The organism is Pseudomonas sp. GW821-FHT11G12, assembly GCF_058808055.1.
This window is the reverse complement of sequence record NZ_JBXARH010000001.1, coordinates 1534740-1644548: the sequence shown is the minus strand read 5'-3', so window position 1 is coordinate 1644548 and position 109809 is coordinate 1534740. Positions and strand designations below refer to the sequence as shown.

114 protein-coding genes, 1 tRNA gene, 2 pseudogenes and 1 riboswitch (2 of these 118 running past the window's edge) are annotated in these 109809 nt (G+C 59.5%); of the genes and pseudogenes, 50 read left to right on the top strand and 67 right to left on the bottom strand.

Annotated elements, in window-relative coordinates; genetic code table 11:
* From AC1RR7_RS07355 to AC1RR7_RS07345, 3 genes are all read right to left on the bottom strand, one after another.
* Nucleotides 1-546: the 5' portion of a phytanoyl-CoA dioxygenase family protein gene (locus tag AC1RR7_RS07355; RefSeq protein ID WP_493156997.1), read on the bottom strand. Its footprint begins 144 nt before the window's first position; only the first 546 of its 690 coding nucleotides appear in the window; the start codon lies at nt 544-546; the stop codon falls past the left edge of the window.
* A gap of 111 nt (nt 547-657) precedes the next feature.
* Nucleotides 658-1695 (bottom strand): alpha/beta hydrolase family protein, encoded by a 1038-nt coding sequence (locus tag AC1RR7_RS07350; RefSeq protein WP_493156879.1) that lies wholly within the window; start codon nt 1693-1695, stop codon nt 658-660.
* Between the two features lie 18 nt (nt 1696-1713).
* Complete coding sequence (locus tag AC1RR7_RS07345; RefSeq protein WP_096821725.1) at nt 1714-2145, bottom strand: bleomycin resistance protein; 432 nt, start codon at nt 2143-2145, stop codon at nt 1714-1716.
* Between the two features lie 212 nt (nt 2146-2357).
* On the opposite strand from AC1RR7_RS07345, the gene AC1RR7_RS07340 reads away from it, so the two are divergent.
* Nucleotides 2358-2804, top strand: coding sequence for an anti-virulence regulator CigR family protein (locus tag AC1RR7_RS07340; protein ID WP_493073556.1), 447 nt, complete (start codon nt 2358-2360; stop codon nt 2802-2804).
* Nucleotides 2805-2882: 78 nt separating this feature from the next.
* On the opposite strand, the gene AC1RR7_RS07335 is transcribed toward AC1RR7_RS07340, so the two are convergent.
* The 7 genes from AC1RR7_RS07335 to AC1RR7_RS07305 form a co-directional block, all read right to left on the bottom strand.
* Nucleotides 2883-3209, bottom strand: a complete 327-nt coding sequence (locus tag AC1RR7_RS07335) for a low molecular weight protein tyrosine phosphatase family protein (protein ID WP_192560704.1) — start codon at nt 3207-3209, stop codon at nt 2883-2885.
* Nucleotides 3206-3400 carry a hypothetical protein gene (locus AC1RR7_RS07330; RefSeq protein ID WP_273541376.1) on the bottom strand — a complete coding sequence of 65 codons (195 nt, stop codon included), beginning with the start codon at nt 3398-3400 and terminating at the stop codon, nt 3206-3208. Before AC1RR7_RS07330 ends, AC1RR7_RS07335 begins: the two co-directional genes overlap by 4 nt.
* A 198-nt stretch (nt 3401-3598) precedes the next feature.
* Entirely contained in the window at nt 3599-4513 is a 915-nt protein-coding gene (locus AC1RR7_RS07325) for an ABC transporter substrate-binding protein (protein WP_493156877.1), read from the bottom strand.
* Entirely contained in the window at nt 4510-4869 is a 360-nt protein-coding gene (locus AC1RR7_RS07320) for a (2Fe-2S) ferredoxin domain-containing protein (protein ID WP_102621607.1), read from the bottom strand. Before AC1RR7_RS07320 ends, AC1RR7_RS07325 begins: the two co-directional genes overlap by 4 nt.
* A complete protein-coding gene (locus AC1RR7_RS07315; protein ID WP_493156874.1) occupies nt 4869-6806 on the bottom strand; it encodes a TonB-dependent receptor plug domain-containing protein in 1938 nt (645 codons plus the stop codon). The genes AC1RR7_RS07320 and AC1RR7_RS07315 overlap by 1 nt, the downstream gene beginning before the upstream one ends.
* A 92-nt stretch (nt 6807-6898) precedes the next feature.
* Nucleotides 6899-7104, bottom strand: a riboswitch (cobalamin riboswitch).
* Nucleotides 7105-7212: 108 nt separating this feature from the next.
* Nucleotides 7213-8124, bottom strand: a complete 912-nt coding sequence (locus AC1RR7_RS07310; protein WP_102621605.1) for a hypothetical protein — start codon at nt 8122-8124, stop codon at nt 7213-7215.
* Between the two features lie 46 nt (nt 8125-8170).
* Entirely contained in the window at nt 8171-9088 is a 918-nt protein-coding gene (locus AC1RR7_RS07305; RefSeq protein ID WP_493156872.1) for a LysR family transcriptional regulator, read from the bottom strand.
* A gap of 171 nt (nt 9089-9259) precedes the next feature.
* Between AC1RR7_RS07305 and AC1RR7_RS07300 the strand changes: the two genes are divergently transcribed.
* A complete protein-coding gene (locus AC1RR7_RS07300) occupies nt 9260-9700 on the top strand; it encodes a DoxX family protein (RefSeq protein ID WP_493156870.1) in 441 nt (146 codons plus the stop codon).
* Nucleotides 9701-9787: 87 nt separating this feature from the next.
* Entirely contained in the window at nt 9788-10687 is a 900-nt protein-coding gene (locus AC1RR7_RS07295) for a pirin family protein (protein ID WP_096821734.1), read from the top strand.
* Nucleotides 10688-10711: 24 nt separating this feature from the next.
* Here AC1RR7_RS07295 and AC1RR7_RS07290 read toward each other — a convergent pair whose 3' ends face one another.
* Together AC1RR7_RS07290 and AC1RR7_RS07285 are read right to left on the bottom strand one after the other, a co-directional pair.
* Entirely contained in the window at nt 10712-11470 is a 759-nt protein-coding gene (locus AC1RR7_RS07290; protein WP_493156868.1) for a sulfite exporter TauE/SafE family protein, read from the bottom strand.
* Between the two features lie 109 nt (nt 11471-11579).
* Nucleotides 11580-12323, bottom strand: a complete 744-nt coding sequence (locus tag AC1RR7_RS07285) for an NYN domain-containing protein (RefSeq protein ID WP_102621601.1) — start codon at nt 12321-12323, stop codon at nt 11580-11582.
* A 367-nt stretch (nt 12324-12690) separates the two neighbouring features.
* Here AC1RR7_RS07285 and mug point away from each other — a divergent pair, with 367 nt between their 5' ends.
* On the top strand, nt 12691-13197 hold the full coding sequence (gene mug / locus AC1RR7_RS07280; RefSeq protein WP_493156866.1) for a G/U mismatch-specific DNA glycosylase: 507 nt from the start codon (nt 12691-12693) through the stop codon (nt 13195-13197).
* Here the strand turns inward: mug and AC1RR7_RS07275 are convergent.
* Nucleotides 13170-13802 carry a TetR/AcrR family transcriptional regulator gene (locus AC1RR7_RS07275; protein ID WP_493156864.1) on the bottom strand — a complete coding sequence of 211 codons (633 nt, stop codon included), beginning with the start codon at nt 13800-13802 and terminating at the stop codon, nt 13170-13172. The genes mug and AC1RR7_RS07275 overlap by 28 nt on opposite strands.
* A gap of 112 nt (nt 13803-13914) precedes the next feature.
* Here AC1RR7_RS07275 and AC1RR7_RS07270 point away from each other — a divergent pair, with 112 nt between their 5' ends.
* From AC1RR7_RS07270 to AC1RR7_RS07260, 3 genes are all read left to right on the top strand, one after another.
* Nucleotides 13915-14571: an O-methyltransferase gene (locus tag AC1RR7_RS07270; RefSeq protein WP_493156860.1), complete on the top strand. Its 657-nt coding sequence runs from the start codon at nt 13915-13917 to the stop codon at nt 14569-14571.
* 145 nt (nt 14572-14716) lie between these two features.
* A complete protein-coding gene (locus AC1RR7_RS07265) occupies nt 14717-15256 on the top strand; it encodes a hypothetical protein (RefSeq protein WP_493156858.1) in 540 nt (179 codons plus the stop codon).
* A 261-nt stretch (nt 15257-15517) separates the two neighbouring features.
* Nucleotides 15518-16123 (top strand): hypothetical protein, encoded by a 606-nt coding sequence (locus AC1RR7_RS07260; protein WP_493156856.1) that lies wholly within the window; start codon nt 15518-15520, stop codon nt 16121-16123.
* 74 nt (nt 16124-16197) lie between these two features.
* On the opposite strand, the gene AC1RR7_RS07255 is transcribed toward AC1RR7_RS07260, so the two are convergent.
* From AC1RR7_RS07255 to AC1RR7_RS07235, 5 genes are all read right to left on the bottom strand, one after another.
* Nucleotides 16198-16584 carry a c-type cytochrome gene (locus tag AC1RR7_RS07255; protein ID WP_493156995.1) on the bottom strand — a complete coding sequence of 129 codons (387 nt, stop codon included), beginning with the start codon at nt 16582-16584 and terminating at the stop codon, nt 16198-16200.
* Nucleotides 16585-16661: 77 nt separating this feature from the next.
* Nucleotides 16662-17045 carry a hypothetical protein gene (locus AC1RR7_RS07250; protein ID WP_273536273.1) on the bottom strand — a complete coding sequence of 128 codons (384 nt, stop codon included), beginning with the start codon at nt 17043-17045 and terminating at the stop codon, nt 16662-16664.
* Nucleotides 17046-17524: 479 nt separating this feature from the next.
* Nucleotides 17525-18175 (bottom strand): SMI1/KNR4 family protein, encoded by a 651-nt coding sequence (locus AC1RR7_RS07245; protein WP_493156854.1) that lies wholly within the window; start codon nt 18173-18175, stop codon nt 17525-17527.
* Between the two features lie 99 nt (nt 18176-18274).
* Nucleotides 18275-18667 carry a hypothetical protein gene (locus AC1RR7_RS07240; protein ID WP_493156852.1) on the bottom strand — a complete coding sequence of 131 codons (393 nt, stop codon included), beginning with the start codon at nt 18665-18667 and terminating at the stop codon, nt 18275-18277.
* 33 nt (nt 18668-18700) lie between these two features.
* Entirely contained in the window at nt 18701-19045 is a 345-nt protein-coding gene (locus tag AC1RR7_RS07235) for a hypothetical protein (protein WP_493156850.1), read from the bottom strand.
* A 185-nt stretch (nt 19046-19230) separates the two neighbouring features.
* Between AC1RR7_RS07235 and AC1RR7_RS07230 the strand changes: the two genes are divergently transcribed.
* Nucleotides 19231-20154, top strand: coding sequence for a LysR family transcriptional regulator (locus AC1RR7_RS07230; protein WP_493156848.1), 924 nt, complete (start codon nt 19231-19233; stop codon nt 20152-20154).
* 108 nt (nt 20155-20262) lie between these two features.
* Entirely contained in the window at nt 20263-20988 is a 726-nt protein-coding gene (locus AC1RR7_RS07225; RefSeq protein ID WP_493156846.1) for an alpha/beta fold hydrolase, read from the top strand.
* Between the two features lie 51 nt (nt 20989-21039).
* Here the strand turns inward: AC1RR7_RS07225 and AC1RR7_RS07220 are convergent, their stop codons facing one another.
* Nucleotides 21040-21498 carry a hypothetical protein gene (locus AC1RR7_RS07220; RefSeq protein ID WP_493156844.1) on the bottom strand — a complete coding sequence of 153 codons (459 nt, stop codon included), beginning with the start codon at nt 21496-21498 and terminating at the stop codon, nt 21040-21042.
* Nucleotides 21499-21719: 221 nt separating this feature from the next.
* Between AC1RR7_RS07220 and AC1RR7_RS07215 the strand changes: the two genes are divergently transcribed.
* From AC1RR7_RS07215 to AC1RR7_RS07205, 3 genes are all read left to right on the top strand, one after another.
* Complete coding sequence (locus AC1RR7_RS07215) at nt 21720-22184, top strand: MarR family winged helix-turn-helix transcriptional regulator (RefSeq protein WP_176504876.1); 465 nt, start codon at nt 21720-21722, stop codon at nt 22182-22184.
* Between the two features lie 362 nt (nt 22185-22546).
* On the top strand, nt 22547-23068 hold the full coding sequence (locus AC1RR7_RS07210; protein ID WP_493064700.1) for an AidA/PixA family protein: 522 nt from the start codon (nt 22547-22549) through the stop codon (nt 23066-23068).
* Between the two features lie 334 nt (nt 23069-23402).
* Nucleotides 23403-24713 carry an ArnT family glycosyltransferase gene (locus AC1RR7_RS07205; protein ID WP_493156993.1) on the top strand — a complete coding sequence of 437 codons (1311 nt, stop codon included), beginning with the start codon at nt 23403-23405 and terminating at the stop codon, nt 24711-24713.
* Nucleotides 24714-24746: 33 nt separating this feature from the next.
* Here AC1RR7_RS07205 and AC1RR7_RS07200 read toward each other — a convergent pair whose 3' ends face one another.
* The 5 genes from AC1RR7_RS07200 to AC1RR7_RS07180 all read right to left on the bottom strand — a co-directional run bounded on the left by AC1RR7_RS07200 (nt 24747) and on the right by AC1RR7_RS07180 (nt 27343).
* A complete protein-coding gene (locus AC1RR7_RS07200; protein WP_255261947.1) occupies nt 24747-25088 on the bottom strand; it encodes a hypothetical protein in 342 nt (113 codons plus the stop codon).
* A 43-nt stretch (nt 25089-25131) separates the two neighbouring features.
* Nucleotides 25132-25488, bottom strand: coding sequence for a DUF7079 family protein (locus AC1RR7_RS07195; RefSeq protein ID WP_102621589.1), 357 nt, complete (start codon nt 25486-25488; stop codon nt 25132-25134).
* Entirely contained in the window at nt 25473-26255 is a 783-nt protein-coding gene (locus tag AC1RR7_RS07190) for a hypothetical protein (protein WP_493156842.1), read from the bottom strand. Before AC1RR7_RS07190 ends, AC1RR7_RS07195 begins: the two co-directional genes overlap by 16 nt.
* A gap of 10 nt (nt 26256-26265) precedes the next feature.
* Entirely contained in the window at nt 26266-26811 is a 546-nt protein-coding gene (locus tag AC1RR7_RS07185) for a PAAR domain-containing protein (RefSeq protein WP_493156840.1), read from the bottom strand.
* 172 nt (nt 26812-26983) lie between these two features.
* Entirely contained in the window at nt 26984-27343 is a 360-nt protein-coding gene (locus AC1RR7_RS07180) for a DUF6124 family protein (RefSeq protein WP_096821752.1), read from the bottom strand.
* A gap of 486 nt (nt 27344-27829) precedes the next feature.
* On the opposite strand from AC1RR7_RS07180, the gene AC1RR7_RS07175 reads away from it, so the two are divergent.
* From AC1RR7_RS07175 to AC1RR7_RS07160, 4 genes and pseudogenes are all read left to right on the top strand, one after another.
* A complete protein-coding gene (locus AC1RR7_RS07175) occupies nt 27830-29350 on the top strand; it encodes an Lcl C-terminal domain-containing protein (RefSeq protein ID WP_493156838.1) in 1521 nt (506 codons plus the stop codon).
* A 57-nt stretch (nt 29351-29407) separates the two neighbouring features.
* Nucleotides 29408-29776, top strand: a complete 369-nt coding sequence (locus tag AC1RR7_RS07170) for a hypothetical protein (RefSeq protein ID WP_273536288.1) — start codon at nt 29408-29410, stop codon at nt 29774-29776.
* A gap of 55 nt (nt 29777-29831) precedes the next feature.
* Nucleotides 29832-30081, top strand: a pseudogene (locus AC1RR7_RS07165) (helix-turn-helix domain-containing protein); the annotation flags it as partial.
* A gap of 3 nt (nt 30082-30084) precedes the next feature.
* Nucleotides 30085-30414: pseudogene (locus AC1RR7_RS07160) on the top strand (DUF4158 domain-containing protein); the annotation flags it as partial.
* A 75-nt stretch (nt 30415-30489) separates the two neighbouring features.
* Here AC1RR7_RS07160 and phnE read toward each other — a convergent pair.
* The 5 genes from phnE to AC1RR7_RS07135 all read right to left on the bottom strand — a co-directional run bounded on the left by phnE (nt 30490) and on the right by AC1RR7_RS07135 (nt 34720).
* On the bottom strand, nt 30490-31257 hold the full coding sequence (phnE, locus tag AC1RR7_RS07155; RefSeq protein WP_273536289.1) for a phosphonate ABC transporter, permease protein PhnE: 768 nt from the start codon (nt 31255-31257) through the stop codon (nt 30490-30492).
* Nucleotides 31254-32081 (bottom strand): PhnE/PtxC family ABC transporter permease, encoded by an 828-nt coding sequence (locus AC1RR7_RS07150; RefSeq protein ID WP_273536290.1) that lies wholly within the window; start codon nt 32079-32081, stop codon nt 31254-31256. The genes phnE and AC1RR7_RS07150 overlap by 4 nt, the downstream gene beginning before the upstream one ends.
* Nucleotides 32075-32872 carry an ATP-binding cassette domain-containing protein gene (locus AC1RR7_RS07145; protein ID WP_273536291.1) on the bottom strand — a complete coding sequence of 266 codons (798 nt, stop codon included), beginning with the start codon at nt 32870-32872 and terminating at the stop codon, nt 32075-32077. The genes AC1RR7_RS07150 and AC1RR7_RS07145 overlap by 7 nt, the downstream gene beginning before the upstream one ends.
* The gene (locus AC1RR7_RS07140; protein ID WP_273536292.1) at nt 32869-33723 is read right to left on the bottom strand and encodes a putative selenate ABC transporter substrate-binding protein; all 855 of its coding nucleotides are present in this window, start codon (nt 33721-33723) and stop codon (nt 32869-32871) included. The genes AC1RR7_RS07145 and AC1RR7_RS07140 overlap by 4 nt, the downstream gene beginning before the upstream one ends.
* Before the next feature lie 100 nt (nt 33724-33823).
* Nucleotides 33824-34720 (bottom strand): LysR family transcriptional regulator, encoded by an 897-nt coding sequence (locus AC1RR7_RS07135; RefSeq protein ID WP_493156834.1) that lies wholly within the window; start codon nt 34718-34720, stop codon nt 33824-33826.
* A gap of 164 nt (nt 34721-34884) precedes the next feature.
* Here AC1RR7_RS07135 and AC1RR7_RS07130 point away from each other — a divergent pair, with 164 nt between their 5' ends.
* Nucleotides 34885-35634 (top strand): SDR family NAD(P)-dependent oxidoreductase, encoded by a 750-nt coding sequence (locus tag AC1RR7_RS07130; RefSeq protein WP_493156832.1) that lies wholly within the window; start codon nt 34885-34887, stop codon nt 35632-35634.
* A gap of 25 nt (nt 35635-35659) precedes the next feature.
* Here AC1RR7_RS07130 and AC1RR7_RS07125 read toward each other — a convergent pair whose 3' ends face one another.
* A complete protein-coding gene (locus AC1RR7_RS07125) occupies nt 35660-36322 on the bottom strand; it encodes a paraquat-inducible protein A (RefSeq protein ID WP_102622277.1) in 663 nt (220 codons plus the stop codon).
* The gene (locus AC1RR7_RS07120; RefSeq protein WP_493156830.1) at nt 36319-36915 is read right to left on the bottom strand and encodes a paraquat-inducible protein A; all 597 of its coding nucleotides are present in this window, start codon (nt 36913-36915) and stop codon (nt 36319-36321) included. Before AC1RR7_RS07120 ends, AC1RR7_RS07125 begins: the two co-directional genes overlap by 4 nt.
* A 176-nt stretch (nt 36916-37091) precedes the next feature.
* Here AC1RR7_RS07120 and AC1RR7_RS07115 point away from each other — a divergent pair, with 176 nt between their 5' ends.
* A complete protein-coding gene (locus tag AC1RR7_RS07115) occupies nt 37092-37778 on the top strand; it encodes an alpha/beta hydrolase (RefSeq protein WP_493156828.1) in 687 nt (228 codons plus the stop codon).
* 24 nt (nt 37779-37802) lie between these two features.
* On the opposite strand, the gene gstA is transcribed toward AC1RR7_RS07115, so the two are convergent.
* Nucleotides 37803-38414, bottom strand: a complete 612-nt coding sequence (gstA, locus tag AC1RR7_RS07110) for a glutathione transferase GstA (RefSeq protein WP_493156826.1) — start codon at nt 38412-38414, stop codon at nt 37803-37805.
* Between the two features lie 108 nt (nt 38415-38522).
* Here gstA and AC1RR7_RS07105 point away from each other — a divergent pair, with 108 nt between their 5' ends.
* The gene (locus AC1RR7_RS07105) at nt 38523-39410 is read left to right on the top strand and encodes a transcriptional regulator GcvA (RefSeq protein ID WP_102622281.1); all 888 of its coding nucleotides are present in this window, start codon (nt 38523-38525) and stop codon (nt 39408-39410) included.
* 132 nt (nt 39411-39542) lie between these two features.
* The gene (locus AC1RR7_RS07100; protein WP_102622282.1) at nt 39543-39968 is read left to right on the top strand and encodes a cupin domain-containing protein; all 426 of its coding nucleotides are present in this window, start codon (nt 39543-39545) and stop codon (nt 39966-39968) included.
* Nucleotides 39969-40081: 113 nt separating this feature from the next.
* Here AC1RR7_RS07100 and AC1RR7_RS07095 read toward each other — a convergent pair whose 3' ends face one another.
* A complete protein-coding gene (locus AC1RR7_RS07095; RefSeq protein ID WP_173861392.1) occupies nt 40082-40243 on the bottom strand; it encodes a hypothetical protein in 162 nt (53 codons plus the stop codon).
* A 220-nt stretch (nt 40244-40463) separates the two neighbouring features.
* Here AC1RR7_RS07095 and AC1RR7_RS07090 point away from each other — a divergent pair, with 220 nt between their 5' ends.
* Entirely contained in the window at nt 40464-40922 is a 459-nt protein-coding gene (locus AC1RR7_RS07090) for a GNAT family N-acetyltransferase (RefSeq protein ID WP_493156824.1), read from the top strand.
* A gap of 92 nt (nt 40923-41014) precedes the next feature.
* On the opposite strand, the gene AC1RR7_RS07085 is transcribed toward AC1RR7_RS07090, so the two are convergent.
* Nucleotides 41015-41434: an organic hydroperoxide resistance protein gene (locus AC1RR7_RS07085; RefSeq protein WP_102622284.1), complete on the bottom strand. Its 420-nt coding sequence runs from the start codon at nt 41432-41434 to the stop codon at nt 41015-41017.
* A gap of 127 nt (nt 41435-41561) precedes the next feature.
* Complete coding sequence (locus tag AC1RR7_RS07080) at nt 41562-42179, bottom strand: LysE family translocator (protein WP_493156822.1); 618 nt, start codon at nt 42177-42179, stop codon at nt 41562-41564.
* Nucleotides 42180-42245: 66 nt separating this feature from the next.
* Here AC1RR7_RS07080 and AC1RR7_RS07075 point away from each other — a divergent pair, with 66 nt between their 5' ends.
* Nucleotides 42246-43166: a LysR family transcriptional regulator gene (locus AC1RR7_RS07075; protein WP_493156820.1), complete on the top strand. Its 921-nt coding sequence runs from the start codon at nt 42246-42248 to the stop codon at nt 43164-43166.
* A 69-nt stretch (nt 43167-43235) separates the two neighbouring features.
* Here the strand turns inward: AC1RR7_RS07075 and AC1RR7_RS07070 are convergent, their stop codons facing one another.
* From AC1RR7_RS07070 to AC1RR7_RS07050, 5 genes are all read right to left on the bottom strand, one after another.
* A complete protein-coding gene (locus AC1RR7_RS07070) occupies nt 43236-44771 on the bottom strand; it encodes a tyrosinase family protein (RefSeq protein WP_493156818.1) in 1536 nt (511 codons plus the stop codon).
* 43 nt (nt 44772-44814) lie between these two features.
* A complete protein-coding gene (locus AC1RR7_RS07065) occupies nt 44815-46995 on the bottom strand; it encodes a multicopper oxidase family protein (RefSeq protein WP_493156816.1) in 2181 nt (726 codons plus the stop codon).
* Between the two features lie 103 nt (nt 46996-47098).
* A complete protein-coding gene (locus AC1RR7_RS07060) occupies nt 47099-47848 on the bottom strand; it encodes a DJ-1/PfpI family protein (RefSeq protein ID WP_273537173.1) in 750 nt (249 codons plus the stop codon).
* A 237-nt stretch (nt 47849-48085) separates the two neighbouring features.
* Nucleotides 48086-49465, bottom strand: coding sequence for a sensor histidine kinase (locus tag AC1RR7_RS07055; protein ID WP_102622290.1), 1380 nt, complete (start codon nt 49463-49465; stop codon nt 48086-48088).
* Nucleotides 49443-50135, bottom strand: coding sequence for a response regulator transcription factor (locus AC1RR7_RS07050; RefSeq protein ID WP_493070535.1), 693 nt, complete (start codon nt 50133-50135; stop codon nt 49443-49445). Before AC1RR7_RS07050 ends, AC1RR7_RS07055 begins: the two co-directional genes overlap by 23 nt.
* A 117-nt stretch (nt 50136-50252) precedes the next feature.
* Between AC1RR7_RS07050 and AC1RR7_RS07045 the strand changes: the two genes are divergently transcribed.
* The 4 genes from AC1RR7_RS07045 (at nt 50253) to AC1RR7_RS07030 (ending at nt 56703) form a co-directional block, all read left to right on the top strand.
* Entirely contained in the window at nt 50253-50942 is a 690-nt protein-coding gene (locus AC1RR7_RS07045) for a response regulator transcription factor (RefSeq protein ID WP_493156813.1), read from the top strand.
* 105 nt (nt 50943-51047) lie between these two features.
* Nucleotides 51048-52466, top strand: coding sequence for an efflux transporter outer membrane subunit (locus AC1RR7_RS07040; protein WP_493156811.1), 1419 nt, complete (start codon nt 51048-51050; stop codon nt 52464-52466).
* Nucleotides 52463-53629, top strand: a complete 1167-nt coding sequence (locus AC1RR7_RS07035; RefSeq protein ID WP_493156809.1) for an efflux RND transporter periplasmic adaptor subunit — start codon at nt 52463-52465, stop codon at nt 53627-53629. The genes AC1RR7_RS07040 and AC1RR7_RS07035 overlap by 4 nt, the downstream gene beginning before the upstream one ends.
* Nucleotides 53626-56703, top strand: a complete 3078-nt coding sequence (locus AC1RR7_RS07030) for an efflux RND transporter permease subunit (protein WP_102622294.1) — start codon at nt 53626-53628, stop codon at nt 56701-56703. Before AC1RR7_RS07035 ends, AC1RR7_RS07030 begins: the two co-directional genes overlap by 4 nt.
* A gap of 3 nt (nt 56704-56706) precedes the next feature.
* Here the strand turns inward: AC1RR7_RS07030 and AC1RR7_RS07025 are convergent, their stop codons facing one another.
* Complete coding sequence (locus AC1RR7_RS07025; protein WP_493156807.1) at nt 56707-57768, bottom strand: YncE family protein; 1062 nt, start codon at nt 57766-57768, stop codon at nt 56707-56709.
* Between the two features lie 293 nt (nt 57769-58061).
* On the opposite strand from AC1RR7_RS07025, the gene AC1RR7_RS07020 reads away from it, so the two are divergent.
* From AC1RR7_RS07020 to AC1RR7_RS07010, 3 genes are all read left to right on the top strand, one after another.
* On the top strand, nt 58062-59216 hold the full coding sequence (locus AC1RR7_RS07020; protein ID WP_493156805.1) for an MBL fold metallo-hydrolase: 1155 nt from the start codon (nt 58062-58064) through the stop codon (nt 59214-59216).
* On the top strand, nt 59213-59962 hold the full coding sequence (locus tag AC1RR7_RS07015; RefSeq protein WP_096821790.1) for a class I SAM-dependent methyltransferase: 750 nt from the start codon (nt 59213-59215) through the stop codon (nt 59960-59962). The genes AC1RR7_RS07020 and AC1RR7_RS07015 overlap by 4 nt, the downstream gene beginning before the upstream one ends.
* A gap of 337 nt (nt 59963-60299) precedes the next feature.
* On the top strand, nt 60300-61697 hold the full coding sequence (locus tag AC1RR7_RS07010; RefSeq protein ID WP_493156803.1) for a hypothetical protein: 1398 nt from the start codon (nt 60300-60302) through the stop codon (nt 61695-61697).
* A 99-nt stretch (nt 61698-61796) separates the two neighbouring features.
* On the opposite strand, the gene AC1RR7_RS07005 is transcribed toward AC1RR7_RS07010, so the two are convergent.
* From AC1RR7_RS07005 to AC1RR7_RS06975, 7 genes are all read right to left on the bottom strand, one after another.
* Nucleotides 61797-63656: an ABC transporter ATP-binding protein gene (locus AC1RR7_RS07005; protein ID WP_493156801.1), complete on the bottom strand. Its 1860-nt coding sequence runs from the start codon at nt 63654-63656 to the stop codon at nt 61797-61799.
* Between the two features lie 267 nt (nt 63657-63923).
* Nucleotides 63924-64469, bottom strand: coding sequence for a riboflavin biosynthesis intermediates N-glycosidase (gene ybiA, locus AC1RR7_RS07000; protein ID WP_493156799.1), 546 nt, complete (start codon nt 64467-64469; stop codon nt 63924-63926).
* A 134-nt stretch (nt 64470-64603) separates the two neighbouring features.
* On the bottom strand, nt 64604-65404 hold the full coding sequence (gene sseB / locus AC1RR7_RS06995) for an enhanced serine sensitivity protein SseB (protein ID WP_493156797.1): 801 nt from the start codon (nt 65402-65404) through the stop codon (nt 64604-64606).
* Between the two features lie 135 nt (nt 65405-65539).
* Nucleotides 65540-65761: a hypothetical protein gene (locus tag AC1RR7_RS06990; RefSeq protein WP_096821795.1), complete on the bottom strand. Its 222-nt coding sequence runs from the start codon at nt 65759-65761 to the stop codon at nt 65540-65542.
* A 48-nt stretch (nt 65762-65809) separates the two neighbouring features.
* Complete coding sequence (locus tag AC1RR7_RS06985) at nt 65810-66217, bottom strand: hypothetical protein (RefSeq protein WP_493156795.1); 408 nt, start codon at nt 66215-66217, stop codon at nt 65810-65812.
* 48 nt (nt 66218-66265) lie between these two features.
* Nucleotides 66266-66649, bottom strand: a complete 384-nt coding sequence (locus AC1RR7_RS06980; protein WP_192560758.1) for a hypothetical protein — start codon at nt 66647-66649, stop codon at nt 66266-66268.
* 102 nt (nt 66650-66751) lie between these two features.
* A tRNA-Ser gene (locus AC1RR7_RS06975) sits at nt 66752-66839 on the bottom strand.
* 122 nt (nt 66840-66961) lie between these two features.
* Here AC1RR7_RS06975 and AC1RR7_RS06970 point away from each other — a divergent pair.
* The gene (locus tag AC1RR7_RS06970) at nt 66962-67633 is read left to right on the top strand and encodes a Bax inhibitor-1/YccA family protein (protein ID WP_003224442.1); all 672 of its coding nucleotides are present in this window, start codon (nt 66962-66964) and stop codon (nt 67631-67633) included.
* 80 nt (nt 67634-67713) lie between these two features.
* On the opposite strand, the gene AC1RR7_RS06965 is transcribed toward AC1RR7_RS06970, so the two are convergent.
* Both AC1RR7_RS06965 and AC1RR7_RS06960 read right to left on the bottom strand, forming a co-directional pair.
* On the bottom strand, nt 67714-68040 hold the full coding sequence (locus AC1RR7_RS06965; protein WP_102622308.1) for a YceK/YidQ family lipoprotein: 327 nt from the start codon (nt 68038-68040) through the stop codon (nt 67714-67716).
* 40 nt (nt 68041-68080) lie between these two features.
* Nucleotides 68081-68518, bottom strand: coding sequence for an Lrp/AsnC family transcriptional regulator (locus AC1RR7_RS06960; protein WP_007955121.1), 438 nt, complete (start codon nt 68516-68518; stop codon nt 68081-68083).
* Between the two features lie 139 nt (nt 68519-68657).
* On the opposite strand from AC1RR7_RS06960, the gene AC1RR7_RS06955 reads away from it, so the two are divergent.
* Entirely contained in the window at nt 68658-69551 is an 894-nt protein-coding gene (locus AC1RR7_RS06955; protein WP_493156793.1) for a DMT family transporter, read from the top strand.
* 2 nt (nt 69552-69553) lie between these two features.
* Here AC1RR7_RS06955 and AC1RR7_RS06950 read toward each other — a convergent pair whose 3' ends face one another.
* Nucleotides 69554-70594 carry an FUSC family protein gene (locus AC1RR7_RS06950; protein ID WP_493156991.1) on the bottom strand — a complete coding sequence of 347 codons (1041 nt, stop codon included), beginning with the start codon at nt 70592-70594 and terminating at the stop codon, nt 69554-69556.
* A 46-nt stretch (nt 70595-70640) separates the two neighbouring features.
* A complete protein-coding gene (locus AC1RR7_RS06945; RefSeq protein WP_096821799.1) occupies nt 70641-72266 on the bottom strand; it encodes an NADP-dependent glyceraldehyde-3-phosphate dehydrogenase in 1626 nt (541 codons plus the stop codon).
* Between the two features lie 267 nt (nt 72267-72533).
* On the opposite strand from AC1RR7_RS06945, the gene AC1RR7_RS06940 reads away from it, so the two are divergent.
* From AC1RR7_RS06940 to AC1RR7_RS06930, 3 genes are all read left to right on the top strand, one after another.
* Nucleotides 72534-72887 (top strand): c-type cytochrome, encoded by a 354-nt coding sequence (locus tag AC1RR7_RS06940; RefSeq protein WP_273536539.1) that lies wholly within the window; start codon nt 72534-72536, stop codon nt 72885-72887.
* A gap of 76 nt (nt 72888-72963) precedes the next feature.
* Nucleotides 72964-74292: a D-arabinono-1,4-lactone oxidase gene (locus AC1RR7_RS06935; protein WP_493156989.1), complete on the top strand. Its 1329-nt coding sequence runs from the start codon at nt 72964-72966 to the stop codon at nt 74290-74292.
* 74 nt (nt 74293-74366) lie between these two features.
* Complete coding sequence (locus AC1RR7_RS06930) at nt 74367-75575, top strand: DSD1 family PLP-dependent enzyme (RefSeq protein WP_493156987.1); 1209 nt, start codon at nt 74367-74369, stop codon at nt 75573-75575.
* A gap of 3 nt (nt 75576-75578) precedes the next feature.
* On the opposite strand, the gene AC1RR7_RS06925 is transcribed toward AC1RR7_RS06930, so the two are convergent.
* The 3 genes from AC1RR7_RS06925 to AC1RR7_RS06915 are packed head-to-tail and all read right to left on the bottom strand — an operon-like array spanning nt 75579 to nt 77424.
* Nucleotides 75579-75851: a bacteriocin immunity protein gene (locus AC1RR7_RS06925; RefSeq protein WP_096821803.1), complete on the bottom strand. Its 273-nt coding sequence runs from the start codon at nt 75849-75851 to the stop codon at nt 75579-75581.
* Nucleotides 75848-76105 (bottom strand): bacteriocin immunity protein, encoded by a 258-nt coding sequence (locus AC1RR7_RS06920; protein ID WP_273536536.1) that lies wholly within the window; start codon nt 76103-76105, stop codon nt 75848-75850. Before AC1RR7_RS06920 ends, AC1RR7_RS06925 begins: the two co-directional genes overlap by 4 nt.
* Nucleotides 76102-77424 (bottom strand): pyocin-S2/colicin E7-DNase domain-containing protein, encoded by a 1323-nt coding sequence (locus AC1RR7_RS06915; RefSeq protein ID WP_493156790.1) that lies wholly within the window; start codon nt 77422-77424, stop codon nt 76102-76104. The genes AC1RR7_RS06920 and AC1RR7_RS06915 overlap by 4 nt, the downstream gene beginning before the upstream one ends.
* A 277-nt stretch (nt 77425-77701) precedes the next feature.
* Here AC1RR7_RS06915 and AC1RR7_RS06910 point away from each other — a divergent pair, with 277 nt between their 5' ends.
* The 11 genes from AC1RR7_RS06910 to AC1RR7_RS06860 all read left to right on the top strand — a co-directional run bounded on the left by AC1RR7_RS06910 (nt 77702) and on the right by AC1RR7_RS06860 (nt 88354).
* Nucleotides 77702-78319, top strand: coding sequence for a transposase (locus AC1RR7_RS06910; protein WP_371858329.1), 618 nt, complete (start codon nt 77702-77704; stop codon nt 78317-78319).
* 55 nt (nt 78320-78374) lie between these two features.
* Nucleotides 78375-79970, top strand: a complete 1596-nt coding sequence (locus tag AC1RR7_RS06905; RefSeq protein WP_493156788.1) for a ShlB/FhaC/HecB family hemolysin secretion/activation protein — start codon at nt 78375-78377, stop codon at nt 79968-79970.
* Nucleotides 79971-79984: 14 nt separating this feature from the next.
* Nucleotides 79985-81784, top strand: a complete 1800-nt coding sequence (locus tag AC1RR7_RS06900; RefSeq protein ID WP_273536531.1) for a MotA/TolQ/ExbB proton channel family protein — start codon at nt 79985-79987, stop codon at nt 81782-81784.
* An 11-nt stretch (nt 81785-81795) separates the two neighbouring features.
* Nucleotides 81796-82221, top strand: a complete 426-nt coding sequence (locus AC1RR7_RS06895; RefSeq protein ID WP_096821810.1) for an ExbD/TolR family protein — start codon at nt 81796-81798, stop codon at nt 82219-82221.
* A gap of 3 nt (nt 82222-82224) precedes the next feature.
* Complete coding sequence (locus AC1RR7_RS06890) at nt 82225-82929, top strand: energy transducer TonB family protein (RefSeq protein ID WP_493064735.1); 705 nt, start codon at nt 82225-82227, stop codon at nt 82927-82929.
* A gap of 39 nt (nt 82930-82968) precedes the next feature.
* Nucleotides 82969-84666: a putative porin gene (locus AC1RR7_RS06885; RefSeq protein ID WP_493156786.1), complete on the top strand. Its 1698-nt coding sequence runs from the start codon at nt 82969-82971 to the stop codon at nt 84664-84666.
* 17 nt (nt 84667-84683) lie between these two features.
* On the top strand, nt 84684-85313 hold the full coding sequence (locus AC1RR7_RS06880; RefSeq protein ID WP_192560768.1) for a DNA repair protein: 630 nt from the start codon (nt 84684-84686) through the stop codon (nt 85311-85313).
* A gap of 29 nt (nt 85314-85342) precedes the next feature.
* The gene (locus AC1RR7_RS06875) at nt 85343-85810 is read left to right on the top strand and encodes a YbjN domain-containing protein (RefSeq protein ID WP_041475252.1); all 468 of its coding nucleotides are present in this window, start codon (nt 85343-85345) and stop codon (nt 85808-85810) included.
* The gene (locus AC1RR7_RS06870; RefSeq protein WP_493156783.1) at nt 85807-86754 is read left to right on the top strand and encodes a peptidylprolyl isomerase; all 948 of its coding nucleotides are present in this window, start codon (nt 85807-85809) and stop codon (nt 86752-86754) included. Before AC1RR7_RS06875 ends, AC1RR7_RS06870 begins: the two co-directional genes overlap by 4 nt.
* Before the next feature lie 39 nt (nt 86755-86793).
* Entirely contained in the window at nt 86794-87771 is a 978-nt protein-coding gene (locus tag AC1RR7_RS06865) for a LysR family transcriptional regulator (protein WP_102622316.1), read from the top strand.
* A 67-nt stretch (nt 87772-87838) separates the two neighbouring features.
* The gene (locus AC1RR7_RS06860) at nt 87839-88354 is read left to right on the top strand and encodes a GNAT family N-acetyltransferase (protein WP_493064736.1); all 516 of its coding nucleotides are present in this window, start codon (nt 87839-87841) and stop codon (nt 88352-88354) included.
* Here the strand turns inward: AC1RR7_RS06860 and AC1RR7_RS06855 are convergent.
* The 3 genes from AC1RR7_RS06855 to AC1RR7_RS06845 all read right to left on the bottom strand — a co-directional run bounded on the left by AC1RR7_RS06855 (nt 88344) and on the right by AC1RR7_RS06845 (nt 91216).
* Nucleotides 88344-89303 (bottom strand): halovibrin HvnC, encoded by a 960-nt coding sequence (locus tag AC1RR7_RS06855; protein WP_493064737.1) that lies wholly within the window; start codon nt 89301-89303, stop codon nt 88344-88346. The genes AC1RR7_RS06860 and AC1RR7_RS06855 overlap by 11 nt on opposite strands.
* A gap of 20 nt (nt 89304-89323) precedes the next feature.
* Nucleotides 89324-89770, bottom strand: coding sequence for a DUF2599 domain-containing protein (locus AC1RR7_RS06850; protein WP_493156781.1), 447 nt, complete (start codon nt 89768-89770; stop codon nt 89324-89326).
* Nucleotides 89771-89836: 66 nt separating this feature from the next.
* Nucleotides 89837-91216, bottom strand: coding sequence for a hypothetical protein (locus tag AC1RR7_RS06845; protein ID WP_493156779.1), 1380 nt, complete (start codon nt 91214-91216; stop codon nt 89837-89839).
* A gap of 239 nt (nt 91217-91455) precedes the next feature.
* On the opposite strand from AC1RR7_RS06845, the gene AC1RR7_RS06840 reads away from it, so the two are divergent.
* The gene (locus tag AC1RR7_RS06840; RefSeq protein ID WP_102622320.1) at nt 91456-91947 is read left to right on the top strand and encodes a hypothetical protein; all 492 of its coding nucleotides are present in this window, start codon (nt 91456-91458) and stop codon (nt 91945-91947) included.
* A gap of 217 nt (nt 91948-92164) precedes the next feature.
* Here the strand turns inward: AC1RR7_RS06840 and AC1RR7_RS06835 are convergent, their stop codons facing one another.
* Nucleotides 92165-92386: a cbb3-type cytochrome c oxidase subunit 3 gene (locus tag AC1RR7_RS06835; protein ID WP_474735011.1), complete on the bottom strand. Its 222-nt coding sequence runs from the start codon at nt 92384-92386 to the stop codon at nt 92165-92167.
* Between the two features lie 15 nt (nt 92387-92401).
* Complete coding sequence (gene ccoN, locus AC1RR7_RS06830) at nt 92402-93829, bottom strand: cytochrome-c oxidase, cbb3-type subunit I (RefSeq protein ID WP_096821819.1); 1428 nt, start codon at nt 93827-93829, stop codon at nt 92402-92404.
* Nucleotides 93830-94074: 245 nt separating this feature from the next.
* Here ccoN and AC1RR7_RS06825 point away from each other — a divergent pair, with 245 nt between their 5' ends.
* The 3 genes from AC1RR7_RS06825 to AC1RR7_RS06815 all read left to right on the top strand — a co-directional run bounded on the left by AC1RR7_RS06825 (nt 94075) and on the right by AC1RR7_RS06815 (nt 97338).
* Nucleotides 94075-95748, top strand: coding sequence for a nitrite/sulfite reductase (locus AC1RR7_RS06825; RefSeq protein ID WP_493156776.1), 1674 nt, complete (start codon nt 94075-94077; stop codon nt 95746-95748).
* Nucleotides 95745-96224 (top strand): DUF934 domain-containing protein, encoded by a 480-nt coding sequence (locus AC1RR7_RS06820; protein WP_493156775.1) that lies wholly within the window; start codon nt 95745-95747, stop codon nt 96222-96224. Before AC1RR7_RS06825 ends, AC1RR7_RS06820 begins: the two co-directional genes overlap by 4 nt.
* A 139-nt stretch (nt 96225-96363) precedes the next feature.
* Nucleotides 96364-97338 (top strand): hypothetical protein, encoded by a 975-nt coding sequence (locus AC1RR7_RS06815; protein ID WP_102621384.1) that lies wholly within the window; start codon nt 96364-96366, stop codon nt 97336-97338.
* A 221-nt stretch (nt 97339-97559) separates the two neighbouring features.
* Here AC1RR7_RS06815 and AC1RR7_RS06810 read toward each other — a convergent pair whose 3' ends face one another.
* The gene (locus tag AC1RR7_RS06810; protein WP_493156773.1) at nt 97560-99908 is read right to left on the bottom strand and encodes a tetratricopeptide repeat protein; all 2349 of its coding nucleotides are present in this window, start codon (nt 99906-99908) and stop codon (nt 97560-97562) included.
* A gap of 212 nt (nt 99909-100120) precedes the next feature.
* On the opposite strand from AC1RR7_RS06810, the gene AC1RR7_RS06805 reads away from it, so the two are divergent.
* Complete coding sequence (locus tag AC1RR7_RS06805; RefSeq protein ID WP_096820241.1) at nt 100121-100792, top strand: DUF3313 domain-containing protein; 672 nt, start codon at nt 100121-100123, stop codon at nt 100790-100792.
* A gap of 50 nt (nt 100793-100842) precedes the next feature.
* On the opposite strand, the gene AC1RR7_RS06800 is transcribed toward AC1RR7_RS06805, so the two are convergent.
* From AC1RR7_RS06800 to AC1RR7_RS06775, 6 genes are all read right to left on the bottom strand, one after another.
* Nucleotides 100843-103347 carry a spermidine synthase gene (locus AC1RR7_RS06800; protein WP_493156771.1) on the bottom strand — a complete coding sequence of 835 codons (2505 nt, stop codon included), beginning with the start codon at nt 103345-103347 and terminating at the stop codon, nt 100843-100845.
* Nucleotides 103348-103454: 107 nt separating this feature from the next.
* On the bottom strand, nt 103455-105041 hold the full coding sequence (locus tag AC1RR7_RS06795) for an arylsulfatase (protein WP_096820242.1): 1587 nt from the start codon (nt 105039-105041) through the stop codon (nt 103455-103457).
* Nucleotides 105042-105113: 72 nt separating this feature from the next.
* Nucleotides 105114-106136 carry an HAD family hydrolase gene (locus AC1RR7_RS06790; protein WP_096820243.1) on the bottom strand — a complete coding sequence of 341 codons (1023 nt, stop codon included), beginning with the start codon at nt 106134-106136 and terminating at the stop codon, nt 105114-105116.
* A complete protein-coding gene (locus tag AC1RR7_RS06785) occupies nt 106133-107437 on the bottom strand; it encodes a BatD family protein (protein WP_493156769.1) in 1305 nt (434 codons plus the stop codon). Before AC1RR7_RS06785 ends, AC1RR7_RS06790 begins: the two co-directional genes overlap by 4 nt.
* Nucleotides 107434-108993, bottom strand: coding sequence for a VWA domain-containing protein (locus AC1RR7_RS06780; protein ID WP_493156767.1), 1560 nt, complete (start codon nt 108991-108993; stop codon nt 107434-107436). The genes AC1RR7_RS06785 and AC1RR7_RS06780 overlap by 4 nt, the downstream gene beginning before the upstream one ends.
* Before the next feature lies 1 nt (nt 108994).
* On the bottom strand, nt 108995-109809 hold the 3' portion of the coding sequence (locus AC1RR7_RS06775) for a vWA domain-containing protein (protein WP_493156766.1). It continues 178 nt past the right edge of the window; only the last 815 of its 993 coding nucleotides appear in the window; its start codon lies off the right edge, out of view — the gene reads right to left on this strand; the stop codon is at nt 108995-108997.

Here is a 109809-nt window from a genome sequence, read left to right as displayed (position 1 = left end):
GCCGGTGGGGTTCAAGCTGCCAGCGTGGATCAGGTCGGCATCGAAGATCAGGATGTCGCCAGCACTGCCGCAAAGCTGCACCGAGCGGGACTCGTCAGTGAAATCGAACGGGGGCTCGCCCGGTGCGGGGCGATGGCTGCCGGGGACGATGCGTGTTGCACCGTTGTCGGGACCGTAATCGTCGAGGTACACCAGCGCGTTGACGGTGTCGCCGGGGCGTTGTGCCGACAAGTCGCGGTGCAATTGTTGATGACCGCCACCGGCAAGCGGCTCGCGGCCCTCCACCTGGGAGAGGAAGAAGCGTTCGCCGATCAACTCGCTAACCACCGCCAGCACTTGTGGCAATCGGCACACGGCCTGAACGGTCGGGTCTGTGTCCAGCAGCGAATGGCGCCAGTCGATGCCACGGGGCACGGGCCATTCGCTTGAGGGCCTTACGCCGGTGTCGAACGTGTTCCGAAGCTCGGTCAGCCATGCAGCCGGGATTGCCTGGCGGAGCAGGGCGTAGCCGTTTAGGTGAAGTTGTCTAGCGCAGGGCGTAGACATAGGTATCCGTTGCCGTACCGTCATTCAGAGTCACCTTGGTCAAAACCCGCTGTTTTTCAGCCCTTTCAAACTCATCAAGCGCCGCCCGGTAATGCGCGGGCAACACCGTCATCAGTTTGCAAGTGACCGGGTCAGAAAACCGTCGATCAATGCCACCACCTGTTGCTGGATCACCTCACGCGATCGGCCGCCGCCATCCCCGCAAATGATGCCGTCGCCTGGCGAGTCTTCTTCAAGCAACTCCACTGCGCCGGGCTTGCACGATGCCATGAAGCTGAAATGGCTGGCGTCGCTGATCTCGACATACTGCGACGATGCCGAAGGCAGCCGCTTGGCAAGGTTGGCCGACTCCAATTGGGCGGGCAGGTCTTCTGACGGTACGCCAGCGCCAATCACCAGTGTCGGAATCGGCAGCGCGGCGAGGCTTGTATCGGTCATGCCGCGTGACAGGCCCAGGTCCAGTGAAACGATCGCGCTGACGCGTTTGTCGCTCAAGTCCGCGCTCATCCGGCTCTTCGATTCTGGCGTGTCGGCGACGTTGATCGTCTTGTAGACCGAGCAACTGGCCAGTTTTTGATGGGCTGTGCAGTCCTTCGCAAAGCGCTCGGGATCGAACCGTGAACCGGCGATTTCGAGGGCGGTCCAGCCGCCGAGTGAATGGCCGGCTACCGCAATTCGCCGCATCGAAACGGCACCCAGTTGCTCCGGCCTAGCGGTGACTGCATCGATGACGCGGCTGATGTCGGCAGGTCGCTGCCACAACTGTGCAGCGGCTTGAGGACTGCGGTCATGCGTCGTGGTGCCGGGATGGTTGACCGCCGCCACGATGTAACCCTGACGGGCCAAGGCGGTAGCCAGCCAGGCCTGGTTGCTCCAGTTCCCTCGGTAACCATGCGAGAGCACCAGTAACGGATGCTCACCGGTAGTCGGTGGTGCATCGCGCACTGCCGCCGTCCCGACGAACACAATATCGTCGGCAATCAACTGCGGGGTGGCGGTGGTCTTCGCGGGATACCAGACGACCATCTCCAGCGGACGGTCGTTGTGCGCATCCAGCAGTGTGGCGGTCCGGAAACCGATGGGGTTTTCGTCAGCGTGTGCGCTGGCCGAAAAGCAGATCAGAAGCAGGATGCGGAAAGCGTTTTTCATTGTTTTTATCTTCCTTGATCAAATCGGGCAAACAGGACGTTCGCCCAGACGTTCTACCAGTCTTACGAGATAACCGTCGGGATCCTGAACGAGAAATTCACGCTGGCCGACTTCGACATCGTCAGCGCGATACCAGGTGTCTTTGCAGGTTTTATAGAGTGAGACCTGGGCAGTGCCCAGTCTTTCGATGATGGGGGCAACCGCCTCAACGTCAATCTGCAGATTGACGCCTCTTCCGAAAGGCTTGCTCAGATCCGCCGTCAGCCACTGGCCTGCATTCGGTTCAACCTGCTCGAGCATGACTTGAGCGCCATTCAGGTCGAGGTAGGCGAAGCCATCTTCAGGGCGTTGATAAGCGATGTTGAACCCCAGGCAGGAGACCCAGAACGCGAGGCTGGCCTGCAGATCCGTGACCATCAATTCTGGAACCAGTTTGTTCCGTTCAAACATGGGGTGAATTCCTTTTCGTTGAAGTCGGGACGACGGCGCCAGACTTCTTCCCCGCAGTAATACGAGTCGGGCGCATGGTAAGCGCGAATCGGGGAGTACCGGAAGCTGCACGCATCGAAAATCGTCACAAACCGCGATGACAGGGCCGTCTCTCCATACCTGTAAAAAACTGACTAGAATCCACAGACACCCATTCATTCAAGGAACGACCGATGTCCGGTTTACGCACATTGATTGCGACCACGACCTGTATTGCGCTGCTGAGCAGTTCGGTGACAGCGCTGGCCGATCCTGGCAACGGAAAGGGGCAGGGCAAAGGCAATCCGCATAACAGCCAGGGCCATGGCAATCAGGGGAAAAAAGGCGGGGACGGGTATCAGGGGCATGGTCCGAGTATCGACTACGCCGGGGTGATCGGGATTGTGGACGGGTATCGCGGCTACTGGACCCCGGGCCCGGCGTTGCCGCCCGGGATCCAGAAGAACCTGGCCCGGGGCAAGCCGCTCCCACCCGGGATTGCGAAGAAACTCGATGGTCGACTGGTCGGCAGACTGCCGCACTACGACGGCTACGAATGGCAGCAGGTCGGCACCGATCTGATCCTGGTCGCGCTGGCCACCGGGTTGATTTATGAAGTGCTAAACGGCGCCTTCGATTGAAAAATAGATCTGTCCCCATATGATGCAGACATGAGGGGAATTCCGTTTTATTTGTTTCATTGCCTGGCGACGGAGAAGTCAGTCAGGGAGGTAGGGTTTTACCGATTTCTCAAGAAGTTCTACCAGCTCCGGATCCATGTAGTGATAGTCATCCGGAATGTCCAGCGAGTGAATTCGCTTGTGCTCCAGCAGCCGGGCGTACTCGGCCCGCAGGCGATTCAGGTGTTTGGTTTCCATCACAAAAATGAAATCGGCCCAGCGAATATCCGCTGGGCCGATGGTCTTGCGTGCATTGGGGCTGGTGCCCGCTGAACGAACATTGAAGCCGGGCCGGCGGCGCCAGACTGCTTCCGCTGTTGGGCTGCGCCATTGGTTACGACTGCAAATGAACAGTAGGTTCGTCACTCTTGATCCAGCAATTGGCGGGTGGAACGAATGGGGTAGCTCATGCCGAGTTGGCGAGCCCTGACCAGTTTGGTGGATCGGATGTACATCAACTTCCAGTTCTTTTCCGGTTTGAAAGTTGGCGGACGAACCGCTTTGTCATTGCCGTGTTTACGGGCCTGGGTGCGTCTCCAGGCGCGGGTTCTGTTCATGGTCTGTCCTCGTGAATACCGGGTTCAGCAGCCGCGGTAATACGAGTTGGGCGTATGGTAAACGCGAATCGGGAGTACCGAAAGCTGGACGCATTGAAAATCGTCATTTGCCGCCATGAATGGCGGCGGTGCGGGATTCTCACCAAGAACTCGCGAAACGCCTTTCAGCCGGAGGCAGGAAAAATAAATCTGTCCCCTTTAAGGACTCAATGCCTTGAGCTGTCGCGCCAACTCCAGCGCCACCCGACCACTGCCCACCGTCGGCAACAGATGCGTGAAGGAAATATCGATCATCCGGTTCTGGCGTACGGCCCGCAGGGTCGACAGCACCGGATCTTGCATCAGCAACTGACGCTTGCGACTGGCCGGCGACCATTGCGCGTCGGCCAGCAGGATCACATCCGGATCACTGGCGAGCAGGGTTTCGCGGCTGACGGTCACCCGGTATTGATTGATCTCGGCGAACAGGTTTCCAGCCCCGGCTGCGGCCAGCAGGGTGGTGACGAAACCCCGTCGACCTTCGCTGTCGAGACCATTGACCTCGCTGTCGAGATAGAACACTGACAGTGGCCTGCCCGGGCGGGTTAACGCCTTGGCCTTTTCCAGATCGGCATCCATTGCATCGCTCAGTTCCCGAGCGCGCTGCTGCTTGTGCAGCAAGGCACCGAGGGTCGAGAGGTCGTTGCGGATGTGTTCGAAGTAATCCAGCGAATGTCCGTTGCAGGCCGATTCCAGCAAGTACGAAGCCACGCCGTTGCGCCCCAGTCCGCTGCGTGACGTCACGCCGTTGCCAAACGCCGTGGCGAAGCCGCCGACCACGAGATCCGGTTTCTGCGCGTACAGTACTTCGCTCGATGGATAGCGGGGCGAGATCACTGGCACGCCGAAGTACTCGGATTGCGGCGTACCGGTGTCATCCAGATAGGCAACGCCTGCCAGCGTCGGGCCCGCGCCCAACGCCAACACGAGATCGGCCGCATGCTGATTGAGGGCCACAATCCGCGACGGTGGTGATGCCGGCAGGTGCCAGGTCTCGCCACAATTGCGGTAATCATCTGCCAGAATCGGAGAAGCGCAGAGCAGGGCGCCCGCCAGAAAGCACAGCGTTCTCACGAGCGCTCCTTGATCAACAGATCCTCGAGCACTTCGCCGCCCACCAGGTGCACTTCGACCAGCCGTTGCGCATCCGCGTGGCTGCGCACGCCATACCAGCAGGTCTCCGGATACACCGTCATGACCGGCCCCAGGTTGCACGGGAATTGACAGTGCGTGCGGGTCAGCAAAACGCCGCCGGGGGTCTCGATGCGGTCATGCGCCAGCAAGTGCCGACGCAGGGTTTTCCATATCTGCAAGGCGCCGCGCTGGGTGCAGCGCGGGCCGGTGCAGAGGAATACGTGGCGGGCATGGGCGGGAACATGCGACCAGTCCGGGTGCGTGTCGACGCCGTCGATGGTTTTGATTTCAGCCATCAGAAACGGTACGTGTAGCGCACTTCGGAGGTGAACGGCCGTCCGAGGTTGTCGACGTTGTTCGAGTGGCTGGTGACGTAATCGCGGTCGAACAGGTTTTCCACCAGCAGGCTCAACCGGTGCTGGTGCGCGCCGTCCAGGTAGCGATAAGCGTCGGCGTCCACCACGGAGTAATGGCCGTACTCGACCTGTTTCGAGCTGATCACATCGCGGATATAGCGGATCGCACCGCCGGCGCCCCACATCCGGTCAACCGACTCGTAACCGATGCGCGAGCGGGCGAAGAAGCTCGGCACATCGTTCAGCGTCACCCCGGCGCGCGATTCGGTGAGGTTGCGAGTCATGTCCGCTTGCAGGCTCCATTGCTCGTTGAGCGCCAGTTTCGCGTCCGCCTCGAAACCGCGCATCTGGATCCGCCCCTGGCCGTTGACCCACTGGATGTCGTCGAGGGTGATCAGGTCGTCGATCTTGCGTTTGAACAGGGTAACGCTGGCACTGAACTCGCGGTCGAGCAGCAGGCCTTTGTAGTCGAGACCGAGTTCGGCGTTGCGACTTTTCTCCGGTTTCAGGTTGCGGTTACCCAACTCGTCACCCGGTTCGTTGACGAACAGTTGCTCGGCGTTCGGCAGTTTGTAGGCCGTGCCGTACTGGCCGCGCAGTGCCCAGTGTTCATTGAGGTCATACAGCGAAGTGAGCATGCCGACCGTGGCGCTGTCGCCGCCGCTCATGGCTTCGTGACGAATGCCGATGCTCGGGTGCCAGTCGGGCAGGGCGTCGATCTGCGGGCGCAACTGGGTGTACAGCGCGTGGGCTTCTGCCTTGTCATTGTCGATGATCAGCACATCGTCCTGGCCTTTGAACCATTGGTTGTCCGTACCGAACACCAGCACATGGCCGCCGGGCAATTCAGCCTTGCCTTCGGTCTGCACACCCCAGTCGGTGAAGCCCCAGTAGTCGTTGTGATTGATGGTTCTGGTGCCGCCATTGGCGGTGTTGTTGATGCGCGTGTAGCGGGTGTCCCAGTCGTTGATGTGGCCTTTGACGAAGTAGCTCAGGCGCTCGTTGATGTTCTGTTCGAAGGTCGCCGTGGCGATCTGCTGGACGCGGTCGTTGGTGGTCTTGTGGTTGTCGACCGGGCGGGCGAAGTCGAGGTTGGCGTCGGCGTATTGGTAGAACAGCTCCATGCGCGCGTCGTCGCCAAAGGACTGAATCGCCTTGCCGCCGAAGGTGGTGACTTCGTAGGCGCGCTTCTTTTCGCTGTCGTTCTTGATGTCGCGATTGCGAAACGGCTGATAGCCGTCCGAGACGTTATGACTGACGTAGGCCAGCAAGCCCAGGTCGCCGAAACCGTTGGTGAAGATGTTCTCGACCCGCGCATCCTCGGTGGTGCCACCGAAGGTATCCACGCCCATGTTCACTTCGCCGGAGGCTTTGCGGCTCTGCGGGCTGCGAGTCACGATGTTGATCACGCCGGACACGGCCTGAGTGCCGAACAGCAGGCTCTGCCCACCCTTGAGCACTTCGATGCGTTCGATGGCGTTGGCCGGCAGGGTGTCCAGGTACAGGCCGCCGTACAGGCGATTGTTCAGACGCACGCCGTCGAGCAGGATCAGCGTGTCATCGTTGCGCCCGCCCAGCAGGGAATAGGTGCCGTAGTCGAACGGGCCGTTTTTCGGCGCGACGTACAGGCCGGGAATGAACATCTGCATGACGCGGCTGACATCGGCGCTGGGGCCGGCGCGCTCGATCTGCTCGCGGGTGACGATCTCGACCTTGCTGCCGAATTGCGCCATGTCGGCCACGGTCGTGGACTCCACGGACGGCGCGGAAACGATTTGCTGAGTGAGTTCGAGCGGCGCGTCGTCCGCCAGCAACAGGGGGCTGAACAGACAGCCAAGCAACAGGGATGGAGCCGGAGTGTTGAAAGGTCGAATCATTGTCTTCTCGAAAGGATCTTCGCAGAAGAGCATGCAGGAGAAGGCATCGCGCACACGCCGACACCGGCCCATGCCCGCCCACCGCAGGATTTTGCCAAACAGAATTTCAGGCCGGTCTCCGGGCTTGCGCGTATGGATGCTTTCACCTTCCCATGGCCGTCTGGCCACAGTGGTGTGTCGAAAGCATCACGCGCCTACCGTTGCGGGGGCAGCACCGGACTTGTTCGAAAAGAACGTACCGGTTTCCCGTTTCACCCCATGCACGGCGGCATGGGACACCTGAAACAGGGCGGCATCTGAACATTCGGATGACCGCTCGTCAACTTCGTTGAAGGATGTAAAGCTCCTGCGACGCAGGCGCGAGATTGCGGCGAACCCTGATAATTGAATCACTGAAGTTCTGGTTCTAGTGAACGTTCGAGAGCATAAACACCGAGATAATCCCCGCGCCGAGTACAAACATCATTATGAAGATAATGTTCAGTTTGAGCCGGTTTGAACTTTCGAGTTTATTGAGCCTGACGACCAGGTCGTCCACTTGGGCCGAAGTTGCCAGTCCCTTTACCGCATTGGCCAGCGCTTGCGGGGAGATGGAGTTGTCCGGTTTATTTTCCATAGGGTGGGTTTTTAATCGAATTTCACCCTTCACCTTGGCCAATCTGAGGGCAACCGCGACCACCAGAAGAGGTGTTGCCATTAATTGAAGGAGTTTCAGGTACCGTTCGTAGACGTAGGCAGCGTATTGCGTTTTGTGTAATGCCTGAGCCTGTTCCTCGTAATCGGCGTAGGCCCGTTTGAAGCGCTTCACTTGTTCAACGATCAGCGGATCGGAAAATCTTTCAGCCTCTGGAAAAACGCTGTCGTAATTCATGAAAACGTTTCTGTCTACTTTAGTGTCCACGCGGTTTACAGGACGAATTTTTTGAAACAGATCACAGGCGCTAGCGAGCTGCTGGGCTGATTCGCGCTCCAGTACGTCGTCTTTTTTCACTGAAATTGGCAAGCAGATTCTGGCATCGCTTAACTCGTCTGCTGCGATATTCAGGGACTGGGCAGAAAGCTGACCAAAGGTTTCTTCCACTCTCAGGTTTGAAAGCTTTGAGTCCAGGCCAACCTGGATAAATTGAAATATGAGGCCCATCGAGCCCGCGATGATCCAGGCGTAATCAACTCTTTTCCAACCAATGTCATTCAGCCGGCTTGGCAATAAACGGCTTTGCCAAACGAACAACCCGCAAAAACAAATAAACAGACCCAGAATTCCGAGAATGGCGTAAGCCGAATACTCGAACATTTCTTTGATCAAAGATAACTCCATGTCGTGCTCTTTTTTCAGTGAAATATCAATTGGTTTCGCGGGCGCTTCAGACAGCCGTCACGTGCGCCTTGCCTTGTTGTACAAACCGCTCGATCAACCACCGCGCCGCCGGCCCCGGTGGCACATCGGTACGGTAGATCGCATCGAAGGTGTATTGCCCGCTGGCGTACTCCGACAAATCCAGTTGTACCAGTCGGCCGCTGTCCAGATCCTCCTGAATCATCGGCTTCGGCATATTCCCCCAGCCGATGCCCTCGCGCAGCAACATGTGTTTGGCACCCAGGTCCGCCAGGCGCCAGGTGCGGTTGCTCAGCACGGCGAACTCCCTGTCTTTGGTCAGGCGTGAGCGATCGGACAGCACCAGTTGCGTATGCTCACGTCCGGCACCGGGAACGTTGGCTTCGCCCGAAGCCAGCGGATGATTTGGCGCTGCCACCGGAATCAGCTCGACGCTGCCGATGCCGATTCTTTCGATACCGTTGATGCCGTCGTTCATGGGCCCGCTGACGCCGACCACCGCGCCGCGATTGATCACCCGTTCAGTCACGGCGCCGAGTGCTTCCATGTGCAGGTGCAGGGCGACGGTGGGGAATTCTTCCCGAAAGGATTTCAGCGCATCCACCACGCGCTCGGCGGGCAACATCACGTCGAGCACCACGTGCACTTCGGCTTCCAGCCCCTGAAGCAGGCCTTTGACCTTGGCTCGCAAACCGTGCACGCCGTTGGCGATGGTCCGGGCCTCGGCCAGCACGGTGCGGCCGGCGTCGGTCAGTTGCGGCTTGCGGGTGGTTTCACGATCGAACAAGGTGACGCCCAATTGCATCTCAAGGTTGGCGATCGAGTAGCTGATCACCGACGTCGCCCGGTGAAGCTTGCGCGCAGCGGCTGCAAAACTGCCGACTTCGACGACAGTCAGGAATACGCGCAGTTGATCGAGTGTCGGTGTGCCTGGATCGGAGATCATGCCTGTGTCCTTGAGTCGCCATGGGCGCGTTACCGTGGAATATGTAGCTTACCTATTTTATCGAACGTAATGATCTAAATTAGTCGGCTATTCAGATGAGCTGCCGAGGCGCAACATTTCTTCATCCGGACGGTTCAAGTCGAACCGGACCCCATTGAAGGAAATACTCCCATGGCTACTTCTGCAAACATCGCTCAAGCACAGGCTTCTGAACAGAACGCTTCCGACACCAAACAAGCTTCGGCTGCCTTGATTGGCCGCGTATTGCTCAGCGTGATTTTCATTCTCTCCGGTTTTTCCAAACTGGCCGCTCCGGCCATGATGATCGGTTACATCGGCTCGGTGGGCCTGCCGCTTCCACAAGTTGCACTGGCAGTGGCGATCATCGTTGAAGTCGGTGGTGGCCTGGCGCTGATCGCCGGATACCGCACCCGCACCGTCGCCGCTGTGCTGGCTGCGTTCAGCGTGTTCACCGCACTGGCCTTCCACAGTGCACTGGCTGACCAGAACCAGTTCATCCACTTCTTCAAGAACATCGCCATGGCCGGTGGCCTGTTGCAGGTCGTGGCCTTCGGTGCCGGCCGCTTCAGCCTCGACGCTCGTCGCGGTTGATACCCGAGCGCGGTGAAGGACAGGTTCCTTCACCGCGTTTCAGCATTTTTTGTTGGCCGTACCCCGCGACAGAACCGAGTAATCATCATGACCGTTCAGCAACAACTTTCTGGCTACACCCGTGAAACCCATACCCTCCGAGCAATCCGTTATCGCACCAGCGGCAGTGGGCATGGCGCGATCGTGCGACTGATGAGCCCTTCGGATCTGGGGCATCTGATCAAGCCGTTTGTGTTCCTCGATCTGTTTGAAGGCGAGGCCTCGTTCATTCACGGCATGCCGATGCATCCGCATTCGGGGATCGCTACCGTCACGGTGATTACCGAAGGCAACTTGCGTTTCGAGGACGCCGAGTCAGGCAAGGGCATGATCGATTACGGCGGTGTCGAGTGGATGCGGGCGGGCGGCGGTGTCTGGCACGGCAAGGAAATGTCGGTGGGTACTTCGGAGCGGGTTCAGGGCTTTCAACTGTGGGTGGCGCTGCCTCCAGAGCTGGAAAACGCCAGTGTCGACAGCCAATACCTTGAGTCCGGCGCGATGCCTGAAGTGGGGCCGGCGCGGGTGATTCTCGGCTTGCACCAAGGTGTCCAGAGCCCGGTTAGAGCGCCTGCGGGAATGAATTACTTGTTGGTCACGCTGGGTGCCGGGGAATCCTGGACGTACACCCCACCCGAAGGTCACGAGTCGTTATGGCTGAGTGTCAGCCGTGGATTGCTGGCGGCGCCGGATCTGGTCAGCGCGGGTGAAATGGCGGTCTTCGAACCTGGCAACGGCGCCGTGACGCTAAAGGCCATGCGCGAAGGCACGGTGTTCGTGATCGGCTCGGCGCAACCACATCCCTATGACCTGGCGCTGGGAAACTACTCCGTGCACACCAACCCGCAAGCCTTGCGAGAGGGTGAGGCGAAGATTGCGGAAATCGGTGGGCGGTTGCGTGAGTATCTCAAACAGTCGGACGGGTCGGCTGCCGTGCCGGTGTTCAAGTAAACCGGATCTGACCTGAGAATTCACTCAGGCCATGTATCCCTCGACACCATCCCACAACAGTTTCAGCGCTGTGACTACCAGCAAGCCATAACAGGCGCGGTACATCTGGCGCTGATCCAGTCTGGCGTGCAGCCGCCAGCCCAGCCAGACCCCGCTGGGTACGGCGAGCAGGCTGACGAACATCAGCGTCAGGACGTTGCCGCTGGGTTTGGCCAGCAGCAGCCAGGGTACGGCTTTAAGCAGATTGCCGACCGTGAAAAACAGGCTGGTCGTTCCGGCATACATCTGTTTGCTCAGGCCCAGCGGCAACAGATAGATTGCCAGCGGCGGCCCGCCGGAGTGCGCGACCATGGTCGTGATGCCCGATGTAAGGCCAGCGGCCAGCGCTTTGGGCGATGAGCGCGGCTTCACGCGGACTTCTCCACCCGCCTTGAACCACAAACCGACAAACAGCAGGGTGACCACCGCCATTACGATGGCGATCGCTCGGTGATCCAGCACCCGAAAAAGCAGATAACCCAGGCCGATGCCGACGACCAGTCCTGGTACCAGCAGGCGCAGATCCGGTTTTGACCAGGTTGAAGGCTTCCAGTAGCGCAGACTGAACAAGTCCATGGCGACAAACAGCGGCGCCAACAGCCCGCCAGCCGTGATCGGGTCCATCACCAACGACAGCAACGGAATCCCGACAATCGCGAAACCACCGCCGAACGCGCCCTTCATGAAGCAGATCAGGAACACGCCGGCGAAGGTGACGAGGAAGGTGGTGAGGGTCAGTTCCAAGGTTTTCGCTCACTTCATGAGGGCGGGAAATGGCCTTAATTTCGCTCATGATCTGCGCGGTTAACAGTTACAGTTTTGAGGCTATTCCGTGGGCCAGTTGCCGGGCGGATCATGGGTTTGAACCCAGATCGATACTGTGGTCATTGGATGCGGGTCGAAGCTTCGGCTTCGGGCATGTGGAGCGCAATCCATCGATGTGCTCCATCAACCCATCAGGAATGTTCTGCCACATCGGATCAAGTATGAAATCAACGCCTTCGCGGCGAGCCATCTTCGCCGCCGGTACAAAGTCTGCATCACCCGCAATGAGGACGATCTGATCGACTTGTTGCTTGAACGAAAGTGATGCGACATCGACGCCGATTCTCATATCAACCCCCTTTTGTCGGGTGTCTATGCTGACGTCGGTTTCTGTCAGGTCGGATATCTGAATTTTGCCTTTGAGCAGCTCGGCGATTCTTGAGGGTTTGATTGTCCATTTCACATCTTTCGATAGATGTCCCAGCCGCAGGGCCAGTTTGCGTTTGCTTCGCAACCGAATATGTAGCTCTCTACGAAAAACCGCTTCTTTGGATTTGGAGAAGTCCACGAATTTTTTCGTTATGGGGTTGTGCTGCTTTGTGTCCAATGGAGGGCAGTCGTAGAAAAATATTCTATAAAGCTCTTTTCTGGGACGTTGCTGCGGCCCTGAAGGCAGGCCACTTTGACCAGAGAAGGCTCTGGACATCAGGTGAGCTGTTGCCCATCGGTGTACCAGATCGGCAGCGCGTTCGGCATTGAATGCGTTGTGAGGTTCTATCCTTCGAAATCGTTTGATGAAGTAGGCGCCGTCAACCAGAACCGCTGTGGGCATACGTTCTTCCTGAAAACAAAAACGCCCAAGGGTTTGGCACGTCCTGGATGGTTAGGACGGCTTACTGCCTTGGGCGGGATGTGGGTAGGTTAGGGAGCGATGACGGTGCCGTCAATCGCGCCTTCTTTGTTTTGATCAAGGCCTGCCCATCAATCTTGAATGTGCTTTTCATTCTGTCGATGAGCAGGGACCGGGGGAAAGATAAAGCCTAAGGAATTGGCCCACAAGCCAGCACTTTCTGACGTATTTGTAGGTTTTTGCGCAAGGGCTTGTAGCTTGAAGGAATGGGGTATGACTGTTTTGAACGGTCAATATCAAAACACGCAGTCGTACAGATTGGAGTATCTGCAATAAAGGGGAAAAGTTGATGCTTGAAGACATCCTGACCGAAGGCCTGTCCGTAGTGTTCTGCGGGATCAACCCTGGCCTGTTGGCGGCGGAGCAGGGGCATCACTTCGCCGGACGAAGCAATCGCTTCTGGCGCACGCTGCACCTGGCTGGGTTCACACCGCACGAGGTGAGCCCTGAAAGCGATCGTACGATCCTGCAATTTCATTGCGGGTTGACAGCCGTGGTCGAGCGTCCGACGGCCCGGGCGGATCAGTTATCGGCGGACGAATTCACCGCCGCCGCTGCGAATTTCGAACGCAAGATCGCCCGGTATTCGCCGCGCTTCGTGGCGTTTCTCGGCAAGGCTGCCTATGCCGGGTTGTCCGGGAAAAAGTCGATTGAATGGGGGCTGCAAAACACCCCGTTTGGCGGCGCGGCAGTGTGGGTTCTGCCGAATCCCAGCGGCCGCAATCTGGCGTTCAACCAGGAACAATTGGTGACGGCGTATCGACAGCTTTACCTGGCATCGAGCGAAACCACATAAGCACGAAACATGTCGGCCATCGCCTCCGCACGCGCGGTGATTTCGTCGTCAGTACGCGGGCTGAGTGAGAAATCCTTCCCCACCGAACTGAGTGTGGCCAGGATCAGATCGCAGGCCAGCGTACGAGTGGATTCGCTCGCCTCGGGCAGCAATTCAACCATGAACGCCTCAAAGGTTCGCTTGCCCGCCGCCCGTACTTCATGGGCCTCGGGCGCATCACGATAAAGCGGCGCCGCGTCACTCAACGCACCGCGCATCTGCGCCTCCTCACACTCCGAACGGATAAACGCATGCACCAGCGTGCGCAGACGATCCAGTGGCGATGCTTCCCGATTTTGCAGAATCCGCTGCAGCATCTCCGTTGTTTGCAACCACTCATCACTCTGCAACCGAAACAGAATCGCCGCCTTGTTCGGGAAGTACTGATACAGCGAGCCCACGCTCACGCCAGCCTTCTCCGCAACCCGCGCCGTGGTGAATCGGGTCGCGCCTTCCTTGGCCAAAACCTGAATAGCCGCCTGCAGAATCGCGGAAACCAACTCGGCGGAGCGGGCCTGTTGCGGCTGTTTGCGTGAGGAAATACGGGCAGTCTGGCGGTCGGTCATGGTCATCTCAGGCGTGAAAAGGGAATGCGAATAGCGAATCGGGCCATTCGCTCGCATCATTTAAACGCGACGAATCATTCGCATTTTAGCCCTCGACTGACGGAAAACCACCATGACAACCTTGACCACTGAACCCCTGGCAACTCTGATCGAACGCCTCTACACCCAGGCCAGCGCCGCCACCAGTCCGCTCCTGAACACCGTGTCCAATGAAGAACGTGAACGCCTGATGCACAGCAAAACCGAGTACCGCGAACTCTACGGCATGCTCAAAGACCTGTGGCTGCCTGTCTCCCGCGACACCGGCAAACTGCTGTACATGCTGGCCCGTAGCACCCAGGCCAAAGCCATCGTTGAGTTCGGCACCTCGTTCGGCCTGTCGACCCTGCACCTGGCGGCAGCGCTGCGGGACAACGGCGGCGGTGTGCTGATCGGCAGCGAGTTCGAACCGTCGAAAATCGAACTGGCGCGACGTCACTTCGTTGAGGGTGGCGTCAGTGATCTGATTGAAATCCGCGAAGGTGATGCACTGGTGACCTTGGCGAGCGACCTGCCGGAAACGGTCGATCTGTTGCTGCTCGACGGGGCCAAGGCGTTGTATGGCGACGTGTTGAACCTGGTTGAAAAACACCTGCGACCTGGTGCGCTGGTGGTGGCCGACAACACCAATTACTGCCCGGAATACCTGGCCCATGTGCGCTCGCCAGAGAACGGTTACCTCAGCGTGCCGTTTGCCGATGACATTGAAGTGTCGATGCGGTTGGGCTGAGCGGTGGCATCCGAAATGCCGCGAGGGTGCGTGTTGCTTTAGAAGCGGACCTTCGAGGCATTTTTCGGTTTGATCTTTCATGCGTGCGACAGGATTCGTCTATCGTCATGAAGACCAACACATGGCCAGGATCAGGGAGCTGATCATGAATCGTCAGGACGACCTCAACATCATCTGGAAGCGAATATTCTGGATTTTCATAGCCCTGTTGTTGCTGGCGATTGCCGTCACTTACAGTCTGCCCGACTACAAAGTGCCCTTTATCGTTTGTATCGCCGGGAATATCGGGGGCTACGTAGGGTTTCACAGACGACTGTCGATACTGACCGATCCGGAAATCGAAAACCTCGCCAAGTCATGGTTCGCTTTGATACTGCCTTCATTCATCGGCGGGATACTGGCGGGGCTCTTGTACCTCTTGTTCCTTTCCGGTGTTATCAGGGGCGACCTGTTTCCGGTGATCGTTCCGGACGACGATCCGAAATGTTTGAAGCAAATCTTCAACGATATTTTTTGCCAACATGCGGAAGGGTACGCGGCCTACGCCAAGTTACTGTTCTGGTCATTCGTGGCGGGCTTCAATCAGGACTATGTCGTTGACCTGATCGAGAATATAAAAGGCGCAGAGAAAGAACAGCCAAAAAAAGAGAAGGAACAGCAAGAAACAGAAAAGGCGGGGCGATAAAATTGACCCAGTGTGCCTCTGGGTATTCGTTATCGGGAGTTTGCTGCAACAGGAAATCCTGTTGAGTGATAGCGCTCGTCCACGAGCAGCAGTTGTTTAAAAAACGGCTTGTGTGCATCATGGTGCCATCATTGGGGCCTGTACAGGTTACCGTTGATGGCTCGAAACACGGACGTAGGTGGGCGAGGGGGTTGATACGACAAAATGGCGTAAGAATCCATCTCGGTTGCCTTGTTATTTGACTGTTAGGAAACTGCCTGAATGTTCGAAAGCTTCTATGCAAAAGAGTGGGTCCAAGTCACCACGGCTTTTGCCTTTTTGATAGTGATCTTGCTCACGCCTTTGATGTATTGGTGCATCGCTCGACGACTAAAAGGGAAAATTAAAGAACGATTCACCGAGGCGGCTCGAGAAATATACAGCGTGGTGTTTTTCCTGTTGATCGCACCTGTTGGCTACCTGGTTCTCTATTTTCTCGGATCTAAGTCTAAGTTTATGTTGGGCGATCCGATGGCTTGGATTTGCTTTGCTGGCGGCGCTATGGCCGTTTACGATTTGATTCGCGCCAAACTGGCATTGAAGAAAGCAAAAGACTCGTTTCGTTGCAATGAGAGGACTGAATTTATTCTGATGCTTGAAAGATTAACCACGGTTGCGCTCTGTCTCTCTCTAATTCCGCTGCTTTACGGGATAGTGATGATTGGCGTCACAAATCTTATGGATCCAGCTTCCATTAATAACGCGTTGTGGTTTTTGACATTTATGATCACGGGCTTGGCAGTTATCTATGCCGTTGCGTCCAGATCTATTCTCCTCGTTTCTCAGGCCTATGCATCGAATTCCAACCTGGGTTGCCAAACCGTGTGAAGCAGAAAGGAGCTTTCCTTTTCCTTGAAAAATGGGGCAGATCCATAATCCATCTACTGGATAATGGATCTGCCTCATTTTTGTTTGCCCGCATGAGAAATCAAACCACTCATATATTGATTCAAATCGCGAAAATCGCTGACGCTCCAGGCGTGTGGCGGGATCTTCACACCATTCTCGCGCAAGGTTTTTGGAATCAGGTCGCCGTTCGGGCGAAGGATGATCGAGGACACGATCACGCCCGGGTAATCATTGAGCCGCTTCTTGAAGGCAGGTGTTGTCAGATCAGGTGTCGGAGGATTGCTTTTTTGGGCCAATGGCCCGGTTCCCTTGATATCGGGCCCGTGGCACACGGCGCATCTCTGTGAGTAGAGATTTTTTCCGTTGATGTTGTCCGCAAAGGAAGGGCCTGTTTGAGTGAGCAGCAAAATGGCGAGTAAAGAGAAGACTGATGCTTTCATTTTTATAGGTCGATATTGATGGGTTTTGACGATGAAACGCTTCACTCGCTTCAGAAGTTGACGCGAATGACGGATAGCTACCCGCCGCTGTAATGAATGAGCAGGGCGATAAAAACCACAAAAGGTGTGTACAGCACCAAACCGCCGACGACGAGTGCCCAGCCCCAGGCAAAACCGCTTTCGCCCTTGAAACGACCGCCACTCAGCAGGCGCAGCACGAAAACGCCAACCTTGTAAGCCAATACGTTGAACAGGAAGTCCACGATGAAATCCATTTTTGGTCCAGTGCCTCCCTGGGTGCTCATATTTTTACAATCTCTCTCACAGACCAATTCGTCATTGCTGTCATAGCAGATAACTCCCGCTTTTGGTCCACTTCGGGCGGTGCCGACCGGCTGTGTTGGGTCGTTTTCTTCTGTCTCGCGGCGGGCAGAAGATGGCCGATAGCTGTCCACACTCATTAGCCCTTTGCAGGCATTTAGTCACCCGACTTGCCAGCGCAATGCCACGGAACTTCTTGGAACGCTTCGCTAGTGGTCAGTATTGAACCGAGCTCATAAATGAGTTGCCTATTGAGAGTGGCATTATCGGAGCACTGGTCGGCTTCTCCGAACGTGCTCCAAGAGTCGCTATCAATTCGAATAGTTCCAAACTTGCTTTCTAGATGGGAGTGGGATGCCCAAATGCCATGTTCAGTGGTGCTGACTGAGAATCCCAATGGCGCCAGTACCAGGCGGAGCGCCTCCTGGAACCCAATATCCGATGGCTGTGGATAGAACTCAATTAGCAGTTTGTTGCTGCCATAGCCTTGTCTAATCGCGAAAGCGTACATGACCGTCCTCTTGAAGTATTTCGAGCACGTTGCACCGTCTGGAGTGAAAAAAGGGGCATGATTTGTTATTTGAAAAAAACCAGTTCCCTTTTAAGTGCTTATTCCGACTCACTCAGCACGCTGTGCCCCAAACAGAACGGGAACCGCATCCAGAAAATGAAACAACTCGGGCACCTTGGTGTTCAAGCTTCGCGAACCATCATCTTCCTCACTGATTGCGAAGTTGCCACTTTCGAGCTGATCAACCAGCCATTCCATAAACGTAGCGACGGAGGTAGCCACAACGTATTTATCTTCTTCGTCGCTGCCAAAATTGATGACCTGACCCACGATTCCGCGCGGGCCTGGGTCCAGATCAACGCCGAGATGGTTGCCGCCGTAGTCGTAGGCGAAGGGAATCCAGTATCGATTGGCGTACAACGCCTGGACAGCGTCGGGCGTTCCAGACCTGCAGAAGGCGCTCCCCTCGATCATTTCTTCGGGCGACCACTCATCGATAATGTCTTTCCAGGATTCCCAATTCTCTCTGGCCTTTGCCAGCGACAGAAACTCAAGACCATAGAAAAGGCCTGAATTCGTAGCACCGCGTTGCCCGTCATGCCACTTGTAGAGATCCTTCAGGCTGTCTGGAAAAGGCCTGCCAACCAGGTTTTCGAACTCGGCGATTGCAGCGTCCGAACATCCCGGCGCCAAATCTTCACGTATTTCAGGAATATTGGTTTCCAACCATTTTTCAAGTCGTTCCATCACTGCTTTCATTGAAGCTTCCCGGCATAAAAACGTGCACGCTAACGTAGCTTGAGGCTTTGTGAAAGGCCGGAACATCCATCGGATGCCCGGGCAATTCCTCGTGCTCCGTCAAATGCTCAACAACGCTTTGGCGAATTGACTGACCTGCTCAGGCGTCACTAAAAAAGAGCCATTCATCTGCCAATCGCAGGCGTCATCGGACGTGGAGCCCAGGTACACACGCAAGTAAATGAACCCGGGAAAGAATGGGTCCAAAGTGGCGGACAAAGAAAAGTCCTGGCTTTCAGAAAGCCAATCTTGATCGACCCCCACCTTAATCTGCGCAACCGACGCAAAAAACGCGTCAAGCGGCTGCTGGATATCCGCAGAAAATTTCTCCGACTTTATTTCTGCCTGCATCGCAGTGCCAGTGAGGCGAACCTGAATACAGCCCGACCGACCGCGTGGGCATGGCAGGATGGTCATCGTCAGCCCATCGTGTTGACTTAATTCTGCTGGCATTGCTTCTCCGTTATTGCCGTTCAATCCAGGATTTTACTGAGCATACTTTCCTTGGAATTCGTGAACTCGCTTGCTGAAAAGTAAATAGTGAGCGCCGCGCGCAGGAAGCACTGCAGCAGCAATCAAGACAGCGCTCATATAGATGCTGCTATCGCTGATTTCTATGGCAGCGCCGAGAGAGCCCTGAGCCGCAATGGCGCAGATGATCGCCAGAATATTGCAAGCAATCACACTTCCGTAGAAAGCAAAAAGCGAAACAGTCAATGAAAATGCGACATAGCCCAAATTGTTTGGCGTAGGCCCAAACAGGATTGGCCATACAGAATAGGCGACATACAAAGTGATAATGAGCGCAAGAAAGGCGGGTGGTCTTTTCATGTCTGGATTAGCTTTCGTCCGATTTGAATGCTGGCAAAAAACGCCGGAATACTAGCCATATTTTCAGCCGCTGTCGTTACGCGTTCCAACCGATCTCATTCCCGAACGCCTCGGCCGATACCTGTCAATTGAAGGGCGCTCACGCTATCGTGGCTCCGAACAATCAACCAAAAGGCTACAACAGGATGAAGCCCCTGGACCTGACGCGTTTCGACCTCAACCTGTTGGTGGTGCTCGAGGCGCTTTGGGCCGAAAGACATGTCGGTCGCGCCGCCGAACGATTGCACCTGTCCCAGTCCGCCACCAGCCACGCCTTGTCGAGGTTGCGTACCGCTTTCGATGATCAGCTGTTTATCCGTCACCCCCGAGGCATTGCCCCGACGCCGCTGGCCACCGAGCTAATGCCGAGAGTCGCGGCGGTGCTTGAGTCGGTCAGGCTTGTCGCCAGTCCACGGGGCTCGTTCGATCCCAGTCGTTTACAAGCCGAACTCAACGTGGCGGCCACCGATCACGCGGTGTTGACCGTCATCGTCCCGGCACTGGCCCGGATTCAGGCCGCCGCGCCCGACGTGGTGTTGAAACTCAGGCCGGCCGATGGCGAATCCGCTCTGCGCCAACTGGACGCCGGCGAGCTGGACATCGTGCTGGGCTCGGGCTCTTTCGCCCAGATCCCGCAGCGATTTGATTGTCAGCTCATCCATCAGGAGCGTTTCGTCGGCATCGCGCGCAAGGGCCACCCGGCGTTGGTCAAGCGCGGCAAGAAATTGCACATGGAACTGGATGACTTCGTGCGCCTGCCGCACATCTTGGTTTCGCCACGCGGCGATGCTCGGGGCGCCGTCGACGAGGCGCTGGAGAGCCTCGGTCGGACTCGCAAGGTGAGTGTCACTTGCCCGAGCTTTCTGGCCGTTCCGTTCATGATCGGCGCGTCTCAATCCATCGCCGTGGTGGCCGAGCGCGTCGCCTTGCAGTTGCAAGAAACTGCGCAACTGAGCCTGTTCGAACTGCCCTTGGCGCTCCCCACCTGGGAGGTGCTCGTTGTTCGAGCACGTGGGCGCGCCAACGAGCCCGCCATCGAGTGGATCACGAACATGATGATCGCCGACTGAGGCGTCATGAATCTGGTGCATCAACAGGCTGTGTAAAAGCCATTGGATCGCCTGCGTCGGTCTTCCTAGAGTTCGGTTGTCGTTCATTCACCCCCTCAGGAATACCCCATGCGCACAGAGCCCACTTTGGTCATGATCCCGTGCTTCGCCGGGGCCCCGTGGCAGCTGAACCAGATGACCCACTTGCAGAACCGCCCCCTGCGCACCCTGCGTTTGCCGGACGACGTGTGCGAGCTGGAAGCGTTGGCCAACGTCATCACCGACCAGGTGAAAGACCTTGAAAGCTACGTGCTGGTGGGCGATTCCTACGGAGCAGTGTCCTCGATCGCGGTGGCGGCGCGGCAGCCGAAAGGCCTCAGAGGATTGGTGCTCTCCGGCGGTTTCGCCAGGAGCCCGATCACCTCGCCCTGGCTCAAGACCCTGGCAGCCCTTGCACCCTTTTTCCCTGGCCCGTTCTACCGGCAGATGACCCTGCGCATTCACGCCGCGCAATTGGCGTCGGCGTTCGACAGGGAAGGGGAGATCCCCTGGTCAACCGACAAGAGCCGCGCCTTCTTCATCAAGGAAACGTCCCACAAGGCCTACATCAACCGCATGCGCTCGATCGAGAAAGCGGACTACACGGCGCTGCTGAAAAAGATCGACGTGCCCACACTGATTCTCACGCCCGAGGAAGACAAACTGATCGGCAAAGACGCCGCAGGCGTTCTCCTCAACGGCATCAAGGGTTCGCAGGAAGTCATCCTGCTGCGCACCGGGCACATGTTCAGGTTTTCGCATCCGGGGGCGTATTCGCTGGAGATCAAAAGGTTTCTGGAGCGGGTGTCGCTTTAGGTTCATGCAGCAAGACATGATCCGAGTGCCAGGGCAAAGGATGCCCCGAGCTTACCGACCGTGAGGTATGGCCCGCTGCAACCTGCCGCTCAAACGCAAGCCATCGCGCACATTCAGCCCCATCAGCGTGAGATTGACGGCCCCTGCGATGAGTTCGATGACCTGTACGATGTAAAACCACATGTCGAATCTTCCAGTGGCCGCCCATAGGTTGAGCGCAATTGCGCACGGTACAAGCACCAACAGACCATTGGCGGAAATGAACGGCATACGTTTCTTCTTTGAGCCCACCAGGCGTCCTTGCCGTGATCGGCTCAGCAGCATTCCGCTCGCCCCGGCCAGCACCATCGTCGGGATCAGCACCCAAAGTCCGGGGCTGACGATCAGGTGCTTGAGCTGGGCGATCGACTGCCGGGCTCCCATGGTTTCGACAAGAATCGTCGATAGAAAGAAAGTGGCGATGCAAAACAGTGCCAGCATGCTGGCGGTCAAGTGGAGTCGTTTCAGCATTTATCGAATACCGTCAGTCAATTGGGCGTTACTCAAGCGGTACAGATGTTCGGCACCGCGACCTTGGTAAACAGATGCGGCATGGCCATGGCGCTGGAGGGGTAACGGTTCAGCTAGAAAGCATGATGACCTCCAGCTTGTAAACATGATGACAATGTGGTGCGAGGTGTCGAAACTCTAGTTAATTGACACCATGGTGTCAATATGGAAAGGTTCGCACCATGAAGAAGCCAAACCACACCCCCGCTGGGCGCGCGATGACTGATCTGGTCCTTGAACTCTTTCGAGCAAGTGCACGAATGATCACGGCAGGCGATCGCCTCGTAGCAGAAATAGGTCTCACAAGTGCCCGCTGGCAGCTCCTGGGAACGATTGTCAATGCCGATCGGGCGCAACCCGTCTCATGGATTGCTCGCGACATGGGCGCGAATCGCCAGAACGTTCAGCGGATCGTCAACGATCTCGTGAAGGATGGACTGCTGGAGTTTCAGCCGAATCCTCACCATCGCCGAGCGCAGCTGGTTGTGCTGACGGATGCCGGAAGAGAAGCATTCGAACGTGCGATGAAACTTCAAGCGCCCTGGATCAACACACTTTCGGAGGGGCTGGATGTCGATGACATCCAGACGACCCACAATGTGCTGAACCAGCTCCGCAACAGGCTTGAGGAAGACCAAAGGGACTAACCCGCCGATATCTGAAACCCAATGCGGATCGATATAGCGCTGAGAGGGGACGTATTTATTTTTCCGGAAATAGATACGTCCCCTTTTTACTATGCGGCACTTGCCGACAACGACTGTGCGCCTTTGCCAACTCAAGCAGTCAGCGAACATCCAGAAAACAATGACGAGATTGGCCAGCAGAGAAGCAAATCAACGCCTTGGTCGCGCCGCATCACACCGCGTTTATTTCGCGTCAACTGATCGCACGTTGACACCATAAAGCCATCTCCTATTGTTCTCCGCAGACCGCATCCAGGGACCGGATGAGCCGGACAGCCTTTGCGGGCGCGGTCGTTTATGCCATTCCTCCAAGGAGCAGCAAAATGTCCAGTGCGACCAATACTTACGACGTGCTCGTCAATATCGATGCCGATTACCTGATTGCCCATCCCAACGACGTCGGCGGTGCGATTTCCATGCTGGTGACGCGCGATGCCGTCGATCCGCATGCCAGCGGCAGCACCGGCGAAGGCGGCAACGAGTTGTGGATCGATGTCAAAACCGGCGACAACATCCGCTGGCGTGCCACCACGCTGTCGCGCAACTTCGACCGCATCGCACAGATCAAAAACGTTCAGCCCGGCGACCCTCACCAGGGCGGCGATTACAAAGGCACCATCTCGACACCGGTCTCTTTCAACGTGCCCGGCGTGGTGATCTACCTGAACAAGGGTGCTCCCGGCGGTATTTCCAAAACCGATGTGACGTACAGCCTGTGGCAAGCCACTGCTCTGAATCCAGGAAAACTCTGGTACACCATCAACTTCGCCCTGTACGACCGTGACCTTAATCAGATTGGCACGGACCACACCTGGGATCCCTACATCACCGTCAATAACCAATAACTGAACTGCAAAAAGCCCGGCTAGATACTCTTCGTCAGTGACGAAGGTGTCTGGCCGGGCTTTTTATTGACTTTCGTTAGTCTCGTTCAGGGAATGTTGGGGCGCGTAATGCTTGAATAGTCCTAGCCGTGGGCTAGGCTCAAATTCAACTTTCCAGAGAGCAGGACTTCATTTTCAGCATTCGCGTGCTTTCCGGACTGGAGCCAAAAAGAACAACTTCACTAAAGGGTTACCGATGGATCGATATGATGCCCCGCTTGTTGTAGAGCGCACTTGGCGGGCAGGCATGTTGAAGGGATTGATTACAAGAAATCCATGCCTGAGCATTTTCTTCATGACGCTGGCCGTGTTCATGGTGTTGCAGTACAAACCTGCCGTCCTCAACTACACAACACGCTTTGTCGACTTCGCCGATTACATGCTGGCGAACGGCGTCACGCTGTTTCCCATTGCCGACGACCTCAAACCCTATCCCGACTATACGGTTCTCAACACCTTACTGGTCTATCTGGCTTCCTTGCCGTTTGGCCGCGTCTCCATTCTTTCGATGGGCCTGCCTTCCTGCATTGCCGCTTCTCTGATGCTGGTGTTTATTTATCGGCTCGGGGCGCTGCATAACAAAAAGTGGGGCGCGTATGGCGTACTTTTCAGCCTGTTGACCTGGGCCTTTCTGGACGGCGTGAACTCACTGGCACTTGATATCTATCCGGCCCTGTTCACGTTGATCTGCTTCTACGTTGCCTATTCGGCCGAGTTGAAAAAAGACCCGCGGCGCCTGGTGTTCCTGTTCGTGGGGCTGGCGCTGGGCTTTGCGTTTCGTGGGCCTATCGGTTTGATCGGGCCCGCCTGTGTCATCGGGGCTTATTACCTCCTGAGCCGCCAATGGCGCATGTTGCTGCTGTTTTCATTCCTCTCGGGCCTGATTCTGGTCGCCGGGGTTGTGCTGTTGGCATGGGCCGCGTACCTGCAAGGGGGGCAAACGTTCCTTGAAGACGTGCTGAATATGCAGGGCATCGGGCGCTTTGGTTCCGACCACGCACCGCGCTATTACTTCTACTTTTCCGCAGGCCTGTTTACTTACGGTTTTACGGTGTTTTACGCCATCAGCGTGATTCTGAAGAAGTACAAACTGTTCTTCCGCTCGACCCGCGATAAAGACATCGACCTGCTGCTTTATCTAACTGGGTGGCTGCTGGTGCTGCTCGTACTGTTCACGATCCCAAGCTCCAAGAAAGCACGTTACATACTGGCAATCACCCCGGCTATTTCCTTGTTGGCCGCCTACCTCTTTGTCAGCCATGAAGCGGCATTCGTGCGCGCCAAAAACGGCTTGATGCAGTTCTGTCTCAAGTTGCCGGCGTTGGGTTTGGGCCTGCTGCTGTCGGGGCTGGTGTACAACAACTGCGCCGAAGTCCCGTTGCAGCCCAACTACCTGGGCGCAGGCCTTGGACTGTTTGCGCTGTTGAGCTTCTACCATGCCAAACGCGAGTACTTCGCCGAGCATCGCTACCGTGAGTTCATGACGCTGTCGTTTGGGGTAGGGGCTTTTCTGATACTGGATATGTTCTTCTTCAACCCCATCACCTACCACCTGGAACTCATGATCGAGCCCACGCCGAAGTTTCTGCCGTATTGGTTTTGGTGAGGTGACAGGAGGATTGAGGCGTTTTAGAGAGCCTCAATCCTTCTCAGGGCATTTGAAGCCCCAAGAATAAATCTTCATGTCCTCGACCTCTTCCCCGACAGTCGCCACACCCAGGCAGACGCCATTCCTGACGTAGTTGAAACTGCAGAATTGAAGGCCAACCGTGCACGACTCGACTTCCGTGAAGCCTTTTCTCTGGAGGATGTTTTCGACCCCGTATTCACCTGTGTAGGTCGGGTTCGGCTTCCAGCCGTTTTTGATCAAGGCCTTTCGTGCGTTTACAAAGGGCATGTGTTCTTTGATCGGGACGTCCGTTGCGTGGGAAAGGGGGCTGATGCAGCAGAGAAGGCTGATGAGGAGTGGTTTTAGTTTCATTTGATGGTACTGACAGAGCCTCTGTGATTTTTCCCGATTGCATTCAAAGTCTGGAGGAGATTTCCTTCCAGATGTAGCCGTAGTTGTACTGCAGCCAACGAACCAATGCCTTATCGAATTGCCGGCGAAACCAGTTACGTTTTCTTGCCGCCAGCCTTTCCTCTATCGAGACTCTGAGTAAATCGGGATCGAACCCCGTCCATACCGGGGGGACGGCTGCCACAAGGTTGGTGAAACAAACCGGTGCGACCTCTTCATAAAGGATTTCGTAAACTACGTCAGGATCGATGTCTCTAACCTTATCCGCGATATAGTCATATTCGACCGGAAAGTCGTTGAATGGCCAGGAGAGTGCAGCTCTGACTTCGGACAGCTGCGGCTCACTCAGAAAATGTCCCAATGCGAAAACTCCTCCAGCTCTTCATCCAGTGAGTCAGCCGCTGCTTGGCCTGCAACACCACCTGCAACAGTCCCTATCAAGACGACCGCGATCGCGCAAATAGGTGCGCCAGGGCCACAAATGGCACTGATGCCTATTCCTGCGAGGATACCGCCCGCGGCACCAGCACCGACAATGATGCCTTGGCGCGCTGTTTCTTTGGCCTTATTTTCAGCATTCAATATTTGATAGGTGGCCAGAGCGGCAGTCACGAGAACGCCAAGTTTGCCCATGATCAACATTTTTTTTGTTCCGCTCGTGAACTTGGCGTTATCTCGGCCTGCGGATTCCAAGATGGTGTAGTGCACTTTGTTCTTTTCTACCTCTGAAAGGCTGTCGTAACCTTTTTTGAATAGGGTTTCAGAGTACATGTCCAGTAGTGTTTTGAGGGCCTTTCCGTCTTTTTTCTTCTTTTGAACAATCGCCAATCCCTGCGCAGAGGTGAATTTGCGGTGTTCCATCATGATCTTGTTGCGCATTTCATGGCTGAATTTCACACCCTCTTGCGCCGTAATCTTCCCGGCTTTTACATCCTCCAAGGTTTGCTGAGACATACGCTTGATGTTCTTGAGATAGTTCGCCCTGACCTTTTCATCAGAGATTGCATCCAGCGAGAACCTCAGGGCAGCACCTTCCATAAGCTCTAACGCCCTGTCGAGGGGGGAGTCTTTCAAGGCGTGTTCGCGTTGAACAACATAGCTGCCAGTGACGATGTACGGCTCTGTCATAGGACGTTCCTTATCCTAAAATTTTGTTCAATAAACTATCGGTGAGGGAGGGGGAGTCGGCAGGCGGCTCATCGTCGAATTTGAGCATGAGGCAGGTTTTGCCCGAGGGATTTGAGAATTTGACGGCATTGTCTTTGTTGAACACCCCCGGAAGCGTTGAACCATCCTCAAAGTGCGCGGTGCAGGATAAGCCTTCATAGCTTTCGTCCGCAGGAATTCTAAAACCAATCCACTTTGGCTGACCGGGCAGGAGCGTTGGAGGAATGAATTCGCAGGGTGTGTGCGAGTCGCCAATAATCACCGTCCCCGACCCACCGATGACAATGCTGCCATGGGTTCCGCCGGTATCGATGGTGGCGGCATTCTTGCCATTGATGAAAACGGTTGAGGACAGGCCAGAGGACAGTGCGCTGCCACAAGTGCAAGTGTCACCTTGGCGTGCGGCGGGTAGGCCGTCGAAAAATACGTCGGGAGAACCTGTTGCGATGGGGTTGGTGCCATGCCCAGGTAATGGACAACTCGATGGATCACTCTTCCGTGCCGCTGGTTTAGCCATGATGACCTCCTGTCAACAATCCTTGTGAGTGGCACAACCTAACACGAACGCAGCGTTTATTAGTAACCCTCGGATATGACGTCCCGTGCTCACGGGAGGTTAGTGTGGCCCCAGTATTGAACGAGCCTCACTGTAGAAGCAGCCGCATACTGCTTCTACAGAGCCTCGTGGGTTATGCGACTTCGACGTGATCCAGCGCCTGATTCACCGCCAGCTCGGCAATCATCACCACTTGCGCGATACCCAGCGCCGTCTTGCGGTTCGAGGGATCGAGCAGGGCGGCGAAGTTACTGAGCATCTCGCTCGCCGAACTCAGGGTTTCGCTGGCATTGGCCAGCAAACATTCAGTGTTGTACTTCGGATTGGCCAGGTACATCCGCTCGGGCTCGTTGCAGGACGACATGACCCCGGCGGCGGGGAAGAGGTAGTGATCCAGCGCACGCTCGGCGGCGTCGTGGAGTTTTTTGGAGTTGGGGGATTCGTAGGGGGAGGTTGGGTCGGTTTCGGGTGGGTTGGGTGTTGGTTTGATCATGGGTGTATCTCCTGGAAAGCAATCTAGGAGCCATCACCTTTCGCTACCAAACGTAAGGTGGTGGCCATGCTCAGGTTGGTAGACCGGTCCAGGAACCCGGCGCTTCCGAAGAAGCCCTGCGCACGGCCACCATAAAGAAGCAGAGACGAAAATAATCCCTGCAAAGAGGTGGCGCCATGCGCCTGGAAATACCGGGCTACCAAACCCGATCACTGATTTTCAGTGACCCCGAAACGATAAGACCCACATGCCAGACGCACAAGCCGGCGGATTCTGGCGTAGTCGTAGGCAATGGCGCAAGGCGTTGTAGCCTTGGGGAAGTTACGGCGGGTTGCTTTAAACGGATTTGTTTAAGCACTGAAAGGTAAGGGCTTATTTCCTGAACAACAGTCCCGTCCCATACTGGAAAAAGGGGACTGATTTATTTCTTAGAAAATAAATCAGCCCCCTTTACTGCTAATCGATCGACTAGGGATAGTGTTCACAATGGATGATCGAAGTTGTTCGAGCTTACGATACCTAGAAAAGCGCTTGCAGTTGCTGGATACTCCCGATGGCGCCCCAGGTGGTATTACACGAGCATATGTGCCCGATGGAAGAGCAAGTACAATGCATGAGGCCGACCTTCAAGTCCGCAGCAATCTCGCCAGTACGCGGTACCGTCCCAAGCCCCGAGCGCTCTGCGCCATGGTTCGTGCTTCCGGAGTGGTGGCTTTCCGGAATCGACTTCGATCCGAACAGAAATCCAGCGCGATGACCGTGGTGCGTGTCGCAGCCACAGTGATCTTCATGCTTGGGCTGGGCGCAGTGTCTGCCGCTGCGCAGCCGTCAGCAAGCACCGCAGAACAGATAACAATGAGGGTGCCGCCCACCGGAGCGCGCGTATGCCTGGGGTGGCAGCAAGGCCAAACTCCGGCGCCTCAATCGTGTACAGCTTCTGGGCCGCTGATCTTAGTACCAAAACAGGACGGCATGTTGCGTGCAGGCCGTCCCGACTACGAGACGGTGGCTGGCCAACCTTTGAGCTCGTGCGTGCGGGATCGGGTGTCCGGGTTGGTCTGGGAGGGCAAGCCAGATAGCGGCAGACCTGCGTTCATACGTAGGCCGATTGGCCCGCCCGACCTGGGCTATAGCTCGCTGGTCAATACGTACGGACCGCACAACCAGCCGACACCAGGAAGCCGGGCCAATACCGACGCTTACTCTTACTATGGCGATGGACGGCCGGGTGACGCCATGGCTTATGTGGCACAGGTGAATACGATGCGGTTGTGCGGCTTTACCGATTGGCGCCTGCCCACGGTGGCTGAGCTGCAGGGCTTGATCGATATGGGCGAACTGATCAATGTACTGGCCGATAAAAGGCCCCCAGAGGCGGCCGTCGATGTGCAATGGTTTCCCAACACCGTGTCGGGGAATTACATGACCTCCGAGCCTGCCGATATGACCCGCATATGGTGCGTAAGCTTCGACTCCGGATCTGTCAACAGGTGCCACCGAAGGATGACAAGCGACACTGCGCCGTTGTTTGTTCGCTTGGTGCGCGGCCCCGAAGCTCCGGAGGCAGGGCGCTATCGCGCAGTAGCCGACGAGCGCGGCGTGCCCGGCGGCGTGGTTGAGGACCGCCACACCGGCCTGGTGTGGCGCCGCTGTCAGGAGCCTCAAGTATGGAGCGGCCAGCGCTGCATCGGGATGCCTGTTCGCTACCGCTACCTGCGAGCCTTAGTAGACGCCAGCGCGCAACCGGGCTGGCGCCTGCCCACCATCAAAGAAGTCAACAGCCTTGCCGAGCGTTGGTTCAATATAGTGAACATACCCGCTGCCGATTTCCCGGCGCCCGGAACATCGCCGCTGCACGAGGGCTATTGGACTTCTACCGTCTGCAACGGTGGCTCCGAGACGCGGGACAGCAGTTCATGGGTCAGGGTCTGGGTGTTGTGGCGCGACGGCAACACTACCTGCGAGCCGCTCGTTTTGAACCTTGAGGTCCGACTTGTACGTGAGTGAAGTGCGATTTCCAGTGACCACGCGTTTCCATATATTCCTATGGGCACAAGAATATCCGTGAAAAGCATTATCATAGCTGTTGTAGGGGTTATGGCGTCGATCTTGGCAAGCTCCACGCAGGCTTCCAGCTGGCAGGTCTGTAAGTTAGAAGTAGAGATCACCGCGAGGGGGAAGCAGCCCTACCCCGAACTCCAGGGCCGTGTGGCGTCAGTTAAGGCTGACCCCGCAGACGCTCAGTGCCCGAAGACAGGAACGGTGATCACCTTCGAGCCGGAGAGCGCCGACTGGCAAAGTATGATCCCGCGTAAGCTCTGGCCTGCGTCCGGCCAATGGGTAAGGATGCGTTACCAGTACCTGGATGGCATCTGCAAAGGCGACGGCAACAGCCACCCTTGCAGGATCGAGCATTACCCGATGGACTGGTGAAACGGCGTCAGCTATGCACCAGCACTTGCATCGCCACACGCAACGGCGCCGGCGACTACCGGTGATGGGTGCCTTCGCCGAGTTCGAGCGCGCCATGATCCGTGAACGGCAACGCGAGGGCATCGCCCTGGCCAAACAACGCGGTGCCTACCGAGGCCGCAAGAAAGCCCTGTCCGGAGAGCAGGCTGTTACCCTGCGGCGCAGGGCGGCGCAGGGCGGCGGCCGGCGAGCCCAAGGCACAACTGGCCCGCGAGCTCAACATCAGCCGGGAAATACTCTACCAGTACCTCCGCACGGATGACTGATCCATGCCGCGTCGCTCGATCCTCTCGGCAACGGAGCGGGAAACCCTGCTTGCGCTGCCGGAGAGTCAGGATGACCTGATTCGTTATTACACCTTCAACGACTCCGATCTGTCGCTGATCCGCCAGCGGCGTGGCGATGCCAACCGCCTGGGCTTTGCGGTGCATCTTTGCCTGCTGCGCTACCCCGGCTATGCGCTGGGCACCGACAGGGACCTCCCTGAATCGGTGATCCAGTGGGTGGCCAAGCAGGTCCAGGCCGAGCCGACGAGCTGGGCGAAGTACGGCGAGCGCGACGTGATCCGCCGAGAGCACGCCCAGGAACTGCGCACCTACACGTCACGAATGTCCGCTTCTGGCCGAAAGCGGACCTTGGCGAACTCCTGCGTTTACTCGGTTTTACTATCCAACTTACGCCTTAACCCACCGCCCCCGACTCCAAGCACTCAAAAAGTCGACCGCAAACACCAACCCCAACATAGCCAAAATCACCGTCCCCGCCTGCGCCTCCTGAAACAAACTCAAGCTCACATACAACATCTGCCCCAACCCCCCAGCCCCTACAAACCCCAGCACGCTCGCCATCCGAATATTGTTCTCCCACCGATACAAACAATACGCCAGCAACTGCGGCGCCAGGTTCGGCAGCGTGCCGTAGCAGAACGCCAAAACCGGATTCCCCCCTTGCAACCGAATCGCCTCCGCCGGTTCCGGTGGCGTGTTTTCCAGCGCTTCCGCAAACAACCGCCCCAACACGCCCGTGGTGTGCAGGGCGAGCGCAAGTGTCCCTGCATTCGGCCCCAGCCCAGCCGCAAGCACCATCAACGCAGCCCACACCAGTTCGGGAATGGCCCGCAGGGCATTGAGCAACAGGCGCGCAGCACTCTGGAAAAACCAGCCAAATCGTCCAGCGGCTGGGAGCGCCAAAAGCAGTCCCAGCACGGCAGCAAGGAGGGTGCCGAGGGCGGACATGGCGAGGGTTTCCATTGAGCCGCGCAGGATAGCGCTCAGGTAGCCGGGGCTGAGATCGGGGCTGAGGAAGCGACTCACGTACGAGCCCATTTGTTTCAGGCTGGTAGCGCTGCCGAGTTCTTCCAGGTCGAGGCCGAGGTAGGCGAATGAGGCGATAACGGCGGCGACGATGGCGAGGATCAGCAACGGATTGATCAGGCGTTTCATGCCAGCCTCCAGCGCAGCAGGCGGCTGAGTTGGTCGGCGCCGAGGACGAGCAGGAGGAAGGTCAGGAGCATGCTGGCGACTTCGCCGCCGGCGAACATGCGGATCGACAGGTCGATCTGTTGGCCGAGGCCGCCGGCGCCGACGAAGCCCATCACCACCGAGGCGCGGATGGCGCATTCCCAGCGATAGACGGTGTAGGAGAGCAGTTCCGCCGCGACGTTGGGCAGGACGCCGTAGGCGAAACTGGCGAGGCGGCCGCTGCCGGCCTGGAGCAGGGCGTGGGCCGGGCGTTGGTCGGTGGATTCGAATATTTCGGCGTAGACCTTGCCGAGCATGCCGCTGTAGGTGATCGCGATGGCCAGCACGCCCGCCGCCGGGCCGAGGCCGACGGCGCGTACGAACAGCAGCGCCCAGACGATTTCCGGCACGCTGCGCAGGAAGATCAGCAGTCCGCGCACCGGCCAGCGCAGCAGTCGGCCCAACAGGCTCGGGCGGCCGCTGCGTGAGGCGGCGGACAACGACAAGGCGCGGCTGGCAAGCAGGCTGGCCGGCACCGCCAACAACAGCGCCATGGCCATGCCGGCGGTGGCGATGGCCAGGGTTTGCAGGGTGGCTTTGAGCAGTAGTTGAAGAAAGTCCCGATCATGCTCCGGTGGCCAGAACGTCGAGACAAACCGGCCGATTTCGTTCTGATTGTCGGCACGCAACAGCACGCCCACATCCAGTTCGCTGAGCTGAATCCCCGGCCACAGCAAGGCAATCGCCAGCACGGTCAGCAGCAGCCGTGGCAGCGCGGCGGGGTCGCGGGTGTCGGCGCTCAGCATCGGGGAATCTGCACAACCAGCGGCGGCACGGTCGGCGCCGGGGATTGCAGTTGTTCATTGGCGTAGAGGGTGTCGAGCATCTCGCGGCTGACCTGCGCGGACGGGCAGTCGAAGAGGATTTGCCCCTCGCGCAAACCGATGATGCGCGGGAAGTGCGCCAGCGCCAGTTCCACCGCATGCAGGCTCGCGACCAGCGTGACATTGTGCTCCCGGGCATGGCGCGACAGGATCGACAGTGTGTGCCCGGCCAGCACCGGGTCCATGGCCGAGACCGGTTCGTCGGCCAGCAACACCTCCGGCGCCTGATACAAAACGCGGGCAATGCCTACTCGCTGCAATTGCCCGCCGGAGAGTTGCTGGCATTGGCTGAAGAGCTTGTCCGCCAGATCCAGTCGTGCCAGTGCGGCGCGGGCGCCGGGCACGTCGAGCGGATGCAGCAGGTTGATCAGGCTTTTGCCCAGGCTCCATTGCCCGAGTTTGCCGGCCAGCACCGCCGTCACCACCCGTTGCCGGGGTGGCAGCGGTGGCGCCTGATGGATCAGGCCGATGCGGGCGCGCAGCCGTTGTCGCTGGTGGGCGGACAAGTGCCAGGCGCGCTCGCCCAGCACTTCGATGTCGCCGCTGCTGGGCCGAATGGCGGTGGCCAGCAGGTTCAACAGACTCGATTTGCCGGCGCCGGACGGGCCGATGATCGCCACCTGTTCGCCGGCCTCGATCTGCAAATCCACGCCGCGCAGGGCTTCGACGCCATGGGTGTGGCGCAGAAAGCCCTGCTGGAGGCGCAAGGTCATTTCAGCAATTCGGCGGCGCGGGCGGCTTCCTCGATGCCTTTGTAGTTGTCCGGGCTGGTGGCGATGAAGCGGCTGGCGGCTTGCAGGTCGAGGATTTTCTTCTGCTCGGGGTTGGCTGGGTCGAGGTCAAGGAAGGCCTGTTTGATCTTCGCCGCCAACGTCGGGTCAAGGGTGCCGCGCACGGTCCAGTTGTAATCGAAGTAGGTCGGGGTGGTGGCGAAGACCTTGACCTTGTTGGTGTCGACCTTGCCGGCGTCCACCAGTTTCTGCCAGACGCTGGCGTTCAGTACACCGGCGTCGACCTTGCCGGCCTGTACCCAGGCGACGGTGGCGTCGTGGGCGCCGGAGTAGCCGACGCGGCTGAAATAGGTTTCCGGTTTGATGCCGTCCTTGAGCATGAAATAGCGCGGCATCAGGCTGCCGGACGTGGACGACACCGAACCGAAGGCGAAGGTTTTACCTTTCAGGTCGGCGAGGCTTTTGACGTTCGGGTCGGCGGTGATGAATTTGCTGGTGAACTGCGCGTCCTGCTCGCGCTGGACCAATGGAATGACCTTGGGATCACTTTTCAGTTGTGCCTGGACGAAGGTGAAACCGCCGAGCCACGCCATGTCGAGGCGGTTGGTGGCCAACGCTTCGACCACCGCCGGATAGTCGGCCACCGGCACAAACTCGACTTTCATGCCCAGTTTCTGCTCCAGATAAGCCCCCAGCGGCTCGAACTTGCGCAGCAGCTCGGTCGGGGCTTCGTCGGGAATCGCGCTGACCTTCAACACGTCCGCGGCGTGCGCCAGCACGGCGGACAGGGACAGGGCCAAACCAGCGGTCAGTGCCAGGGTTCGCTTGAGCATGGAGTTCTCCGTTTCGTGGTCGTCTGGATCGATGCGCGGGTGATGACATTCGTCATCGGGTGCAAAGTCAGGTTAGACGAAACGGCGCGATTGCGAGGGCTCAGTCCACTTGAGAGAAACGCTCCACCAGCCAATCGATGAACACCCGCACCCGATTGCTCAAATGCCGGTTCGGCGGATACAGCAAATGAAACGGGTACGCCGGCGGCCGCCAGTCCGTGAGGATCGGCACCAGTTCGCCGCGCTCGATGACGGCCCTGACCGTGTAGCTGAAGGTGTGGATGATCCCCAGTCCCGCCAACCCGGCCGCCAGATGCGCGTTGCTCTCGTTGACGCTGACCAGGCCTTTGCCTTCGATCTGATGGCGTTCGCCGTTGCGCTGGAAGTTCGACGGCAGGATGCGCCCGGTGGAGGCCGAGCGGTAGGTGATCATCTGGTGGTTGGCCAACTCCTGCGGGTGGGTCGGTGAGCCGTGGCGTTGCAGATAGTCGGGCGTGGCGCAGGTGGTCCAGGACACTTCGCCGAGGCGGCGCACGGCCAGGGTTTGCTCGGTCAGCGGGCCGCCGCGAATCACGCAGTCGACGCGCTCGCTGATCATGTCCACCGGGCGGTCGCTGACGCCCAGATCAATCTGAATATCCGGGTAGCGCTCGAAGAACTTCGGCAGCTCAGGAATCACCAGCATCGTCGCGGTCGAGCCGCCGATGTCCACGCGAATTTTGCCGCGCGGCAGTCCTTGGGCCTGGCTGAAACCCTGATCGATGTCGTCCAGTTGATGCAGCAGTTGTTGCGTCAATTGGTAGTAGGAAGCGCCGTCGGCCGTGACGGTGAGGCGGCGAGTGGTGCGTTGCAACAGGCGCACGCCGAGGTGGCTTTCCAGTTGCCCGATCAGTTTGCTGACGGTGGTTTTCGGCAGGTTCAGCGAGTCGGCGGCTTTGGTGAATGAGCCGCTTTCCACGACGCGGGCAAAGGTGCGGATCGCCATTAACTGATTCATCGGCTCGGGCTCGGAGGGGAAGGCAGGGCTGAGTATTGTGCATGTCTGTGCACAAACAAAACCGATTTGGCGGATTTTTCAATTCAATCCATCGGCCTAAAGTCGCTTTCAACGGCTCACCTACGACCCGTCACCTTCCTTGAAACGGTTATTGGAGACACATCATGAGCAACAGACTTGAAGGCAAAATCGCACTGATCACTGGCGGCACCACCGGCATCGGCCTGGCCTCGGCGCAGGAATTCGTCGCCCAGGGTGCCACCGTATTCATCACCGGTCGTCGTCAGGCGGAGCTGGACAAAGCGGTCGCCGCCATCGGCCCACGGGCCATCGGCATTCAGGGTGACGTGGCGAATCTGGACGATCTGGATCGCATCTACCGCGAAATCGCCGAGAAGGCCGGGCACCTCGACATCCTGTTCGCCAACGCCGGTGGCGGGGACATGCTGCCGCTGGGTTCGATCACCGAAGAGCACTTCGACCGGATTTTCGGCGCCAACGTGAAGGGCACGCTGTTCACGGTGCAGAAGGCTTTGCCGCTGTTGCGCGATGGCGCATCGATCCTGCTGACCTCATCGACCACTTCGGTGCAGGGCACGGAAAACTTCAGCGTCTACAGCGCGAGCAAAGCGGCGGTGCGCAACTTCGCCCGGTCGTGGTTGCTGGACTTGAAGCCCCGGCGCATCCGCGTCAACGCCATCAGCCCTGGCCCGGTGCGTACGCCAGGTCTGGCGGGGCTGGTGCCGGCGGAACACGCTCAAGGGTTGTTCGATAAACTGGCGTCTATCGTGCCGATCGGGCGTCTGGGTGAGCCGAGCGAAATCGCCAAGGCTGCGTTGTTCCTGGCGTCGGATGACAGCAGTTTCGTCAACGGCATCGAGTTGTTCGTTGACGGTGGCACCGCGCAGATCTGATCTGATCCGATCTGATTTAAGCCGCTTAATGCCCCGGCACTTGTTCAGTCGAGTGCCGGGGCTCGTCCGTTTCTTCGGCCGGCGCGTTATCCCAGATCAGACGCGGGTCGAAACTCATCGCCGAGAGCATGGTGAACACCACCACGAGGCCGAAGAACAGAATCCCCGGTCGCGGCTCGATGTCCCCCAGGGCCTGGAACTTCACCAGCGCCGCCACCAGCGCGACCACCAGCACATCGAGCATTGACCAGTAGCCGATCAACTCGACGAATCGGTACAGCTTCGAGCGTTCCCGGCGCGCCCAGTGACTGTCCCGCTGCACGGTCACCAGCAGCAGCGTCAGCGCAACGAATTTCACCCCCGGCACCGCGATGCTGGCGATGAAGATGATCAAGGCAATGTCCCACGCGCCGTGTTCCCAGAACTCCAGCACGCCGCTCATGATGGTGCTGTCGGCGCCATTGCCGAGCAGCGTGGTGTTCATCACCGGCAGCAGATTCGCCGGCACGTAAAACGCCAGGGCAGCGAACATGTAGGCCCAGGTGCGGGCCAGCGAGTTGGTCTTGCGCCGGTGCAGCGGCGCATCGCAGCGTGGGCATTGGTGCGGTTCGCCGGTCATGTCGCAGGCCAGTCCGCAGCTGTGGCACAGGCAGAGGTTGAGTTCGCTGGCAGTCGGTGGTCGCTTCATAGGATGTCCCACAGTTCACGCACGTCGCGCCCGGCAATGCGGATCAGCAACAGGCTGAGCACGGCCAACGCAAACAGGCCGATGCCGGGAATCACGTCGAGCATGCCCGCCAGTTTGAACACCGCGACCATGGCGCCGAGCAGACACACTTCGAGCATGCTCCAGGGCCGTAGCGTTTCCAGCCAGCGCATGCACACCTTGAAGGCCGGGCAACGGCGCGAGGCGAGGGCGAAGCTCAGGACCCAGATCAACAACACCAACTGAAACGCCGGGGCGATGATGATCGAGATCGCCGCGACCATCGCCATGAAGGTGATCGGCCCCTGACTCAGCGCCAGTACCGAATCCCACAGGGTCGCGCTGTTTTTCAGGCCCTGCATGCTGATGCTCATCACCGGGTAGAAATTGGCGAACAACCACAGCATCGCCGCCGTGAAACTCAGGGCCAGCCGTTGTTCCACGGTCAGGTCGCTATAGCGCTGGAGCACGCCGCCGCAGCGCGAACAGAGGGTTTTCTGATGTTTGGCGAGCGTGGCGTGTTCGTACACGCAGTCGCAATGCTCGCAGATGATCAGTCGATCGGTGCTGGCCATGGGCGCTCGTTGGGAGGAGGGCGTGAACCCCTTCAATATAGGCGCGTTGAGGCATTCGACAACTTTCACATCTCGAAGCGCGCCTTTGGTCTGGCCGGCAGACACGTCACCGGAACCGTTCCATACTCCTGTGCGCCAATGGTAAATCGACCTTCATCATCCGCAGGAGAAACGCCATGAGTGAAAAACCGACGATTGTGCTGGTGCACGGATTCTGGGGCGGTGCCGCGCACTGGGGCAAAGTCATTGTTGAATTGACACGCAAGGGCTACAGCGCAATTCAGGCCGTGGAAATGCCACTGACCTCATTGGCCGACGACGCCGAGCGCACCCGCAAAATGATCGCCCAGGTGAACGGGCCGGTGCTGTTGGTCGGGCACTCGTATGGTGGGGCGGTGATCACTCAGGCCGGCAATCAACCGAATGTGGTCGGGCTGGTATACATCGCCGCGTTCGCTCCGGATCAAGGCGAAAGCCCCGGCGGCATCACCCAGGAACATCTGCCTGCCGCCGCGCCGAATCTGGCGCCGGACAGCGACGGTTTCCTCTGGCTCAAGGCCGACAAATTCCATGAAAGCTTCTGCCAGGACCTGCCGGCGGATGAGGCGCTGGTCATGGCCGTGACGCAGAAAGCGCCGCTGGCCAGCACCTTCGGCGATGTCATCAGTGATCCGGCGTGGAAGCACAAACCGTCCTGGTATCAGATTTCCAGTCAGGACCACATGATTCACCCGGACAACCAGAAGCGCATGTCCGCCCGGCTCAATGCGAAAAAAGTGATCACCCTCGACGCCAGCCACGCTTCGCTGGCCTCCCGCGCCGCCGAAGTGGCGGCGTTGATCGACGAGGCCGCCAAGGCCTGACAACGACCACGCAACCGGCCGTTTTCAAACCGGTTGCGTGGCATCTTCTTCCGCGATGGCCGCCCGCACGCTGGGCCGTTCGGCGATACGCGTCATGTAGTTCGCCAGTGCTGGCCAGTCTTCAATGGCGATACTGAATGTCGGCAGCCACTTCAACACCGTGAACAGATAGGCATCCGCCACGCCGAACGCCTGCATCAGAAAGGGCTGGGTCGCGAGGATGCGGTTCAGGTAATCCAGACGTTTGAACAGTTTGTGTTTGAAGATCGTTTTGGTGGATTCCGGGATTTCGCTGCTGAACAACGGCGCGCTGCCCCCATGAATTTCCGAACTGATGAAGTTCAGGTATTCCTGCAGGCGCGAGCGCTCCCAGGTGCCATTGGCCGGGGCCAGCGAATGCCCCGGCACCAGGTCCGCGAGGTATTGAAGAATCGCCGGGCCTTCGGTCAACACTTCACCGTTTTCCAACATCAGCGCCGCCACGTAGCCCTTCGGATTGATCTCGCGAAAGTCCCGGCCGTCGGCAGTGCGCTTGGTCTGGTTGTTGACCCGGATCAGTTCGAACGGCAAGTCCAGTTCACGCAGCACGATGTGCGGGGACAGCGAACAGGTCATGGGCGCGAAGTACAGTTTCATGGGATCTCCTTTCAGATGAAGGCCCAGAATCCAATACCGCTGCGCCGCTTCGCAAAGGACATCTGTAGTGCTAGCGTATGACAAAATCTCATGGACTGAAGAAACCCTATGCTCCCCCGACTACCGTCACTCAACGGATTGCGCGCCTTCGAATGTGCGGCTCGCCATTTGAGTTTCACCCGCGCCGCCGAAGAGCTGAACGTCACGCAAACTGCGATCAGCCATCAGATCCGTCGCCTCGAAGATGAGCTGGGTGTGCGCCTGTTCATGCGCTTGAAAGATGGGTTGGCGTTGACCGATGAGGGCAATGCGTACTTTCCCGGGATTCGTTCGGCGTTTCTGGAGCTGCGGCACTCCACCGAACGGTTACTGGAGTCGAATAACCACAGCGTCCTGACGATCAGTACCCTGGTTTCGGTAGCGTCCAAATGGTTGCTGCCGCGCCTGCCGTCATTTCGCGAGGCGCATCCCGAGATCGATGTGCGGATCAGCGCGTCCACCGAACTGGTGGATTTTCGCAAGGGCGGCATCGATGCGGCGATCCGCTATGGCACCGGCGAATGGCCGGGGTTGCGGGCCGACTGGTTGATGTCCGACGAGATCTTCCCGGTGTGCAGCCCGCGACTGTTGACCGGCGAAAACGCTTTGAAGGCGCCAGCGGACCTGATCAATCACCCTTTGCTGCAAGTCAGCGGCCTGACCGCCAATGACTGGCGCGACTGGCTGCACGCGGCAGGCCAGCCAATGCTCCCGGCCAAAGGCCCGCGCATGACCTTCGACCTGGCGATGATGGCGGTGCAGGCCGCGATTGACGGGCAGGGCGTCTGTATCGGCCGCTCGACCTACGTCGAGGACGACTTGCGGGCCGGAAGGCTGGTGGCGCCGTTTGATCTGCGGCTGAAATCCGATTCCGGTTTCTACTTCGTCACGTCCCATGAAAACGCCGATTCGAAAAAAATCGTCGCGTTCAGGCAGTGGCTGTCGCAGGTGCTTTGAGTTGTATGCGCGTGTATCAATCCCGCCGCCGTACACACTGGGGTAACTTACGCCGATATCAGGACACATCCCGTGTACATGCCTTGCTCAGAGTGACTGTCGACACATCACTATTTCCGAGAGGGCAACACCATGCGCCGCACACTTCTGATGACCGCTGCAGCCGTACTCGTTTCAATGACCGGCCTCGCGCACGCGGCTGACACCCAAACCGCCGCCCCCGCGAAGAGCTGGCAACAAGGCCTGAGCCGCACGGATCTCGTCCGCCAGGATTTGGGCGCAGCGGATCGTGAAGTGATTCAGGCGCGGGTCGATTTCGAGCCGGGCATCACTTCGCCCCGGCATGCGCATCCGGGCGTTGAAGTCGCCTATGTGATCAGCGGCACCTTCGAATATCAGCTGGAAGGCCGGGCACCGGTGACACTCAAGGCGGGAGACTCGCTGTTCATCCCGGAGGGCGTGGCGCACATCGCGAAGAACGTCGGCAACGAAAAGGGTTCGGAACTGGCGACTTATATCGTCAAGAAGGGCGAGCCGTTGTTGATCCTCAAGCAATAACGTCCGGGAAACTGAAAAGGCCTGCCACAGTGGCAGGCCTTTTTGTTGTTGGTGGATTCAAGGCAGGCAGATGATCAAGCCGATATTGCCGCCCCATTCAAATTAAAAGAACTTCAGCGTACATCCACCTCTTTCACATTCCCGGCCGATGCTCTTTGCCTGCGCCTCTGAAGCCAGCTGAAAAACGCATGCACCGGATGAAGAACGGCGGTCAGCACGCCAAGCAGCAGGATGATGAAGAGGATGATCAGCGGGACGCTTTCGTGCGAGAACATGGTGGGTTACTCCTGTAGTCACTATGTTGGAACCCGCAGACTAGACGCATCCGGCGATGTTTTTGGTGAACGTATGTTCATCCTCGGGCGCTTCGATTGTGCTACGGCAAGGCTTGGGATCGGCTCCGGAATTGTCAGAAATTCAAAGGCCCGGCGTTGGCAACGAACGCCATCCATCGCATGCTGAACGTCTTATTCATCGTCACTGAAGAGGCATCCCTTGCAGACCCTTCGCCGTGCTCAATCCGAAGACGCCGCGCCCATCGCCGCGCTGGTCGATGAGGCCTACAGCCCCTACATCGCCCGAATCGGCCGCAAGCCTGCGCCCATGCTCGATGACTACGAACAAGTGCTGCGCGAAACCGATACGTTCGTGCTGACCGACAACGATGAAATCCTCGGTGTGCTGGTGATGAGCCAGGAAGGCAACGAACTGCTGCTGATCAACGTCGCGGTGTCGCCTCGGCACAAGGGCAAAGGCCTGGGCAAAGTGCTGATGTCGTTCTGCGAAGTACATGCGTTGAGTCTCGGTTGCGAAGCGGTGCGGCTGTACACCCATGAGCGGATGACTGAGAACATCGCCATCTATGAAAAGCTCGGTTTTGTGGAAACCCATCGCGCCACCGAGGATGGATTTGCCCGGGTTTTCATGCGCAAGGCGCTGGCCGGTTCTCGCTGACTGTCACGCCGGTATGCCGCACACGAGTGATGTAAAAAAAAGCCCGAAGCAGTGCTTCGGGCGTTTGAGGATGAAGCCGGCGTAAACCTGTTTCAGATCAGGCGCAGGGTCACGTCGATATTGCCGCGAGTGGCCTTGGAGTACGGGCAGGTCTGGTGCGCGGCCTCCACCAGTGTCTGGGCGACCGAAGTTTCCAGCCCCGGCAGGCTGACATTCAGGCGTGCCTGAAGGAAGAATGCATCACCGGTCTTGCCCAGATCGATTTCGGTTTCCACCGCCACATCGGCCGGCAGTTTGATTTTCAATGCGGCAGCGGCCTTGCCCATGGCGCCGATGAAGCAGGCTGACCAACCGGCCGCCAGCAATTGCTCCGGGTTGGTGCCGCTGCCAGCGGAGCCGGGTGGCGACAGTTTGATATCCAGGTTGCCGTCCGAACTGCGCGAGGCGCCATCGCGTCCGCCGGTGGTGCGGGTCTTGCCGGTGTACAGCACGGTGTCGATTTGATTGATCATGGGAATGCCTGCCTGAGTGAGTGATGGAGTCGGAAACGAAGGCTCCGATGGCCCACACTTTTGCATCGGCATGTACCCGGGATGTGTCCTGCAGCGGGGGGTTATGTATCGCTGTGTAGCGGCCGGATCATCCTGAGCGTTGAGAGAGGCTCAGCAGTATCCCGAAGCTCACGAGCAGGCCGCCAAAGGCCCGGTCAATCCACAGCCGTGCCGCCATCAGCTTCTCGCGCACTCTTCCGGCCGAAAAGCACAGCGCAACCAGACTGAACCACACCACATGTGCCCCGGCGATGAACAGTCCATAGGCCAGTTGCACCGCCAGACCCGTGTCCGGTCGGACGACACCCATGAACAGGCTCACGATGAAAATCGATGTTTTGGGGTTCAGCGCGTTCGTGAGAAACCCCGTACGCAGCGCGGCCAGATCCGACAGGGCAGGTGGCGGCGCATCCTGTGGCTGAACATCGGGCCTGGAGCGAAGCATTTTGATGCCCAGATAGACGAGATACCCAGCCCCGGCCAGCTTCAGCGCATTGAACAACCAGGGCGTTTGTTGAAGCACCCATCCGAGGCCAAGCAGCGTATAGCCGAGGTGAACCAGCACCCCCAGACCAATGCCCATCGCAGTGAGAACGCCTGCGCGTCGAGACAGCAGCAAGCCGTTGCGAGAGACCATGGCGAAATCCGGCCCGGGGCTGATGCACGCCAGCAGTGTGATGGTGATTACGGCTATCCATTCGCTCATGGTGGAACCTTGCGGTGGTTGGTGATAGAAAGCCATGTTTACAGATGTCGTGCGCTGGAACTAACGATGATTTCTGAAGTAGATGGTGACTTTGAATCACTGAAATCCGAATCGAGAATGCCTTCTCTGCTGGCGCTGCGTTGCTTCGAATCTGCTGGCCGGTTTGAAAACTTCGCCCGTGCGGCTGATGAACTGCATCTGACGCCCGGCGCCATCAGCCGGGCCGTGCGCCTGCTTGAAGAGGATCTGGGCGTTGACCTGTTCGAGCGGCGCAAGCGCAGGGTTTTCCTGACGGACGCTGGAAGACGACTGCTGAAAGCAGTGAGTGAAGGGCTTGGGGTGATGAACCATGCCGTCCGCGAGATACGCAGCGAGGCACGCCGTGCGCGGCGGCTGGTCCTGTCCTGCGAGCCAACGCTGTTGATGCGGTGGCTGATTCCGCGCTGGAGTGAGTTCCAGGCACAACATCGTGGCCCGGACATTCATCTGGTGGCCGGCGGTGGGCTCTTTTCCTTTGAGCAGGGGATAGACCTGGCCATTCGGCGAGACGATTTTCCCCGTCCGTCCGGTTACCACGCCGAGAGGTTATTTGCCGAGAAGGTCGGGCCTGTCTGTCGACCGGAAAGGGTCGGCCAATGGTTCGATGAAAGCGGCAAATGTCTCCGCGCCACGGCCCCTCTGCTGCAAACGACCAGCCGACCCACCGCCTGGCAGGAATGGGCTGCCGCAACAGGGCAGCCGGTTCCTGCGACGCAGATGCAGTCCTTCGAGCACTTTTATTTCAGCATTCAGGCGGCGGTCGCCGGCCTGGGGGTGGCCATGGGGCCGTGGCACCTGGTTCGCGACGATATCCAGAGCGGCGTATTGGTCGCGCCATCCGGGTTTGTTGAAGACGGCTCGCATTATTGCTTGCTGTCGCCCACACCTCCCAAGCCGGGCAGCCTGGAAACGGATTTGCTTGAATGGTTGCGGGCGGTGGGTTGTTAGGTGATGTCTGCCCAACGTCGGCGCCGGCCCTTATCACGTAGGCTCCGGCGCCAGGGTCCAGCAGCAGCGCTAATCCGTTTGCAGCAATAGATGCACATCGATAACCGGGTTACCCATCAACTTCTGCGGGAATCGGTCGCCGACGAAACTCTTGTTCACCGGTTCCACCCAGACACTCAGTTTGCCGCCCGATACCTCGGCCAGCGGCAGCTCGAAGTCGAAGTGGCTCATGGCGTTGGCCACGCAGTTGGCGCAGGTTTGAACCGCCACCGGCTGAAACAGTGATCGGGTTGCGATGGTCTTGCCGTCTTTCTGCAAGTGCACCGAGAAGCTGCCGGGAATCTTCAGGCGATTGATACCGCTGACCCGCACGTTGACCCGACTGGTCTGGACCGTGAAATGTTTGTTGGCGGCGAGTGTGCGCTGGGTCTTGGGCAGAAAGTCGACGTTCGAGGCTGTCGCGGAAGGGCCGTAGTCAACGTCGAGTCGGGCGACCGAGTCGATGATCGCCAGCGTGTTCAACTCGGGTGGGTTGCTGGTGAACGGGTTCAGGGACTGGAGCGCCGCTTCATTGAAGATCTGATAACTCAAGGGGTCGCTGTCCTGGTTGATGGTGGTTAGCAAGCCATGCAGGTCGGTGGCCAGCATCTTTTTCTGCCATTCCCAGAACAACCTGTCCCAGTTGCAGTGGAAGAACCAGAACACCGGGTCGAACGCCGCGACCTCCTGGGCGCCCATGGTCGAACCGATGGAATTATGGCCCCCGTCATGGGCCGCGATAATGGTGTTGTAATTGGCGTCTGACCAGTAGCCGTGGAAGTCTTCCCAGTCGGTCTTGCTCATGGCGCGGTTCACGTCGTCGGCCACACCGTTGTTCAGCAGGTTCTGGGCAATCGTGTCGTAGTCAAAACGTGAAGTGCTATAGCCTTCGGGGTAATCCGGGCTGACCGCTTGTGGCAGCACGTACGTATCGAAGGGCGCGCTTTTGAGCACGTCGGGGAAGGGCGTGGTGATATCCCAGTAGGGCAGCGTCACACTCTCGCAGCCGGGGACCGATCTCAGGGCATTTTCGAAACTGACCAGATACGCCCGGTGCCACGGGTTGTAGCCCGGGACATGGTGCATGCAGTAAGTATTGGGGGCCGGAAACCAGTGGTAGCCGGCCTGGACGAAATAGCTGTTCGGGTCACTCGGGGCCTTGGCTACGATGCCGGAAAACGCCTTTTTGAGCAGGTTGAGTTCAGTGCTGGACAGCGTGGTGATGTCCTTGCGGATCCTGCCGGCCGGGGCTGCCGCAATGGACAGCAATCGAGCATCGAACTCCACTTCGTTGGCGCTGGTGACAGGGACGCCTTTCGGATAGCCGTTATTCATCCAGTTGAGGAAGGTGCTCACCCAGTCAGTGGACCAGGGTTGCCCTGGTGGCATGTTCCCCACCGCCACTTGTTGATAGATGTCGCCGGCGTGATTCACCACCGCCTCATAGCTGGCAAGGTCCAGGCCTTGCGCGGCCATGTGCTGCTGGTCCTGGGTGGTGAACATGTCGCGGATCTGTCCGTACCAGGTGGGGTTGGTGACAGACGTTGAGGTCGATGTAGTTTTCATGCCCGACTCCTTGTCGTGAATTTTCGTGCAATGGGGTTAACCATCAGTGCTGATGGGTGTCCGACGGTTGATTCGCTGCGTGCTTCATGCCTGCCATGCCGATGCCGCCGCCGGCGGCATTGAGGTCCGGGACGATCTGGATGTTGGTCATCATGCCGCCGTCTTCGTGATCGAGGATGTGGCAGTGGATGACGAACTCACCGATGTAGCGGTCGTAGTGAGTGCGCACCAGCACCTGATAGTCGTTCTGCACGAAAAGGGTGTCTTTGAATTCATGCCACATTCCGCAGTACTGGTTTTGCAGTCCCAGTTCGTCAGCCGGCACCAGGCATTCGCCATTGGGGCCGTAGATGCTTTTGGGCTTCTCGCCGGGCTTGGCGTACAGCACATCCATCACCTGGAACGGGTTGACGTGAATGTGAAAGATGTGGGGTTCGCCCTGGGAGGTCAGCACCCAGTCATCGGTGGTGTTGACCTGGCGGGTGAAGTCGACCCGGTCCGGGTCATAGGATTTGTAGTTGATGAAAAAACCGAACGCACCCGTCCATGGTTCTCCCGGTTTCGACGGTGGAGTCGAAGGAGGTGAGGGCGGGAATGGCGGATTGCCGATGAAGAAGTCGACCTTCTGAATGTCGTCGTTGACCACAGCATCCTTGAGGTCGTCCATCCCGCGCCACGGCTTCAGGTTGCCGGCCAGCAGTCCCTGCAGGGCCTCGGCCGGCAGCGATGAGTCTGATTTGTTGCCGTCGTAAAGCGCTTGCTGGATATAACGCTGCGGGTCGTCGGTGACGACTTTTCCGCCCGAGACGATGACCGTCGCCAGCAATTGGGTTTCGTTCGGTCCCTGGCCGCCGGGCCCACCGTGAGGCCCGGCGTTGGCGCGTTCTGCGGGCGTTGCCGCCTGGTTCAGCACGCAGTAGGTGCCGTCACGGGGGAACATCAGCAGCACGTCACTGCGATAGCCGGGTTGCAGAAAGTTGCTGCCGATGCCGCCGCTGATGCTTTTCTTGTTCACGCCTATGGGGCGGATCGCCGTGCGCGTGATTCCGTCGGCGGCAATTTCGAATTGCGGGACAAGCTCGACCGGTTTGCTGGAGTCGGGCACCGTCACCGGGCACAGGTCGGCGATGATCGCTTCCTGTTCCTTTGGCGTGCCGCCGAGCACACCCTTGAGGGCGAGACTCGCTTTGGGACTGGCCGTGTTCATGGGCACGATCTGCAGGTTCACGGTGTCGTGGATGCCGCCGTGAATAAAGCGCCAGCGTTGGATCTCGCCCGCAGCGATGCCTTGCAGTGTCGGTTGCACCACGCCGTTGATGCTGGTGAATCGACCGCTCTCGTCCCAGACCGTGGCCGAAGCGAGCTGCTTGTCGAAATTCTCCACCACGCCAGTCTTGCCGCTGGGGCACGTCCAGGTGTGATCCTTTTGCGTGATGATGGTGCCATCGTCGTTGAAACAGGCGTAGGGAATCTGCTGGAACAGAAAAACCTGTTCGGTAAACGGCTTCCCGGTTGCGTCCTTGAGGATGGTGTCGATGTCGCCCGGTTTGTCGCCGGTGTAAGGGCGGTCGCCGCGCACAATCAAGGCGCCGGCCGCGCCGCTGGCGACCTGCAGCGCGGTGGAACCATGCCGGTGCGCGTGATACCAGAAGGTGCCGGATGGGTGATCGGTGGGGATGTTGATCTCGTATTCGAATTTTGTTTGCGGCGCGATGTTCAATAGCACGTTGTCACTGTTGCCCGCTGGCGAAACGTGCATCCCGTGATAGTGCAGGTTGATCGTGTTGAAGCAGCCGGGGTCACCGTTCGCCGGGTCCTGTCCCCCCGGACAGCTGGGGTCGTTTTTATCCAGTTGATTGTCCAGATGCACCCGCAGGGTGTTGCCGGGCCTTACGTCGATGAGCGGCCCCGACAGGCAGCCGCCATACGAACGCAGCATCACTTTGTCCTTGGCGCCATCGGGATTGCCCGGGTTGTACATGTAGTTTTCGCGTTTCTGCACTTGCAGGTTGAGTTCCACGGTTTGCCCGTCGCGGGTGATATCGCCTGCCGGATTGCAACCCGTTTGCGCAACGGCCAGTCCGGTGGCTTTCAGTGTGCCGGGCCGGCCCTTTTCAAGAAGCCTGGGCGGTGACAGGAAAGGCTGCGCCGACAGGTCGGCGAGCGCTGCGTGGGAGGCTGTACACATCATCAATCCGGCCAGAACCCTGTGAAGCGAAGCCATGTTGTGCTCCCTGCGTCGTTGCGCGAGTGTCTGCGACAGCCTCGATGGCCGCGTGTCCTTTGATCAACTGAACAACTTGAGAAGTGTTGCTGCACGCTCGCTGTCAGGAGGGGCCTGTGCGCTTGAGCACTTCGGCGATGGTCGTTGCCATGCCATCGAATTCACAGGTGCGCGCGGTGCCGGGTGTGTAGACCGGCGGTCTGGCGACGGAAGGATCGCCGCTGTCGAAGGGCGGATCGGGGTTGTACTGAATGCTCAACTGCACCGTCCGGGCAACGATCTCCCCGGCGATCAGGGCGATGATTTTCAAGGCCTCGTCCAGGCCTGACGAGATGCCGCCACCGGTAATGCGTTGCCCGTCGACGATGTAACGCGGATAGCCTTCCACTACGTTGATACGCGTGAAGAGTTTCAGGCAGGCGATGAAGGCCCAATGAGTCGTGGCGTTGTAACCGTCCAGCAAACCGGCGGCGGCCGCGAGCAAGGCGCCCTCGCAGACGGATGCGGCAAATTGCGCGGCCTGGCCCTGCTGCAACAGCCAAGTCATACGGTGTGAATCTTTCATCAGTTGCTGCAAGGCGCCGGGGTCACCGCCAGGGATCCACAGCAGGCTGATGTGTTCTGAATGTTGATCGAAAGTCGGCAGATTTCCACCGATGGTCATGCCGTCCCGGGTGGTGATGGAAGGCCCATGAAGGGAGATCAGCCGCACGACGCGGGTGGGGGCGGAAGGGTTCTGCGAAGACTCGATCTGAGCCATCCAGTTGAACAGCTCGTAAGGAACACTGACGTCGAGCAGATCCACGCCATCGTAGACCGCGATTGCGATCAGGTACTGACCTGGTGCAGGCATGACTCCCTCCTGGGGAACACCGCGGCGACCGCAATGGCGTCGTCAGGTGCATAGCGTCTTGCTAATCAGCGTTGCGAGGCCCGGACAGCAAAACCGGAGGTTCAGCCGCTTAAGGCCAATGGCCAGTAGGACAGCTGTTGGGAGCATAGTCGGCGTTACTCTGCGTGCAAGGCGTTTTCCAGGGCATCTGCCGAGTGGTATCAGGCGCTGCTGGCGGCATCCACGGGCGCCCGTTTTTCAAGGCCGGTCGATAACCGGCGTTGCCTTGCCCAGCAAGTCAATCCGACAGCCCGGCGCCGCATCGCTCACCGTCACCCGCATGTCATGCAGGCGCGCAACCGCCGACACCATGCTCAATCCCAACCCGTTGCCCGGGGTGTGGCGGCTGGATTCCGCGCGGTACAAGCGGCGCAACACCGCTTCACGCTCGGCCGGGGGGATGCCCGGTCCGTTGTCAGTGACACGAATCCCGACGCTGTCCTGATCGGCGATCACGCTCAAGCGCACCTGGCTGTGGTCGGGCGAGAACTTGATGGCGTTGTCGAGCAGGTTGCACAAGGCGTCGAACAGCAGTTGTGCGTCGCCCGCCATGATCGCGGGGGCCTGACTGTTTTCGATGGTCAGGCTGATGCCGCGCTCTTCGGCCAACGGCTCATACAGCTCGGCGGCATCGGCGCTGATCAGGTTCAGGTCCAGCGGGGCGAAGTGACTGCGTCGGGCGCTGTTTTCGATTTCCGAGATCCGCAGCAGAGCCTTGAAGGTCAGCAGCAAGGCCTTGGCTTCCGTCAGTGCCGCGTCGATGCTGGCGGCGTATTGCGCTTCATCCAGGCCCCGGCGCTGTGTACGTTCAAGGCCAGCGATCAAGCGGGTCAGCGGGGTGCGCAGGTCGTGGGCGATGTCGTCGCACACGCCTTTGACCTCACTCATCAGTCGTTCCAGCTCATCGAGCATGCCGTTCACCACCGAGGCGAGCCGGTCGATGTCGTCGTTGTTGCCCTGAACCGGCAGACGCCCGGTCAGGTCGCCCTCGATGATGCCTTTGATCGAGCGGCTGACTTTATCCAGCCGACGATGCGCTGAATAACCCAGCACCACGGCGCCGAGCAACCCGACCAGCAACAGCAGCAGGCCGCCGGAGATCAGCGCGTTGATCAGCAGCTCGTCGAATTCGCGAATGTCGTGGACGTCCTGGGCGACCAGCAGGGTTTTGCCGTCGGCCAGTTTATGAACGATGAACCGAACCGGCCGATGATGCCCGTTGGACTTGAGCCAGCGAAATTCCTGTGGCTTGTCATAGGCGGAGAAGGGCGGCAGTTGCTTGATCACGCCGGCAATGAATTTGCCGTCGGCGTCGAACAGACTGTGAGGCAGGCGCGCTTCTACGTCCTGCAGCGCGTGTTTGCGGATCTCCTGCAATTGCAGTTCCGGCGGCTGTGCGCTGCGGTTTTCCACCTGTCGATAGAGGGCCGTGTCCGCTTCGGTTTTCAGGTAGAACGCGGTTTGCCAGTAGACGTAACCGAACAACGCCAGAAACGAGCAGCCGAACAGCCCCAGAAAAAGCAGCGCCGTACGAAAGCTGATGGTGCGCGGGATTTCACTCAGGTGAACGGAGAACATACCCGGCTCCACGAATGGTATGGATCATCGGCGGTTCGCCGTCACCGTCAACCTTGCGGCGCAATCGGCTCATGTGCACTTCGATGACGTTGGTGCGCTCGTCATAGCTGTAATTCCACACCGCTTCGAACAGCATGGTGCGGGTCACGACCTGATCGGCATTGCGCACCAGATGTTCGAGCAGCGCGTATTCCCGGGGCACAAGATCGATGGTGCGCTCGCCGCGTCGGACGGTCCGGCTCAGCAGATCGACTTCCAGATTGCCGACCTTCAGACGGGTTTCCTGAGTTTGGGCAACCGGCTCGGCGCGGCGCCGGTTCAAGGCGTCCAGGCGGGCGGTCAATTCGATGAACTCGAACGGTTTGGTCAGGTAGTCGTCGCCGCCCGCACGCAAGCCGCGTACCCGTTCATCGAGCGCACTCAGGGCGCTGAGAATCAGCACCGGCGTGTTCACACTGGCGGCCCGCAACGCGGTGAGTACGCCCAGGCCATCGAGGCCACCGGGCAACATGCGGTCCAGAACGATCAGGTCAAAAGGCTCGCCAAGAGCTTTGAGCAGCCCTTCGCGGCCATTGTCGACGCTGCTCACGGTGAAACCGTGGTCGGTGAGGGCCGCTTCGATTTCGCGGCGGGTGGGCAAGTCGTCCTCGACGACCAGAACATGGGTCATGGCTTTTGAACCACTCACATCATCAGGCAGAGATGGCATATTGTGGCAAAGCCTGCGGTCGCGCCACGTTCCCGCTGGATAAATAAAAGTTCAGGTTGGCTTGATGGAGTAGGTGCCTTGCGCATTCTCGTGGTTGAAGACGACGCCCAGACCGCCGCTTACCTGCTGCGCGGGTTGAGCGAAAGCGGGCATGTGGTCGATGTCGCCAGCGATGGCAACAGCGGTCTGGACATAGCGCTGGAAGGCATTCACGACGTGCTGGTCGTCGACCGGCGCTTGCCCGGCCTCGACGGCATCGGCCTGATCAAGGCCTTGCGCGCCCGGCAGGTGCGGGTGCCGATCCTGATGCTCAGTGCCCAGGCATCGACCGAGCAGAAAGTCGAAGGCTTGCAGGCTGGTTGTGATGATTACCTGGCCAAACCTTATGCCTTCGCCGAAGTGCTGGCGCGGCTCGAAGCCTTGTTGCGCGGGCGCGATCAGGTCGCCGGGCCGGCACGGCAATTGGTCGTGGGTGAATTGCAACTGGACTGCGCCACGCGTACCGCGGTGCGGCGGGGCAAGGTCATCGCGTTGCAGCATCGCGAAGCCCTGTTGCTGGAAAAACTCATGCGCCACAGCGGCCAGATCGTGACCCGCGACATGTTGCTCGACAGCGCCTGGGATTACGATTTCGACCCCAACAACAACGTCATCGACAAACACATCCACCGCTTGCGGCGCAAACTCGATGACGGTTTCGAGTATTCGCTGATCAAGACGGTGCCCGGTGCCGGCTACAGCTTCCAGACGACGCCCGAGCAAGGCTAAACAAAAGTTTATCTGCCGGGGAACGCTCTGGCAGGCACCCCTCGCTATCTTCGCCGCATTCGTGGATCGCTCCACAAAGGCTCAAGCGGGGGAGACAGCTTGCTCATGTCGGTTTCAAAGACCAAGGCGCGCAGACGGCGCGTTGCATTTCAATCATCAGCGACGCTGATCCTGCTGGGCGTATTGACGCTCGGCGGCTGTTCGATGGTGCCTGAATATCGGCAACCCGAACTGCCCTTGGCCCAGCAGTGGAACGAGGCTTCTGGCGGTCAATCGGCGGCGGGTGGGCAATGGTGGCGCGAGTTTCATAGCGCCGAGCTGGATCAGTTGATCGATCGCGGGCTGGCCTCCAATTTCACCCTCAAAGCGGCGATCAGCCGTATCGACGAGGCGCGGGCGTCTGCGCAGGTCACGGGTGCCGGGCAATATCCGGCGCTGAATCTGGGCGGCAACTTTCAGCGCCAGAACAATTACGGCACCACGCAAAAACGCAGTGTGTTTGCCGAAGCCACCTATGAAGTGGATTTCTGGGGCAAGCAGCGCGCCGCCGCCGATTCGGCCGAGGCGCTGGCCAACGCGACGGCGTTCGATGCCCAGACCCTGCGCATGAGCCTGAGCGCGAGCATCGCTGACAGCTACTTTCAGGTGCTGTCGCTGGAAGAGCGCCTGCGTCTGGCCCAATCGATCGCCGACGACGCCCGTCAGGTGCTCGATCTGGTAGAGATCCAGGCCGGTCAGGGCGCGGTTTCCAATCTTGAGGTCGCCCAGCAGCGCAACGCCATGCAGACGTTCGAAGCAGCGATGCCGCCCTTGCGTCAGCAACGGGATCAGGCGCTGTATCAACTGGCGGTGCTGGTGGGGGCGCCACCGCAAGGGTTCCATTTGCAGGGCGACGGCCTCGGTGCCTTGAAAGTGCCGCAACCGGCGACCGGCCTGCCCATCGGCCTGCTGCGCCAGCGGCCGGACATTCAGGCCGCCGAAGCGCGGCTGAAATCCGCCAACTTCGACGTCGGCGTGGCCCGTGCGGCTTTCCTGCCCAATCTGTCGCTGGATCTGCTGGGTGGCATCGACACCCTTGCCGGCGGGCAGATCTGGAGTGTCATCGGCACCCTCGGCCAACCGGTTTTCGCCGGCGGTCAACTCAAGGGCCAACTGCATTTCGATCAGGCCCACGTACAGGAACTGACCGCCAGTTACCGCGAGTCGATTGTCGAAGCCCTGCAAGACGTCGAAACCCAGATCAGCGCCGCCCGCGAACTCGACAAGAGCTACGCGTTGAACGCCTCGGCGGTGGATTCGGCGCGGGAAGCGGCGCGCCTGGCGCAGGTTCGCTATCGCCTCGGCTCTACGGACTTCCAGACGCTGCTGATCGTCGAGCGCACGCAATACCAGGCCGAAGACACGCTGTTGCAGGTGCGCCTGCAACACCTGCAAGCGGCTGTCGGTCTGTTCCGCGCTCTGGGCGGCGACTTTTCCGCTGATGCCCTCGCTCTCAATTCTTCTGCTCAGGTGACTCACCCATGACTGTCCTGCACCCACGTCGTCGCGCCGTTTTCCTGGGCGTCGCGGCACTTTCGCTGGCGGTGGCCGTCGGCGGTTTTCAATGGATCAAACAGGCTCAGGCCGCACCGGTAAAGACTGACAGCGGAGCGATCCCGGTGCAGATGACGCAGGTCAGTCGTCAGGATCTGCCGGTGTGGATCAGTGCCATCGGCAACGTGCAGGCGCTCAACAGCGTCAATGTGCGGGTGAGGGTGGACGGCGAGTTGCAGAAAGTCCTGTTCAACGAAGGGCAGACCGTCACCGCCGGCAGCCTGTTGGCGGTGATCGATCCGCGGGTCTATCAGGCCCAGGTCGCTCAGGCTCAGGCATTGCTGACGAAGGATCAGGCGCAACTGGCGAACCTCAGAGTCAATCTCGACCGGGCGAGCAAACTCGCCGCTGCCAAGGCTGGCCCGACTCAGGACGTCGACACTTACCGGGCACAACTGGCCGCGCAACAGGCGACCGTGCAGGCCGATCAGGCGGCGCTGGATGCGGCGCGGCTGCAACTGGAGTTCACTCAGGTCAAGGCACCGCTGACCGGCCGCACTGGCCAGCGTTTGCTGGATGTCGGCGCGATTGCCCACGGTGCCGAAGCGACGGGGCTGGTGACGATCACCCAGATGAATCCGATCTCCGTCGCGTTCGCCGTGTCCCAGGACGAGTTGGCGGAAATCCTCGAAGAGAACGCCAAAGGTGCTTTGCAAGTGGTCGCGATGACCCGCGATGGCCAGCAGGAAATCGCCCATGGGCATCTGAGCTTCATCGACAGCCAGGTGACGGCGGCCAGCGGTCAGATCCAGCTCAAGGCGCAGTTCGACAACGCTGACGCCAAACTCTGGCCGGGTGAATTGGTCAGTGCGCGGTTGCTGGTGCAGACCCACCGCGATGTGGCCGTTGTCCCGGCCGATGCGGTGCAATTGGGGCGTCAGGGCAATTTCGTCTACGTGGTCGATGGCGAGCAGCGGGTGCAGCCGCGTCTGGTGGACGCCGCCAATGTGGTGGACGGCAAGCAGTGGATTCGCCAAGGCCTGAATGCGGGCGAAACCGTTGTGGTGCAGGGCCAGTCTCGGGTCGCACCGGGGCTGAAGGTTGTGCCGGTCAAGACTGATACCACCGCCGATCTGGCGGAGGCTGCCCAATGAATGCGCTGGCCGGACTGATTCAACGGCGTGTGGGGCTGAGCCTGCTGGCGCTGGGCGTCATGCTGCTGGGGGCTTTCGCTTACTTCCAGCTGCCGGTGGCGCCGCTGCCGACGGTGGATTTCCCGACCATTCAGGTCACCGCGAAACTCTCGGGGGCCAGCGCCGAAACCATGGCGTCGTCGGTGGCAACCCCACTGGAACGAGCCTTCGCTGCCGTGCCGCAAGTCACTTCGATGACCTCGTCGAGTGCGGCCGGTAAGACTCAGGTCGTGCTGCAATTCGATCTGTCGCGGGACATCGACGGCGCTGCGCAGGACGTACAAACGGCAATCAACACCGCCACCCCGAACCTGCCCAAGACCATGTCCAGCGCGCCGACCTTCAACAAGGTCAACCCGGCCGAAGGCACCGTGCTGTCGCTGGCGGTGACGTCGCCGACCCGCACGCTGCCTGAGCTGGATCGCTACGCCGACAACTACATCGCTCAGCGCCTGTCGCAAATGCCCGGCGTCGGCCTGGTGGATTTCCATGGCGAGCAGAAACCGGCGGTTCGCGTGCAGATCGACCCCGACGCACTGGCCGCACGGGGTCTGACCCTCGAAGATGTGCGCAGCGTGATTGGCGTCAGCACCCTGGATCAGCCCAAGGGCACGCTCGATGGCCAGAGTCGTTCGATCACCCTTGGCGCGACCGACCAGTTGCTCGATCCGCAGCACTATCGCGATCAGGTCGTCGCTTACAAGAACGGCATGCCGATCAAACTGGGCGACCTTGGCCGGGTGATCGCCGGGGCCGAGGACACCCAGCAAGCCGCGCAGCTGGGTGGCGAGCCCACGGTCATCGTCGACATTCACAAGCAGCCGGGTTTCAACCTGCTGTCGACCATCGCCACAATCAAGGCCAAGTTGCCTGAGCTGACCGCTTCATTGCCTCGCGACGTGCAGGTGCAAGTGGTGGGCGACCGTACCCAGACCATCGAAGCGTCGGTCAATGACATGCAGTTCACCTTGCTGCTGTCGATTGCGCTGGTGGTCGTGGTGATCTTCGTGTTCCTGCGCAAGGCCACCGCCACGCTGATTCCCAGCCTGACCATTCCGCTGTCGCTGGTGGCCACGTTCGGCGTCATGTATTTGCTCGGTTACAGCCTCGACAACCTGTCGATCATGGGCCTGGCGATTGCCGTCGGGTTCGTGGTGGACGACGCCATTGTGGTGATGGAAAACATCGTCCGGCACCTGGAAATGGGCAAGTCGCGCCTGCAATCGGCGGTCGATGGCTTGCGCGAAGTGGGTTTCACCATCGTTTCGATGACGGTGTCGCTGATCGCGGTGTTCCTGCCGATTCTGTTGATGTCCGGCATCGTCGGGCGCTTGATGCGTGAGTTCGCGGTGACGGTCAGTGTCGCGATCATCATGTCCGGCATCGTCTCCCTGACCATCACGCCGATGCTGTGCGCATGGCTGCTCAAACCCCATGCCGATCAGGAGGAGGGGCGCTTTGCCCAGGCCTGCGAGCGCGTGTTCGACCGATTGCACAACGGTTATCGACGCAGTCTGGACTGGGTACTGGATCATCAACGCCTGACCATGGCGGTGGCCATCGCTACGCTGGCGGCCACGGCGGTGCTGTATGTCGGCATTCCCAAAGGGTTCTTCCCGCAGCAGGATAATGGTCTGATTCAGGGTGTCGCGGAAGCGGCGGCGGATATTTCGCCGATCGCCATGCGTGCGCAGGTCAACCGGGCGGCCGAGATCATCGGCCAGGACCCGGCAGTGGCGCGGGTGTATTTCTGGATCGGCCCGAACCCGACCGTCAGCCAGGGCAAGGTGATGATCAACCTCAAACCGTTCAGTGAGCGCACGGCGAGCGCGGCCGAGGTCATCCGGCGCCTGCAACCGGCGCTCGACGGGTTGTCCGGGGTCAAGGTGTTCATGCAGGCCAACCAGGACATCCAGATCGGCGGCCGGGCCAGCAAGACCCAGTATCAGTACACCTTGCAGGACCCGGACAGCGTCGAGCTGGATCACTGGAGCGGGGTGCTGCTGGCCAAACTGAAGACCTTGCCGCAACTGCAACACGTCACCTCTGACCAGCAACAGGCGATCGCCCAGTCGACGCTGGTGATCGACCGGCCGACCGCTGCGCGCCTGGGCGTGACCGTTCAAGCGATTGATGACGTGCTGTACGACGCGTTCGGTCAGCGGCAGATTGCGACGATGTTCACTCAACTGGATCAGAACCATGTGATTCTCGAACTCGACCCGAGCTGGCAGACGTCCACTGCCACCCTTGAGCATCTGTTCGTTCGCGCCAGTTCCGGAGCCTTGGTGCCGCTGAACCTGCTGGCCAGTATCAAGACCGAGCAGGTGCCGATCATCATCAACCATCAGGGCGTGTTCCCGGCCATTACCCTGTCCTTCGACCTCGCGCCAGGGCACGCCTTGAGCGAAGCGGTCAGCGCGATCAATCAGGCGTCGCTGGCGGTCGCGATGCCCGACACGGTGGTGGGCAGTTTCCAGGGTACTGCCCAGGCGTTTCAGGATTCGCTGAAGTCGCAGCCGTGGCTGATTCTGGCGGCGATCCTGACGGTCTACATCGTGCTCGGGGTGTTGTATGAAAACGCGATCCACCCGCTGACGATCATCTCGACCTTGCCGTCCGCCGGTTTCGGCGCGTTGCTGGCCTTGATGCTTTGCGGGCAGGATCTGTCGGTGCTGGGGATGATCGGGATCATTCTGCTGATCGGCATCGTCAAGAAGAACGCGATCATGATCGTCGACTTCACCTTGCAGGCGCAGCAGCGAGGGCTGTCGCCTCGGGAAGCCGTGAGGGAAGGGTGCCTGTTGCGTTTGCGGCCGATCCTGATGACCTCGCTGGCCGCGTTGCTCGGGGCCGTGCCGCTGGCGTTCGGGCATGGCGCTGGCTCAGAGTTGCGTCAGCCGCTGGGTATCGCGATTGTCGGTGGTCTGGCGGTTTCGCAGATCCTGACGCTCTACACCACGCCGGTGGTCTACCTGTGGTTCGAACGTCGGCGGCACAAGACACAGGCCGCCGGGATCATCGAGGCATCCTGACGCTTACTGCGACTTGAAGGTCAGGACCGTGAAGGTGCCGGGGTGAAACACCGGGTCGGGCTTGGGCTGCTCCCGGCTCGGTGCCGGCTGGGTGAAGTCGGCGGTGAACAGGTAGGCCTGACTGCGTTTGGTGTCCAGCACCATGTTGTGGGCCCACGGCCGCGTCCCGACTGTACCGCGCAGTTGGTATTGGCCCTGGTTGTCGCGCTGAACGATCGCAAGACTGGCGTCGGTGCCGCTGGGCACCAGCAATTGGTCTTTCACGGGATCGTAAGCCAGTGCGTTCACGGCGCGGCCGATCGGCAGGGTGCTGAAGGCCTTGCCCGTGTTCAGGTCTGCGATCACCAGAACGGGGGCGCCGCCTCGGCACGCCACGAACAGACGTTGATGCGGTTCGTCGACGGCCAGAGCGCTGGGCTTGCTGCAGCCTTTGAATGTCCAGAGTTGCTGGTGTTCAAGTTTCTTTCCGGAAAGAACGGCGACCTGGTCTTCATCGCGCATGGGCACAATGAAGTTGCCGTTTTCAAGAATGACGGGGCCGTCGAGCTTTTGCGCTGGCACGTCCACCGCGTCCGTCAGGCGATCGGTTTTCGGGTCGATCAGGTACAGCGTCGAATGATCACCGCGCCGGCCACTGGTGACGATCAACCGGTCACGGCTGGCGTCGTAAAGCAGATTGTTGAGGTTGCCGGAATCGAGCTTCAGCCGTTGCAGGACTTGCAGGCGATCCAGCGCCACGATCCCCAACGTCCCGTCCATGTTGGCGACATACGCCCGATTGCGCTCAGGCACGAAGGTGACGGCGTTGGCGCCGACGGAGTTGTCGAGGGTCTTCACCAACCGTTGCTGTTCGACGTCGAACACCGAAAGTCCGTTTTCCCGGCGGGACACGAACAGGCGTGGCCCCTTGGGTTCCAGTGCCGCGAAGCCCCAACTGTGACCGTCGCCTGGCAATACCGTTGAGGCGCTGAGGGTGTATAGCAGCGGCTCTTTCGCTTGAGCATGGGGGCCGATCAGGCCAAGCGCCAGGCCTGCAAGTGCGAGCCACGTTTTTGAAAACAACATCAAAGACCTCAGTATTTTTGTTGGATGGACAGGTGTGGAATCGCGTTTGGCGGCCGATACAGGCCCAGAGTACCTTGCTGATCTGCGCACGGCGACGACCGTGCTGCTACTTTTCGTACTGAGCTCGGGTGTGTTATTTTTTTGAGCAGGTCATTGAATATGTATACAAAGTGGTGTAGCGGCTGCGTTTAGTGGTGGTCTGTCAGTAAACTGGCAACGGGTTATTTTTTTGAGGTTGTTGTTCTTTTGCTTAACTCACAGTTTGATTAATTAATATATGAAGGGTTAGGCAGTTGGATATAGCGTTCGTCAATCACGCCTCATTGCTTCTGGAAGAGAAGGGCAGTTATTTTCTTACTGATCCCTGGTACGTTTCTCCTGCGTTTGGCGGCTGGATTCAAAACCCGTCACCCAGAACAGCAATGATTGAGAAGTTGCTTTCTCTTCCGGCCGATAAACTTAATGTCATTATCTCGCATGGCCATGATGATCATCTGGATGAGTTTTTCATTCAGCAGCATTTGGCAGATGCCACATTCTTTGTTCCGAAGTTCAAGACGAATGGACTCTCCAAGCGGATTGAGCGCCTCACCGGCCGTTATCCGGTTGAACTGACAGAAGAAGCCTATTACGTCGACGGGGTGGAGTTGAGATGCTTCATCAATCCGGATTTCACGGAATATGATTCGATTGTGACTGTCGTGTCTGAAACCGATGCGGTTATTCATGCCAATGATAACTGGCACGAATATCCGGTTGCGCTCACCGATGCGCTCAATGAATGCTTGAGTGCTGTCCCGGTTGAAAGCCGTTACTTTTTTATCCAGTTCGGTATCGCTGACAGTTTCCCTGTCAACTACCCGTCCTTTGACAAGCAAAGTGCGGACGAGATGATTGAATCCCGATTCAAGTCTTATCAGGCCGCCACCACGGCGAACCTTAAACACTTGGGACTCGACAAGGGCTTCTATTACGCGAATCAATCGCTGTACCAATACCCGGCCTCTTGGGATCGCGGGTCGCTCTATGATCTTGCGCAAGACTTTCTGCGCCGGAATCCAGGGCCGTTTACCCAGTGTGTGTCCGGAATCGACATAAAAACGAGCCAGCTCCACGACTCCCCAGGTGAAGAACTCTTTGATTTGCTGCTTGGGCAGCTCGAGCGTTTTCTGAACAAGGCCGTGGGCGGTCCTGTTCCCGTCAGATTGCTCACCGCGTCGGATGAATATGAGAGCGGTACCGTCGGCTACGAGGCTTCGCGCCATGTCTGGTCTCGGATATTGAACGCCGAGTTGACGCTGGAGGCGATTATCATCGGAGGCATGGGGCTCGTGCACAGGCCGGATCAAAACATATCCAGTATCCACGCCAAGGTTTCCAAACTGGCGTACCTGATTCAAAGCAAACTCATTTCGAACGGTCTTAACTTTTTGATGGAAAGTAAATGAAAACTCAAGACGGTCAGCTGTTTTTTACCCCTCCCAGCCAGGCGGATGCCTACAAGGAACTGCGGGATATTCATGGCGAGATTCATACAATCGCAGGGGAATACTGGAACTGGCCTTCGGTTGCTACGCTGTCACGACCTTCGCTGGCGCGAATCCTGAACCTTAACCTCCTGTACGACGAGATGCTCCCTGTTGCGGGATCGATCTGCGAGTTTGGCGTTCATTACGGCAGCAGCCTGGCAACATTGCTGAATCTTCGGGCTATCAAGGAACCCTACAATTACTCGCGGCATATCTTTGGCTTCGACACCTTCAGCGGTTTTGCCGAAGTTGACGAGAAAGATGGCGCGCAAGTCAAAGCGGGCGACTTTCATGTAGACGATGGTTATGAGAATTTGCTGGAGCGGCTGCTCCAGGCTCAAGAGTCGCTGAGCCCCAATAATCACCTGAAGAAGTTCACCCTGATCAAGGGTGATGCCTCAGAGACTTCGAAACAATGGCTTGAAGACAATCCTCACTCGCTCATCTCGATGGCCATTTTCGATATGGACGTTTATAAGCCGACGAAGGATGTACTGGAAGCGATCAAGCCACGACTGTCAAAAGGTTCGATTCTGGTTTTTGACGAGCTGAACTGCCCTCACTTCCCAGGCGAAACACAAGCGCTGCTTGAAGTGTTTGATATGAACACTATTCAGGTTAAGCGCTCGCCGTTCCTGCCTTACGTATCGTACTTCCGCTTGTGATCTGCAGTGATGCGCTGTCTGAGTGGTCATGGATTTTTCTTCCGGGAATCCGCGATCAACGTGCGCCGGTCAGTCGCTCAGTCGTAGCGGCCAGCAGCGCCTGAGTCATTCAGCGTATCTTCCTTGCCTCAAAGGCCGGTCAACCGGTCGTTGAGGTAAGGGTTACCCTTCAGCACGCGGACTCATCAAGACGCTTGTGCGAGTTTGCGCAGGTTGCAGCCATGGTTTTTACACCTAACCTCAACATGGGCATCTGTGTGCGCTCCGCCAGCTTCAAATCTGCATGACTTCAATGCCCATCAGTGGATAGCTGCATCCATAGGCAAGGAGTCTGAAAATGAAAATCCCCCGCACGCTCTGCGCAACTATCGTTTTGAGTTTGACCGCTTGTTCGTCCACCCCGCTTATCTACAATGCCAGCGATAACTCTCCAGGCACTATAAAACCGCTACAGAAACTGCTCCCTGACAACACCCCTGTGAGGCTGTTTTTTGTTCATGGTGTAGGAGATCACTGTCCGGGTTACGCCCTGGGTCCTGACGGCTGGTTGAATGAAAAAAACGCTGCTGCGATGGGGTTGAAACCCGTACCCGGCGGAATCGAATCTGATGAATCCATCAATGTGAACGTCTTTATGGGAGGAGAAAAAGACCCGTACTCAGAGGTGAACGTCCGCAAAAGAAATTACTCTCTGACGCTGCCTGACAGGGACCGCGCAGTGAGCGTAGAGGCGATTGAAATTACCTGGTCACCCCTGACCCGATGGCTGAAAAGCAATCAGCTTGGATATGACTCGCCGTCTGTTTTCGCAAATAAAAAACGCAAGCCATGCATTGAGTTCCCCGACCCGAAAATTCCTCCAACGGTACAGGCGCCACCAAGGCTTTTGCTCGACAAAACAATCAAGGAGCAGGTTTTTGACCGGAACTTGTCCGATGCCATTCTCTATACCGGAACCTATGGGCAGACCATGGTGCGAGGGCTTGCAGAGGGGATTTGCCATGCCATCACGCCTACGGACAAGAATAAAAAATGTATATGGCCCTCTGCGCAGGAAAGTAAAAAAACACCGCACAAGAATTTATTCGTGACCCACAGTCTGGGCAGTCGCATGACTTACGATATGTTCCTCCAGCTTCTGGACCAGACAAAAGACAGCAAGACCAACCCTTTTCCCTACAGCGAACGCAGCAGTGCACAGGGATTCATCGAAAACATGATCGCGAATACGCCAGCCTTCTACATGATGGCGAATCAGCTTTCGTTGCTGGGTTTGGCCAAAGTTCCGCCTCTAGCCCGCTCCAGTGATAGCGTTGCACATCCTTTTTTTCGGCAGTTATTTCCTGTAAGTGACTTTGATGCTCTCTCGTTTCAGTCGCAAGAAAACGCAGGACCGGTTGTGTACGGAAATGTTCTTTCGGAACTCGCAGATTTAAAATCAACCGTAGAAACGAAGACCGGAAAACAAACCGACGGCCTTCAGATAGTCTCTTTCAATGACACAAATGACCTGCTCACCTGGCATATCCCGAGTTGGTACGCCAACGCTGAGGCTACGCCGGGAGGGCGGCCACGGATCGATGTGACGGACGTATTTGTGCAGAATACCCCCAAGCTCCTGATCATCGAGCTTCCCCTGAACGCGCACGTTGACTACTTTAAAAACCCGGACGTCAGGGATCTCATCCGTTGCGGCGCTGCCAATGGCGAAGTCTTGAAGTGCCCTGGGCGTTGACCGGGTTGTAATATCCAGGAAGCCCGGAAACGACAAAGCCCTGAATAATCAGGGCTTTGTCGATTTGGTGGGGACGAAAAAATAAATCTGTCCCTATTTTCACGCCCGGTCCATCGCCTCATCCAGCCTTTGATCCTCACCCAGAAAACCACCGCTCTGGTGCTGCCAGAGTCGCGCGTAGGTGCCGTTTCTTTCCAGCAGTTCGGTGTGGGTGCCTTGTTCGATGATGCGGCCCTCATCCATGACAATCAGACGGTCCATGGCCGCAATCGTCGACAACCGATGGGCGATGGCAATGACGGTCTTGCCCTTCATCATTTCATCGAGGCTTTCCTGGATGGCGACTTCGACTTCGGAATCCAGAGCACTGGTGGCCTCGTCGAGCAGCAGGATCGGAGCGTTCTTGAGCATCACCCGGGCGATGGCGATACGTTGGCGCTGGCCGCCCGATAGCTTGATGCCGCGCTCGCCCACCAGCGTGTCATAGCCCGAGTGGCCTTGGCGATCACTCAGTTGGCTGATGAAACCGTCGGCCTGGGCATTGATCGCGGCGCTGCGCACTTGCGCATCGGTAGCATCCGGGCGGCCATAGGCGATGTTGTCGCGAATCGAGCGATGCAGCAGGGACGTATCTTGCGTCACCATGCCGATTGCACTGCGCAAGCTGTCTTGCGTTACCTGAGCGATGTTCTGCCCGTCGATGCGAATCTCACCGCTGTCGACGTCATAGAACCGCAACAGCAGATTGATCAGCGTGGATTTACCGGCACCGGAGCGGCCCACCAGACCGATTTTTTCGCCCGCGCGAATCTTCAGACTCAATCCGTCGAGCACCTGACGCTCGCCACTGTAGTTGAAGTGCACGTTGTCAAAGGTCACGGCGCCGCCCGAAGGCACCAGCAGGCCGGCGTCCGGCGCATCCTGCACTTTCGGGCCACGGGTCAGGGTCGCCATGCCGTCCTGCACGGTGCCGATGTTTTCGAACAGCGATGTCATTTGCCACATGATCCAGTGCGACATGCCATTGATCCGCAGCGCCATGGCGGTGATCGCCGCCACAGCACCCGCACCGACCTGGCCCTGATGCCAGAGCCAGAGGGCATAGCCGCCTGCGCCAAGGATCAATCCGACCACCAGCGCCTGATTGACGATCTCGAACTGGCTGACCAGGCGCATCTGGCGAAAACCGGTCTGCTTGAAATCCTCCATGGCCGCGCGTGCGAAATGCGCTTCACGGTTGGAGTGCGAGAACAGTTTGACGGTGGTGATATTGGTGTAGGCGTCGGAAATACGCCCCGTCATCGAGGAGCGTGCATGGGCCTGTTCCTGCCCGACTTGCCCCAGGCGCGGCACGAAGTACAGCATCGCCAACCCGAACAACGTGACCCAGGCAAGAAAGGGCAGCATGAGTTTCAGGGCAAAGCCACCGGCCAACGCGATGATCGCAATAAAGTAAACACCAATGCCGGGCGCGATTTCGATAAGGGTGAACAGCACCTCGCGCACTGCCAGCGCGGTCTGCATCACCTTGGTCGTAACCCGGCCGGAGAACTCATCGGAAAAGAACGAAAGGCTTTGCCGCAGCATCAGGCGATGGAAGTCCCAGCGCAGCCGCAGCGGCAGATTGATCGCCAGAATCTGGTGCTGCACCATCGTGCGCAACGCCACCAGGCCGATGCTGGTGAGCAACACGATTGCGATCCCCCACAGCACTCGGCTTTCTTGCCCGCTCACTTCACCACCGGCCTGCCAGGTCGAGAGCAGGTCCACCACTTGCCCGAGAAAGGAAAACAACCAGGCTTCGTAGATCGACACACTGGCGCTCAACAACGCAAGGGCAAGGACATAACCACGGGCACCGCGGGTGCAGGCCCACAGAAATCGCATCAGGCCAACCGGCGGTGGCGGCGCCTCGTCGGGGGGGAAGGGGTCGAGCCTGCGTTCAAACACGCGAAGCATAGGGGTCTCCGAAATGATCAGGTTCAGGGGGAGTATGCCATCTTCGTCATTGGCCCCGGACAGGAGGACAGCCAGCGGACGATTTTCGAGTGGTGCTCACGGATGGCCAGATCATGGAACGGGCCGACTACTGGAAACGACTCATGGATTTACGTCCACGAAAGCGAGCATGAGAGGCGCTGGCGTAAGTCGCATGATGACTGTTCGCTAGATCGGTCGCGGTGTTCACCACCGCGACTGGATCGCTAGAGTGTGATAGTGGGTGAATCAGCTTCCGTCGCGGACCTGCATCAGCGCGAACCCCAGCAGATTCAGGCCTTGCCACAGGTTAGGGTTCCTAGCGTTTTCGTGGTCCTGGGCGAGCCCGATGCCCCAGATGCTATCAACCGGGCTTGCCTCAACGATGATGCGCGAACCGGTGTCCTTGAGGAATGCATTCAACTCCGGGTTCTGAGAGAACTTGGCCTGGTTGGCCCGGACGACAATTGCATATCGGTGTTGCAGCCAATCCTGTTCGTTGAATCCACGCACGTTGCGGCCAAGCGCTTTCGCTGCATTGGGGGTAGGCGCCAGGAGCACTTGAGCACGAACTTCCTGATCGCCGAACAAGGCGGCCTTCTCGGCCATCATGAAATGCTCGGCAGTCGCGTAGCGTTGCCCGTCGACAGCGAATTCGGCCTCGAACCACTGGCTGAAGCACGACGCTGTAACGCCGCTCTTGCTTCGCTGGTGTCCCCAGAAAAACGTAAATTCAAGCGCCTCTCCTGAGTTGAAGCGGGAGCGGAGGTCTTCCAGATACTTTGAATCTTGCAATGAGGTTTCCTCGGCAATTGGCTTTGCGGTGGGAGATTTAGTATGACGAAGCAGGGTAAATTTCGATCGATGGGATTACTTGTCTTTGCTGGTGCACAGTTTTCTCGGCACCGTTAACACGGCGTTGTGCTCTGTCACGCCTTGCCAAAGCCAAACAATGAGCGCAGCCAGCCTGCCGACTTCCGTTCATAGAAGGGGGTGGTTTGCTTGAGGAAGTAATCGCCAAGGCCTGGATCACCTTCTTGAACGCGGTACAGGTCCACGGGTTCGCCATCCGGAGCGGTGTCCCCGGCAACGTTGCCGGCTTCAAGCATGACCCGTTCAATATCGCCGTCCGCTTCGATACCAATGACCAGATGAGGCTTTTGATCGGACGATGCGTCATGCATCAACGCCAGAAACGCACGCTTCACGTTGTGATGTTTGGCGAGTAATTGGGTGAGCGAGTTGACCATCTTCGCGGGATATTGCGATGGCTGCCCGAGCAGCACTTGAGTGTCTTTTTCGACCGTGCGCTGCGTCGGCTTTTGGCCGATCTCGTCGCAGAGCAAATGGCGCACTTCCTCCGGGAAGAACTCTTTCCCGTAAGGAGACTTTGGATTTAGGAAAAGAGGGGTGCCCTGTGTGATTTCAAACAGCGATCTGGCCGGGATCTCGATGTAGGACTCTTCGCTGTCTATGGATTTCAGTAGCGTTTGCAACGAAGAAAAAAACGGGATGACCGCGGTGCCGTCGGGCTTTTGCCAATGCGCGATGCTGATGTTGCTGCCAGCCTCAAGGTTGACTTGACCTTCGCCAGTGTCGGTCGTACCAAGAATGTAGATAGTGGAATTCAACAGTGTCTTGAAAAACTCGGGTCGGTGTGCCGGCTCATCCGCCGCCAGCCTGAGTGACTTTTCGAGGGTGTTTTCTTGTTGGGTATCCATGATGTCCATCGGCAGTTCCATCAAAACAGACAAAAAGTGAGTAGCAAAGCGTGCGCAGTTTTTCACGCTGCTGTGAAAACGGGAAGAACACAAGGCTGATGAATCTGCAGCACAAGGACCCACACCACGTGATCTGCTTTGCCTTCACTTCATTCGCGCACCATAGAAGTGGTTGAGTAGTATCAGCTCAACCACAGCTACAAATACGCACAGCACGAGAAAGCCAGGACTGAAGACACGCTTGCGGCCGGATGAGCTTATATCCATCCAGTTAGCGCCTGAATCGCCGGAAGTCAGCAGCAGGAACGCTATCCAGGCACAGGCCCAGACTTTGCCCCAGAAGCCAAGATTTCTGAAAGAAGTCATCCGTGTTTTTCCGTATGCCGCTTGATTCGGCAGATGTTTATCTGTTGGTTAGGCTTGAGAAAATAAAGGGGGCCAGTCCTCATAGAAAGAGCCGCCTATAGGGATCGGGTTGCCATCCATGTGGTATGCAGCCCATGCCAGTAGGTGTGCCATGCGTTCTGCACCAACTGGCGACAGTCCGCAAGACTCTATAACTTCGCCTAGTCGTGCTCGGCAAACATCGAGGTGGCGTCGAACGCCTGAAAACCCGCCAAGATAGAGATAGAACTCGTCGAGAACGATACCCACGCCTGGAATACCATAGGTGCCCGCTACACCTGGTGCCTCGTCGTATATGGCCTTCACATCATGACCTTCCAGGATCGCAACCGCGGTTAGTACCTCGCAAAAGGCATCTTTCATGCTGTTGCTGACCCAGAGGTCATAGCTGTTGCCAATAATGATGGGCGCGCCCATGAGTCTTATCCTGATTTTGCTAATGGAACGATAATAAAGGTTTTTATTTTAAGGAGAGGGTGCGGGCGCTTTTCTCCAGACGACAGGCGAAAGTAGAACTACCGCTATAAGAAACGCCACCTGAGACAGGTAGAACAGCTCCAGCCACTGGTGATTCATGGCAACGTAGTAGGTGTTGTGGGCGACGTCCGCCAGAATAATTGCTGCAGTCAGGAAGATTCCAGCCCTGGGCTTTATGAACAGCAGCAGCGCTGCCAGCGGGTCCAGAAACGTAAGCGCTGCCCAGAAAATGCGGCTGGCCCAAAGAGTGCTCGGCCCATATCCGTAATCCCAGAACAGCCCATGCTGGAAATCCGCTCGAATGTGATTGGTAGTCGCCACCAAAAGACAGCAGGCGAACAGAATTCGGATGGCGAATGACAGCCTTGTCATGGATTGCTCCGTTTTCTGAAGGACCGCCATGATGACCGCAGAATTTTCAGAACACCAGAAACGACAAAGCCCTGAATAATCAGGGCTTTGTCGTATCAAATATGGCGGAGGCGATGGGATTCGAACTCATGGACCTGTTACAGTCGACGGTTTTCAAGACCGTTGCCTTAAACCACTCGGCCACACCTCCGTTGCGTTGCGGGCGCCATAATACCTGAATGAAACACACTGTCAAACTCTGTGCATGGCTTGTTACAGAGCGTCTGTTATGATCTTTGCGACTGAACGTTTCAAACCAACAGGAGTGTCGCCATGCGCGAACAGGATTACGCAGTTCACAACAGCGTGCAGGCTGAGCAGCTAGAGGTTAGCCGCGTCCTGCGCAACACTTATGGCCTACTGGCGCTGACTCTTGCATTCAGCGGCGTGATGGCTTTCGTAGCTCAGCAGATGCGTGTTGGCTACCCGAACATTTTCGTGGTGCTGATCGGCTTCTACGGGCTGTTTTTCCTCACCAACAAACTCCGTGATTCGGCCTGGGGCCTGGTGTCCGCGTTTGCCCTGACCGGTTTCATGGGTTTCCTGCTCGGCCCGATCCTCAACCGTTACCTGGGCATGCAGGGCGGCGCTGAAGTGGTCAGCTCGGCGTTCGCGATGACTGCACTGGTGTTCGGTGGTCTGTCGGCCTACGTGCTGATCACCCGCAAGGACATGAGCTTCCTCGGTGGTTTCATCACCGCCGGTTTCTTCGTGTTGCTGGGTGCCACTCTGGCGGGCATGTTCTTCCAGATCAGTGGCCTGCAACTGGCGATCAGCGCAGGTTTCGTGCTGTTCTCGTCGGTCTGCATCCTGTTCCAGACCAGCGCCATCATCCACGGCGGCGAGCGCAACTACATCATGGCGACCATCAGCCTGTATGTATCGATCTACAACCTGTTCATCAGCTTGTTGCAGATCTTCGGCATCATGAGCCGCGACGACTGATTGGTTTAATCGGCGTTAACGAAAAACCCGCGAAAGCGGGTTTTTTGTTGCCTGCGAAAAAGCGGGCAGGGCTCAGGCGATCAGTTGATCTCTATGCTGCCGTCGGCGTGTTGCTTGTAAATCGTGTAGGGCAGCAGAAACGTATCCAGCACCCCGGAAACGGCTCCGTCGACCACCAGCCCGAGGGACGGGTTCTTGTAGTTGAACGCATCGACGTCATCCGGTTTTTCGGCGTGCAGCATGCAGAAGTCGTACGTCACCCCACTGTAGATGCGCGGTACGGCGCCGCAGTAGGTTCTATTTGCCTTCAACTGATCCACGTTCGCCTTATCGCTGAGTACCACGGTCTGTATGGTCCCGCAACCAGCCAGCATCAATGCCGCCAGTATCACCGCCTGAATTTTCATGCCGCGAATCCTTCGCCGGAAAAACGCCAATCTACGCTTCTCACGCCATCGGCGGCAATCGTCGTTTGACCGGGGTCTTCTTGACGATCGCGGTGTTGGTTTCGGCCAGTGTATTGAGTCGATCGAGCAAGGTATCCAGTTGCTCCATCGAGCGCACATGCAGGCGGGCAATGAAGCAATCTTCGCCGGTCACCTTGTCGCACTCGGTGAACTCGGGAATCGACATAATTTGCCGTTCCACTTCCTGCAACTGCCCCGGCAACGGCCGCACCCGGACAATGGCCTGCAACTGGTAGCCGAAGCACTTAGGATCGATCTCCACGGTGTAGCCCTTGAGCACGCCGCGCTCTTCAAGGCGCCGCAAGCGTTCGGCCACGCTCGGTGAAGACAATCCGCTGATTTGCGCCAGCGCCTTGAGCGAACGCCGGGAGTCTTCCATCAAGGCCCCGATCAGGATCTGGTCGATATCGTCGGTCATACAAAAATCTCCCGCATTAGGCGAATGATGCAAACCACCCTTGATAAAAAAGGCAGAAATCGAGTTTAGCCTGCTTTTTGCGCTGGAGAAGCCCCGGTCTCGCTTGGCATACTTTTGCCACACATTAAGGAGATTGATGATGGACAAAACAATCCGTCGCGGCTCATTTGAAATGACCGCTGCCATGCTGATATCCGGGACGATCGGCTGGTTCGTGCTGGTGTCAGGCCAACCGGTGCTGGACGTGGTGTTCTGGCGCTGCGTATTCGGCGCCGGCACCTTGCTGCTGATCTGCGCGGCGTTCGGTTTCTTGCGTCCGGGGATTCTGACGCGCACCACGTTCCTGCTGGCGGTGCTCAGTGGCATGGCGATCGTCGGCAACTGGGTGTTGCTGTTCGCCTCCTATTCCCGGGCGTCGATTGCCATCGGCACGGCGGTGTACAACGTACAGCCGTTCATGTTGGTGGGTTTGGCGGCGCTGTTTCTTGGCGAGAAGATCACCCTGCAAAAGCTGTTCTGGCTGGGAATTTCCTTCCTCGGCATGTTGGCGATTGTCAGTGCCCACGGCGAGCAAGGCGAGGGCGGCAATGACTACCTGATGGGGATCGCCCTGGCCCTTGGCGCGGCATTGTTGTATGCCATCGCCGCGTTGATCATCAAGCGCCTGACCGGCACGCCGCCACACTTGATCGCGCTGATCCAGGTCTGCACCGGGGTGTTGATGCTCGCACCGTTCGCTCACTTCAGCGCGCTGCCGCAAGCGCCCAGTGCCTGGGCGAGTCTGGTCACGCTGGGCATCGTTCACACGGGCCTGATGTATGTGCTGCTCTATGGGGCGATCCAGAAACTGCCGACTGCACTGACTGGTGCGCTGTCGTTCATCTATCCGATTGCGGCGATTTTCGTCGACTGGTTTGCCTTCGGCCATCAACTGCAAACCCTGCAATGGGTAGGCGTGGCGGCCATCCTGCTGGCTGCCGCCGGGATGCAACAGGGCTGGGGTTTCAAGTCGCGACGGTTGACGGCGCAGTAACCTCAGATGTTCCAGCGCGGCGCGGTTTTCGCCAGGCGCTGGCGCATTTCGCCGATGTTGGACGCCAGTTGCCGGGTCAATAGACGGTAACCGTCCAACGGGCTGTAGAGCGGGTCGTCGAAGCTGGCGTCCGGTAATTCCACCGGGCGCCCGAGACGCTGGGTTGCACCGGTTTTCAGGGCCCGGGCCATGCCGATCAGTTGCACGCGAATCTGCCGGTGCTCGGCCTTCAATGCCGATTGCAGATGCGCCATCGCTTCAGGATCGTTGGTGTCCGGCCGAGTATTGCCGAGGATTTCCAGGGTGCTGATGCACATGCGCAGGTTGCGCTGGATCGCATCCAGTTCGGTCATCGATACCTTCACTTCCTTGGACACCGACGGCATCAGTGAGCGCAGTTGCACCATCACCGTGTTCAACCGGCCCATCAGTTTCAAGTGTTCATCGGCCGAGACCGGTTCACCGCTGATGATCCGCCCGTACACCGTCGCGCAATCGCGCAATGCGTCGGCCAGGTTGTAGCGCCACGAGTACACCGCATACAGCGGCAGGGCGAAGGAAAAGGCCAGGGCCAGGGCGATACCGATCAGGATATCGACCCCGCGCCACAGCCCGTCGGTGATCGGATTGTCGCCATGCCCGGCGACAATGAAAACGGTGATGGCCGAAAGCAGGGCGGTGTAACCGCCCTTGCCGATGGCGTGATACGAGAAGAATCCGCAAACCACCGCCATTGCAAAATAGGTCAGCCACGGCAGACCGAGCCATGCCTGTTGCGCCACCAACAACAGGCCGACGCCGGCGCCGATCAAGGTGCCGGTGGCGCGTTCGGCGGCTTTCTTGCCGATGTTGCCGTGGTGCTGCAAACCACCGATGACCACCAGCATGGTCACCGACGCCCACTCGCCGTGGGGCAGGTTGATGCCGGTGGTCAACAGAATCGTCGCCAGCAACCCCAGCGCCACCCGCACCGCATGAATCAACCGCGCGTGTCGGTAGCGACGGTACGGGTCCAGCAGCGGCCGCAGTATCCGCCGCAACAGCGGCGGCCAGCGGTGGGGGCTGAAAGTGCTCAGCGGTGATTCCTCCTTAAAAGATGTAATCGGTCGCGATGAAGTTTGAATCCCGTCCGCGAATGATTTCGCTGATCAGATCCTTGTTGGGTTCCTGGAACTTGGTCGCCACCAGCGTACGGATCGAAAACACCCGCAGCGCATCGTGTACCGACAGCGTGCCTTCGGCGGAGTTCTTGCGCCCGTTGAACGGGTAGGTGTCCGGGCCGCGCTGGCACTGGGCATTCAGGTTGATACGCCCGACCTGGTTGGCGAAGGTGTCCACCAATCGGCCGACGGCCACCGGGTTGGTGCCGAAGATGCTCAGTTGCTGGCCGAAGTCCGATTCCAGCACGTAGTCGATCACGGTATCGAGGTGACGGTACGGCACGATCGGCACCACCGGGCCGAACTGCTCTTCCTGATACACGCGCATCTGTGGCGTCACCGGGTACAGCACCGCCGGATAGAAGAACGACTCTCGCGACTCGCCGCCATTCGGGTTGACCACTTGGGCGCCTTTGCTCTGCGCGTCAGCCACCAGGCCGTGCAAGTAGTCGACCTTGCCCGACTCCGGCAGCGGCGTCAGCGAAACCCCGCTGTCCCACGGCATGCCCGGTTTGAGGCTGGCCAGTTTGGCGTTGAATTTCTCGATGAAGCTCTCAACCACGTCTTCATGCACAAACAGGATCTTCAGCGCGGTGCAACGCTGGCCGTTGAACGACAAGGAACCGGTGACCGCTTCACTGACCGCGTTATCCAGATCGACCTCGGGCAGGACGATGCCGGGGTTCTTCGCATCCAGCCCCAACGCGGCGCGCAAACGGTGCGGTTTCGGGTGCAGTTTCTTCAGGTCGCTGGCGGCCTTGTTGGTGCCGATGAAGGCGAAGATGTCGATCTTGCCGCTGGCCATCAGCGCACTGACGGTCTCGCGGCCGCTGCCGTAGATCACGTTGATCACGCCGGTCGGGAAGCTGTCGCGGAAAGCTTCGAGCAATGGACGGATCAGCAGCACGCCGAGCTTGGCCGGTTTGAACACCACGGTGTTGCCCATGATCAGCGCTGGAATCAGCGTGGTGAACGTTTCGTTCAGCGGATAGTTGTAAGGGCCCATGCACAGCGCCACACCGAGCGGTACGCGGCGGATCTGGCCGAGGGTGTCCTGTTCCAGCTCGAAACGGCTGGAGCGGCGGTCGAGTTCTTTCAGCGCATTGATGGTGTCGACGATGTAGTCGCAGGTGCGGTCGAACTCTTTTTCCGAGTCCTTGAGGTTCTTGCCGATTTCCCACATCAGCAGTTTCACCACGGCGTCGCGCTGTTGGCGCATGCGCCCAAGGAAGGCTTCGACGTGCTGGATACGTTCGGCCACGCGCATGGTCGGCCACAGGCCCTGGCCCCGGTCGTAGGCGCGCACGGCGGCGTCGAGGGCGGTGAGGGCGGTCTCGGCGTCCAGCAGCGGCGTGCTGCCGAGGATCACTTGTTCGTCGCCGTTATCACCCTTGAGATAGACCGGGCTGCGCACGGTAGCGAGCGGGCCGTCCCAGCGGCGCAACTGGCCATCGACCAGGTATTCGCGTTGTTCGACCTGACCGTCGAGACGGTATTTTTCCGGGATGTCGCTGACAGAAGGGAACAAGTTGCCAAGGATGTTTGCTGTGGTCATGTCGCTACCCTGCTTGCCAATTGAAAAAGTCTGTACAGGTTATACGCCTGAATGCGCTGAAATTTAAACCCGCAAATGTCACGCGAATGTCACTCAAAGGCGCAGGGCAGAGGGGTCAACAAGATTCCCACCTTTTATTCGATCCCGAGTCGCATCCCAACTGTCCCCGTTTGCCCCCTTCACTGGCCCGCAATGCCCTCAACCCGCCGCCGTCGCTGCCTTAAGGTGTGATCACAACAATAAGTGGCACCCCACGCGAGGATCGTTATGCGGGCATCCCGAATCACGTTGCTGCTGATGCTGGTCACTGCGCTGGCCGGCTGCGGCGAAGACCCCAAACCCCCGGCCAGCACTAACAACGCCATGCCCAAAGACCCGGCGCTGGCGCAGATCTACGCCAACAGTTGCCAGCTCTGTCACGCCAATCCTGCCGCCAACGCGCCGCTGACCGGTGACCGCAAGGCCTGGGAGCCGCGCATCCAGCAGGGCGTCGACACGCTGCTCGACCACGCCATCAACGGCTACAACGGCATGCCGCCGATGGGCCAGTGCGTCGAGTGCTCGGAAGAACAATTCCTTCAGTTGATCGGCTTCATGGCCGACCAGCCGCTCCCACAATAAGGATCCTGGCATGCGGATAGATCTGACACGCCGGCAGTTGTTGCAACGGGCAAGCATCGTCGGGGCGTTCAGCGCGCTGGCCTCCAACCCGGCGCTGGGCCAGTTGATGCGCGCGCCCCGGCTGATTCCCTGGCGCAACTGGTCGGGCGGACAGAGTTGCCTGCCGGCGGCGCGGGTGGCGCCGAAGAATCTGGATGAACTGACGTCGGTGATTCAGCAGGCACCGGGCAAGATTCGCCCGGTCGGCTCGGCGCATTCCTTCAGCGCATTGGTGCCCACCGACGGCACGTTGTTGTCGCTGAGTTACTTCAACGGCCTGCTCGATCACGACCCGAAAACCTTGCAGGCCGAATTCGCCGCCGGCACGCCGATGTCGCGCATGGGCACGCCGCTCAAGGACATCGGCCAGGCCCTGCAAAACATGGCCGATATCGATTACCAGACCCTCGCCGGGGCCATTTCCACCTCGACTCACGGCACCGGAAAATCCTTCCAGTCCTATTCGGCCCACGTCTGCGGGATGCAACTGGTGACGGCCAGCGGCGAGGTGCTGGACTGCGACAGCCAGCGTCATCCCGAAGTGTTCAACGCCGCCCGTGTGTCCCTCGGCGCGTTGGGCGTTGCTACCAAGATCCGCCTGCAAAACCGCCCGGCCTATCGCCTGCGCGAACGCCAGTGGATCGCCAAGACCGAAGAACTGCTGGAAGACATCGACAAGAACACCCGCGAAAACCAGCACTGGGAAATGCTCGTCGTCACTCATTCCGACTACGCCTTGTCGATCGCCCTCAACGAAACCACCGACCCGCCCACGCCACCGATCCCGCCTGAAGAGGAGGGCGGCAACGAGTTCGTGACGCTGATCGAGAAGATCGACAAGTACGGCAGCGACTTCCCGAACCTGCGCAGTTCGCTGCTCAACAGCCTGCGGCATCTGGCGAGTTTCGATGACCGGGTTGGCGACTCGTTCGACATCTACGCCAACGTGCGCACGGTGCGCTTCAACGAAATGGAATATTCGGTGCCCGCCGAGCAGGGCCCGGCATGCCTGCGCGAGATTCTCAAGCTGATCCGTGACAAGGACCTGCGCACCTGGTTTCCCATCGAGTACCGCTACGTGAAGGCCGACGACATTCCGCTGAGCATGTTCGAGGGCCGCGACAGCTGTTCGATCTCGGTCCACCAGCATTACCAGATGGATCACCACAACTTCTTTGCCGCCGTCGAGCCGATCTTCTGGAAGTACAACGGCCGTCCGCACTGGGGCAAGTTGCACACACTCAATGCCCGCACGTTGCAAACGCTCTATCCGCGCTGGCAGGAGTTTATTCAGGTGCGTCAGGCGCTGGACCCGAGCGGCAAGTTTCTCAACGGGCATCTGTCGTCGATTCTGGGGGTGAGCTGATGGCGGTCAATCGACGTAATTTCGTGCTCGGCACTTTGGGTGTCGGTGCCTTGTTGGTGGGCGTTGGTGCATGGCTGCGGCCGGGGGATCGCGGCGGGCCTTACAGCGAATATTTCCGGGCGCTGAACAATGAGCTCAAGGAAAAAGGCCCGATGCGCCCGGTGTTGCTGATCGATCTGGATCGGCTCGATCACAACATCGATGTGGTGATGCGCTCGGTCAAACGCACCGGCAAACACCTGCGGTTGGTGGAGAAATCGTTGCCGTCGCCGGGGCTGCTCAGCTACATCGCTCAAAGGGCAGGGACTCAGCGACTGATGTCGTTTCATCAGCCGTTTCTCAATCACGATGCACAGGTTTACCCGCAGTCCGACATTCTGCTCGGCAAGCCCTTGCCGGTGCGCTCGGCGGAGCTGTTCTACCAGACCCACAAAGGCCCGTTCGACCCGGCGAAGCAACTGCAATGGCTGATCGACAACCCCGAACGCCTGCAGCAATACCTCGCGCTGGCTCAGGGTTTGGGCACGCGGATGCGGATCAACATCGAGCTGGACGTCGGCCTGCACCGTGGCGGCGTCAGTGATCTGAACGTGCTCGGGCAGATGCTCGCGCTGATCGCCGCCAACCCGCAACACCTGGAGTTCGCCGGGTTCATGGGCTACGACCCGTTCGTGGGCATGGGCGTGCCGGGGATGCTCGGTTCGCCCGAAGAGCTGTTCGCCAAGGTGATGGTGATTTATCAGCGCTGCGTCGACTTTACCCGGCAGCAATATCCGGCGCTGTGGCATGACGGCTTGTGCCTGAACACCGCCGGCAGTCCGAGTTACCGCATGCACGAAAACGAAAATCTCAGCAGCGAGGTGTCGGTGGGGACGGCGATGCTCAAGCCGACTCATTACGATCTGCCGTCGCTGGTCGAACACGAGCCTGCCGCGTACATCGCCACGCCGGTGTTGAAAAGCACGGGGGCGGTGAATATTCCGGCGCTGGACGACAAGTCGAAGCTGTTTTCGTGGTGGGACGCCAACCAGCGCCAGACGTTCTTCATCTACGGCGGCAACTGGATGGCCGAGTTCGAATCACCGCCGGGCCTGCAGAGTAACGGTGTGTATGGCCGAAGTTCGAATCAGGAGATGGTCAATGGCTCGAATGCCGTCGGGCTGACGGTGGAGGATCAGGTGTTCCTGCGACCGACCCAGACTGAAGCCGTCCTCCTGCAATTCGGTGACTTGCTGGCGGTACGTGGCGGCAAGATCGTCGATACCTGGCCGGTGTATACATGAAGGTTAGTCGGGTTTGAATCCCGGCAGGCCTTGGGATATGCGCCATTCTTTTATGGTTCGGGTTATTCCTTCCGCTGAGTCATCGGCCTCGGGCAGCGGACGATAGATCAGGTTCATCTTCTCCGGATGCCCGACAATCTTGTTGAAGTGGCGAACCAGCAAGTCGGCACGCGCATCCGTAGATGCCTTGTCTTCTTTGAAAATCTCATCCACAAAACTAATGAATTCATGTTCTGTGTAATCAGAAATGCTGGCTTTGATGAAGGAGTCATTCATTCTTGCTTGAATCCCGGTAGCCCTCGAAATGAACGCCATTCTTTCAGGGTTCTTGTGATTCCTTGCGCAGAATCATCCGCACCGTCATCCGGGTAGAAAATCAGGTCGGAGCCAGCAGGGTGTTCGCAGATTGTATTGAAGTGGTGCACGAGCGAGTTTTCGTCCTCTTCGCTTTCCTCATTCCCCACGATGCGTTGTAGCAACTGGATGAACTCGGCTTCCGTGTAGTCAGTAATGCTGGTTTTGGTGTTCATTGCTTCTTCTCCTTATGAATTTCCGCGTGGCGCTTGGGCGTCATCACGGCAAGGTTGTCGACGTCGTAAACGGCGCCACCATTCTGAATATGTTCAATATGATGTATTTCATATCGAGAGTTTTCGCCGTTGTGCTCTGTCCTGGGTGCAAAAGGTGCTCTACCGTTCAAGAGTTTGCTTCTATTGACCGGCTTGAATTGATCGAGGAGTCCGGGATCAAATCCTACAGTCGTCCAAAACGCCTTCCTGAACTCATCGAAATCTCTGAATCGCTGCCCTCGCAACTGATCAGCAATCCGCGTCGGTATCGGAGCACCCAACCCATTGCTAGCCCCCACCAACCAAGTCCCCTCAACATCCTCACCTACCCCCGTCACAACCCCCGGCTCATACCGCGTACTGAGCACCACATAAATCGGTGCCAGCCCCGCATCCGCCGGAAACCAGACGATCGCGTCGTGATAATCCGGCGGATGCTGCGGATTGACGAGGATGCGGTCGGTCTTCTCGCCCGGCGGATAGACCCAGATCGTCGGCAGCGGCGGGGCGCCTTCCAGGGCGGGGATGGGGGGCGCGTCGTCGGGATTGGCGGCAGGTGTCCAGATCAGGCCGATGCCGTGGCCGAGGTCGGCGACGAAGTGTTCGCCTTCTCGTTGCGCCTTGATGACCGGGACGAACTCCCAGTCTTTCTTGCCACCCGTGTAGAAGCCGTAGGCGCTGATTGAGCCGTCGGGCAGTGTCTTGGCATTGAAGCGCACACGGGTGCGGCCGCTGGCGAGTAGTGCGTATTGTTCGGTTGTGTAAAAAGCGCTGTCGGACGAGGTATCCGTGTTGGGGATCAACAACGCCAGCGTGCCGACGGTACTGGCGCCGCTCAGCAGGCTGAGCCCGAGTGACCCGCCGAGTCGTTGGGCCAGCGCTCGACCGCTTCCGGAGCCTGCCACCCATTTCAATGGCACGCCTTCAGCGCTGATCGGCACCTGGCTGCCAAGAACGGCCCACTGACCGTACTCGGCCAAGCGTTCGGTCGGGATGAAACCGGCCGGATTTTTGTGATCTATCACGCCGTCCGGAAGGTTGCAGCTTTTGGCGAACACACAACCCCGGCCGGGCGCTTGCGGACGCTGCTCGACCTGGCGCAAGTGCCGATCTTCATACGCCTGCTGGCGGGCGATCATTGCGTCGTAGGTCGCTTCTCGGGCTTTGAATTCGGCGAACTCGGTCGACGTCATGTCCCGTGGGACAAGCCTGCCGTGTCCGGCGCCGCCATTGCCGCCCCGGTCTTCCCAGACCTGGGGAATGTCGTTGTCCCGCGCCATGGTTGTTTTTCTGCATGTAACCGAAGAGGCGCGAAACCTAACCGGGCGGCCCCTGACCTGGCGTTAGGACGTTTCCTAAATGCAGCGCTGAAATTTCCTGTTTCGCGGTGTTACTGCGGCTTCCTCAATCCTCAGTGGATTTCTGTAATGAAGCTTTTATGACAAAAGTTCGGTAGCACATCGCCAGTCCGGTCATGCCTATGTAACGCGCTTGAGGGGCCCTTTGGGCGCTTTTCACAAGCCGAGGCGGGACGCCGGGAGTGAGGCAATGGGGACTATGGAACGCTACTCGAAAGTGGGCATGCAGGAACTCGATCAACGCCTGTCGAAGATCGTCGAAGCCGCGCGCAAGAAGCCGGTTTCGGTGTATCGCTACGGCGCGCCGTGGGTCTGGATCGTGTCGCAGGATGACTGGCAGGGCGCCTTGAAAGAGGTCTCCAGCTACATTCCCCCAGGGCATTCGCTGGTGCTGCTGCGCCCGCAGATCGACGACCTGTTCGACGCTCACAGCGATCTTCTGCACGACCTCAACGCCCAGCCCGGCATGCTGATCCCGGCGCAAACGGTCATGCATATCCTGCTCCTGCAACTGCTGTATTCGGTGCCCAGCGAGCAGCAGCTCTACGAACAGCTCAATTACAACCTGCTGTTCCGCTGGTTCGTCGGCCTGGGCCTGAACCAGAAAGTCTGGAGCTTCAACGTCCTCAGTCGCGACATCGCCATGCTGCTCAACGAGCCGCGTGCGGTGCAGCTCATTCAGAAAATCATCGGTGAAGTGTTCTGCGGCGCGCTGCTGCAAATGCCCGAGTTCTCCTTGAACTTCGCGCTGCTGCACACCTGGCTGGGCAAACACACCGGGGCCTGCACTTCAGCAATCAAGAACGCCAGTAACTGACGCACACGCAAGGCGCATGAGCGCCAACAGGTCATCGCGAATTTCAGGGGGTAGTGTGGATCAGATTTTCACGTCACGGCTGGCGCTGTGGGGCTGGCTGCTGGTGACGGCCGGCGCGCAGCCGGCGTTCGCCGAGGAGGCCGAAAACACAGCGGCGCAGCGTCTGGTGGACGTCAACGAATACTTCGTGCGCGGCAACACCGTGCTCGATGCGCGGGCGATCGAAGAAGCGGTGTACCCGTTTCTCGGCCCGCAAAAAGCCTTGAGCGACATCGAAGGCGCGCGGGACGCCTTGCAGAAGGTCTATCAGGAACGCGGCTATCAATCGGTGTTCGTTGAACTGCCGGAGCAAGCGGTGGCCGACGGCATCGTCTACCTGCAAGTCAGCGAAACCAAGGTCGGCCGGGTACGGGTGGTCGGCGCCAAACACTATTCGCCGCTGGACATCCGCGACAACGTTCCGGCTCTCAAAGAAGGCGAAGTGCCGGACTTCGCCAAGGTCCAGGGCGAACTGGCGCAACTCAACAAGACCCCGGGACGCCAAGTGATGCCGCTGGTTCGCGAAGGCCAGCGCCCCGGCACCATGGACGTGGACTTGCAGGTCGAAGACCAGAACCCGTGGACCGCCAGCGTGGGGCTGAACAACGACTACAGCGCCGATACCGAAAAACTCCGCGCCGTCACCAGCCTCGGCTACAACAACCTCTGGCAACTCGGCCACAGCATCAACCTGACTTACTTCACCGCGCCGCAGGACACCGACAACGCCAAGGTCTGGTCGGGCTCGTACACCGCGCCGTTGACCGACCGCTGGAGCGTGCAGTTCTCCGGTTACCAGTCCGACAGCAACGTCGCCACCATCGGCGGCAGCAACGTGCTCGGCAAGGGCCATTCCTACGGCGTGTCGGCGATCTACACCATCCCGTCCAGTGGCAACTGGTCGAACTCGCTGTCGGCCGGCATCGACTTCAAGGACTTCGACGAACGCCTGACCCTGTCCGGAGAAAGCGACAAGGTGCCGCTGAAATACGCGCCGTTCACCTTCGCCTACAACGGCTATCGCTACACCGAAAAGAGCCAGCTCGGCCTCGGCCTGAGCCTGGTTGCCGCCACCCGCAGCATCTTCGGCTACGGCAGCTCCGACGAAGACTTCGACTACAAACGCTACCGCGCCAACCCGAGTTTCGCCGTGCTCAAGGGCGATACCAACTTCACCTGGACCTTCGACAGCGACTGGCAGAGCGCAAGCAAAGCCGCGTTCCAGCTGGCGTCGGGGCCACTGGTTTCCAACGAACAATTCTCTGCCGGCGGCGCGACCTCGGTACGCGGTTATCTGGCCGCCGAGCGCACCGGTGATGACGGCGTGCTGCTCAGTCAGGAAGTCCGCACACCGTCGCTGGCCAAGTACGCCGGCACCTGGATGCAGGACTGGCGCTTCTACGCCTTCGCCGAAGGCGCGCAACTCTACCTGCGCGACGAACTTCCGGACCAGGACGCCAGTTACGCCCTGGCCAGTGTCGGTCTCGGCACCCGCGCCAGCCTGAGCAAATGGCTGTCCGGCAGCGTCGACTGGGGCTTCCCGCTACTCGAAGGGCCGAACACCTCGAAACAGGAATCGCGCCTGCACTTCAACCTTCAGGCCACTTTCTAACAAGGAGCACTTCCATGCAGCGCCTCTTCCTTTCGTTGTTGATCTGCCTGGGCTTCGTGCTCCCGGCCACGGCTCAGGCCTGGTGGCAGGACGACTGGCATTACCGCAAACAGATCGCTGTCGACACCACGCCGCAGGGCGCCGGGATCAATCAGGCCCTCGGCCGCACCGCGCTGCTGGTGCGCCTGCACACCGGTAACTTCACGTTTGATGGCGTGAAAGAGGACGGCTCGGACCTGCGCTTCGTCGCGGCCGATGACAAGACCGTTCTCAACCACCAGATCGAAAGCTTCGATGCGCTGATGGGCATGGCGCTGATCTGGGTCGATGTGCCGAATGTCGAGGGCGGTCAGCGCCAGGACATCTGGATGTACTACGGCAACCAGAAGGCGCCGGCGACCGGCAACGGTCAGCTCACATTCGATCCGAATTACACCGCGCTCTATCACTTCGAAGGCGCCACCGGCACCCCGGCGAAAGACACCACTGCCTACGGCAACACCGCGCAGAGCGCGACCGGCGCCGCCATCGACGGCGTAGTAGGGCGGGCCTTGCAGTTCAGCGGTCAGCCGTTGCTGCTGCCGGCCAGTCCGTCGTTGCAACATAACGCTGGCAGCGCCTTCACTTTCAGTGCCTGGCTGAGACTGGATCAGGCCAACGGCGAACAACTGATCCTGGCTCGCCGCGAAGGCGCCAACAGCCTGCTGGTCGGTGTGAACCAGGGCGTGCCGTTCGTGGAAATCGACGGCCAGCGCGCCGTGGCCACACAACCGCTGAATCCGGGCCAATGGCAGCACGTTGCGCTGACCGCCGAAGGCGCGAAAGTGACGCTGTACATCAACGGCCGCGAAGGCGCGGCATTGGCCCAGGCGATGCCGGCGTTCAATTCGGTCATGGCCATTGGTGCTGATCTTTCCCCGAGTGCGTTCCAGCCGTTTGTGGGCGCCATCGATGAACTGCGCCTGTCGAAAGTTGCCCGTCCGGCGCCGCTGTTGCTGGCCGACGCCACTTCCCAAGGCGCCGAGTCGAAACTGGTCGCTTACGGTGTCGATGAAGAACAGTCCGGCTACGGTTTCGGCAGCCTCGGTTTCCTGCTCAACGCCGTACCGGTCGATGCCTGGGTGATCATCGCGGTGCTGGTGCTGATGATGTTCCAGTCGTGGATCATCATGCTGCGCAAGAACCGCACCCTCAGCCGAGTGACTGCGGCCAACGAAGACTTCCGCGTGCAATTCGCCAAGGTTGGCACGCGCCTGGAGATGTTCGCCGACGACGCGCAACTCGCCCAGCGTTTGCAGCACTCGCCGCTGTGGCGTCTGTACCAAGTGGCGGTGAAAGAGATCCGCACCCGCCGCGAGCAGGGCGCCGATACCTCGTCGGTTTCGGCGGCGACCATCGAGGCCATCCGCTGCTCGATGGACGGCGTGCGCACCCGGGAAAACCAGCAACTCAGCTCGAAACTGTCGACCCTGTCCAACGCCATCGCCGGCGGCCCGTACATCGGCCTGCTCGGCACCGTGCTGGGGATCATGGTGGTGTTCCTCGGCACGGCCATGGCCGGCGACGTCAACATCAACGCCATCGCCCCGGGTATGGCCGCAGCCTTGCTGGCCACCGCCATGGGCCTGTTCGTCGCGATCCCGGCGCTGTTTGGCTACAACCGCCTGATCACCCGCAACAAGGAAGTCAGCGCCGACATGCGCGTATTCGTCGACGAGTTCATCACCCGTCTGGCGGAGATGCACGGCGAAGGCCAGTCCAGTGAAGCGGCGCATCAGCGCGGTCATCACGCCAACCATTCCGTACCGGCCTGAGGAGCACTGACATGGCGTCCGTAAATGCCTCCCACGACGATGACGAAGATGCCGCAGTGGACAGCATCAACATCACGCCACTGGTGGACGTGCTGATGGTGGTGCTGGTGATGTTCATCCTCACCGCCACCGCGCAGGTCTCCGGGATCCAGATCAACCTGCCCAAGGCCAGCGCCGCCGTGTCGCTGTCCGAGGCCAAGACCAAGGCGATTTCGGTCAACGACGGCGGCCAGGTGTTCCTCGACGCCTACCCGGTGACCTTGCCGGAGCTGGAAGAGCGCCTGCGCATCGAGAAGGCGCAGAACCCGGACTTCCCGGTGATCGTGCGCGGTGACGCTACGGTGCAGTACCAGAAGGTCATCGAAGTGCTGGATCTGCTGCGCCGGCTCGAACTGTCCCAGGTCGGTCTCGTCACCGGCAAACCGAGCCAGGGCTGAGTCATGACTGCACAACTTCCGATCGAACCGCTGCCGGTGAAGAAGTCGCCCTTGCGCTATGCGAAGTGGGGCGCCGGGCTGGTTCTTGCCGCACTCGCCGCGTGGTTCCTGTGGCAGTGGGCCAACGACATGAGCGGCATCCGCCGCGAAGCGCCGAAAGTGCCGACGATCATTCCGTTGCCGCCACCGCCACCTCCGCCGCCGGAAAAACCGCCGGAGCCGGAAACCCCGGTGGAAGAAAAAATCGTCGAGCCCGAGCCGACACCCGAGCCACAAGAGGTCAAGCCCGAGGAAGAAGCACCGCCATCGCCGGCGGACGACCTGGCCAACCCGATGCAAATGGACGGCGACGCCCAGAGCGGTAACGACGCCTTCAACATCGGTGCGGGCAAGGGCGGCGGTATGGCCGGCGCGGGCGGTGGACGTGTGGGTAACGGCACCTACAGCCAGTTCCTGGCATTCACCTTCCAGAAGCTGCTGCGCGAGAACCCGGACCTGCGCAACCTCGCGTTTTCGCTGCAGGCCGATGTGTGGCTGAGCAGCGTCGGCGAGATCACCCGGGTCGAGCTGATCAAGTCCAGCGGCAACCCCGAGATCGACAGTCAGGTGCTGGCGGCCTTGCGTAACGCGCCGCACCTGAGCGAACGGCCGCCGGCCTCCATCACCTTGCCTGTGCGCATGTCCCTGCAAGGGCGGCGTCCGGGTTAACCGAATTCATAAAGCTGTATGAAAAGGAGTTGTGTGCAGATGATTTCCAACGTGAATCGATTGTCCCTGGCGGTCGGCATGGTCATCGCGACCCTGGTCGGTCAGGCCGCGGCAGCGCCTGCGCCCTCGGAGAACGCCACGATCAATCTGATCCGCTTGCTGGTCGAGCAGGGCATTCTGAAACAGGACAAGGCTGACGCACTGATCGCCCAGGCCCAGAACGAAGCGGCCCAGGCCAAGCAGGCTGCGGCGTCTACCGCCGTGGCGGCCGGTCCGGTCGCCGCACCGGGCGATGTGCGGGTGCAATACGTGCCGGCCGCGGTGCGCGACCAGATCCGTGATCAGGTCAAGGCCGAGGTCATGGCCACCGCCAAGCAAGAAAACTGGGCTGCGCCCAACACCTTCCCGGACTGGGCGTCGCGCATCAGCTTCGACGGCGATATTCGTCTGCGTGACGAATCGCGCTATTACTCGGGCAGCAACAGCAACGAAATCGTCGACTTCGCCAAACTCAACAACAACGGCCCGTACGACGTGAACCCCAACAGCAGCACCGCATTGCCGCCGTTGCTCAACACCCGTGAAGACCGTACCAACCTGTTCCGCCTGCGCGCCCGGCTGGGCATGAAAGCGGTGATTTCGCCGGAATGGACCGCCGGTATCCGCATCGGCACCGGCTCGGACAACAACCCGGTGTCGACCACCCAGAGCCTTGGCGGCGGCTTCGCCAAGAAAGACATCTGGCTCGATCAGGGTTACCTGACCTGGAAGCCGTCGGATGAACTGACCCTGACCGGTGGCCGGTTCGCCAACCCGTTCATGTCCACCGACATGCTGTATTCCAACGATCTGAACTTCGACGGCGTGGCGGCGATTTTCGACCACAAACTCAGCAGCGACTGGGGCGTGTTCGGCACCATCGGCGCGTTCCCGGTGGACTACACCAACGACACCACCACCAGCAACGGCTTCGACAAGGAAGAAAGCGACAACAAGTGGCTTTATGGCGGGCAGGTCGGCGCCAAGTGGGCGATCAACAGCAACAACCGCTTGAAAGGTGCTTTGGCTTACTACCGCTTTCAGGACATCCAGGGTCAGCGCTCCAGCCCTTGCGAGCCGTGGGCCGGCGCGCCGGGCTGCGACAGCGACGGCACGCGTGCCGCATTCATGCAGAAGGGCAACAGCGTGTTCCTGCTGCGTGACATCACGCCGAACCCGCTCAACCCGAGCACCACGCCGCAGCCGCAATTCGTTGGCCTGGCTTCGGAGTTCAACCTGCTGGACCTGAACCTGGTGTGGGACGCCGACCTGCCGGAAGACTTCAAGCTGCGCACCCAGGGCAACTACATCCACAACCTCGGCTACGACGAAGGCGACATGCGCAAGCGTGCGGCCGGGCAACTGGTCAACAACCTCGACAGCAACGGCAACATCGAAAGCGGCGCCAATGCGTGGATGGTCCAGTTCACCCTCGGCAGCGCGCTGGAGCTGAAGAAGCAGGGCGACTGGAACCTGTTCGCCGGCTACCAGTACATCCAGCCTGACGCCTTGCCGGACGGTTTCAACGACTCGTCGTTCCACCTCGGCGGCACCAACGCCAAGGGCTATTTCCTGGGTGGCAACTACGGTCTGGCGAAGAACGTCTACGCCACCGGCCGCTGGATGAGCACCGAGGCGGTGTATGGCGCGCCGTTCGACATCGACGTCTTGCAGCTCGAGATCAACACGCGCTTCTAAGGCGCCGGGAGAGGGTTATGAACGCGCGATTTTTAGTGTTGGGTCTGGGCTTGATAGTCGCCAGCGGGGCCAGCGCCGAAGGCATGGAGGAACGTCTGCGCACTCAGTTGCGCAGCACCACCCAGCAGCTGCAAACCCTGCAAAGCCAGCAGGCCCAGGCCAGCGCCGCGCAGCTGGCGGCGCAGAACGAAGCCAAGGCAGCGCAGGCGCAAATCAAACAGTTGACCGCCGAACTGGCCAAGGCCAAAGGCGTCGCCGAGCAACTGGCCGGGCAGCAGCAAAGTCTGTACAGCCAGGCTCAGGCGCAGGTGGCGGCGAGTAACGAGCAGACCGGCAAGTTCAAAAAGGCCTATGACGAGCTGCTGGTCATGGCCCGTGCCAAAGAGGCAGAACGGTCTAAGCTTCAGGCGCAATTGACTGAACGTGACACACAAGTGCAGCAATGTTCGGTCAAGAATCAGCAGATGTACGGAGTGGCCAAGCAGATTCTCACCGCCTACGAAAACATCGATGTGGCCGAGGTGATGAAAATCCGCCAGCCCTTCGCCGGGAGCGCCCGGGTCAAGTTCGATGAACTGGCTCAGGGCTTCGGCGATGAGCTGTACAAGACTCAATTCGATGCGCCGCAAGCCGCGATCGCGCACTGATTAAAAGACTCATAAACAAGGAAGAAGTAATGACTCAATTGATCTCCCACGTCTCCCCGCAATCCCTGACCGACGTACTGCAAGCCGCCGGTTATCGCGTCAACCAGACCGAACAGAACGGTATCGTCCAGTTGCTCAGCGCCAGTCAAGGCATCGGTTACGCGGTGCGTTTCGGCAACCCGGCGGTGGCGGAGCAGGGCAGCTACGTCGACTTCACCTTCAGCTGCGCCTTGCGCGTGCAGGGTGAGTTGCCGGCCGGTGTGGCCGAGCAGTGGAACGCGACCCGCCGGTTTGCCCGGTTGTCGTTGCAGGGCGAGTTTCTGGTGATGGAAATGGACGTGGTGGTGGCCGCTGGCGTCAGCAGCGATTACCTGCGCGGCAACCTGGAGTTGTGGGATCGCCTGCTTCAGGAATTCATCGTGTACCTGCGTGATTTCACCCAGAACGCTGCTGCCACCCAGGCTCCAAAGGTTGAGCAAGAGGAAGTCGCGCTGTGACAAAACCTGCCATGGTAATCAGCGCCGCTGCGGTGGCGCTGTTGGTGGTGGCCGTGGCGCTGGTGGTGCGGCCGGGCAATGACCCGGTCGCCGCCCAGCAACCGGCGCCGGTCATTGCGGCGAATGCCGGGCCGGCGGTGGCGCGGCTGGGCAATCAGCAGGTGTCGCCGGAGGAGTTGCAGGCGCTGCTGGCGGCCGTACCGCCGCAGACCCGCGAGCAATTGCGCGGCAATCGTGAAGCGCTGGAGCGCTGGATTCGTTCACGCCTGGCCGAAAAGGCCGTGCTGGAACAGGCCGATGCCCAAGGCTGGGCGCAGCGTCCGGACGTGGTACGGCAGACCCGTGCGGCCACCGAGCAGATCGTGTTCCGCGACTATTTGCATTCGGTGAGCAAAGTGCCGGCGGATTACCCGAGCGCTGCCGAGTTGCAGCAGGCGTATGACGCGGGCAAGGCCAATTGGCAGACGCCGGCGGTGTATCGGGTGAGCCAGATTTTCCTCGGCGTGAATGAGCCGCAGAATCTTGAAGCCGTACGCAAGCAGGCAGCGGAGTTGAGCAAGAAAGCCCAGGCGAGCCCGGCGGAATTTGCAGCGCTGGCCAAAGAGTTTTCTCAGGATCGCCTGACCGCTGAACGCGGCGGTGACACAGGGTTGCAGCCGTTGCAGCAACTGGTGCCGGAAGTGCGTGGTGCGGTGGCGCGGCTCAAGGTCGGCGCGGTCTCCGAACCGGTGCAAAGCAGCGCCGGGTTTCACGTGATCAAACTCACCGAACAGCAACCGGCCCGCACCGCGACCCTCGACGAGTTGCGCGACCAACTGACCCAGGCCTTGCGTGCCCAGCGTCAGGAACAGATCGCCCAAGCGTATCTGGACGGGATGCTCAACACCGCGACCCTGAGCATCGACGGGGCCGAGCTCAACAAGGTGCTGGAGACCAAACCTTAAGCGCTGCACACCAAAACAAAGATCGACAGGGAGTCATCGATGTCATTCACCGAACCCGCAGCACGACAGAGCAGCGCCGATTTCCGCTGGCCCCGGGACAAGGAAGAACCCTGGCCGGCGCACGCCGCGACCCTCGACGGCGACGTCGCCCAATACTTTCTGGTCAGCGCCCGTTGCGGCTGCTTCATGCAGGCCGCCCGCAGCCTCAACGTGCGCTCGACCCTGCTGCGCAAACAACTGGCGCAGCTTGAACAGCAACTGCAATGCGCGCTGTTCAGCTTTCAGGGCAGCGCCTTGACGCTGACCCGCGAAGGCCAGCAATTGCAGGCGCAACTGGTTGCCCTGGCCCACGAACGCAAATTGCCGGTGATCGAGCAGCCGCTGATAAGGCTGGCCGTCGCCGAATCGATCCTGCATGACATCCTCGGCCGCGACCTCATCGCACTGCTGCGCCGCAACGCCAGCGTGCGCCTCGAAATCATCGCCCTCGACAGCGAACTGGCCCTGCGTGCGGTCAGTGCCGACATCGTGCTGTGGCTCGCCCATGGCGACACCCCACATCCCGGCCCGACCTTCGCCACCAGCGAACCGCAACGCCTCGCGCAACTGGAATATCAGCCCCACATTGCCAAACGCTACTCCCGCGTGACTGCACGCCCGGAAAGCCCGGATGACCTCGCCGATTTCATGCTGGTGCAATGGCAGCATGACCGGCAGATCGACAGCTTCCGCCCCTGGAACAATCTCGTCGAGCAGCGCTTGGCTGGCGTGGTGCAGATGCAGTCTTATGAACTGATGCTGGAGATGATTCGGTGCAGCGCTTGCATCGGACTGTTGCCGATGTACATGAGCCGATTTGATCGCGGGTTGGTGGCGTTGCCTGGTTTGTTTGAGGAAGCGATGCGGTTGCAGGCGTGGCTGGCGGTGAACAGCGAATCGCAGGACGTTGGGGAAGTGCAGACCTTGGTGGAGTTGATTCAGCGAACGTTCAATGAGCGGCAGGAGTGGTTCGAGTAGGTCTCGCCAGAATCAGTTGCGCCGGTTTACAGTGACCGGCCACGCACTGGTCCAGGAGGGATCTTTCATGCCTGAGCACAACCCCGCCATTCACCTCGAACGCTTCAGCGAGTCCCACGTCGAAGGCGTCACCGCGCTTTACAACGACCCGGCCGTGACCCGGCAGGTGTTGCAGATGCCGTTTCAGTCTGCCGAAATCTGGCGCCAGCGGTTGATGCCGGAAAACGAACGCATGGTGAAACTGGTGGCGCTGCATCAAGGCGTGGTGATCGGGCATCTCGGGCTGGAGGCTTTTTCGCGGATTCGCCGCAGTCACGCCGGCAGTGTCGGCATGGCCGTTGCGGTGGCGTGGCAGGGCAAAGGTGTCGGTTCGAAGTTGTTGGCGGCGGCGCTGGACGTGGCGGACAACTGGATGAACCTGCACCGTGTCGAGCTTTCGGTGTACGCCGACAACGAGGCGGCCATCGGGCTCTATCGCAAGTTCGGCTTCGAAACCGAAGGCCTGTTCCGTGATTACGCCGTACGCGACGGACAATGGGTCGATACCCTGAGCATGGCGCGTCTGCGTCGGGTCACGGCTTGACCAACTGATCCGACTCTACGTACTGGAACGTTGCCTCAGCGGCAGGCGTCGACGGCGGAAACAAGCGAATCACCGGCACCCAGATTCTGGCGGTCGTGGAATCGTAAAAATCCTTCTGATTGCCTTGTGCCTCTGCAAGCCCGGCATTGGTGCCGCCGGCTATGAAGAAAAACGCCATGAGCGGGAGTGTGTCTTGCAGGTTCTGTGGCCAGGTCTTGATCACGATTTCATTCTGTGCGGAGAAATGCGCAGGCATCTGGCTCAACATTCCCCTTGCGCGTACCGATTGATAGAAGGGCACGCCAGCAGGTCTGCCGGTGGCCTCGGAAACGTCAAACCCGCATTGGCGCAAATGATGACTGTTGGGTGAGGTGTCCCATACATTCTTCCATTGTTCGGCGGTGGCAACCCCGGCACTCTGGCAGCGCTGACTCGTAGCAGGAAACGAGACATAAGGGCCGCAGGGCGTTGTTCGGTTCCAGGTCCAGCCATCTATCGGAAACGAGCAAAGCACATCGAGATCGACCTTGTCCCCGGGGGCGCCGAAGATCGGGTACAGCATGAAACCGTTGCCTTTGCCCCAGGCCAGGCGCCCAAACTTCGAGTCGGCCCTGAGGTAGGAAAACGAAACCCCTCCGTTTTTGACTGAAGTCGGACTGGGATTCCAGACATGATGGGTGTCGCCGGGATTCTTGTCCGTGACTCGAAAGATGATGCCGGAGCATAGAAACGCAGGTCGATTGTCGTTCTTGTCGCAGTTCGGAAACTGGCGGTTATAGAGCGTGTTCAACAATTCGACCACTTGGGGGCCGGTCATCGCAGCGTGCGGGTTGTTGCTGGCAATCTGTGGGAGCGTTGACTGGGTGTCGACCTGGGTACAACCGAGAAGTATTGCAATCAGTAGCGCTTGAACGATGTGCTTCACGCTGATTGCTTTCAGGCTGCTCATCTTGAATGTCCTTATGCTGTTCAAGGGGCCACTTCAGGCAACGGCTCTTCATGGTTGCAGCCTGCTGCCACGGTTTTTGTAAGTCCTACATCCGGGCGCCAGGGCTCCAGGTTCCACTCCGGTTTGTCCCGCGCAACCATCAGATGGCAAATCAATTGGTGGCGCAGGCCGTGGGTGTTCGTCCAGTAACGGCTGTTGGAATAATCACGGGTGAGTTCATCCCACAAATAGGCCGTGCCTTCCGGTGGTGTTCGTCTGGCGCAGTCGGTTGGCTTGATGGAAATCGTCCACTCGTAGTTCCGGTATATCCATCGCGCGCTGGCGACGTAACTCGAGCAACGCTCCACCGTCTGGATGTAGCTGTCCGCTGCGGAGCGGGGGGATGTGCGAGCTTCAGGTGGCAGGGTCGCTACTTGCGCGCAGCTAACGAGCAACATCAGGGGCAGTGTGCTGATTATTTTGTGCATGACTTGATCCTCGGCCCGTTTAACGGGCCGGCGGGTTCTTGGCGTTGTTATTGACGATGAGCCTTCCTAGAGGAGTACCTTCAAATACGGCGAAAAAATGATGGGGTCCGTGCTACCCGTACGCCTGATGGAGTAGTTGAAGTAGCCGGTTTTGCCCGGGTTGCTGCTCACCCAGCCTGTCGGAATACTGAAGTCCATATAGGGACCCTGGACGTAAGGGATCTCGTTGCTGTCGAGACGTGTCTGACCATCGATGGTTAACGAGATGCGTGCCGTGTATTGCGCTTCGAGCGGATTCGGGGCGTAAAGCCTGAGGTTGTTTCTGGCAGTGTTGATCGTGGGTACGCCACAGAGGTGCTTCTGTCGGGTGATGTTGACGTCGAGGTCTTTGGAGGGAAGTTCCTCTGTTGTGCCAGGTAAAATGACGGTGTAAGAGAATTCGATTTTGTTGGCGATGGAGTCGACGATCACTCGACGAGGGATCAAAAACGTCAATTTTTGCCCGGCTGAAGAAACTGTCTGGGTCTCGCTACCGTAAGTTTCTGCGCGCCCGATGCAATAGACCCTGACTTTTTGTCCTGTATTGGAACCTGTGTATCGCACTTCCACAGTGGCGTGGGTGTTCTGATAAAAATCCTTCTCGAAATTCAAGAGCGTACCGTTCGCTTCCTTCGCTTCCAGCACTGTGGGCTTGAGCAGGTCGAGGGCAGGCTGTTTCACATGCACATCGATGTAGGTGGGTGCTGACCAGATGGCCTGGGGGCCTGAAGAGTCGCCGAGGCTGGTTTCCACACGGTATCGAAGTTCAAATTTGCTATTGTCCTGCGGGAAGTCCGGGGCGAAGAGCTTTATCTGCACATAGCCAAGTTGAAGGTCTGTTGCAGTGACTCTCTGTGTTTTAAGCCCACCGTCGAGATAGAGCGTGACGTTGTCACCTATTCGCATATGGGTATAGCGCATTCTGACATCGACCCCGTTTGCAGCCTCTGTGGGACCTACGCTCATGTGGGACACTGTAAAAGTCAGATTCGGATTGGGTCCGGAACCTACCACTTCTCCTCCCGGGCGCGGAATGTGGACGAGCGTAATCAGATCAACTGAATCTGTTCCTCCGGGTTGAACTGTGTTTGTGACCCGAACTACCAGCGTGTTGATGCCATCACTGAACAAGGCTTTAGGTACGGAATAGTCGAAAGACTTGCCTACGTCCCCCGTTCCAATGGTTTTCATGAATTGGGGAGTACCGTTGTTGATGATCAAATACGCAGAATCGTTTATCGCCTGTGCGTCCCACGGGATAATCTCAAGGCGCAGCAGATCGCCGGGTGAGGTGAAGAGTGCAAGTGGTGCGCCGTAATGTGGCCTCACGTTGGGGTTGGGGTAGTAAATGGGGCTCTGAATTCCCCCGACAACTTTGGCGGGATACACCACAAATGGGCTGTTCATCTTCTGCACTCCGGTATTCGTGACGGTAGTTGCATGAGCTGCAACGGGTACCGTCATCAAACACTGCCCATCCCAGCGTGCCTACTGTCAGATCTGACAGGTAAACCCCGAAAAAAGCAGCCGTTCGTCGTAATCTCCGGAGAACAGGCGGTTAACACGTCCAGGCTTTGTCGTACGCCCCGACGCAGAACCTGCCATGATTGACCTTCGCGGTTTCGCTACTCTCCGAGGGCAATCAGATGGACGACGTACAGAGACTGGGCGAGATGCTTCGCCACTATGCCGACAGCGAAGCGCACAAGAAGCAATTGTTCGAGACTCAATCGGCGACCTGGGCCACACGGATCACCGAGTTGTTCGGGCAGATTCAGCAATGGCTGGAGCCGGTGCAGGTGCCGGGGTTGCTGGAGGTGATTCGCGAGTCGTATGTGGCGTTCGGCCCGAGCATCCCGGTTGAAACCTCAACCTTCAAGACTGAGAAGCTGAGCATCGTGATCGCCGGCAAACCGGTGGAGTTCGTGCCGGATGTGATGGGCAGTGGCGGGCAGATTTCGTTGGCGGTGATGGGGCTGACGGCGGCGCGGTACGGGAGTGTTTCGCTGGTGGGGTTGCCCAATGGTGATTGGCAGTGGCGTAAGACCAATGGGTTGAAGGATCCGGATACGTTTTTGTTTGATGCGAATTTTCTGGCGCAGCAGCTGCAGAGCCTGATTCCCCGAGACCGCACCTAAGATCAAGAGCCTACCCCCTCATCGGAACGCCGCCCAACCCTCTCCCCCAAGGGGGGCGAGGGGGAAAGGGAGCAGATCTGGGGCTTTTCAGTTGTTCAGTTCGGCTCGACATTTCAGGTCGGCGTAACTCGAAAGAGCAACTCGGTCAGTCCCCTCTCCCTATGGGCGGTCCGACGTTTCGGGAGGGTTAGGGTGAGGGCAGCTCGGCTGACACACCTCACATCTCAAGATTGACCCACCCCGGCTTCGCCACCTCCGGCGCCACCGCTTTCACGGTTTTACCGGTGGCCATCTCAACCCGTCGAGCCACCTCCGGATCATCCGCAAATGGCGTCAGACTCGCCTCATCCAGGCTCTCGGTCGTCTCATGCCGCAGGCAGTACTCAACCGCCAGCCACAAAAACACCACACCCAACACATTCAAGAAAACATCGAACATGACCAGCTCTCTTGATCAGGCGATCTGCGCTTCACGGTGGGCAATCGCAACATCCGCCACCCGCACCGTGCGCCATACGTTGTAGGCCATCAGCAACATGCCCGTCAGGAAGAACACCCCACCGGCAAACCGTACGACAAACCCCGGATGGCTGGCCTGCAGCGCTTCGACGAACGAGTAGGTCAACGTGCCGTCTTCGTTGATCGCCCGCCACATCAGGCCCTGGGTGATGCCGTTGACCCACATCGAGGCGATGTACAACACGGTGCCAATGGTCGCCAGCCAGAAGTGCAGGTTGATCAGCGGTGTGCTGTGCATCCGTTCGCGGCCGAAGACCTTGGGCACCATGTGATAGGTCGCGCCGAAGGTGATCATCGCCACCCAGCCGAGGGCGCCGGCGTGTACGTGGCCGATGGTCCAGTCGGTGTAGTGGGAGAGGGCGTTGACAGTCTTGATCGCCATCATCGGGCCTTCGAAGGTCGACATGCCGTAGAACGCCAGCGACAGGACGAGGAAGCGCAGGATCGGGTCGGTGCGCAACTGATGCCAGGCGCCGGACAGGGTCATCATCCCGTTGATCATCCCGCCCCAGCTCGGCGCCAGCAGGATCAGCGACATCGCCATCCCCAGCGACTGCGCCCAGTCTGGCAGCGCGGTGTAGTGCAAGTGATGCGGGCCGGCCCAGATGTACAGGGTGATCAGCGCCCAGAAGTGCACGATCGACAACCGGTACGAGTACACCGGCCGATTGACCTGTTTCGGCACGAAGTAATACATCATCCCGAGGAACCCGGTGGTCAGGAAGAAACCCACCGCGTTGTGCCCGTACCACCACTGCACCATGGCGTCGGTGGCGCCGGAATACACCGGATAGGACTTGAACCAGTCCACCGGAATCGACAGGTGATTGACCACGTGCAGCATGGCGATCACCAGGATGAACGCACCGAAGAACCAGTTGCCGACGTAGATGTGTTTGGTCTTGCGCTGCACCACGGTGGTGAAGAACACCACGGCATACGCGACCCAGACCACCGCCATCCACACCGCGCCGGAGAATTCGATCTCGGCGTATTCCTTGGTGGTGGTGTAGCCCATCGGCAGGGTGACCAGCATGATCACGATCACCGATTGCCAGCCCCAGAAAGTGAAGGCTGCGAGTTTGTCCGAGTACAGCCGCACCTGGCAGGTCCGCTGCACGGCGTAGTAACTGGCGGCGAATTGTGCGCTGCCGGCGAAGCCGAAAATCACCAGACTGGTGTGCAACGGTCGCAAGCGGCCGAAGGTGGTCCACGGCAGGTCCAGATTCATGTCCGGCCATACCAGTTGCGAGGCGATCCATACCCCCATCGCCATGCCCACGACACCCCAGAAAACAGTCGCGATGACGAATTGGCGGACGACCTTGTAGTTATAAGCCTGTCCGATTGTTGCTGTGCTCATGGTCAATTCTTCCACGGTTGCAAAGTCTTGCCAGGCCACCCGGTCTGGCACGAGCTGCACTGTAGAAACCCCACCGGAAACAAAACAGGCTCAGGAAATGTTCATTTGTGCGGATCAGATTGGCGTGCTGCCTGCGGCCATCTGCCGCGCTCTGATACGGTTTTTATGGTTTCAGGTGAATCTGTAACGGGCTGCGCTGTTCGCCCGTTCCCACAGGAATCTGTGCATTCCTGATGAGGTAGCCGATGTATCAATACGATGATTACGACCGGGCGCTGGTGTTCGAGCGCGTTGCGCAGTTTCGCGATCAGGTCGAGCGCTTCATGGCCGGGGAGTTGAGCGAAGAAGAGTTCCTGCCGCTGCGTCTGCAAAACGGCCTGTACATGCAAAAGCACGCTTACATGCTGCGGGTGGCAATTCCCTACGGCACCTTGAGCGCCGAACAGATGCGCACACTGGCGAGCATTGCCAGTGACTACGACCGTGGCTACGGCCACTTCACCACCCGGCAGAACATGCAGTTCAACTGGATCGAACTGCACGAGGTGCCGGACATTCTCGAACGTCTGGCGCAGGTCAACATGCACGCGATCCAGACCTCGGGCAACTGCGTGCGCAACATCACCACCGAAGCCTTCGCCGGGGTCGCGGCGGACGAGTTGATCGACCCGCGCCCGCTGGCGGAGATCCTGCGGCAATGGTCGACGATCAACCCGGAATTCCTGTTCCTGCCGCGCAAGTTCAAGATCGCCATCTGCTCGGCGAAACAGGATCGCGCGGCGATCATGATGCACGATATCGGCCTCTACCTTTACCCCAGCCGCGCCGGCCAGATGTTGCTGCGGGTGATTGTCGGCGGTGGTCTGGGGCGCACGCCGATCCTCGGTCTGCAGATCCGCGATGGTTTGCCGTGGCAGCACTTGCTGTCTTACGTCGAGGCGGTGCTGCGGGTCTACAACCGTCACGGTCGACGGGACAACAAGTACAAGGCGCGGATCAAGATTCTGGTCAAGGCGCTGGGTATCGAGGCGTTCGCCAAGGAAGTCGAAGAAGAATGGCAACACCTCAAGGATGGCCCGGCGCAACTGACCGAGGATGAATACCTGCGGGTTGCCAGCGCCTTTGTGTCGCCGAACTACTGCACGCTGGCGGGCACCGATCTGGATTTCGGCACGTACCTGGCCGACAACCCGGCGTTCGCCCGTTGGGTTGCGCGCAACGTGCAACCGCACAAGGTGCCGGGCTACACCAGCGTGGTGCTGTCGACCAAACCGGGCCTGGCCTCGCCCCCGGGGGACGTGACCGGTTTGCAGATGCTGGCGGTGGCCGACTGGTCCGAGCGTTTCGGTTTCGGTGAAATCCGTATCGCCCACGAGCAGAACATCGTCCTGCCGGATGTGCCCAAATCCGAGCTGTATGCGCTGTGGCAACTGGCGAAAGAGCAAGGGCTGGGCGCCGCCAACGTCGGCCTGCTGACCGACATCATTGCCTGCCCCGGTGGCGATTTCTGTGCGCTGGCCAACGCCAAGTCGATCCCGATTGCCCAGGCGATTCAGGCGCGTTTCGACAACCTCGATTACCTGCACGACCTCGGTGATATCAGCCTGAACATTTCCGGCTGCATGAACGCTTGCGGCCATCACCACATCGGCAACATCGGGATTCTCGGCGTCGATAAGAACGGCAGCGAGTGGTACCAGATCACCCTCGGCGGGTCGCAGGGCAAAAACAGCGCGCTGGGTAAAGTCATCGGCCCGTCGTTCAGCGCTGCCGAAGTGCCGCAGGTGATCGAACGGATCATCGGCACCTTCGTGCGCTACCGCGAGAGCGAAGAACTGTTTGTCGATACCGTGGCGCGCATCGGGCTGGAGCCGTTCAAGGAACGGGTCTACCCGAAAACGCTGGAGGTGTCGGCATGAACAACCTGCTGCGGATGGAGGCGAGCGGCGCGCGGATTGTGCTCGACGATCCATGGACGCTGATCCGCTCGCCTGAAACAGAATTCAGCGCCGGGATGTCGATTCTGCCGCTGGCCCACTGGCTCGAATCGCCTTCGACCCATGCAGTCTGGCTGGGCCCGAATGACGGCGTCGAAAGCCTGCTGCCGTGGTTGGCATCGCTGCCGCTGATTGCCCTCGATTTCCCGAGTTTTCGCGACGGCCGCGCCTACAGTCAGGCTTATCTGCTGCGCAGCCGTTTTGGCTGGAAAGGCGAATTGCGGGCGATTGGCGATGTGCTGCGCGATCAACTGAGCCACATGCGCCAGTGCGGGTTCGACAGCTTCGCCGTGCGCGAGGACAAATCCGCCGAGGATGCACTCAAGGGGTTGGCGGGGATGAGCGTGTTGTACGGGCGCTCCGCCATCGAGCCGCGACCGTTGTTCAGGCGGCGTTGAAGCGAGGCCCGCACAGGGGAAACCCTTAGAACCCTTACAAATCGGGGATTTTTCCTTGGGTCGATGGTGGCCTTTTGGTAGAGTCCCCGTCGCCAGCGGGTTTTCGGCTGGACGACGGAACGAAGAAGGGAGTCTGTTTGTGAGTGCGGGCAAGAAGATCTTGGGCCTGACGGCGTTGCTGTTGATGCTGACGTTGTGGGCCGGTTACATCTACGTATTCAACGAAAGCCGTGGCGGTCAGCTCGGCGGTGTCGGCGAAAGCACCGCGTGGTGCGGCACGCCGCCGTCCTCGGATGCGGCGCTGCTGGGCAAGGATCAGTTGACCTTGCGCATCACTAACAACCTGCGCGGCGAGTTCATGCTCAGCGGTGCGGTGGTGGTGTCCGAACGCACCTTCAACCGCTATGACCTGGGCCGCAACGAACTGCGTCTGCGTCTGGAGCCTTTGCAGTGGACTTACGGCGCCACGCCGATCTTCCTTGAGCAAGTGAAGGTCCTGCCGCTGAGTCGCAACCTCGCCTCGACCGACAAGAGTGCCTTCGCCCAACTCGAGTCGCGCCCGATCGGCGTTCAGGGGCGGGTCACCGAGTTTCCTTTCGATACTTATCGCTACGGCTACAAGCCAGTCCTGTACTACCTCAAGGGCAACGAGCGTGTCGACCTGCGCTTCAAGAACATCACCACGCTGATGGAGATGTCCAACACCTTTACGCCGATCCAGAAGTACAACCGCGCCGACTACATCAACGAGAAAAACGTGATGGTCCGCGACGAGGACTACAAAGCCTACGGCCACCACGAATGCGCCTTCAGCGTCGAGCGCAAAGGCGCGTTCAAGGTTGTGGTGCTGTTGATGCTGCTGGTGTTGTGCCTGCCGTTGCTGCTGGTGTTCTACCGTGATGAGCCGGGGATCGACTTCCTCGCCACGCTGGTGGGGATCGGCGTGGTGCGCACGGTGCTGGTGGGGCCGGTGCAGGATTTCCAGCTGTACAACATCGACTTCCTGTTTGGCGCGGCGTTGTTGCTGGTGGGCACGGTTTCGCTGATCAAGGCGATGCGGTTGAATAGTCGGCGGGAGATGGCGTTGAGGAGCGGGGAAACCTCTACTTGGTAGTCCTTGGGCTGCGCGAAAGTCAAAAGCTCCCTCACCCCAGCCCTCTCCCGGAGGGAGAGGGAGCCGATCGAGTTGTGCTGCTGAATACATCGACCTGAAAAAGTGTGTCGATTATGGATTCAAGGCAGATCGTTCAAGTCGGTGTATCTCTCAAATATCCCCGGTTCGGTTCCCTCTCCCTTCGGGAGAGGGCTAGGGTGAGGGCTACGATCTCCAGCCGATCACTTCAACGCCGGATCCCCCATATTCATCCTCTTCCACCCCTGCAACAAAACCTGCGCCTTCGGCTCCTGCCCGCTGTCCAGATACCACTGAATCAGCGACAACCGCGCATTGCGGTTCGCAGGCTGCACCTTGAGCAGTTTCTCCAGTTGCTCGTTCGCCTGATCCCCCTTGCCGCTGTCATGCAGCGCCACCGCCAGCACGTAACCGTATTGCGCGTTCTGTGGCTCCAGTTGTGCGGCTTTGCTCAGGGCCGACATGGCTTCGGCGGTCTTGCCCGCGCGAATCAGTGACAGGCCTCGGGTGTGCTGCAGCAGGGCCGAGTCAGGGTGTTCCTTGAGGCTGGCATCGAGCAGTTGCTGCGCCTGCGAGCCACGACCGTTGGCCTCCAGCCATTGCACCAGCGTGACCAGCGCCGGGTAGAAGTCCGGGTCGCGTTTCAGGGCTGTCCGCAACGAGCCTTCAACCTCCGAGCCGCGACCGCTGGCCTGATAGAGCATCGCCAGGTTCAGGTTGGCTTCGGCGCGTTCGGCCAGGCTCTTCTGCACGGCTTCGTACTCGGCAATCGCCGCGTCCCAATTGGCCTGAGCCGGGCCCAGGCCATTGCGGGCGACACTCAGCAGATCCCGCGCAGCGACGATTCGTACTGCTTTCACCGGATCACCGAGCAACGGCGTCAACAGCGGCAAGCGCTCTGGCGGTGGCAGGAACGCGCTGATCGCCCGTACCGCGCTTTCGCGTACCTGTGGCGCCGGGTGCTTCAGGTCCGTGGTCGCCAGTTTCAGCGCCTGTTCACTTGGATAGAGTGGCAATTCCGCGAGCAATGTCGCTCGCTGGATCGCCGGCAGGTTGCTGCGCTGCAATTGCTCGTACAACGCTTGTGCGGCACCGGGCTGGCCGTTGCGAATCAGCCACAGGCTCTCGTCGTAACGCGGCGCTTGAGGTTCGGTCGAGGCAGTCCACAGTTTGAATTGCGCGGTGACCTTGTCGCCGGCCTTGCCCTGATGACAGGTCAGGCAGGCGTCTGGCGTGCCGAGCTTTTGCGCACGCTCCGGGTTGGGGATGCTGAAGCTGTGGTCATGCCGGAAGTCGTTGCCCATGTAGAACTTGCCGGGCATGTGGCAATCCACGCATTGCGAGCCGGGCTGGCCCATCGTATGGCGGGTGTGTTCGATACTGTCGTAGTTCTTCGCTTGCAGGCCCTGGCCATCGACGCCTTCGACCGAGGTCTTGCCGGCGCTGTTGTGGCATTGCAGGCACACCGCGTTGCCCGGCGCTTTCAGCTCGGTGCTGTGGGGGTTGTGACAGTTGCTGCAGCGCACGCCCTTGTCGAACATTTTGCTCTGGGCGAAGGAGCCGTGTTCGAACACTTCGTCCTTGATCTTGCCGTCCAGCGCATACAGCTCGCGGGTCAGGGTGCTGGGCAGGTAATCGTCCATCAGCCGTTTGCCGACGGTGTAGCCATCGCCCAGCGGCGCGCGGCGAGCGTGGCAGCGGGCGCAGGTTTCGATCTCGACGGTGGCGTTCTTGTCCTTGAGATCGACGTCGAAACCGGCGTGGATCAGGTCAGTCTTTTTCGCAGTCCACTCCAGGTGATTCGATGCCGGCCCATGACAGGCCTGGCAACCGACGCCGAGGCTGTTCCAGTGGCTGGCGAAGGTGTTGCTGGCCGCGTCGAAATTGCGCTTGAACCCGGTGGTGTGGCACTCGACGCACATGAAGTTGGCGTTCTGGCTCGGCTTGCTCCAGTGCAGCGGATTCTTGAAGTTCACGCCCTGGCCGGGATAGAGGTGAAACCAGCGGTTTTTCTCGGTATCCCAGGCGACGCCAAGGGCCTGCAAGCGGCCTTCACCGACTTCGATCAGGTATTGCTGAAGCGGCGCGATGCCGAAGGTGTAGGCGACTTTGAAGTCGGCGTTCTTGCCGTCGACGCCAGGTGTATTGACCCAGAACTCGTCGCCCTTGCGCGCGAAACGGGTGGATTCGTTTTCAGCGTTGAAGGTGACATTGTTGAAGTCACCGAGCATGGTTTCGGCATTCGCCGGTTGCATAGCCAACTGGTGATGGGAGCCTTGCCAGTCCTTGACCTGTTCCTGGTGACAGCCCTGACATTGCTGTTCATCAACCATGGACGCGGGCAGTGTTGCTGCAGGTTTGGCCGCTACCGCAACAGGCGTGCTGACCGGCACGACTTTGACCGGTGCCGGAGCGGGGCTGAACAGAAACCAGCCGATCCCCGCCACGGCCGCGAGCAGCAGGCCAATGGTGACAGGAAACAGGTAGCGTGAAATCGAGGTCGGTGAAGCATCAGGCTGGCGCGGTGCATCGTTATTTTTATGCTTGGGCATTGCGACTTCCGTAGTCCAGGTGCATTGGCCTTCTGGCGTGCGTTCAAGCTCGATGCAGCTTTGCCGGATGCCCGGCATCTGTCAAATGACCGTTGTGAACCGGCACACGGCACCGCGCCAATATTGTGTGTTCTGATCGCAATTCGCGGGTTTTTAGCTATACCTGTAACTCCCCAATGCAACAAATCAGGCCTTCTGACAGGAGTTACAGCATGAAGCTAGCCGTGATGATGAGCACCCTGTGCATTGCCACTCTTGGCGTGGTGGGTTGCTCCAGCAAAACCGTCGCTCCAGATGAGTACTCCGGGTTTCTCAAGGACTACAGCCAACTCAAGGAGGCCAAGTCACCGTCCGGGGCCGAGGTGATGCGCTGGGTCGATCCCAAGCTCGATATCAACAAGTTCACCAGCGTCTATATCGAACCGACGCAGCTCTATCCAAAACCTCAACCGACCGTGAAGATTCCGCAACAGACCCTCAATGGCATCACCGCTTACTACGATCAGGCGCTCAAGCGTGAAGTGGGCAAATCCTTGCCATTGGCCAGCGGCCCTGGCCCAGGCGTGATCGTGGTGCGTGCGGCGATCACTGCCGTGAGCAGCAAGACCGAAGGCCTGCATGCCTATGAAGTAATCCCGATAGCGCTGGTGGCGGCAGCGGTCAGTACCGCCAGCGGTATCCGCGATCAGGAAACCACCCTGGCCACCGAAGCGGTGTTCCTCGATGGCGGCAATAACAAGGTCGTGGCCCAGGTCGTGCGCAAAGGCACCGGCAAACCGTTGCAGAACGACTCCCAGGTGATGAAGGCCGATGACGTGAAAGCCGTGATCGATGGCTGGGCGTCGGACATGCATCAGTCGTATCTGAAGATGAAAGCCAAATAGTCCCGGAAATCATTCCCACGCACCGCGTGGGAATGATCGGATGACGAGAGTCACTGCCCGACAAACCAGCGGAAATACGGATTCCCTCCATCTCCCTGCATCACCTCGCGAATATCCCGGCCCCAGGCATCCCGATCACCGTCATAGGCGTGCAGGCTTGCGCGATAGAACTGCATCAGGCGTTGTCTGTGCCCCTGCATCCGTTCAGCGAACCCGGCATCGGCATTCACCAGCGGCGGTGCGACATACAGATCCAGCAGCGCAGGTAGCACCCGCGTAATTTCTTTGGACCGAACCCACGGCGCGTATTCGATGCGCGGCTGATCGTCAGTCACCGCCGGTGCGTCGGCGGCAAAACGTTCCAGACCGGCGCGATCGGTGACCCAGGTCGACAGCAACGCCGGCGCCGAACCGATGCCGACGTCCTGCAAGGTGCTGCGTACGCTGTCCTGTTGCAGGCGTCGGGTGATTTTTTCGGCATCCAGTTCGATGGGTGTCAGCGACCCCACCAGCAGCATCTCGTGGAACTCGCTGGTCCACAGCGTCGCGTACGGGAAGACGTCGAGGAAGCTGCGCACCAGTGAACGCGAGTCGTCGATGTTCTGGGTCGGCAGCGGCAGCCACTGTGCGACTAGACCCTGTTTCTCCAGACGACTGGCCGCCAGTTGATAGAAGTCCCGGGAATACAGATTCACCACGCCGGCCGCGGAGGGCGGTGGCGGCTCGAGGGTGATCAGGTCGTAGGTCTGCGGGCCGCGCATCAGTTCCTGACGACCGTCGCGCAGCCGCACATCGACGCCGGGATCGCTGGCAGCGTTGAAGTTGCCCTTGAACAACGGCGCAGCCTTGATCACTGACGGCAGCAGCTCGGCCACGACCCGATGTTCCAGCCCCGGATAGCGCAGCAACGCGCCGGCAGTGATGCCGGTGCCGAAACCGATGACCAGCGCCGAGCGCGGCTCGCCGTTGTGGATCAGCAGTGGCAGCAGCGCCTGAATCCGCATGTAACGCAGCGACGGCATCGCATCGCCGGTATTCGACACACCCTGGATGTACAGGCGCTGGAAAGCGTTCTGGCCCCGGCCTTGAGTGACCACCGCGACCGTGCCGCCGCGTCCCTCTTCATAAAAGGCCAGCGTGCCGTTGCGCGCACCGGGGAGCAGGCTGGCGAGTTTGTCGACCGGCGTCAGCACGGCCAGTGCAACGGACAGCAAGCCCAGCGCGGCCACTGCCTGACGCCGGCCTTTCTTCACGCCATGGCCCTTGCGCACGGCGAACCAGCCGATGCAGGCGGCAATGATCGCCAGCAGGCCCAGTGTGCGTACTAACCCAAGCAACGGAATCAGCAGGAAACCGCAGAGCATCACGCCGATGATCCCGCCCAACGTGTTGAACGCCACCACCGCGCCGACATCGCGGCCGACATGCTCGGGGCCGACACTCAAACGCAGGGCCAACGGAAACGCCGCGCCCAGCAGCAAGGTCGGCAGGAACACAATGCACAACGCCGCAACAGCGAAACGTGCGCTCATGCCGGCCAGTTCACTGGCGCCTTGAGTCACGAGCCAGATTTCCGCCTGACTCTGGGCGATCACCAGCCAGCGACCGAGCAGGGCGATTTCCAGCAGGGCAATCAGTCCCGCGCCAGCGATCAGCAAGCCGAACACGCCCCACGGATCGCGAATTCGCTCTACCCGGCGAGCGAGCAGGGCACTGCCGAGAAACAGTCCGGTCAGGTAGGTCGCCAGCACCACGGCGAACGCGTAAGTGCGGGTACTCATGAATTGCACGATCGACTGCGACCACACCACTTCGTAGCCGAGGGCCACGCCGCCGGCGATGGAATACAGCCAGAGGGCGGTGCGATCCGGAGCTTTTTCAGTGTGATGCTTGAGCGGGGCTTCGACCGGCATCGGATGCTGGCGCTGCCAACCCAATGCGCCGGCGGCGGCCAGCAGATTGAGCATCGCTGCGGCCAACGCACTGCCGCGCACGCCGAGGGTGGCGATCAGCACGAACGCCGCGAGCAGGGTGCCGACAATCGCCCCCAGGGTATTCGCCGCGTACAACTGGCCGCCGCCCTTGCCCGGCGCACTGCCCAGCGAGCGCACCAGCACCGGCAGCGTGCCGCCCATCAACACGGCGGGAACGCCCACCAGCATGAACGGCAACACCCAGGCCAGCAGACCGACATGATCCTGCAACCAGGCAAACGGACTGGCCGCCACGCTCATGGCAAACGTCGCACCGACGCCCAGCACGGCCACCAGTACTTCCAGCCCGGCATATAGCAAAACCGGTTGCGCCAGGCGATCCGCCCAACGCCCGAACAGCCAGCCACCGATAGCCAGCCCGGCAAAGAAGGCACTGATGCCGGTGGTGATCGCGTAGACCTCGACCCCGACCACCAGCGACAGCTGCTTGATCCACAGCACCTGATACACCAGCGCCGCCGCGCCGGAAATGCACAGCAGCAGGGCGGGGATCAGCAACGCCGGGGCGGCGGTATGCGGGAGGGGATGGGCCGACGACTTGCTGGCGACACGTGAGGACATTGCGACTGCCTTGTTCCGGTTCATGAATGATTGTTCCCATGCATAGCGTGGGAACAATCACTAAAAAGGGCCGCTCGCCAATGACGGCGAGCGGCGGTCAAGCGGCCTTACTGTGCAGGCTGGTTCTTCATTTTTTCTTCGATCTTCGCGTCCACCGCCGCACGGATCTGGTCGATGCTGAAGCTCGCCGGTTTCTGGCTCGGTGGGTACTCGATGAAGGTCTGGAGGAAGCGCGCTGCCTTGGTGGTGGCGACGGCGACCAGATAGACGTTCTTGGTCGACCAGTCGTAATACTGATCGGACACCACGTCGGCCCGCTCATACGGGTCCATCCTCAGGTTGAAGATTTTCGGTACGCGCAACGGTGTGAACGGGTTGCTCCACACCGCGAAGCCACCGGGTGCACGCTGCTCGGCGAACACGGCTTTCCAGTTGCCGAAACGCATCGACACCAGCATGCCGTCGTCGTTGAAGTAGAAGAATTCGTTGCGTGCACCGTTCGGTTGTTGGCCGGTCAGGTAAGGCAACTGGTTGTAGCCATCCAGATGCACCTTGAAGTTGGTGCCGCCGCTGGTGGGCGCCCAGCCCTTGAGCAGCTTGCTGGCGACATCGGTATCACCGGCCGCCGCGAGCAAGGTCGGGAACCAGTCGAGCCCGGAGAACATCTCGTTCGAGACCTCACCCGGTTTGACCTTGCCCGGCCAGCGGATCATCGCCGGTACACGGTAGGCGCCTTCCCAGTTGGAGTTCTTCTCGTTGCGGAACGGCGTGGTCGCCGCGTCCGGCCAGGAGAACTGGTTCGGCCCGTTGTCGGTGGTGTAGACGACGATGGTGTTGTCGGCGATTTTCAGGTCGTCGAGGGTCTTGAGCAGTTTGCCGACGTCGCCGTCGTGCTCGACCATGCCGTCCGCGTACTCGTTGCCGGGCATGCCGCTCTGGCCCTTCATCGAATCACGCACATGGGTGAACAAGTGCATGCGGGTGGTGTTCATCCAGACGAAGAAAGGCTTGTCGGCCTTGGCTTGTTTTTCGATGAACGCCTGGGCGGCAGCGGTGGTTTCGTCGTCGATGGTTTCCATGCGTTTGGTGGTCAGCGCGCCGGTGTCTTCGATCTTGCCGTCGGCGAAGCTGTGGATCACGCCACGCGGGGAGTTGGCCTTGACGAACTCTGCATCGTCTTTCGGCCAGTAAGGACGTTCCGGTTCTTCTTCGGCGTTGAGGTGATAGAGGTTGCCGAAGAACTCGTCGAAGCCGTGGTTGGTCGGCAGGTATTCGTCCTTGTCACCGAGGTGGTTCTTGCCGAACTGGCCGGTCGCGTAGCCCTGGGACTTGAGTGCCTGGGCAATCGTGATATCGCGCTTTTGCAGCCCGACCGTGGCGCCCGGTGCGCCGACTTTCGACAGGCCGGTACGCAGTGGCGTCTGACCGGTGATGAAGGAGGATCGTCCTGCGGTGCAGCTGTTCTCCGCATAGTAGTCGGTGAACATCATGCCTTCCTTGGCTATCCGGTCGATGTTCGGCGTCTTGTAGCCGACCACGCCCATCGAATAGGCGCTGATGTTGGTCTGGCCGATGTCATCGCCGAAGATCACCAGAATGTTGGGTTTTTCAGCGGCTGTGGCAGTTGCCGACAGCGCCATCACCGACGTTGCCACGAGGGCGAGTTTCGGTAGCCACTTGCGTATGCGAGTCATCAGACTTGCTCCTTTTGCGCGGGGGTGGTGTGGTGCGTCAAACGTTTCTTGCAGTCCTGCGTCACGCTTTTGTTATTTCACTTGCTCAGGGGCGGGCGGATCGAACGGGTAGATCCGGCGCCAGTCGCTCGCCATGTCCACAACGGTCCAGCCACGGGAATTCGCTTCGTCGAGGGCCTTGTCCAGGCGCCCGATCTCGGATTTTCGGTCATAGGCCCATTCGCGTTTGGCATCGGTGTGGTGCACCAGGCCCATGAAGCGTTTGCCGGGGCCTGCCGCCGTCCACTGGAGCATTTGCAGGTCGCCGTCGGAGTTGCCGAACGCGAGGATCGGCCGGCGACCGATCACCGCATCGATGCTTTCCGGTTTGCCGGGACCGTCGTCGTTGTGCGCCAGTTTGGCGGTGCGCACGATCGAGGCCTTGCCGTCCTTGTAGCTGAACGCCGTCACGAAGGTGGTGCCGATCACTTGCTCCGGCGGGATGCCGTAGACCTTCTCGGCGAAGGCACGCATGAACGCCGTGTCGCCGCCGGAAACGATGTAGGTCTTGAAGTCCTGGCTGCGCAGGTAGTCGAGCATTTCCAGCATCGGCTGGAAGATCATCTCGGTGTACGGTTTGCCGGTTTTCGGATGCCGGGCCTGGGTCAGCCAGGTTTTGGCGTAGTCATCGAAGGCGTCGGTGGTCATGCCGGTGTGGGTGGCGGCGAAGATCTTCAGGATGCCGTCCATGCCGGCGGCGGCGAGTGCCTTGTGGTCATTCTCGATCACGGCCTTGAACGGTTGCGTGGTTTTCCATTCCGGGTGCTGCGGTGCGGTGCGCTTGACCTCGTCGAAGGCAAACAGCAACTCGAAATACGCTGGTTGCTCGCTCCAAAGAGTGCCGTCATTGTCGAACACGGCAATGCGTTCGGCGGGTTTGACGAAGTCCTTGCCGGACTGGTCGGTGATCGCCTGGACAAACTCGATGATGTGCTTTTTCGCCGGCCCGTCGTTCCATGACGGCAGTGGCTCGCTGGCCTGGGCCAGCAATGGCAGTGCGAGGCTGAACAACAGGGCCAGACCAAAACGTTGGCGGTGCAGCATCGGGTTCGTCATGGGAAATCCTTCTCGTGGACGGGATTGAGCGGGCGCAAGGCCGGGGCCGATCGGGCCTGCTGCTGTTCGGCCTGACTGTGAAGCGTAGACAACGATTGGCGCAGTTGGCCCAGTGTTTGTTCGGTGGCCGGCTCGCGGCCGTAAAGGCCACGCAACAGTCCTTGCAGGCGTTGCCCTGAGTCGACCAGTTTCAAGCCCAGCCCACGGCGGCGCAGCCACAGATAAACAGCGCTCAATTGCGCAGGCTTGCTGGTGAGTTGCGGGGTGATTTGTTGCCACGCGCTTTCGGCTGATTGCTGCCAGGCCAGCGCTCGTTTGTGCTTGCGGGTTTGCCACTGCTGGCGGGCACGGCTGAGCGCTGGCCAGCCCAGATAGCCGCCAACGATCAGTGCGACGAGCAAGGCCAGCCACGCCAGCCAATGGGTGGAAAGGTGCAGGCGATTGTTCTGGCCGAGTCGTTTGAGGTCTTCGGTGATCGAGAACACCGGCTTGTACGCACTGTTGGCGGCGGCCTCGAAAGTGATCGCAGGAACCTGCGCGGTGCGACTTTGCTGCGCGCGCGAATCCCACCATTTCACCTCGATGGCCGGCAGGGTGTGGGCGCCGGCCGTGTCGATGCGATAGCTGACGCTGTCGATGCGCTGACCGCCGAGGATATCGCCGCGACCGTCATCCAGATTGCTGATCTGCGGGGTCTTCACATAGCGACTCAGTCCGTTGACCTCCACCAACGCTGGAACGGGCAGCGCCATGGCGAGTGCGCCGTCGGCCTGCAGCGTCAGTTGGCGGGTGATGCTGTCACCGACTTTCAGCGGCGTTGCCGAATTGATGAGGGTTTGATTGAAGCGCAGCCCCGTGGCCACCAGCGGCGTTTCACCGGGTTTGAAACCGGGTGGCTGGTCGGCGCTGAACTGTAGCGGCTGGCTCTGGGCACTGATCTCGGTGCTGGCCTGGCCGGGGCTGGCGCGCACGGTCAGGGCCGGAATGTTGAAACCCCGGGCAGCGTTTGGCGTGATCAGATAGCTGTAGCGCAGGCCCGTGAAATTCTGGCCGTCGAAGGTCTGGTTCAGGTGCTGGGCCTGACCGTCCGGCGGCATGACCAGCGCGCCGTCGAGCTTCAGGTCGGGCAGGGTGGGGGCGCTGGTGAACCAGGTGTCGGTGAGAACATCGAGTTGCAGCGCCAGCAGGCCGCCGACCATGGCGCCTTCGGCGGGTTGCAGGTGAGCCTGCACGCGCAGCTGCGGTTCAGCGGCTGCTATCTGGGCGCTCAAAAGGCACACAAGCCCTATCAACCGGTTCATGGCTTGGCCTCCGCCTGATCCTGCACGCTGAATTTCTGCTTGAGGAATTTCGCCGGGGAGGTCGTGAGGTTCTGCAACCACAGCGCATCCGACGCCGCTTGTTCGGTCTCGACCGTTTTGCTCTGGCCCTTGCCCGGTGCCTTGTCGAACTTGACCTCGTCCGGTTTGGTTTGCGGCGCGTTCTGTTCGGCGCTCGCGGTGTCTTTCTGCAAGGCAATCGCCAACGCCAGATTGGCTGTGGCTTCGGGGAATTGCGCTTGCAGCTTCAGGGCCTGGGTGTACGCCGCGATGGCTTCGTCGAACTTGAAGCGGCGCACGTAGATGTTGCCCAGATAGAAATACGCTTGAGGCGTGTCCAGCCGCGCGAAGGTCGCCAGCGCCAGGTCGTAGTCAGCCGCGTGATAGGCCGCCACGCCTTTCCAGTACGGATCGACAAACAGCGCCGCCGCCTGCGGGAAATGCTCATGCTCGAAGGCCCAGCGCCCTTGCTGGTCGCGGGTAAAGAAAGCGTCGGTCAGCGCGTTGGCCTGAGCCGGCGCTGCTGGCCAGCCAAGGCCCACGGCCACTGCCAGCATCCAGTTCACGCTCCAGCCTTTGCGCACGTTGAACAGCGCCAGCAATACCAGCGGCCAGCACAGCCAGTAACCGGCGTCTTTCCAGTGCAATTCCCGCTGTTCGGCGCTGGCGCTCTGGAAGTGCTGCTGCGCGTGCAGTTCGACCCAGTCCAGATCGTCGTCATTCAGGGTCAGGCTGCCGAGCGGCGCATCGAGCGCCGAGGCCAGTTGCTTGATGGCGGCCGGATCGAAACTGCCCAGGGTCGGGCGACCGTTGGCATCGATGCGCGGCTGGCCGTTGGCGTCCTGAATGATGCCGCCATCCTGATTGCCCACCGCGAGTATCAGCACTTGCAACTGTTCATCCGTATTTTCGATCGGCGCGGTGTCGGCGCCATCGGTGATCAGCAGCAGGCTGCCCGGGACCTTTTCAGCGTTGAGCAAGCGCCTGGCCTGATCGATCACCGCGCCGACGTTCTTGCCCGGTTTGTCGATCAGTCCGGTGCCCAAGGCTTGAATGAACGTGTCGAGCAACGCCGGATCATCGGTCGACGGCAACACCAGATGCGCACTGCCGGCGTAGGCAATCAGCGCGGTGCGGGCACCGGCGCGGCGCTGGATCAGGTCGTGCAGCTTGTGTTTGACGGCCTCAAGGCGAGTGGGCTGCACGTCGTTGGCATCCATCGACGGCGACAGATCGACAGCCACAATCAGCGGCGCGCGATTCTCCAGAAAGTCCGGGCGATCCTGCTCCCAGGTCGGCCCGGCCGCTGCCACCGCGCCGAGCATCAGCAGCGCACACAGCCAGTGCACCGGGCGCAGGCGCTGGTGATCCTGCGGGGTGACCAGCAAGTGCGGCAGCAGATGCCCGGCGATGTTGCCGCGCAGCCTGCGTTGCAGGTCACGGCCACGGCGCCAGAGCCACGGCAGCAGGGCGCCGAACAGCGCCAACAGCAGCCACAGCGGGCGCAGGAAGTGGAAGTCACCGAGATTGATCTCCATCTCAGGCCTCCTGCCGCTGACGTGCAACCGCCAGCCGTGGGTGCAGCAGCGCGCCGAGGTGGTACAGCGCCAGGACCAGCAGGGCCGCGCCCAACGGCCAGTGGAACAGTTCGCGTTGCGGCTGATGACTGAGGGTTTTCACTTGATGCGGCGTCAGACGGTCGAGGGTGCTGTAGACCTGATCCAGCGCGTTGCGATCTTCGGCGCGGAAGAACTGGCCGCCGGTGGTTTTGGCGATTTGCTCCAGCCCCGGCAGATTGACCTTGGCCTCGCCGGAGGCGCTCGGGTCGCCGATGCCGATGGTGTGAATCACCACGCCTTTGGCAGCGGCCATTTCGGCGGCATGGTCCGGCGTGATCGCACTGCTGGTGTCGTTGCCGTCGGTGAGCAGGATCAGGACTTTCTCCTGTTCATGGGTCTTGTCCAGCAACTTGAGGCTGAGACCGATGGCATCGCCAATCGCGGTGTTCGGGCCGGCCATGCCGATGCCGGTGTCGGCCAGCAGCAGCGACAGGCTGGCGTGATCAAGGGTCAGCGGCGCCTGCGGATAGGCGCCGCTGCCGAACACGATCAGGCCGAGGCGGTCGTCCTTGCGCTTGTCGATGAAGGTCTGGACGACGTCTTTGACCGCTGCGAGGCGATTGATTTTCTGGCCACTGGCGTTGGTGAAATCTTCGGTTTCCATCGACTGCGAAATGTCGATCGCGAGCATCAGGTCGCGCACCGGTTGCTGACGCTCGATGGGCTTTTCGATGAATACCGGACGGGCAACGGCCAGCAGCAACAAGGCCCACACCAGGAAATTGAGCAGCAGTT

Coding starts and splice junctions, on each gene's coding strand:
- AC1RR7_RS06805 (WP_096820241.1), top strand. CDS start 100,121: ATGAAGCTAGCCGTGATGATGAGCACCCTGTGCATTGCCACTCTTGGC.
- AC1RR7_RS07010 (WP_493156803.1), top strand. CDS start 60,300: ATGAAAATCCCCCGCACGCTCTGCGCAACTATCGTTTTGAGTTTGACC.
- AC1RR7_RS07260 (WP_493156856.1), top strand. CDS start 15,518: ATGTTCGAAAGCTTCTATGCAAAAGAGTGGGTCCAAGTCACCACGGCT.
- AC1RR7_RS06860 (WP_493064736.1), top strand. CDS start 87,839: ATGCCTGAGCACAACCCCGCCATTCACCTCGAACGCTTCAGCGAGTCC.
- AC1RR7_RS07145 (WP_273536291.1), bottom strand. CDS start 32,872: ATGACCTTGCGCCTCCAGCAGGGCTTTCTGCGCCACACCCATGGCGTC.
- AC1RR7_RS07330 (WP_273541376.1), bottom strand. CDS start 3,400: ATGAACAGAACCCGCGCCTGGAGACGCACCCAGGCCCGTAAACACGGC.
- AC1RR7_RS06825 (WP_493156776.1), top strand. CDS start 94,075: ATGTATCAATACGATGATTACGACCGGGCGCTGGTGTTCGAGCGCGTT.
- AC1RR7_RS07200 (WP_255261947.1), bottom strand. CDS start 25,088: ATGAAACTAAAACCACTCCTCATCAGCCTTCTCTGCTGCATCAGCCCC.
- AC1RR7_RS07055 (WP_102622290.1), bottom strand. CDS start 49,465: ATGTTCTCCGTTCACCTGAGTGAAATCCCGCGCACCATCAGCTTTCGT.
- mug (WP_493156866.1), top strand. CDS start 12,691: ATGCTTGAAGACATCCTGACCGAAGGCCTGTCCGTAGTGTTCTGCGGG.
- AC1RR7_RS07185 (WP_493156840.1), bottom strand. CDS start 26,811: ATGGCTAAACCAGCGGCACGGAAGAGTGATCCATCGAGTTGTCCATTA.
- AC1RR7_RS07150 (WP_273536290.1), bottom strand. CDS start 32,081: ATGCTGAGCGCCGACACCCGCGACCCCGCCGCGCTGCCACGGCTGCTG.
- AC1RR7_RS07070 (WP_493156818.1), bottom strand. CDS start 44,771: ATGAAAACTACATCGACCTCAACGTCTGTCACCAACCCCACCTGGTAC.
- AC1RR7_RS07265 (WP_493156858.1), top strand. CDS start 14,717: ATGAATCGTCAGGACGACCTCAACATCATCTGGAAGCGAATATTCTGG.
- AC1RR7_RS07065 (WP_493156816.1), bottom strand. CDS start 46,995: ATGGCTTCGCTTCACAGGGTTCTGGCCGGATTGATGATGTGTACAGCC.
- AC1RR7_RS06940 (WP_273536539.1), top strand. CDS start 72,534: ATGCGGGCATCCCGAATCACGTTGCTGCTGATGCTGGTCACTGCGCTG.
- AC1RR7_RS07085 (WP_102622284.1), bottom strand. CDS start 41,434: ATGATCAATCAAATCGACACCGTGCTGTACACCGGCAAGACCCGCACC.
- AC1RR7_RS06835 (WP_474735011.1), bottom strand. CDS start 92,386: ATGTTCGATGTTTTCTTGAATGTGTTGGGTGTGGTGTTTTTGTGGCTG.
- AC1RR7_RS07345 (WP_096821725.1), bottom strand. CDS start 2,145: ATGTTTGAACGGAACAAACTGGTTCCAGAATTGATGGTCACGGATCTG.
- AC1RR7_RS07140 (WP_273536292.1), bottom strand. CDS start 33,723: ATGCTCAAGCGAACCCTGGCACTGACCGCTGGTTTGGCCCTGTCCCTG.
- AC1RR7_RS07250 (WP_273536273.1), bottom strand. CDS start 17,045: ATGAGTGTGGACAGCTATCGGCCATCTTCTGCCCGCCGCGAGACAGAA.
- AC1RR7_RS07115 (WP_493156828.1), top strand. CDS start 37,092: ATGAGTGAAAAACCGACGATTGTGCTGGTGCACGGATTCTGGGGCGGT.
- AC1RR7_RS06880 (WP_192560768.1), top strand. CDS start 84,684: ATGAACGCGCGATTTTTAGTGTTGGGTCTGGGCTTGATAGTCGCCAGC.
- AC1RR7_RS06855 (WP_493064737.1), bottom strand. CDS start 89,303: ATGAGCAGCCTGAAAGCAATCAGCGTGAAGCACATCGTTCAAGCGCTA.
- AC1RR7_RS07225 (WP_493156846.1), top strand. CDS start 20,263: ATGCGCACAGAGCCCACTTTGGTCATGATCCCGTGCTTCGCCGGGGCC.
- AC1RR7_RS07315 (WP_493156874.1), bottom strand. CDS start 6,806: ATGATTCGACCTTTCAACACTCCGGCTCCATCCCTGTTGCTTGGCTGT.
- AC1RR7_RS06795 (WP_096820242.1), bottom strand. CDS start 105,041: ATGACTCGCATACGCAAGTGGCTACCGAAACTCGCCCTCGTGGCAACG.
- AC1RR7_RS06965 (WP_102622308.1), bottom strand. CDS start 68,040: ATGAAAATTCAGGCGGTGATACTGGCGGCATTGATGCTGGCTGGTTGC.
- AC1RR7_RS07060 (WP_273537173.1), bottom strand. CDS start 47,848: ATGCCTGCACCAGGTCAGTACCTGATCGCAATCGCGGTCTACGATGGC.
- AC1RR7_RS06960 (WP_007955121.1), bottom strand. CDS start 68,518: ATGACCGACGATATCGACCAGATCCTGATCGGGGCCTTGATGGAAGAC.
- AC1RR7_RS07040 (WP_493156811.1), top strand. CDS start 51,048: ATGTCGGTTTCAAAGACCAAGGCGCGCAGACGGCGCGTTGCATTTCAA.
- AC1RR7_RS06920 (WP_273536536.1), bottom strand. CDS start 76,105: ATGAACACCAAAACCAGCATTACTGACTACACGGAAGCCGAGTTCATC.
- AC1RR7_RS06845 (WP_493156779.1), bottom strand. CDS start 91,216: ATGAACAGCCCATTTGTGGTGTATCCCGCCAAAGTTGTCGGGGGAATT.
- phnE (WP_273536289.1), bottom strand. CDS start 31,257: ATGAAACGCCTGATCAATCCGTTGCTGATCCTCGCCATCGTCGCCGCC.
- AC1RR7_RS06780 (WP_493156767.1), bottom strand. CDS start 108,993: ATGGAGATCAATCTCGGTGACTTCCACTTCCTGCGCCCGCTGTGGCTG.
- AC1RR7_RS06850 (WP_493156781.1), bottom strand. CDS start 89,770: ATGCACAAAATAATCAGCACACTGCCCCTGATGTTGCTCGTTAGCTGC.
- AC1RR7_RS06895 (WP_096821810.1), top strand. CDS start 81,796: ATGGCGTCCGTAAATGCCTCCCACGACGATGACGAAGATGCCGCAGTG.
- AC1RR7_RS07275 (WP_493156864.1), bottom strand. CDS start 13,802: ATGACCGACCGCCAGACTGCCCGTATTTCCTCACGCAAACAGCCGCAA.
- AC1RR7_RS07015 (WP_096821790.1), top strand. CDS start 59,213: ATGAAAACTCAAGACGGTCAGCTGTTTTTTACCCCTCCCAGCCAGGCG.
- AC1RR7_RS07350 (WP_493156879.1), bottom strand. CDS start 1,695: ATGAAAAACGCTTTCCGCATCCTGCTTCTGATCTGCTTTTCGGCCAGC.
- AC1RR7_RS07295 (WP_096821734.1), top strand. CDS start 9,788: ATGACCGTTCAGCAACAACTTTCTGGCTACACCCGTGAAACCCATACC.
- AC1RR7_RS07320 (WP_102621607.1), bottom strand. CDS start 4,869: ATGGCTGAAATCAAAACCATCGACGGCGTCGACACGCACCCGGACTGG.
- AC1RR7_RS06945 (WP_096821799.1), bottom strand. CDS start 72,266: ATGACCACAGCAAACATCCTTGGCAACTTGTTCCCTTCTGTCAGCGAC.
- AC1RR7_RS06840 (WP_102622320.1), top strand. CDS start 91,456: ATGGACGACGTACAGAGACTGGGCGAGATGCTTCGCCACTATGCCGAC.
- AC1RR7_RS07235 (WP_493156850.1), bottom strand. CDS start 19,045: ATGAAAAGACCACCCGCCTTTCTTGCGCTCATTATCACTTTGTATGTC.
- AC1RR7_RS06800 (WP_493156771.1), bottom strand. CDS start 103,347: ATGTCCTCACGTGTCGCCAGCAAGTCGTCGGCCCATCCCCTCCCGCAT.
- AC1RR7_RS07050 (WP_493070535.1), bottom strand. CDS start 50,135: ATGACCCATGTTCTGGTCGTCGAGGACGACTTGCCCACCCGCCGCGAA.
- AC1RR7_RS06810 (WP_493156773.1), bottom strand. CDS start 99,908: ATGCCCAAGCATAAAAATAACGATGCACCGCGCCAGCCTGATGCTTCA.
- AC1RR7_RS07300 (WP_493156870.1), top strand. CDS start 9,260: ATGGCTACTTCTGCAAACATCGCTCAAGCACAGGCTTCTGAACAGAAC.
- AC1RR7_RS07305 (WP_493156872.1), bottom strand. CDS start 9,088: ATGATCTCCGATCCAGGCACACCGACACTCGATCAACTGCGCGTATTC.
- AC1RR7_RS07285 (WP_102621601.1), bottom strand. CDS start 12,323: ATGCCCACAGCGGTTCTGGTTGACGGCGCCTACTTCATCAAACGATTT.
- AC1RR7_RS06865 (WP_102622316.1), top strand. CDS start 86,794: ATGTCATTCACCGAACCCGCAGCACGACAGAGCAGCGCCGATTTCCGC.
- AC1RR7_RS07270 (WP_493156860.1), top strand. CDS start 13,915: ATGACAACCTTGACCACTGAACCCCTGGCAACTCTGATCGAACGCCTC.
- AC1RR7_RS07205 (WP_493156993.1), top strand. CDS start 23,403: ATGACGCTGGCCGTGTTCATGGTGTTGCAGTACAAACCTGCCGTCCTC.
- AC1RR7_RS06875 (WP_041475252.1), top strand. CDS start 85,343: ATGACTCAATTGATCTCCCACGTCTCCCCGCAATCCCTGACCGACGTA.
- AC1RR7_RS07190 (WP_493156842.1), bottom strand. CDS start 26,255: ATGACAGAGCCGTACATCGTCACTGGCAGCTATGTTGTTCAACGCGAA.
- AC1RR7_RS07095 (WP_173861392.1), bottom strand. CDS start 40,243: ATGTTCTCGCACGAAAGCGTCCCGCTGATCATCCTCTTCATCATCCTG.
- AC1RR7_RS07075 (WP_493156820.1), top strand. CDS start 42,246: ATGATTTCTGAAGTAGATGGTGACTTTGAATCACTGAAATCCGAATCG.
- AC1RR7_RS06790 (WP_096820243.1), bottom strand. CDS start 106,136: ATGACGAACCCGATGCTGCACCGCCAACGTTTTGGTCTGGCCCTGTTG.
- AC1RR7_RS06785 (WP_493156769.1), bottom strand. CDS start 107,437: ATGAACCGGTTGATAGGGCTTGTGTGCCTTTTGAGCGCCCAGATAGCA.
- AC1RR7_RS07135 (WP_493156834.1), bottom strand. CDS start 34,720: ATGAATCAGTTAATGGCGATCCGCACCTTTGCCCGCGTCGTGGAAAGC.
- AC1RR7_RS07340 (WP_493073556.1), top strand. CDS start 2,358: ATGTCCGGTTTACGCACATTGATTGCGACCACGACCTGTATTGCGCTG.
- AC1RR7_RS06910 (WP_371858329.1), top strand. CDS start 77,702: ATGGAACGCTACTCGAAAGTGGGCATGCAGGAACTCGATCAACGCCTG.
- AC1RR7_RS07025 (WP_493156807.1), bottom strand. CDS start 57,768: ATGTTGTTTTCAAAAACGTGGCTCGCACTTGCAGGCCTGGCGCTTGGC.
- gstA (WP_493156826.1), bottom strand. CDS start 38,414: ATGAAACTGTACTTCGCGCCCATGACCTGTTCGCTGTCCCCGCACATC.
- AC1RR7_RS07310 (WP_102621605.1), bottom strand. CDS start 8,124: ATGGAGTTATCTTTGATCAAAGAAATGTTCGAGTATTCGGCTTACGCC.
- AC1RR7_RS06925 (WP_096821803.1), bottom strand. CDS start 75,851: ATGAATGACTCCTTCATCAAAGCCAGCATTTCTGATTACACAGAACAT.
- AC1RR7_RS07130 (WP_493156832.1), top strand. CDS start 34,885: ATGAGCAACAGACTTGAAGGCAAAATCGCACTGATCACTGGCGGCACC.
- AC1RR7_RS06985 (WP_493156795.1), bottom strand. CDS start 66,217: ATGGGCGCGCCCATCATTATTGGCAACAGCTATGACCTCTGGGTCAGC.
- AC1RR7_RS07105 (WP_102622281.1), top strand. CDS start 38,523: ATGCTCCCCCGACTACCGTCACTCAACGGATTGCGCGCCTTCGAATGT.
- AC1RR7_RS07210 (WP_493064700.1), top strand. CDS start 22,547: ATGTCCAGTGCGACCAATACTTACGACGTGCTCGTCAATATCGATGCC.
- AC1RR7_RS06820 (WP_493156775.1), top strand. CDS start 95,745: ATGAACAACCTGCTGCGGATGGAGGCGAGCGGCGCGCGGATTGTGCTC.
- AC1RR7_RS06970 (WP_003224442.1), top strand. CDS start 66,962: ATGCGCGAACAGGATTACGCAGTTCACAACAGCGTGCAGGCTGAGCAG.
- AC1RR7_RS06990 (WP_096821795.1), bottom strand. CDS start 65,761: ATGACTTCTTTCAGAAATCTTGGCTTCTGGGGCAAAGTCTGGGCCTGT.
- AC1RR7_RS07120 (WP_493156830.1), bottom strand. CDS start 36,915: ATGGCCAGCACCGATCGACTGATCATCTGCGAGCATTGCGACTGCGTG.
- AC1RR7_RS07230 (WP_493156848.1), top strand. CDS start 19,231: ATGAAGCCCCTGGACCTGACGCGTTTCGACCTCAACCTGTTGGTGGTG.
- AC1RR7_RS06955 (WP_493156793.1), top strand. CDS start 68,658: ATGGACAAAACAATCCGTCGCGGCTCATTTGAAATGACCGCTGCCATG.
- AC1RR7_RS06885 (WP_493156786.1), top strand. CDS start 82,969: ATGATTTCCAACGTGAATCGATTGTCCCTGGCGGTCGGCATGGTCATC.
- AC1RR7_RS07005 (WP_493156801.1), bottom strand. CDS start 63,656: ATGCTTCGCGTGTTTGAACGCAGGCTCGACCCCTTCCCCCCCGACGAG.
- AC1RR7_RS07080 (WP_493156822.1), bottom strand. CDS start 42,179: ATGAGCGAATGGATAGCCGTAATCACCATCACACTGCTGGCGTGCATC.
- AC1RR7_RS07100 (WP_102622282.1), top strand. CDS start 39,543: ATGCGCCGCACACTTCTGATGACCGCTGCAGCCGTACTCGTTTCAATG.
- AC1RR7_RS06980 (WP_192560758.1), bottom strand. CDS start 66,649: ATGACAAGGCTGTCATTCGCCATCCGAATTCTGTTCGCCTGCTGTCTT.
- AC1RR7_RS07035 (WP_493156809.1), top strand. CDS start 52,463: ATGACTGTCCTGCACCCACGTCGTCGCGCCGTTTTCCTGGGCGTCGCG.
- AC1RR7_RS06915 (WP_493156790.1), bottom strand. CDS start 77,424: ATGGCGCGGGACAACGACATTCCCCAGGTCTGGGAAGACCGGGGCGGC.
- AC1RR7_RS07030 (WP_102622294.1), top strand. CDS start 53,626: ATGAATGCGCTGGCCGGACTGATTCAACGGCGTGTGGGGCTGAGCCTG.
- AC1RR7_RS06900 (WP_273536531.1), top strand. CDS start 79,985: ATGCAGCGCCTCTTCCTTTCGTTGTTGATCTGCCTGGGCTTCGTGCTC.
- AC1RR7_RS07220 (WP_493156844.1), bottom strand. CDS start 21,498: ATGCTGAAACGACTCCACTTGACCGCCAGCATGCTGGCACTGTTTTGC.
- AC1RR7_RS06890 (WP_493064735.1), top strand. CDS start 82,225: ATGACTGCACAACTTCCGATCGAACCGCTGCCGGTGAAGAAGTCGCCC.
- AC1RR7_RS07255 (WP_493156995.1), bottom strand. CDS start 16,584: ATGAAAGCATCAGTCTTCTCTTTACTCGCCATTTTGCTGCTCACTCAA.
- AC1RR7_RS07125 (WP_102622277.1), bottom strand. CDS start 36,322: ATGAAGCGACCACCGACTGCCAGCGAACTCAACCTCTGCCTGTGCCAC.
- AC1RR7_RS07175 (WP_493156838.1), top strand. CDS start 27,830: ATGGATGATCGAAGTTGTTCGAGCTTACGATACCTAGAAAAGCGCTTG.
- sseB (WP_493156797.1), bottom strand. CDS start 65,404: ATGGACATCATGGATACCCAACAAGAAAACACCCTCGAAAAGTCACTC.
- ccoN (WP_096821819.1), bottom strand. CDS start 93,829: ATGAGCACAGCAACAATCGGACAGGCTTATAACTACAAGGTCGTCCGC.
- AC1RR7_RS07180 (WP_096821752.1), bottom strand. CDS start 27,343: ATGATCAAACCAACACCCAACCCACCCGAAACCGACCCAACCTCCCCC.
- AC1RR7_RS07245 (WP_493156854.1), bottom strand. CDS start 18,175: ATGAAAGCAGTGATGGAACGACTTGAAAAATGGTTGGAAACCAATATT.
- AC1RR7_RS07215 (WP_176504876.1), top strand. CDS start 21,720: ATGAAGAAGCCAAACCACACCCCCGCTGGGCGCGCGATGACTGATCTG.
- AC1RR7_RS07240 (WP_493156852.1), bottom strand. CDS start 18,667: ATGCCAGCAGAATTAAGTCAACACGATGGGCTGACGATGACCATCCTG.